96 protein-coding genes, 3 tRNA genes and 4 pseudogenes (1 of these 103 cut by a window edge) are annotated in these 115,343 nt (G+C 59.9%); 67 read left to right on the top strand and 36 right to left on the bottom strand.

The window, feature by feature from the left end:
- A protein-coding gene (locus tag GE543_RS02135) for a RecQ family ATP-dependent DNA helicase (RefSeq protein ID WP_153220460.1) crosses the window boundary here: on the top strand, window positions 1-1,065 show its end. The gene continues 4,074 nt to the left of window position 1, outside the view; 1,065 of the gene's 5,139 nt are visible here — the last part of the coding sequence; the start codon falls outside the window, past its left edge; it ends in the stop codon at window positions 1,063-1,065.
- A gap of 239 nt (window positions 1,066-1,304) precedes the next feature.
- Here GE543_RS02135 and GE543_RS02130 read toward each other — a convergent pair whose 3' ends face one another.
- Window positions 1,305-2,219 (bottom strand): LysR substrate-binding domain-containing protein, encoded by a 915-nt coding sequence (locus tag GE543_RS02130; protein ID WP_003347707.1) that lies wholly within the window; start codon window positions 2,217-2,219, stop codon window positions 1,305-1,307.
- A 310-nt stretch (window positions 2,220-2,529) separates the two neighbouring features.
- On the opposite strand from GE543_RS02130, the gene GE543_RS02125 reads away from it, so the two are divergent.
- From GE543_RS02125 to pgm, 5 genes are all read left to right on the top strand, one after another.
- Window positions 2,530-3,552: a zinc-dependent alcohol dehydrogenase family protein gene (locus GE543_RS02125; protein WP_017279302.1), complete on the top strand. Its 1,023-nt coding sequence runs from the start codon at window positions 2,530-2,532 to the stop codon at window positions 3,550-3,552.
- A gap of 591 nt (window positions 3,553-4,143) precedes the next feature.
- Window positions 4,144-5,646, top strand: coding sequence for a hypothetical protein (locus GE543_RS02120; RefSeq protein ID WP_024665842.1), 1,503 nt, complete (start codon window positions 4,144-4,146; stop codon window positions 5,644-5,646).
- Between the two features lie 91 nt (window positions 5,647-5,737).
- The gene (locus GE543_RS02115) at window positions 5,738-7,144 is read left to right on the top strand and encodes a PLP-dependent aminotransferase family protein (RefSeq protein ID WP_153220458.1); all 1,407 of its coding nucleotides are present in this window, start codon (window positions 5,738-5,740) and stop codon (window positions 7,142-7,144) included.
- Window positions 7,145-7,249: 105 nt separating this feature from the next.
- Window positions 7,250-9,577 (top strand): ATP-dependent DNA helicase, encoded by a 2,328-nt coding sequence (locus tag GE543_RS02110; RefSeq protein WP_371927069.1) that lies wholly within the window; start codon window positions 7,250-7,252, stop codon window positions 9,575-9,577.
- A 163-nt stretch (window positions 9,578-9,740) separates the two neighbouring features.
- A complete protein-coding gene (pgm, locus tag GE543_RS02105; protein WP_153220456.1) occupies window positions 9,741-11,387 on the top strand; it encodes a phosphoglucomutase (alpha-D-glucose-1,6-bisphosphate-dependent) in 1,647 nt (548 codons plus the stop codon).
- A 74-nt stretch (window positions 11,388-11,461) separates the two neighbouring features.
- On the opposite strand, the gene GE543_RS02100 is transcribed toward pgm, so the two are convergent.
- Complete coding sequence (locus GE543_RS02100; RefSeq protein ID WP_002553334.1) at window positions 11,462-11,737, bottom strand: peptidylprolyl isomerase; 276 nt, start codon at window positions 11,735-11,737, stop codon at window positions 11,462-11,464.
- Window positions 11,738-11,860: 123 nt separating this feature from the next.
- On the opposite strand from GE543_RS02100, the gene GE543_RS02095 reads away from it, so the two are divergent.
- Window positions 11,861-13,030, top strand: coding sequence for a PilT/PilU family type 4a pilus ATPase (locus GE543_RS02095; protein ID WP_003410864.1), 1,170 nt, complete (start codon window positions 11,861-11,863; stop codon window positions 13,028-13,030).
- Window positions 13,031-13,080: 50 nt separating this feature from the next.
- Here the strand turns inward: GE543_RS02095 and GE543_RS02090 are convergent, their stop codons facing one another.
- From GE543_RS02090 to GE543_RS02055, 8 genes are all read right to left on the bottom strand, one after another.
- Window positions 13,081-14,658 carry an ABC transporter ATP-binding protein gene (locus tag GE543_RS02090; RefSeq protein WP_153220753.1) on the bottom strand — a complete coding sequence of 526 codons (1,578 nt, stop codon included), beginning with the start codon at window positions 14,656-14,658 and terminating at the stop codon, window positions 13,081-13,083.
- A 1-nt stretch (window position 14,659) separates the two neighbouring features.
- Window positions 14,660-15,682, bottom strand: coding sequence for an ABC transporter permease (locus GE543_RS02085; protein ID WP_010440516.1), 1,023 nt, complete (start codon window positions 15,680-15,682; stop codon window positions 14,660-14,662).
- Window positions 15,682-16,746: a microcin C ABC transporter permease YejB gene (locus GE543_RS02080; protein WP_153220454.1), complete on the bottom strand. Its 1,065-nt coding sequence runs from the start codon at window positions 16,744-16,746 to the stop codon at window positions 15,682-15,684. The genes GE543_RS02085 and GE543_RS02080 overlap by 1 nt, the downstream gene beginning before the upstream one ends.
- Entirely contained in the window at window positions 16,747-18,615 is a 1,869-nt protein-coding gene (locus GE543_RS02075; protein ID WP_153220452.1) for an extracellular solute-binding protein, read from the bottom strand.
- Window positions 18,616-18,849: 234 nt separating this feature from the next.
- Window positions 18,850-19,131, bottom strand: a complete 282-nt coding sequence (locus GE543_RS02070) for a peptidylprolyl isomerase (protein WP_046235230.1) — start codon at window positions 19,129-19,131, stop codon at window positions 18,850-18,852.
- Between the two features lie 81 nt (window positions 19,132-19,212).
- Window positions 19,213-20,295: a 3-deoxy-7-phosphoheptulonate synthase gene (locus tag GE543_RS02065; protein WP_153220450.1), complete on the bottom strand. Its 1,083-nt coding sequence runs from the start codon at window positions 20,293-20,295 to the stop codon at window positions 19,213-19,215.
- A gap of 561 nt (window positions 20,296-20,856) precedes the next feature.
- Window positions 20,857-21,069, bottom strand: a complete 213-nt coding sequence (locus GE543_RS02060) for a hypothetical protein (protein ID WP_153220448.1) — start codon at window positions 21,067-21,069, stop codon at window positions 20,857-20,859.
- Window positions 21,047-21,280: a DNA-binding protein gene (locus GE543_RS02055; protein ID WP_032698596.1), complete on the bottom strand. Its 234-nt coding sequence runs from the start codon at window positions 21,278-21,280 to the stop codon at window positions 21,047-21,049. Before GE543_RS02055 ends, GE543_RS02060 begins: the two co-directional genes overlap by 23 nt.
- Before the next feature lie 129 nt (window positions 21,281-21,409).
- Between GE543_RS02055 and GE543_RS02050 the strand changes: the two genes are divergently transcribed.
- From GE543_RS02050 to GE543_RS02030, 5 genes are all read left to right on the top strand, one after another.
- Window positions 21,410-21,724: a helix-turn-helix domain-containing protein gene (locus tag GE543_RS02050; protein WP_046235228.1), complete on the top strand. Its 315-nt coding sequence runs from the start codon at window positions 21,410-21,412 to the stop codon at window positions 21,722-21,724.
- Between the two features lie 169 nt (window positions 21,725-21,893).
- On the top strand, window positions 21,894-22,538 hold the full coding sequence (uvrY, locus tag GE543_RS02045; protein WP_002553344.1) for a UvrY/SirA/GacA family response regulator transcription factor: 645 nt from the start codon (window positions 21,894-21,896) through the stop codon (window positions 22,536-22,538).
- A gap of 2 nt (window positions 22,539-22,540) precedes the next feature.
- Window positions 22,541-24,364, top strand: a complete 1,824-nt coding sequence (gene uvrC, locus GE543_RS02040) for an excinuclease ABC subunit UvrC (protein WP_003400849.1) — start codon at window positions 22,541-22,543, stop codon at window positions 24,362-24,364.
- Between the two features lie 32 nt (window positions 24,365-24,396).
- Window positions 24,397-24,957 carry a CDP-diacylglycerol--glycerol-3-phosphate 3-phosphatidyltransferase gene (gene pgsA / locus GE543_RS02035; protein WP_003410850.1) on the top strand — a complete coding sequence of 187 codons (561 nt, stop codon included), beginning with the start codon at window positions 24,397-24,399 and terminating at the stop codon, window positions 24,955-24,957.
- Window positions 24,958-25,023: 66 nt separating this feature from the next.
- A tRNA-Gly gene (locus GE543_RS02030) sits at window positions 25,024-25,099 on the top strand.
- Between the two features lie 92 nt (window positions 25,100-25,191).
- On the opposite strand, the gene GE543_RS02025 is transcribed toward GE543_RS02030, so the two are convergent.
- Window positions 25,192-25,650, bottom strand: coding sequence for a thiol-disulfide oxidoreductase DCC family protein (locus GE543_RS02025; RefSeq protein ID WP_153220446.1), 459 nt, complete (start codon window positions 25,648-25,650; stop codon window positions 25,192-25,194).
- 484 nt (window positions 25,651-26,134) lie between these two features.
- On the opposite strand from GE543_RS02025, the gene GE543_RS02020 reads away from it, so the two are divergent.
- The 7 genes from GE543_RS02020 to GE543_RS01990 all read left to right on the top strand — a co-directional run bounded on the left by GE543_RS02020 (window position 26,135) and on the right by GE543_RS01990 (window position 34,700).
- Window positions 26,135-26,803, top strand: a complete 669-nt coding sequence (locus GE543_RS02020; RefSeq protein WP_153220444.1) for a DUF3313 domain-containing protein — start codon at window positions 26,135-26,137, stop codon at window positions 26,801-26,803.
- A gap of 571 nt (window positions 26,804-27,374) precedes the next feature.
- Window positions 27,375-29,822, top strand: coding sequence for a TonB-dependent siderophore receptor (locus GE543_RS02015; protein ID WP_100071746.1), 2,448 nt, complete (start codon window positions 27,375-27,377; stop codon window positions 29,820-29,822).
- A 42-nt stretch (window positions 29,823-29,864) separates the two neighbouring features.
- The gene (locus GE543_RS02010; protein WP_003410846.1) at window positions 29,865-30,854 is read left to right on the top strand and encodes an amino acid ABC transporter permease; all 990 of its coding nucleotides are present in this window, start codon (window positions 29,865-29,867) and stop codon (window positions 30,852-30,854) included.
- Window positions 30,847-31,632, top strand: coding sequence for an amino acid ABC transporter ATP-binding protein (locus GE543_RS02005; RefSeq protein WP_003410844.1), 786 nt, complete (start codon window positions 30,847-30,849; stop codon window positions 31,630-31,632). Before GE543_RS02010 ends, GE543_RS02005 begins: the two co-directional genes overlap by 8 nt.
- Window positions 31,633-31,660: 28 nt before the next feature.
- Window positions 31,661-32,590, top strand: a complete 930-nt coding sequence (locus GE543_RS02000; protein WP_003410842.1) for an ABC transporter substrate-binding protein — start codon at window positions 31,661-31,663, stop codon at window positions 32,588-32,590.
- 22 nt (window positions 32,591-32,612) lie between these two features.
- Window positions 32,613-34,196 (top strand): FAD-dependent oxidoreductase, encoded by a 1,584-nt coding sequence (locus tag GE543_RS01995; RefSeq protein WP_153220442.1) that lies wholly within the window; start codon window positions 32,613-32,615, stop codon window positions 34,194-34,196.
- 69 nt (window positions 34,197-34,265) lie between these two features.
- The gene (locus tag GE543_RS01990) at window positions 34,266-34,700 is read left to right on the top strand and encodes a RidA family protein (RefSeq protein WP_003410837.1); all 435 of its coding nucleotides are present in this window, start codon (window positions 34,266-34,268) and stop codon (window positions 34,698-34,700) included.
- A gap of 33 nt (window positions 34,701-34,733) precedes the next feature.
- On the opposite strand, the gene GE543_RS01985 is transcribed toward GE543_RS01990, so the two are convergent.
- The 4 genes from GE543_RS01985 to xylA form a co-directional block, all read right to left on the bottom strand.
- Window positions 34,734-35,870 carry a sugar ABC transporter permease gene (locus tag GE543_RS01985; protein ID WP_046235225.1) on the bottom strand — a complete coding sequence of 379 codons (1,137 nt, stop codon included), beginning with the start codon at window positions 35,868-35,870 and terminating at the stop codon, window positions 34,734-34,736.
- Window positions 35,871-37,427 (bottom strand): D-xylose ABC transporter ATP-binding protein, encoded by a 1,557-nt coding sequence (xylG, locus tag GE543_RS01980; RefSeq protein ID WP_103688602.1) that lies wholly within the window; start codon window positions 37,425-37,427, stop codon window positions 35,871-35,873. It abuts the gene before it with no gap.
- Window positions 37,428-37,529: 102 nt separating this feature from the next.
- The gene (gene xylF / locus GE543_RS01975; protein ID WP_153220440.1) at window positions 37,530-38,531 is read right to left on the bottom strand and encodes a D-xylose ABC transporter substrate-binding protein; all 1,002 of its coding nucleotides are present in this window, start codon (window positions 38,529-38,531) and stop codon (window positions 37,530-37,532) included.
- A 133-nt stretch (window positions 38,532-38,664) separates the two neighbouring features.
- On the bottom strand, window positions 38,665-39,981 hold the full coding sequence (gene xylA, locus GE543_RS01970; protein ID WP_153220438.1) for a xylose isomerase: 1,317 nt from the start codon (window positions 39,979-39,981) through the stop codon (window positions 38,665-38,667).
- A 169-nt stretch (window positions 39,982-40,150) separates the two neighbouring features.
- On the opposite strand from xylA, the gene GE543_RS01965 reads away from it, so the two are divergent.
- Entirely contained in the window at window positions 40,151-41,338 is a 1,188-nt protein-coding gene (locus GE543_RS01965) for a XylR family transcriptional regulator (protein WP_153220436.1), read from the top strand.
- A gap of 179 nt (window positions 41,339-41,517) precedes the next feature.
- Entirely contained in the window at window positions 41,518-41,964 is a 447-nt protein-coding gene (locus GE543_RS01960; protein ID WP_371927083.1) for a DUF3237 family protein, read from the top strand.
- A gap of 123 nt (window positions 41,965-42,087) precedes the next feature.
- On the opposite strand, the gene GE543_RS01955 is transcribed toward GE543_RS01960, so the two are convergent.
- Window positions 42,088-42,516 (bottom strand): VirK family protein, encoded by a 429-nt coding sequence (locus tag GE543_RS01955; protein WP_153220432.1) that lies wholly within the window; start codon window positions 42,514-42,516, stop codon window positions 42,088-42,090.
- A gap of 162 nt (window positions 42,517-42,678) precedes the next feature.
- Here GE543_RS01955 and GE543_RS27720 point away from each other — a divergent pair.
- The 6 genes and pseudogenes from GE543_RS27720 to GE543_RS01930 form a co-directional block, all read left to right on the top strand.
- A pseudogene (locus GE543_RS27720) lies at window positions 42,679-43,203 on the top strand (MCP four helix bundle domain-containing protein); the annotation flags it as partial.
- Window positions 43,183-44,352 carry a methyl-accepting chemotaxis protein gene (locus GE543_RS01950; protein WP_371927082.1) on the top strand — a complete coding sequence of 390 codons (1,170 nt, stop codon included), beginning with the start codon at window positions 43,183-43,185 and terminating at the stop codon, window positions 44,350-44,352. The pseudogene GE543_RS27720 and the gene GE543_RS01950, both read left to right, overlap by 21 nt.
- Window positions 44,353-44,596: 244 nt before the next feature.
- Window positions 44,597-45,601, top strand: coding sequence for a sugar ABC transporter substrate-binding protein (locus GE543_RS01945; protein ID WP_153220428.1), 1,005 nt, complete (start codon window positions 44,597-44,599; stop codon window positions 45,599-45,601).
- Between the two features lie 15 nt (window positions 45,602-45,616).
- Window positions 45,617-47,188: a sugar ABC transporter ATP-binding protein gene (locus GE543_RS01940; RefSeq protein WP_153220426.1), complete on the top strand. Its 1,572-nt coding sequence runs from the start codon at window positions 45,617-45,619 to the stop codon at window positions 47,186-47,188.
- Window positions 47,175-48,179, top strand: a complete 1,005-nt coding sequence (locus tag GE543_RS01935) for an ABC transporter permease (RefSeq protein ID WP_153220424.1) — start codon at window positions 47,175-47,177, stop codon at window positions 48,177-48,179. The genes GE543_RS01940 and GE543_RS01935 overlap by 14 nt, the downstream gene beginning before the upstream one ends.
- Window positions 48,176-49,162 carry an ABC transporter permease gene (locus GE543_RS01930; protein WP_046235214.1) on the top strand — a complete coding sequence of 329 codons (987 nt, stop codon included), beginning with the start codon at window positions 48,176-48,178 and terminating at the stop codon, window positions 49,160-49,162. Before GE543_RS01935 ends, GE543_RS01930 begins: the two co-directional genes overlap by 4 nt.
- Before the next feature lie 7 nt (window positions 49,163-49,169).
- On the opposite strand, the gene GE543_RS01925 is transcribed toward GE543_RS01930, so the two are convergent.
- Window positions 49,170-50,408, bottom strand: a complete 1,239-nt coding sequence (locus tag GE543_RS01925; protein WP_153220422.1) for an acyl-CoA dehydrogenase family protein — start codon at window positions 50,406-50,408, stop codon at window positions 49,170-49,172.
- Window positions 50,409-50,605: 197 nt separating this feature from the next.
- Window positions 50,606-50,836, bottom strand: a complete 231-nt coding sequence (locus GE543_RS27060; protein ID WP_162234410.1) for a hypothetical protein — start codon at window positions 50,834-50,836, stop codon at window positions 50,606-50,608.
- On the opposite strand from GE543_RS27060, the gene GE543_RS01915 reads away from it, so the two are divergent.
- From GE543_RS01915 to GE543_RS01905, 3 genes are read left to right on the top strand one after another with little or no spacing between them, the layout of a single operon-like run.
- On the top strand, window positions 50,835-52,049 hold the full coding sequence (locus tag GE543_RS01915) for an SfnB family sulfur acquisition oxidoreductase (protein WP_046235212.1): 1,215 nt from the start codon (window positions 50,835-50,837) through the stop codon (window positions 52,047-52,049). The two genes, GE543_RS27060 and GE543_RS01915, sit on opposite strands and share 2 nt — an antisense overlap.
- Window positions 52,050-52,064: 15 nt before the next feature.
- A complete protein-coding gene (locus tag GE543_RS01910; RefSeq protein ID WP_153220420.1) occupies window positions 52,065-52,505 on the top strand; it encodes an acyl-CoA dehydrogenase in 441 nt (146 codons plus the stop codon).
- A gap of 4 nt (window positions 52,506-52,509) precedes the next feature.
- Window positions 52,510-53,910 carry an LLM class flavin-dependent oxidoreductase gene (locus GE543_RS01905; RefSeq protein WP_153220418.1) on the top strand — a complete coding sequence of 467 codons (1,401 nt, stop codon included), beginning with the start codon at window positions 52,510-52,512 and terminating at the stop codon, window positions 53,908-53,910.
- A gap of 141 nt (window positions 53,911-54,051) precedes the next feature.
- Here the strand turns inward: GE543_RS01905 and GE543_RS01895 are convergent, their stop codons facing one another.
- Window positions 54,052-54,735 (bottom strand): response regulator, encoded by a 684-nt coding sequence (locus tag GE543_RS01895; protein WP_003314799.1) that lies wholly within the window; start codon window positions 54,733-54,735, stop codon window positions 54,052-54,054.
- Window positions 54,732-56,123 carry a sensor histidine kinase efflux regulator BaeS gene (gene baeS / locus GE543_RS01890; protein ID WP_046235209.1) on the bottom strand — a complete coding sequence of 464 codons (1,392 nt, stop codon included), beginning with the start codon at window positions 56,121-56,123 and terminating at the stop codon, window positions 54,732-54,734. The genes GE543_RS01895 and baeS overlap by 4 nt, the downstream gene beginning before the upstream one ends.
- 144 nt (window positions 56,124-56,267) lie before the next feature.
- On the opposite strand from baeS, the gene GE543_RS01885 reads away from it, so the two are divergent.
- The 11 genes from GE543_RS01885 to GE543_RS01835 all read left to right on the top strand — a co-directional run bounded on the left by GE543_RS01885 (window position 56,268) and on the right by GE543_RS01835 (window position 68,270).
- On the top strand, window positions 56,268-57,470 hold the full coding sequence (locus GE543_RS01885) for an efflux RND transporter periplasmic adaptor subunit (RefSeq protein ID WP_153220416.1): 1,203 nt from the start codon (window positions 56,268-56,270) through the stop codon (window positions 57,468-57,470).
- A 2-nt stretch (window positions 57,471-57,472) separates the two neighbouring features.
- Window positions 57,473-60,619, top strand: coding sequence for an efflux RND transporter permease subunit (locus GE543_RS01880; RefSeq protein ID WP_153220414.1), 3,147 nt, complete (start codon window positions 57,473-57,475; stop codon window positions 60,617-60,619).
- The gene (locus GE543_RS01875) at window positions 60,619-62,025 is read left to right on the top strand and encodes an efflux transporter outer membrane subunit (RefSeq protein ID WP_153220749.1); all 1,407 of its coding nucleotides are present in this window, start codon (window positions 60,619-60,621) and stop codon (window positions 62,023-62,025) included. The genes GE543_RS01880 and GE543_RS01875 overlap by 1 nt, the downstream gene beginning before the upstream one ends.
- A gap of 117 nt (window positions 62,026-62,142) precedes the next feature.
- A complete protein-coding gene (locus GE543_RS01870; protein WP_153220412.1) occupies window positions 62,143-63,882 on the top strand; it encodes a tannase/feruloyl esterase family alpha/beta hydrolase in 1,740 nt (579 codons plus the stop codon).
- Window positions 63,883-64,082: 200 nt separating this feature from the next.
- Window positions 64,083-64,156: transfer RNA gene (locus GE543_RS01865), tRNA-Cys, on the top strand.
- 249 nt (window positions 64,157-64,405) lie between these two features.
- Window positions 64,406-64,696, top strand: a complete 291-nt coding sequence (locus GE543_RS01860; protein ID WP_153220747.1) for a hypothetical protein — start codon at window positions 64,406-64,408, stop codon at window positions 64,694-64,696.
- Between the two features lie 200 nt (window positions 64,697-64,896).
- Window positions 64,897-65,094: a hypothetical protein gene (locus GE543_RS01855; RefSeq protein WP_003426413.1), complete on the top strand. Its 198-nt coding sequence runs from the start codon at window positions 64,897-64,899 to the stop codon at window positions 65,092-65,094.
- 75 nt (window positions 65,095-65,169) lie between these two features.
- Complete coding sequence (locus tag GE543_RS01850) at window positions 65,170-65,808, top strand: isochorismatase family cysteine hydrolase (RefSeq protein WP_153220410.1); 639 nt, start codon at window positions 65,170-65,172, stop codon at window positions 65,806-65,808.
- 227 nt (window positions 65,809-66,035) lie between these two features.
- Window positions 66,036-67,049 (top strand): isopenicillin N synthase family oxygenase, encoded by a 1,014-nt coding sequence (locus GE543_RS01845; protein WP_153220408.1) that lies wholly within the window; start codon window positions 66,036-66,038, stop codon window positions 67,047-67,049.
- Window position 67,050: 1 nt separating this feature from the next.
- Complete coding sequence (locus tag GE543_RS01840) at window positions 67,051-67,437, top strand: glyoxalase (protein WP_153220406.1); 387 nt, start codon at window positions 67,051-67,053, stop codon at window positions 67,435-67,437.
- 179 nt (window positions 67,438-67,616) lie between these two features.
- Window positions 67,617-68,270, top strand: coding sequence for a lytic polysaccharide monooxygenase auxiliary activity family 9 protein (locus GE543_RS01835; RefSeq protein WP_057406984.1), 654 nt, complete (start codon window positions 67,617-67,619; stop codon window positions 68,268-68,270).
- 203 nt (window positions 68,271-68,473) lie between these two features.
- Here the strand turns inward: GE543_RS01835 and GE543_RS01830 are convergent, their stop codons facing one another.
- Together GE543_RS01830 and GE543_RS01825 are read right to left on the bottom strand one after the other, a co-directional pair.
- Window positions 68,474-69,505 (bottom strand): methionine synthase, encoded by a 1,032-nt coding sequence (locus GE543_RS01830; protein WP_016568266.1) that lies wholly within the window; start codon window positions 69,503-69,505, stop codon window positions 68,474-68,476.
- A 27-nt stretch (window positions 69,506-69,532) separates the two neighbouring features.
- Window positions 69,533-70,516, bottom strand: coding sequence for a DUF1852 domain-containing protein (locus GE543_RS01825; protein WP_153220404.1), 984 nt, complete (start codon window positions 70,514-70,516; stop codon window positions 69,533-69,535).
- 898 nt (window positions 70,517-71,414) lie between these two features.
- On the opposite strand from GE543_RS01825, the pseudogene GE543_RS01820 reads away from it, so the two are divergent.
- A pseudogene (locus GE543_RS01820) lies at window positions 71,415-71,627 on the top strand (hypothetical protein); the annotation flags it as partial.
- A gap of 234 nt (window positions 71,628-71,861) precedes the next feature.
- Here the strand turns inward: GE543_RS01820 and GE543_RS27715 are convergent.
- The 9 genes and pseudogenes from GE543_RS27715 to GE543_RS01785 all read right to left on the bottom strand — a co-directional run bounded on the left by GE543_RS27715 (window position 71,862) and on the right by GE543_RS01785 (window position 79,006).
- Window positions 71,862-72,725: a methyl-accepting chemotaxis protein gene (locus GE543_RS27715; protein ID WP_371927081.1), complete on the bottom strand. Its 864-nt coding sequence runs from the start codon at window positions 72,723-72,725 to the stop codon at window positions 71,862-71,864.
- Window positions 72,720-73,481, bottom strand: a pseudogene (locus GE543_RS27710) (MCP four helix bundle domain-containing protein); the annotation flags it as partial. The gene GE543_RS27715 and the pseudogene GE543_RS27710, both read right to left, overlap by 6 nt.
- 99 nt (window positions 73,482-73,580) lie before the next feature.
- Window positions 73,581-73,776: pseudogene (locus GE543_RS27705) on the bottom strand (hypothetical protein); the annotation flags it as partial.
- Between the two features lie 95 nt (window positions 73,777-73,871).
- Window positions 73,872-73,957, bottom strand: a tRNA-Leu gene (locus GE543_RS01810).
- A gap of 167 nt (window positions 73,958-74,124) precedes the next feature.
- Entirely contained in the window at window positions 74,125-75,195 is a 1,071-nt protein-coding gene (locus tag GE543_RS01805; RefSeq protein ID WP_003346397.1) for a DNA topoisomerase IB, read from the bottom strand.
- Window positions 75,196-75,284: 89 nt separating this feature from the next.
- A complete protein-coding gene (gene modC, locus GE543_RS01800) occupies window positions 75,285-76,373 on the bottom strand; it encodes a molybdenum ABC transporter ATP-binding protein (protein ID WP_153220402.1) in 1,089 nt (362 codons plus the stop codon).
- A gap of 3 nt (window positions 76,374-76,376) precedes the next feature.
- Complete coding sequence (modB, locus tag GE543_RS01795; RefSeq protein WP_153220400.1) at window positions 76,377-77,057, bottom strand: molybdate ABC transporter permease subunit; 681 nt, start codon at window positions 77,055-77,057, stop codon at window positions 76,377-76,379.
- On the bottom strand, window positions 77,058-77,825 hold the full coding sequence (modA, locus tag GE543_RS01790) for a molybdate ABC transporter substrate-binding protein (RefSeq protein ID WP_153220398.1): 768 nt from the start codon (window positions 77,823-77,825) through the stop codon (window positions 77,058-77,060).
- A 101-nt stretch (window positions 77,826-77,926) separates the two neighbouring features.
- Entirely contained in the window at window positions 77,927-79,006 is a 1,080-nt protein-coding gene (locus GE543_RS01785; RefSeq protein WP_153220396.1) for a nitronate monooxygenase family protein, read from the bottom strand.
- 135 nt (window positions 79,007-79,141) lie between these two features.
- Between GE543_RS01785 and GE543_RS01780 the strand changes: the two genes are divergently transcribed.
- Both GE543_RS01780 and GE543_RS01775 read left to right on the top strand, forming a co-directional pair.
- Window positions 79,142-79,801, top strand: a complete 660-nt coding sequence (locus GE543_RS01780) for a TetR/AcrR family transcriptional regulator (RefSeq protein ID WP_153220394.1) — start codon at window positions 79,142-79,144, stop codon at window positions 79,799-79,801.
- Window positions 79,802-79,850: 49 nt separating this feature from the next.
- On the top strand, window positions 79,851-80,834 hold the full coding sequence (locus GE543_RS01775) for an MDR family oxidoreductase (RefSeq protein WP_153220392.1): 984 nt from the start codon (window positions 79,851-79,853) through the stop codon (window positions 80,832-80,834).
- Between the two features lie 5 nt (window positions 80,835-80,839).
- Here GE543_RS01775 and GE543_RS01770 read toward each other — a convergent pair whose 3' ends face one another.
- On the bottom strand, window positions 80,840-81,304 hold the full coding sequence (locus GE543_RS01770) for an antitoxin Xre/MbcA/ParS toxin-binding domain-containing protein (RefSeq protein ID WP_153220390.1): 465 nt from the start codon (window positions 81,302-81,304) through the stop codon (window positions 80,840-80,842).
- A gap of 222 nt (window positions 81,305-81,526) precedes the next feature.
- On the opposite strand from GE543_RS01770, the gene xerC reads away from it, so the two are divergent.
- From xerC to GE543_RS01715, 11 genes are all read left to right on the top strand, one after another.
- Window positions 81,527-82,492, top strand: a complete 966-nt coding sequence (xerC, locus tag GE543_RS01765; protein ID WP_153220388.1) for a tyrosine recombinase XerC — start codon at window positions 81,527-81,529, stop codon at window positions 82,490-82,492.
- Window positions 82,493-82,826: 334 nt separating this feature from the next.
- A complete protein-coding gene (locus GE543_RS01760) occupies window positions 82,827-83,219 on the top strand; it encodes a cupin domain-containing protein (RefSeq protein ID WP_153220386.1) in 393 nt (130 codons plus the stop codon).
- Entirely contained in the window at window positions 83,212-84,711 is a 1,500-nt protein-coding gene (locus GE543_RS01755; protein ID WP_153220384.1) for a methionine--tRNA ligase, read from the top strand. The genes GE543_RS01760 and GE543_RS01755 overlap by 8 nt, the downstream gene beginning before the upstream one ends.
- Before the next feature lie 14 nt (window positions 84,712-84,725).
- On the top strand, window positions 84,726-85,880 hold the full coding sequence (locus tag GE543_RS01750) for an FAD-binding oxidoreductase (protein ID WP_153220382.1): 1,155 nt from the start codon (window positions 84,726-84,728) through the stop codon (window positions 85,878-85,880).
- The gene (locus GE543_RS01745; protein ID WP_153220745.1) at window positions 85,877-86,857 is read left to right on the top strand and encodes an ABC transporter substrate-binding protein; all 981 of its coding nucleotides are present in this window, start codon (window positions 85,877-85,879) and stop codon (window positions 86,855-86,857) included. The genes GE543_RS01750 and GE543_RS01745 overlap by 4 nt, the downstream gene beginning before the upstream one ends.
- 43 nt (window positions 86,858-86,900) lie before the next feature.
- The gene (locus GE543_RS01740) at window positions 86,901-88,220 is read left to right on the top strand and encodes a lysine N(6)-hydroxylase/L-ornithine N(5)-oxygenase family protein (RefSeq protein WP_153220380.1); all 1,320 of its coding nucleotides are present in this window, start codon (window positions 86,901-86,903) and stop codon (window positions 88,218-88,220) included.
- A 5-nt stretch (window positions 88,221-88,225) separates the two neighbouring features.
- Entirely contained in the window at window positions 88,226-90,406 is a 2,181-nt protein-coding gene (gene sbnB, locus GE543_RS01735) for a 2,3-diaminopropionate biosynthesis protein SbnB (RefSeq protein ID WP_153220378.1), read from the top strand.
- Complete coding sequence (locus tag GE543_RS01730) at window positions 90,406-92,154, top strand: FAD/NAD(P)-binding protein (RefSeq protein ID WP_178118525.1); 1,749 nt, start codon at window positions 90,406-90,408, stop codon at window positions 92,152-92,154. Before sbnB ends, GE543_RS01730 begins: the two co-directional genes overlap by 1 nt.
- A 15-nt stretch (window positions 92,155-92,169) precedes the next feature.
- On the top strand, window positions 92,170-92,814 hold the full coding sequence (locus tag GE543_RS01725) for a LysE family transporter (RefSeq protein WP_010430066.1): 645 nt from the start codon (window positions 92,170-92,172) through the stop codon (window positions 92,812-92,814).
- 24 nt (window positions 92,815-92,838) lie between these two features.
- Window positions 92,839-93,993, top strand: coding sequence for an iron-containing alcohol dehydrogenase (locus GE543_RS01720; protein WP_153220374.1), 1,155 nt, complete (start codon window positions 92,839-92,841; stop codon window positions 93,991-93,993).
- 3 nt (window positions 93,994-93,996) lie between these two features.
- The gene (locus tag GE543_RS01715) at window positions 93,997-95,187 is read left to right on the top strand and encodes a serine hydrolase (RefSeq protein WP_153220372.1); all 1,191 of its coding nucleotides are present in this window, start codon (window positions 93,997-93,999) and stop codon (window positions 95,185-95,187) included.
- On the opposite strand, the gene ftrA is transcribed toward GE543_RS01715, so the two are convergent.
- Entirely contained in the window at window positions 95,147-96,100 is a 954-nt protein-coding gene (ftrA, locus tag GE543_RS01710; RefSeq protein ID WP_003314848.1) for a transcriptional regulator FtrA, read from the bottom strand. The two genes, GE543_RS01715 and ftrA, sit on opposite strands and share 41 nt — an antisense overlap.
- 142 nt (window positions 96,101-96,242) lie before the next feature.
- Between ftrA and GE543_RS01705 the strand changes: the two genes are divergently transcribed.
- The 4 genes from GE543_RS01705 (at window position 96,243) to treS (ending at window position 100,171) form a co-directional block, all read left to right on the top strand.
- The gene (locus GE543_RS01705; RefSeq protein ID WP_003314850.1) at window positions 96,243-96,848 is read left to right on the top strand and encodes a DJ-1/PfpI family protein; all 606 of its coding nucleotides are present in this window, start codon (window positions 96,243-96,245) and stop codon (window positions 96,846-96,848) included.
- 229 nt (window positions 96,849-97,077) lie between these two features.
- Window positions 97,078-97,377 (top strand): LysR family transcriptional regulator, encoded by a 300-nt coding sequence (locus tag GE543_RS01700; protein WP_003400996.1) that lies wholly within the window; start codon window positions 97,078-97,080, stop codon window positions 97,375-97,377.
- Window positions 97,374-97,943 carry a substrate-binding domain-containing protein gene (locus GE543_RS01695; RefSeq protein ID WP_256664666.1) on the top strand — a complete coding sequence of 190 codons (570 nt, stop codon included), beginning with the start codon at window positions 97,374-97,376 and terminating at the stop codon, window positions 97,941-97,943. The genes GE543_RS01700 and GE543_RS01695 overlap by 4 nt, the downstream gene beginning before the upstream one ends.
- A 164-nt stretch (window positions 97,944-98,107) precedes the next feature.
- On the top strand, window positions 98,108-100,171 hold the full coding sequence (gene treS, locus GE543_RS01690; RefSeq protein ID WP_153220366.1) for a maltose alpha-D-glucosyltransferase: 2,064 nt from the start codon (window positions 98,108-98,110) through the stop codon (window positions 100,169-100,171).
- 50 nt (window positions 100,172-100,221) lie between these two features.
- Here the strand turns inward: treS and GE543_RS01685 are convergent, their stop codons facing one another.
- Complete coding sequence (locus GE543_RS01685; RefSeq protein WP_153220364.1) at window positions 100,222-101,985, bottom strand: sigma-54-dependent Fis family transcriptional regulator; 1,764 nt, start codon at window positions 101,983-101,985, stop codon at window positions 100,222-100,224.
- A gap of 279 nt (window positions 101,986-102,264) precedes the next feature.
- On the opposite strand from GE543_RS01685, the gene GE543_RS01680 reads away from it, so the two are divergent.
- From GE543_RS01680 to GE543_RS01670, 3 genes are all read left to right on the top strand, one after another.
- Window positions 102,265-103,746 (top strand): benzaldehyde dehydrogenase, encoded by a 1,482-nt coding sequence (locus GE543_RS01680; protein WP_046235138.1) that lies wholly within the window; start codon window positions 102,265-102,267, stop codon window positions 103,744-103,746.
- A gap of 86 nt (window positions 103,747-103,832) precedes the next feature.
- Window positions 103,833-104,600 carry a coniferyl-alcohol dehydrogenase gene (locus tag GE543_RS01675; protein ID WP_153220362.1) on the top strand — a complete coding sequence of 256 codons (768 nt, stop codon included), beginning with the start codon at window positions 103,833-103,835 and terminating at the stop codon, window positions 104,598-104,600.
- Between the two features lie 84 nt (window positions 104,601-104,684).
- Window positions 104,685-105,632 (top strand): transporter, encoded by a 948-nt coding sequence (locus GE543_RS01670; protein ID WP_046235136.1) that lies wholly within the window; start codon window positions 104,685-104,687, stop codon window positions 105,630-105,632.
- 363 nt (window positions 105,633-105,995) lie between these two features.
- On the opposite strand, the gene mhpT is transcribed toward GE543_RS01670, so the two are convergent.
- Window positions 105,996-107,216: a 3-(3-hydroxy-phenyl)propionate transporter MhpT gene (mhpT, locus tag GE543_RS01660; protein ID WP_003410711.1), complete on the bottom strand. Its 1,221-nt coding sequence runs from the start codon at window positions 107,214-107,216 to the stop codon at window positions 105,996-105,998.
- 328 nt (window positions 107,217-107,544) lie between these two features.
- Here mhpT and GE543_RS01655 point away from each other — a divergent pair, with 328 nt between their 5' ends.
- Window positions 107,545-108,867, top strand: coding sequence for an OprD family porin (locus GE543_RS01655; RefSeq protein WP_003410709.1), 1,323 nt, complete (start codon window positions 107,545-107,547; stop codon window positions 108,865-108,867).
- A 30-nt stretch (window positions 108,868-108,897) separates the two neighbouring features.
- On the opposite strand, the gene GE543_RS01650 is transcribed toward GE543_RS01655, so the two are convergent.
- The gene (locus GE543_RS01650; RefSeq protein ID WP_003416890.1) at window positions 108,898-109,386 is read right to left on the bottom strand and encodes a MarR family winged helix-turn-helix transcriptional regulator; all 489 of its coding nucleotides are present in this window, start codon (window positions 109,384-109,386) and stop codon (window positions 108,898-108,900) included.
- A 210-nt stretch (window positions 109,387-109,596) separates the two neighbouring features.
- Between GE543_RS01650 and GE543_RS01645 the strand changes: the two genes are divergently transcribed.
- From GE543_RS01645 to GE543_RS01630, 4 genes are all read left to right on the top strand, one after another.
- A complete protein-coding gene (locus GE543_RS01645) occupies window positions 109,597-110,427 on the top strand; it encodes a p-hydroxycinnamoyl CoA hydratase/lyase (RefSeq protein ID WP_003401024.1) in 831 nt (276 codons plus the stop codon).
- 67 nt (window positions 110,428-110,494) lie between these two features.
- The gene (locus GE543_RS01640; protein WP_153220360.1) at window positions 110,495-111,943 is read left to right on the top strand and encodes an aldehyde dehydrogenase; all 1,449 of its coding nucleotides are present in this window, start codon (window positions 110,495-110,497) and stop codon (window positions 111,941-111,943) included.
- 168 nt (window positions 111,944-112,111) lie between these two features.
- Window positions 112,112-113,998 (top strand): feruloyl-CoA synthase, encoded by a 1,887-nt coding sequence (locus GE543_RS01635; RefSeq protein WP_371927068.1) that lies wholly within the window; start codon window positions 112,112-112,114, stop codon window positions 113,996-113,998.
- Window positions 113,995-115,245: a thiolase family protein gene (locus GE543_RS01630; RefSeq protein WP_153220356.1), complete on the top strand. Its 1,251-nt coding sequence runs from the start codon at window positions 113,995-113,997 to the stop codon at window positions 115,243-115,245. The genes GE543_RS01635 and GE543_RS01630 overlap by 4 nt, the downstream gene beginning before the upstream one ends.
- The last annotated feature ends 98 nt before the right edge of the window (window positions 115,246-115,343 follow it).

Genomic DNA, 115,343 nt, shown 5'->3' with positions numbered 1-115,343 from the left:
CGCGTGCTTCGCCTCAAAATAGACGCTCAGGGCCACGCACGGGCTAATCTGCAAGCCCAGGCAGCGATGACAGAGTTGCAGCGCCTGCTCAGTTTGGACAGCGAGGATTGGCATGGGTGTGCCGTGCTAGCCCGCACCCATCAAAACCTGCTGCCCCTTCAGGCGTGGTGTGAAGCTCACGGCGTTCCATATTGTTTGGCAGCCGACAAGGAAGGTGTCTTACCTCTCACCGCTCAACGTGGCTTCGTGCAGGCTGTTGAAATACTAAGAGAGATTACCGAACCGCTGAGTGCCTCCGAGACATGGACATATCTAGGTAAGAGGCAGCTCGGGCCAGAATGGTACGACATGTTACTCGTCGCCTTTGATCAGCTAACAGCCGAGTTCGGACAATGTCCGCTAAGTGCTGAGATCCTGCTCGATTGGCTCTATGACTATTTCCGGGAGCTGCGTCAGCAACCTAGAAAGGGTCTCTATCTGGGCACTGTCCACTCCGCCAAAGGCCTGGAGTTCCGCCACGTAGTCGTGCTTGACGGCGGCTGGTCCACGCAGCCTGAAACGCTTAGCGATGAGCGTCGACTCTACTACGTGGGCATGACTCGCGCCGAGCAGACTTTAACCTTGTGTGAATACCCAGAAGGCAATCCTTTCTGCAGCCAACTTACGGAAGAGGTCATGGCGCGAACCTTCCAAGGAGAATACCTTGCGGAGCTGGAGAAGCGTTACCTACAACTCTCTTTGAAGGACATTGATCTTGATTATGCTGGGCGTCAGAACCCTACGGCATCAATACACAAGGTATTGGCAGCGCTTGAACCTGGCGACATACTTTCGTTTAAAGCTCATGAAGATAGATATCTGATTCAGGACGCCAACGGTTATGTTATTGGCCGTACAGCAAAATCATTCAGCCTGGATCTTGATATTGAGGAGTGTGAAGTGGCGGCTGTTTTGGTTCGGCGTTCTGACAGGTGTGAAGAGTCGTTTCGAGCTTATCATCGTTCGCAAGAGTGGGAGCTAGTCGTGCCGAGAATCGCTGGCCGGGTCGTAATGAGCGATACATAACTTTGACGCTAATCTACCTCGAGCAGTAGTTTAGCTAATAGCGCTACTGTCGATGCTATTTGAGTTGATCTGTGGTTGGAGCCAGGACACCAAAATCGCATACCGTATTTACAACGCCCGCCCGGAAATAGCTGTCGTGCAGCTGTCGTATTTTTGATACCAGGTGTCGTGCGCAGCGCTGCATCTCCATGACCTATGAAAAGCCAAAAATAACCAGCTAAACAGCCCGCCCACCTAACCTAAAGACTATCCGGATCCCCAAAAAACATCTGAATCCGCGACCTCAACCAACGCTCCCCCGGATCATTATCCTGCGCGCCGCGCCAGGCCATGTGCAGTTCGAACGTTCGGGTTTCAATCGGCAGGTCTTCAGAGCGCACGCCTCCTGCGGCGGTCAGGACCTGCGCCGCATAATCAGGCACGGTGGCGATGATGTCGGTGCCGGTGAGCAGTGTGGCCAGGCCGTTGAACTGGGGCACGGCGAGGACGACGTGGCGTTTGCGGTCGAGTTTCTCGAGGTGTTCGTCGATGAAGCCGCTCAGGTCGCCGGCGAAGGAGACCAGTGCGTGGGGGCGGGCGCAGAAGTCGTCGAGGCTCAACGGGCCGGGTATCGAGTCGGCGCGCAGCAGTTGCGGCTTGCTCCTGCGCAAGACTTTGCGCTTGGCGTTGGCGGGCAGGTCTTGTGTGTAGCTGACGCCGACCGAAATCTCCCCGGAGGCGAGCAGGGGCGGCATGAGGATGTAATTGACTCGCCTGACCACCAGCACAATGCCCGGCGCTTCGGAGCGTAGACGCTTGAGCAGGGTAGGCAACAGTGCGAACTCGACGTCATCGGACAGGCCGATGCGGAAGACCGAGGTGCTGGTCGCCGGGTCGAACTCCGAGGCGCGGCTGACCGCTGTCGAGATGGAGTCGAGTGCCGGGGAGAGCAGAGCGAAGATTTCCGTCGCTCGGGCGGTGGGCTCCATGCTGCGCCCGGTGCGCACGAACAGTGGATCATCGAACAGGCCGCGTAGCCGCGACAGCGCAGCGCTGATTGCCGGCTGACCGAGAAACAGCTTTTCCGCCGCACGCGTGACGCTGCGCTCATGCATCAGGGTCTCGAAAACGATGAGCAAATTGAGGTCGACGCGACGCAGGTCGTTGCGGTTCATGCGGAATATCTCGGGCCATTTGTCGGTTGAGGACGTGAGCAGGGTGCGATAGTACGAGCAAATGCGGGTCGGGCGCAGCGAAAATTACTGTGGGGGTTACTGAATGTCCACACGGCTTGCAATGTTTCGTCGACATGCGAACAATGGCGGCCATTACGCGCATCGACGCCCAGACGCTGTCTGGCTGCGCCGTGTAGCGCACAGGACACAATCGATGACAGGCATGTCGACTATTAATAGCCACCGATGGTGTTGCCGGCAATGCCCGGATAAAGTTTGTGGCATCAAGGTTCACCAGGCGAGGTTCTAAATGTCCCGCACGATCCGTTTTCACCAGTTTGGCCCGGCCGAGGTGCTCAAAGTCGAAGAGCATCCTGTCGCGTCGCCTGTCACCGGCGAGGTACAGGTGCGTGTTCAGGCCATCGGTGTCAGCTGGTACGACGTTCTTTGGCGGCAAAATCTCGCGTCTACCCAAGCCCGGCTGCCTGCCGGTCTGGGTTACGAGATGGCTGGCGTGGTTACCGCGCTGGGCGACGGTGTGGATGATCTGCAAGTGGGCGACAAGGTCGCCAGTTTTCCTGCGGCCGATGCCAACCAGCACCCGGTCTATGGTGAATCCATCGTCATGCCGCGCCGGGCATTGACCCGCTATCCGGATGTACTGACGCCGGTCCAGGCCAGCGTGCATTACACGCCGTATCTGGTGGCGTACTTTGCTTATGTCGATCTGGCGCGTATCAAGTCCGGTCAAACCGTACTGGTCACCGACGCCAGCCACTGCTCCGGCCCTGCATTCGTGCAGTTGGGCAAGGCGCTGGGGGCTCGGGTTATCGCCGCGACCAAGACCGAGGATGCTCGTGAGTATCTGCTGTCACTGGGCGCTGAAAAAGTGGTAGTCACCGAAGAACAGGACTTGTTGATGGCGATCAACAAGTACACCGACAACCGTGGTGTCGATGCCGTCTTCGATGGCCTTGGTGGTCCGCAGATGTCGATCATGGGCGATGTGCTTGCGCCGCGTGGCAGTCTGGTGCTGTATGGCCTGCAGGGCGGTAATCAGACGCCGTTTCCGGCCTGTGCCGCGTTCCAGAAGAACATCCAGTTCTACGTGCATTGCCTGGGCAATTTCACCGGCAAGCCCGAGCTGGGCATTACCCAGGATCAAGAAGCGCTGCAGCGTGCCTTGCAGGACATCAATCAGATGACTCGCGACAAGGTACTGGCGCCGTTGCAGACGCGCAGCTTTCCGTTCGAGCAAGTGGTGCAGGCGCACCGTTACATGGATGTCTGCCCGATTGGCGGGCGTGCGGTGCTGGAAGTCGAGGCGGTCTGATTCATCACCTCCTGGTCAGCGCTCGTTATTGAAAAGCCTTCCGATCGGAAGGCTTTTTGCATTCCATATTGCAAAAGAGACGCCAGGCATTAAACGACGTCGAATGACGCACCTGTCAGTTTGCCGAGAAGTGCATAACCTTGAATGAAGGGTAAAAATAAAATCGACAACAGGGCCGGCAGGATTGTTTATTTGAGTGTATGAGTTCTGTCAGTGAAGGCGGCATTATAAATATCATTTCCTACGAGGCAGAATGAAATATTAACAGCGACGGGTGCTCGGCCGCTTGTGGTAAAGCCTGAGCGGCCTGGCTGTTGGGGTTGCAGGCTGTTAAGTTGAAAAAAATCGTTTGTCGCCTGCGTTCAATGATACACATTAAACAGTGTGTTTAATCAGTTGAAAGTGTGCCCGGGGCTGCACTGTTTTTCAACGCAAACTGTCTATTGTAATTGTTTCAAAGATGCTGATAATGCGTCGGTAATTACCACTCAGGGAATGAGTCATGCGCGACTATAAGTTTGGTTGTCAGCTTGATGTTCAATGTTCTGTCTGCACCGTGTCATGTCTTGAGCGACAGGCAGGTGGCACACAATGAGTTCTATTCACGAGCAGGCAATGAATTATGTCTACCAGCAAGTGCTGCAACGCTTGTTGGGGTACTTCTCGCGTGCAGAGCGCACCGCGCTGCAGTTGTTGATCCAGCGCCTGATTGTTGCGGCCGGCGGCATCGAGCGGATTGCCGGCTTCAAGGTGCTGGTGGCGTTCGGTGGTGGCAAGGACAGTGCCTACACGCTGGCCTTTCTGCGCGCTGCCCAGTTGAGTATTGCCTGCCGCTCGCCCGGTACGTTCAACCTGCGCGTTGCCAATCGACGTCACGCGGGCATGACCCCTGCGGTGATGGATAACATCAACCGCACCTATTCAGCGTTGTTTCTCTACGACGACCCACGTGTCGAGATGCTGGTGATCGACAATCAGTACACCCAGGCCTTCGAGCCGGACCTGCCTTTTTCCAGCGCGGGGCGTGAGCAGAATCGTCTGGACATGCTGCTGGGTGGCCACCTGTCCGCAGGCGACGCCCGCACCACGTTTTGCAATACCTGTTACCTCGGGCTGGCGGAGTTTCTGGGGCGCGCCCTGAGCTGGGGCAGTGGGGTTGATGCGGTGGTCAGTGGCGACTCGCGCAGAGAGCAGCGTCAGTACGCGACCTGGATCATGCGTCTGGCCCAGCGTACCGGGCAATACTCGGGCAGTTGGGGCAAGCAGACGCTGGCCAGCGTGCTCAAGGTCATCGATACGATTGGCCAGGCTTACTATCACGAGCTGTACGGCGAGGGCGATGACAGCCCGCCGGCAAGCCGAGCCATGGTGCTGCCTGAAAAAAGCAGTTCGCCGGCGTTCATCACCATTGCCGATCTGGTCAGTTGCAAGGCGGACGAGCACTGGAACCTGCTGACCGAATTCCTCGATTTCCGCTTTGATGATCTGTCGTTCAGCTTCAGTGAATCGGATTGCGCCAACCCTTTGTTGATGGCCCACATGCGCGGCCTGACGGCGCAGTACCTGCAAGCGCGTACTTATGCCGACGGGATCGCCGAATACCTTGAGCTGGCGACGTCACTGATGCGCAGAAAGCAGATGCCGCCACGATTGATCGACCAGACACTCAGCGCTTATGCCGGTCGGGCACGCATCGAGGCGCGCCGCGAGCTGGCGTCGAGCTTCGCTCAGGAGGGCTTCGGCCTGAACGAGACTCAGCTGGTGTGCATGCTGTTTTCGCCGTTCGTGGATCATGGCCATGGCCTGGAGTCGTTTCTGCGCAGTTGCCACCCCGGGATGCTGGTGGCGCTGCCGGATCTGCACAAGGCGCTGTCGGGTTCGACGGCGCCGGACCAAGTCATGCAGTGGCTGGTGGATATCAGCGGTTTGAGCCTCAAGTCATTGCAAAGTCTCTATGGCAAGCAGCGGGTGAACTTCGACGACCCGCAGTCAATCATCGCCCGAATCCGCGCTGCCGACCCCGACAAGCGCCGGATCATGACCGTCGACCCTGCGACGGGGCAGGCAGTGGCCGAGATGCTCTCGGGACGCTGATCCGGTCGCCAGGCATGGCTGCTGCCTGCAAACGGCGTCGGTCATGCAGCGATGTTCTGAAGCCTGTTCTGGTTGAGCGGCGGGTACCTGCATGAAAAACAACACGGATTTCGCCTATCAGGCGGTCTACCGCTACCTGGTGCGTCTGGTTGACCAGCAGCAGGGCGAGCCGGCGCTGAAAATGCCGTCATTGCGACAGCTGGCCCAGCGACTGAACGTATCGATATCGACGGTGCAAAGCGCCTACTCGCTGCTGGAAAAGGAAGGGCGCGTCTATTCGCTGCCCAAATCGGGTTATTACTCGGTAGCGCGCAGCTTGAGTGCGCAGGGTCACGTAGTGCCGGACGCAGACGGCGATCTTTTGCAGGCCCTGTACGACAACGCCCGGCGCCCCGGCATGGCGTTGCTGGGCTGCGATGAGCCGGCGCTTTTGCACGTCCAGGACAGTCCGCTGCCAGCAATGGAACGCGAGCTGAGCAGGCATTACCCGCGTCAGCGGGACCCGGTTTTTCAGCCATTCGGTGAGCCGGAACTTCGCACGGCAATTGCCGCCCGTTACACCCGCGATGCAGCGCATTGCTGGCACGCTGACAATGTCTATGTCGCCGCTGACTTTCATGGCGCATTCAAGGCGGTGCTCGGCACGCTGGGCCTGCGCGGCGGCACGGTACTGGTGGAATCGCCCTGTGCCTGGGGGTTGCTGCGCCTGCTGCAATCATTCGATATCCGGATTATCGAACTGCCGCTGGACGAGACCGGCTGCCTTGATGCGGCCCGGATCGACGGCCTGCTGCGCGGCTATGACATCGGGCTCGCCGTGTTGCCCTCGTTGCTGAACCCGGTGCGAGGCAGCGTGCGTGCGCAGGGCAACAGCCAGGCAGTCGCCGAAGTGCTCAATCGTCATCAGGTCTGGGTGCTGGAAAACGACAGTCACGCCGAGCTGCAATTTGCTGCCGGGCAAGTTCCGCTGCGCCACTGGATCGACCCGCAGCGGCTGGTGATCATCGGCGGATTCGAGAAGAGCCTCGGGCCTGAAGCGCCCTATGCTTACCTGCTGTGCAAGAGCCTGGATGCGCGTTGGCAGCAGTATTTCTGCCTGCGAGCATTCGAACTGCCGCCGCTTCGGCAAAGGGCCATCGCCAGGTTGTGCAGCAGCGGGCGTCTGGACAGGCAGTTGCTGGCGTTGCGAGAGACGCTGGGCAGACGCATGCAGGCGATGATCCGGCAATTGGATGAACACACCGGCGGGGCGCTGCGTTATCAATTGCCCGAGGGCGGCTGCGGCATGTGGGCCGAGAGTGCATACCCCGTGGACATGCGCCAGGTCTTCATCGCGTTGCTGGCCGAATCGATCGTCGTCAGCCCCGGCGAGCTGTTCACTGTGCAGAACCGCTACGCGCAACATCTGTGGGTCAGCTATGCCAGTGACTGGACCCGTGAACCCGCTAGGCTGCTGGGTGCGCTGGGAGAGGCATTGAGCCAGGCTCGTCTGCCATAGACCTCGACATGGCAGGCCGTCGATCCATTTGTGTTTGCCAGACGTGGTTCAAGGTTGTTAACTGGACGCCTGTCCAGTATTCACAACCAACGGCTCCCCAGCGCAGTGACCCCGAACGCCCCCGTAAACCCTGATCCCGAGCCTGTCCTCGCCAGCGAGCTGCCTGCGCGTTATGTCGTGGCCGTGCGCGCGTTGTGTGAGTTTACTGCCAAGGTCGGCGACCTCGACCTGCGCTTTACGCCGTCACCCACGGCTCAGGAAGGCATTGCCGGGCATCGCACGGTCGCCACGCGGCGCGGCGCCGATTACCAGGCCGAGTTGTCGTTGAGTGGCGATTATCGCGAGCTGACGGTAAGGGGCAGGGCGGACGGCTACGACGCCAGTCGCAATCAGCTGGAAGAGGTGAAGACCTATCGCGGTGAACTCGACGCGATGCCGGCCAACCACCGTCAGTTGCACTGGGCGCAGGTGAAGGTCTACGGCTGGCTGCTTTGCCAGCGCCTGCAGCTTGAGAGTGTGACGCTGGCGCTGGTGTATTTCAACATTGTCAGCGAGCAGGAAACCCTGATTCGTGAGCCGTTCAGCGCGGCTAAGCTGCAAGCGTTCTTCGAACGACAGTGCACGATATTCCTCGGCTGGGCACAGCAGGAACTTGCGCATACGCAGGCGCTGCACACGACACTGGGCAGCCTGAAATTCCCCCACGCGTCTTTCCGCGCCGGGCAGCGGGTGCTGGCCGAGTCGGTGTACAAGGCCGTCAGTACCGGCTGTTGCCTGATGGCTCAGGCGCCGACCGGTATCGGCAAAACGGTGGGCACCCTGTTTCCCTTGCTCAAGGCTGCGCCCGGCCAGAAGCTCGACAAGATTTTCTTTCTCACCGCCAAGACGCCGGGGCGTCGACTGGCACTGGATGCGCTGGAAGTCATCAATCACAGCGCGCCGGAGCTGAAGCTGCGGGTCCTCGAGCTGGTGGCGCGCGACAAGGCCTGCGAGCATCCGGACAAGGCCTGTAACGGTGATTCCTGTCCGCTGGCCAGCGGCTTTTATGATCGTCTGCCAGCCGCTCGCTCGGCGGCGCTGACCTCGCCGTGGCTGAATCAGGCGGGCGTACGCGATGTCGCCTTGCAGCATCAGGTCTGCCCGTATTACTTGAGCCAGGAGCTGGCGCGCTGGGCTGACGTGGTCATCGCGGACTACAACTATTACTTCGACCTGAGCGCGCTGCTGTTCGGCCTCGGTCAGCTCAATCAGTGGCGCGTTGCGGTGCTGGTCGATGAAGCCCACAACATGGTCGAGCGAGCGCGCCAGATGTACAGCGCCAGTCTTGATCAGAGCCAGATGAAAGCCTTGATTCAGACAGCGCCGGAACCTGTGAAAAAAGCCTTGCAGCGTCTGGATCGCCAATGGAATGCGCTGCACAAGGTACAGCCCGGCGCCTATCAGGCTTATTCGGCAGCACCGGAAAAATTCATCGGCAGCCTCAACCAGTGCATTTCGACCATCGGTGATCATTTCAACGAGCACCCGCAGGCCGTGGATGGCACGTTGCAGGGGTTCTACCTGGAAGCCATCGGTTTTGCGCGCATCGCCGAGCTGTTCGATGAGCATTTCATTTTCGACATCACCCGGCGCGAGGCGGGCGGCAAGCGCATTCTGTCGCGCCTCAGCCTGCGCAACGTCGTTCCCGCGCGTTTCATCCGCCCGCGCCTGACCGCTGCGCGCAGCACGGTACTGTTTTCCGCAACGCTCAACCCCCGCCACTATTACGCGGACCTGCTGGGATTGCCTGCCAACACGGCATGGATCGACGTGGAATCGCCGTTTCATCACGATCAGCTCGACGTGCGCATCGTCAGTCGCATTTCCACGCGCTTTACCCATCGTCAGGCTTCGCTGGCGCCGATTGTCGAACTGATGGCCGAGCAGTTCGACACGCGGCCGGGCAATTACCTGGCGTTCTTCAGCAGTTTCGATTACCTGCAGCAGGTCGCCGAGCTGATGGCGCGCACTCACCCGCACATCAGCCTTTGGCAGCAGGCGCGGGGGATGGGCGAGCGTGAGCGCCACGCCTTTCTCGACCGGTTCACCCTGAGCAGTCAGGGCATCGGTTTTGCCGTGCTGGGCGGCGCGTTCGGTGAAGGCATCGACTTGCCGGGCGCACGCCTGATCGGCGCATTCATCGCTACCCTGGGCCTGCCTCAGCTCAATCCGGTCAACGAACAGTTCAAGCAGCGCATGGCCGCGCTGTTCGGTGCCGGTTACGACTACACCTACCTTTACCCTGGCGTGCAGAAGGTGATACAGGCAGCCGGACGGGTTATCCGCAGCCAGAGTGACAGCGGTGTGGTCATGCTCATCGATGACCGTTTTGCCGAGCATAAGGTGAAGCAGTTGTTTCCAGCGTGGTGGCGGCCCGAAACGTCAATGGCCTGAGCTCGGTTGTCGTTTTGCCGATTGAGCTGAAACAGACGCAGATGCCGGGGATCAATACTCAAGCAGCGCTGTCGAACTGCCAGTAAACTGCGGCATCGATCACCTTGTCAGCTGCAGCAAGTCTTTATTTTTTCTCCGTATTTCATTTCTTCGTGGAGGTTGTATGAGTCTCAGTCCTTTCGCCGGCAAGCTGGCACCTGCGCAGTTACTGGTCGATATTCCGAGACTGGTCACGGCTTACTACACCGGCCAGCCCGATGCATCGGTGCCCACTCAACGTGTTGCGTTCGGCACTTCCGGGCACCGTGGCACATCGTTTGACCTGGGTTTCAACGAATGGCACGTGCTGGCTATCAGTCAGGCGATCTGCCTGTACCGCAAGGCCAACGGTATCGACGGCCCCTTGTTTCTGGGGGCCGATACCCACGCGCTGTCGACCCCGGCCGCGGCCACTGCGCTTGAAGTGCTGGCCGCCAATGGCGTGCAGGTGATGATTTCGCAAGGTGACGAATACACCCCGACGCCTGCGGTTTCCCACGCGATCATCTGCTACAACCGCGGTCGTACTTCCGGGCTGGCGGACGGCATCGTCATTACGCCGTCGCACAACCCGCCGCAAAGCGGTGGCTTCAAGTACAACCCGCCCAATGGCGGCCCGGCCGACAGTGATGTCACCAAGTGGATCGAGAACAAGGCCAACGAACTGCTGGCCGAGAAAGTCACTGGCGTTTTACGCATCAGCCATGAAAAAGCGCTGCGTGCCGATACCACGCACCGCCATGATTACCTCAACACCTACGTGGCCGACCTGAAAAACGTGATCGACATGGACGCCATCCGCAACTCGGGCCTGCGTCTTGGTGTCGACCCGCTGGGCGGCGCCGGAGTGAATTACTGGTCGGCGATTGGCGAGCATTACGGCCTGAATCTGGATGTGGTCAATAAATTTGTCGACCCTACGTTCCGCTTCATGACCGTCGACTGGGATGGCCAGATTCGCATGGACCCGTCCTCCAGCCACGCCATGCAAAGCCTGATCGGTCTTAAGGACCGCTATCAGGTTGCATTTGCCTGCGATCCGGATCACGACCGTCATGGCATTGTGACCCCGACTGGCGGACTGATGACGCCCAACAGCTACCTCGCCGTGTCCATCGACTACCTGTTTCAGAACCGTCCTGAGTGGCGTGCCGATGCGGCGGTCGGCAAGACCGTGGTCAGCAGCGGCATGATTGATCGGGTGGCCAAGCGCCTGGGTCGTCGCCTGTACGAAGTGCCGGTCGGCTTCAAGTATTTCGCACAAGGCCTGTTTGAAGGCTCGCTGGGTTTTGGCGGTGAAGAAAGTGCCGGCGCCTCGTTCCTGCGCCGCGACGGTACGGTCTGGACCACCGACAAGGATGGTCTGATTCCGGCCTTGCTGGCTGCGGAAATGACCGCGCGTACCGGTCGCGATCCGAGCGAAATCTACAAGACCATGACTGAAGAACTGGGCGAGCCGTTCTCGACCCGCGTCGATGCCAAGGCCAACCCGCAACAGAAGGCACTGCTGAGCAAGCTGTCGCCGGATCAGGTGACTTCCACTGAGCTGGCGGGCGAGCCTATTCAGCAAGTGCTGAGCAACGCGCCGGGCAACGATCAGGCGTTCGGTGGTGTGAAGGTCATGACCGAAAATGGCTGGTTTGCCGCGCGCCCTTCAGGCACTGAGGACATCTACAAGATCTACGCCGAGAGTTTTGTCAGCGAAGATCACCTCAAGCGGCTGGTGGCAGAAGCTCAAGTGCTGGTAGACGGCGCCATTTCGCCGAACTGATTGCCACGCTGGCCAATGCCCGAAAAACCTCGAACCTCACTCGGTTCGGGGTTTTTCAGCTTTTGGCGTGTGCTTCAGTCGCGATAGAACACCTGCACCAGGTGATAGCCGAATTTGCTCTTGATCGGCCCATGCACGACGCGTAGCGGCTTTTTGAAGATCACCTGATCGATGGCGCCGACCATTTGCCCAGGCCTGACTTCGCCCAGATCGCCGCCACGTTTGCCGGACGGGCAGCTAGAATGCTTTTTAGCCAGCACGTCAAACGCCTCACCCTTGGCAATGCGCAGCTTGAGCTGTTCGGCCTCTTCGGCGGTCTTCACCAGAATATGGCGGGCTTGGGCTTTCATGTCGCAATATCACCTGCTGCAAAAGGCTGCCATTATGCCTGCTCTTGCTGAGCGACGCCCGCGCGTCACGCGTGCCGTCCTGACGGCCGTGGTCTTTTTACTTCATTTTGTACGGTATTGATTATGGATTTCCCGGCGCTGTTGAAGATTCTGGCCAGTCAGGACGGATCGGACCTGTACCTCTCCACCGGAGCGCCACCGTGCGCCAAGTTCAACGGTGTGCTCAAGCCATTGGGCAGCGAAACCTTCAAGCCGGGGGAGGTCGCAGTCATTGCTCAGGGGCTGATGGACGAGGAGCAGAAGCTCGAGTTTCAGCGCGAACTGGAGATGAACCTCGCCGTTTCGATGGCGGGTATCGGCCGGTTCCGGATCAATATCTTCATGCAGCGTAACGAGGTGTCCATCGTCGCGCGGAATATCAAGCTGGACATCCCGCGTTTCGAAGACCTGTTCCTGCCGCCCGTGCTGCTCGACGTGATCATGGAAAAGCGCGGTCTGGTGCTGTTTGTCGGGGCCACCGGTTCGGGCAAGTCGACCTCCCTGGCGGCGCTGATCGACTACCGTAACCGCAACGCCAGTGGCCATATCATCACCATTGAAGACCCGGTCGAGTTCATCCATCGCCACAAGAAATCGATCGTCAACCAGCGCGAAGTCGGGGTCGATACCCGCAGCTTCCATGCGGCACTGAAGAACACCCTGCGCCAGGCGCCGGATGTGATTCTGATCGGCGAGATTCGCGATCGCGAGACCATGGAGCACGCGCTGGCGTTTGCCGACACCGGCCACCTGGCGATCTCGACACTGCATGCCAACAACGCCAACCAGGCGCTGGACCGAATCATCAATTTCTTCCCGGAAGAGCGTCGCGCGCAGTTGCTGCATGACCTGGGCAACAACCTCAAGGCATTCGTCTCCCAGCGACTGGTCAGAACCCCGGATGGCAAGCGTCGTGCTGCAGTGGAAGTGATGATGGGCACGCCGACCATTCGCGACCTGATTCAGCGCAATGAACTGACCGAACTCAAGGGCATCATGGAGAAGTCCGGCAGCCTCGGTATGCAGACGTTCGACACGGCGCTATTCAATCTGGCCGTCGAAGGTGCGATCAGCGAAGAAGAGGCCCTCAAGAACGCCGACTCGCAAAACAACGTGCGCCTGCGCCTCAAACTGCACAGTGAAGGCGGCGCCGGGACCCTGACCACACCGCCGCCGGCCCCGACCGGCAGCAGCACGGCAAGCACCGCCGAGTGGGGGCTGGTCGATGATGACGAGCCGGGGCCGCAGGCGTAAATCGGAGACGCGCCTACGCCCTCCGGGCAGAAGCTTCGTTGCGAGGCAGATCATTCAGGATGCGCGGCCGCCAGCAATTCCTGCGTGTAGGGATGTTGCGGCGCCTCGAAGACATCATGACTGGCGCCACGCTCGACGACTTTGCCATCCTTGACCACGATCACGTCGTGGGCGAGGGCTTTGACCACTGCCAGGTCATGGCTGATGAACAGGTACGTCAGGCCATGCTTTTCCTGAAGTTCGCGCAACAGTGCCACGACCTGTTTCTGCACGGTGCGGTCCAGCGCCGATGTCGGCTCATCGAGCAGAATCAATGCGGGTTTCAGCACCAGCGCCCGGGCAATGGCGATGCGCTGACGCTGGCCACCGGAAAACTCATGGGGGTAGCGATGCCGACTCTGCGGGTCGATACCGACTTCTTCCAGGGCCCGAATGACCTCTGCATCGCATTTCGCCGGGTTGTACTGGCTGTGCACCTCCAGTCCTTCACTGATGATCTGCGCCACTGACATGCGCGGGCTGAGGCTGCCGTAAGGGTCCTGAAAGACCACTTGCATCTCTTTACGCCACGGGCGCATCTGTTTCTGACTCAGGCCGTCCAGCGCCTGCCCGCGAAAGCGGATGCTGCCGCGCGACTCCAGCAGACGCAGGATCGCCTGGCCCAGTGTCGACTTGCCGGAACCCGACTCACCGACGATGCCGAGGGTCTTGCCGCGCTCGATGCTCAGGCTGATGTCATCCACCGCCTTGAGGTATTCCTTGTGCCGCCGCAGGATGCCGCCGGTCAGGGAAAACCAGACCTTCAGGTTGTCGACCTGCAGCACCGTTTCCCGGGTGTCGCGTGGCAGCGGTTCGCCGGCAGGTTCGGCGTCCAGCAGGAGGCGGCTGTAGGGATGCTGAGGTGATTTGAACAGCGACTTGCAATCGGACTGCTCGACGATTTCGCCGGCGCGCATCACGCAGACGCGCTGCGCGACGCTGTGCACCAGATTCAGATCATGGCTGATCAACAACAGCGACATGTTCAGGCGCTGCTGCAGCTCCTTGAGCAGCAGAAGGATCTTGCGTTGCACCGTGACGTCCAGCGCAGTGGTCGGCTCGTCGGCAATCAGCAGCTCCGGTTCGCAGGCCAGTGCCATGGCAATCATCACCCGCTGGCGCTGGCCCCCGGACAGCTCGTGCGGATAGGCTTTCAGGCGTTTCTCCGGCTGTTGAATGCCTACCAGCTCCAGCAGCTCGACAATGCGTTTTTGCGCTTCACGACCACTGATGCCGCGATGCAGCAACAATGTCTCGCCGATTTGCCTGGCTACGCTGTGCAGCGGGTTCAGCGAGGTCATCGGTTCCTGGAAAATCATGGCAATCCGGTTGCCGCGCAGCTCGCGAAGGGTGCGGTCGTCGGCACCCACCAGTTGTTGACCCCGGTAGGTGATGCTGCCTGTGGTCAGGGTGCCGCTGCGGGGCAGCAATTGCAGGATCGAATGGGCGGTGACGGACTTGCCGGAACCGGATTCGCCAACCAGTGCCAGACACTCGCCACGGTGCACATCCAGGCTCAGGTTGCTGACCACTTTCTGCCCGTTGAAGGCGACGCTCAGGTCGCAGATTTCGATCAGGTTTTCCGACATGTCAGGACCTCGGGTCGAAGGCATCACGCAGCGCCTCGCCTATGAACACCAGCAGCGTCAGGATCAACGCGAGGGCAAAGAACGCCGTCAGCCCCAGCCAGGGCGCCTGCAGGTTCTGCTTGCCCTGGGCGATCAGTTCGCCCAGCGACGCGCTGCCGGCAGGCATGCCGAAGCCCAGAAAATCCAGTGCAGTGAGGGTCGAGATGGCGCCGGTAAGAATGAACGGCAGATAGCTCAATGTCGCATTCATCGCGTTGGGCAGGATGTGGCGCATGATCACCTTGCGATCCCCCAGACCGAGCGCGCGAGCGGCCTTGACGTACTCGAGGTTGCGGCCGCGCAGAAACTCGGCGCGCACCACATCGACCAGGGTCAGCCAGGAGAACAGCGCCATAATGCCCAGCAGCCACCAGAAATCGGGTTCGACGAAGCCTGACAGGATGATCAGCAGGTACAGCACTGGCAGGCCCGACCAGACCTCCAGCAGACGCTGGCCGAACAGGTCGACCCAGCCGCCGTAATAGCCCTGCAACGCCCCGGCGCTGATGCCGATCAACGCGCTGATAAAGGTCAGTGCCAGCGCAAACAGGATCGACACCCGGGCGCCGAAGATGACCCGCGCCATGACGTCGCGCGCCTGGTCGTCGGTGCCGAGCCAGTTTTCTGCAGAGGGCGGGCTGGGGGCCGGGGTGGTCAGATCATAGTTGGGCGTGTCGTCACTGAACGGGATGGGCGGGAACAGCATCCAGCCGTCCCCTTTGCTGATCAGCGTGCGCACGTAGTCGCTGCGGTAATCGGGCTGGAAGGGCAGCTCGCCGCCGAATTGCTGCTCGGTGTAACGCTTGAACACCGGGAAATAGAGTGAGTGCTGATAGCTGACCAACAGTGGTTTGTCATTGGCGATCAGTTCGCCACCCAGGGTCAGGGCAAACAGTCCGCAGAATAGCCACAGCGACCACCAGCCGCGGCGATTGCTGCGAAAGCGCTCCAGGCGACGACGGGCCAGCGGCGAAAGGCTGCGCATCATGCATTCCTCGCGCTGAAGTCTATTCTGGGGTCGACCAGTGTGTAGCAGATATCGCCGATCAGTTTTATCAGCAGACCGAACACGGTGAAGATGAACAGCGAGCCGAACACCACCGGATAGTCCCGCGACACAGCGGCTTCATAGCTCATGCGGCCCAGGCCATCCAGCGAGAAGATCACCTCGATCAGCAGCGAACCGGCAAAGAACACGCTGATGAACGCCTGCGGAATGCCCGACACCACCAACAGCATCGCATTGCGGAACACATGGCCATACAGCACACGCTGTTCGCTCATGCCCTTGGCGCGGGCCGTGGTCACGTACTGGCGGGTGATTTCGTTGAGAAAGGAATGCTTGGTCAGCAGGGTCAATGTGGCAAAACCCCCAATGACCAGCGCCGAGACCGGCAGCGCCAGGTGCCAGAAATAGTCAGCGATCTTGCCGATCGTGGTCAGTTGCTCGAAATTGTCCGAAACAAGTCCGCGCACCGGAAACCAGTTCAGCGACGTGCCGCCACAGAACACCACTACCAGCAGCATGGCGAACAGAAAGGCTGGCATGGCGTAACCGATGATGATGGCGGTGCTGCTCCAGATATCGAACTGGCTGCCGTGTTTGACCGCTTTGCGAATCCCCAGCGGGATCGACACCAGGTACGTCAGCAATGTCGCCCAAAGCCCCAGCGATATCGACACCGGCATTTTCTGCAGAATGAGGTCGGTCACCGTTGCGCCGCGAAAGAAGCTGCTGCCGAAATCCAGTCGTGCGTAATTTTTCAGCATCAGCCAGAGACGTTCGTGCATTGGTTTGTCGAAACCGTATTGGCGTTCGATCTGCTTGATCAGCGCCGGGTCCAGCCCGCGGGACGCTTTGGAATGGCCGGTCCCGACGGACTCGCTGGCACCCGCGCCCACGGTGGCACCGCCGATCCCTTGCAGGCGTGCAATGGCCTGTTCGACAGGCCCGCCCGGTGCGGCCTGCACGATGAAAAAGTTGACCAGCAGAATGCACAGCAGGGTAGGGATGATCAGCAGCAGGCGACGCAGAATATAACCGAGCATTCACTGCATCTCCGAAACGATGGCTGACGCGCCGCGTTTTTCAGCGAATTGCTCATTGGTCAGCGGTGTCGGGCTGATTTCCCACCATGTTTCGATGGCCTCATTGTTGCTGGCCTGAATTTTCGGGATGCCGAAACGATTCCACCAGACGGTTGAAGAGCCTGGCGGATAATAGTTGGGAATCCAGTAGTAGTTCCACTGCAGTACCCGGTCCAGGCAATGGGCGTAGTCGGTCATGGTCTGCTTGTTGTCGGCCTTGAGCAGGCCGGCAATCAGCGCATCGACGGCGGGATCTTGCAGCGCCATGTAATTGCTCGAGCCAGGGTCCATAGCCACCTTGGAGCCGAAACTGCTGTACAGCTCGGCACCGGGCGATGTCGAGACCGGGTAGCCGGTGACAATCATGTCGTAATCGCGCGCCATGACGCGGTTAAGGTATTGCGCGGCATCGATGCGGCGAATGTCGAAGTGGATACCGATCTGCGCCAGGGTGCGTTTGTAGGGCAGCAGCATTCGCTCGAAACCTGTTTGTGCATTGAGAAAGGTGAAGCTGAACGGTTCGCCCTGGGCATTCACCAATTCATCGCCCTTTGGCGTCCAGCCAGCTTCCTTCATGAGGGCCAGCGCTTGCAGCTGCTTGTCGCGAATGAAGCCTGTGCCATCGGTTTTGGGCGTCTCGAACACGCTGTCGAACACCTGATCGGGGACTTTGCCGCGCAGTGGCTCGAGGATTTTCAGTTCGGCAGGCGTGGGCAGTTCGCTGGCGGCCAGCTCCGAGTTGGAGAAGAAGCTGTTCTGGCGGATGTACATGTTGCGCATCATCTGCCGGTTGGTCCATTCAAAGTCCCAGAGCAGCGACAGCGCCTGGCGCACGCGGCGGTCCTGAAACATGGGGCGGCTCAGGTTGAAGACGAAACCCTGCGAGCTTTGCACCGCGCCTCTGGCCAACTGGGCTTTCTGCAGGCGTCCGTCGCTGAGCGCCGGGCCGTCATAGCGAATTGAATAGCCGGTGGCCGAAAACTCGCGGTTGTAATCGTAGGCGCCGCCTTTGAGTACCGTACGTGCAACATCGGTGTCGCCGAAGTATTCGATGCTGAACCTGTCGAAGTTATACAGGCCTTTGCTGACCGGCAGGTCCTTGCCCCACCAGTGCGGATCGCGCTCGAAGGTGACGGTGCGGCCTGGGTCCACATGGCTGATCCGATAGGGCCCGCTGCCCGGCGGAATCTCAAAGCCGGCACCGCTGGCAAAGTCACGGGTTTTCCACCAGTGCTCGGGGAATACCGGCAACGAAGCCAGGTCGAGGGGCAGGGTGCGGTTATCGCTCTGCTTGAAGTCGAAGCGGACCTGCAAAGGCGATTCGACCTCCACGCCCTTGACCGCTTCAAACTGGGTCCGGTATTGCAGGTTGCCCTGCGTCATCAGCAGCTCGTAGGTGTACTTCACATCACTGGCGGTAATCGGCGTACCGTCCGAGAAACGTGCCTTCGGGTTCAGGTAAAAGCGCAGGGAGAGGCCATCCGCGCCACGCTCCATTTTCTCGGCGACAAGCCCGTAGACGGTGTAGGGCTCATCCATCGAGCGCGTGGCCAGTGGGGAGTAGAGCATGCCATTGATCTGCGAAACGCCCATGCCCTTGTCGGTGAACGGCATCAGGTGATCGAACTGGCCGATTTCGATGGCCGAGCGCCGCATGCTGCCGCCTTTGGGCGCGTCCGGGTTCACGTAATCGAAGTGCTTGAAGTCGGCGGGATAGCGTGGCGCTTCGCCGTAAACGGTCAGAGCGTGTTGCGGGGCTGCGGACAGCGATTGGGCAGCGCCAACGAAGGTCAGCGTCAAGGCGAGCAACGATGAAAAAACAAAACGCATGACTCGAATCCTGACTGACGTTCGCAAGCGAATGTCAGGGTTAAAGGCGACTGGCTGTACAGCGGTGACAACAATCATGACAGAGCTCATGCCTCTGCATCGCGCTATCTTCTACAGACAAATGAGCGCTTCGCCAAGCCACTGCGCGCAGGCTGGGCGACTGTGTCGTTGAAACGGCCACATACAAAAACGGCCCATCCGAAGATGAGCCGTCTGGCATGCGGCGCGGCAGGATCAGTCCTGGCGGCTGGTCACTTCCAGCAGGTGATAGCCGAACTGAGTCTTTACCGGACCCTGAACGGTGTTCACCGGAGCACTGAACACGACGGTGTCGAATTCCTTGACCATCTGGCCTGGACCGAACGAACCCAGGTCACCGCCTTGACGGCTCGATGGGCAGCTGGAATTGGCCTTGGCGATTTCAGCGAAATCAGCGCCGCCTTCGATCTGCGTCTTGAGTTCGTTGCATTTGTCTTCGCTCGAAACAAGGATGTGACGGGCAGTGGCTTTAGCCATGGGGAATAATCTCCTGTGAAAAAAAAGAAACAGCCTACCGGATTCAGTGCGGTATTTCCCGACAAAGTTCCTTCGCTCTGTTTATCTGTAACGCAGACGGTCAACCGCACGACGCAGCAGGCGTTCGGTGCCTTCCCAGCCAAGGCAGCCATCGGTGACCGAAACGCCGTACTGCAGCGTTCCGCCCACTGCCTGGCAGCCGTCGAACAGGTGGCTCTCGATCATCATGCCGATCAGCGAGGTGTTGCCTGACAAGCGCTGTTCCAGCACGTCCTCAAACACACCTGGCTGACGCAGCGGGTCCTTGCCACTGTTGGCGTGGCTGCAATCGACCATGATTCGCGACGCGACATTATTCTTGCTCAGGCTCGCCTGTACCTTGGCCACACTCTGGTGATCGTAATTGGGGCCGCCGTGACCGCCGCGCAGCACGATGTGCGTATCCGGATTGCCTTGTGTCTCGATAATCGCCGGGTGGCCATGACGGTCCATGCCAAAGTGGCGATGTGGATGCGCAGCCGAACGCATCGCGTCGCTGGCCACCGTCACGCCGCCATCAGTACCGTTCTTGAACCCGACAGCCATGGGCAGGCCGCTGGCCATTTCCCTATGGATCTGCGATTCGGTGGTGCGAGCGCCAATCGCGACCCAACTGAGCAGATCGTCGAAGTAGCCCGCCGCCATGGGTTGCAGTATCTCGGTGGCGATCGGCAGGCCCAGGCCCAGCATCTCCAGCATCAATTGCCGCGACAGCGTCAGGCCCTCGGCCATGTCGTCACTGCCATCAAGGCGCGGATCGTAAGCCAGGCCTTTCCAGCCCACCGTCGTGCGCGGTTTTTCGACGTAGGCGCGCATTACCAGCAGCATCTGATCACTGACTTGCGCAGCAAGACCGGCCAGTCGCTCAGCGTATTCAAGGGCGGATCGAGGGTCATGGATCGAGCAGGGGCCGACGATGACTAGCAGTCTCGAGTCTTGACCTTCAAGGATGGCGCGTACGGCGCGGCGATGGGCGGCAACCTGTTCGGTGAGCGCTGCGTCGAGGGGCAGACGCATCTTCAATTCCAGAGTACCTGGCAGGCGTTTCGAGGCGGGGCTGTTGTCTGCCAGCTTGACGGCGTGGCTGGACAGGTCGGACGGGGTTACGGCAACGGACGAATTCATGTTCTGGCTTCCTGGGCTGGCGGGACGCTCCCGCGCAGACCCTACTGGGGTGTTCGACAAAGGCTTTCTAGAACCGGAGGTATGTGCTTGCCACCTGGCATTGACCGAACGGAGGCGGCAGGCTGTCCCGAACGGAGGTGGCTAAATCGCCAGGCAAAATCGATGTCGTTGCGGTAATAAGTGGCGTAGTTCATGTCGTGATCCTCGATGCAATGCAGATTGATTGTTTACGGCTGTTCTGGAACAGACCGTTGAAATACGTGGCCCTGAAAAAACAAAACCCCCGGTCGGGAAGCCGACCGGGGGTTAGAGAATTCTCTGGTTGGCGTCCCCTTAACATGGGCGCCGGATGGGTATCAGGCGCGCCAGTGGCTAAACCAATACCCATAATAAGAATCAACGGATGCGTTCACCGAGGCCGCTTGCACAGCCACGGCGCGCGCACGGCAAGCAATGCCGGTAGCAACGTCGAGTAGCGGTGAAGTGGATTGCAGCATGGTGGGTCTCCGTAGATTGAGGGCAAGCTTACTTCAGGAAAGCAGGCGCCTACAATTGGAAAATTCAATCAGCGGGATTATCGATTTCTGCCAAGGCAGGCAGGTGGATTCTCTGTAGCGACAGCGAACCGCTCAACGGTTGATGGCATGTGGCATCCGGGCGGGCTATTTTACTCGCAACCCTGTATACCTTAATCATCAGGCAACGGCTTTGGCGTTTTTGTCCGGGATGCGTTGTCGCCAGCCAATAACGGCTATTCTTCACGTGCTTGTTCATGCAGGGCTTCCGTGTCGGGGATCGTCCCGATCTTCATGCCCAGCAGTACAGCTACCTTATGCGCTTCACCGCGCCTTCCTTTCTTGCGTCCTGCCAGTACCTGGTAAGTGGTCGCCGGATCAATACTGTTTTCACGAGCGAACTCCTGAACAGATTTGCCCTGTTGATCCAGCCAGGCCCTGGCTTGTGCGGCGGTGCGTATTCCGGGCATAGTTCAAAACCGTTCAAATCTATTCAATTCCGCGGGATTCTAACATTCGTTAGGATGGCTACAACAGGATCATAGGTTCAAATGAGTGGAATCGGTTGCCGGTTGAGAAAGGAAAGAGAGCGCCTGAGGATGTCTCAGCGTACATTTGGTGAGATAGGAGGGGTCGAGGCCAACGCCCAAGGGAAGTACGAAAATGGTGATCGCGCGCCGAAGGCCGATTATCTGGCTGCGGTTGCGGCCAAAGGTGTTGACGTACTCTATGTGTTAACGGGGACGCGAACGCCAGTGCCGATCGACAACCTCAGTCTCATCGAAGAAAAGATCCTCGGCAATTACCGGGTGCTGGGCAAGGAAGATCAGGACGCTATCAGGCGCCTGACAACCACTATTGCCGAGCTTTCGGCGCCATCATCGGGCACTGCAAAGCTTCCATCGGGCAACTGATACAAGACCGGGATGCGCACAGCTCTGCCGTCCTGCCAAGACTTTTGCAGCCCTCCCGCATGCGCTTGCCATCATATTGATGTGAGACGGTGTTCGCAGTGCTAGGTCTGACTCGTTGTTTTTGTTATGGTGATTGGCATTCGTTATGACCGTTGCGCGAGGTGTCTGCTTGATTAAGGTGCTAGTTGTCGATGACCATGATCTTGTCCGGACAGGCATCACACGCATGCTGGCCGACATTGATGGTCTGCAGGTTGTCGGGCAGGCCGATTCCGGCGAGGAATCCCTGAAGAAAGCGCGCGAGCTCAAGCCTGACGTCGTATTGATGGACGTCAAGATGCCGGGCATCGGTGGGCTGGAGGCGACGCGCAAGATGCTGCGCAGCCACCCTGATATCAAGGTCGTCGCTGTTACCGTCTGTGAAGAAGATCCTTTCCCGACCCGTTTGCTGCAGGCTGGCGCTGCCGGTTACATGACCAAGGGTGCCGGGCTTGCCGAAATGGTCCAGGCCATTCGCCTGGTGTTTGCCGGTCAGCGTTACATCAGCCCGCAGATTGCCCAGCAGCTGGCGTTGAAGTCGTTCCAGCCGCAAGTCAATAATTCGCCGTTCGATCTGCTGTCCGAGCGCGAGATCCAGATTGCCCTGATGATTGTCGGCTGCCAGAAGGTCCAGACCATCTCGGACAAGCTGTGCCTTTCACCGAAAACCGTTAATACCTACCGATACCGTATCTTTGAAAAGCTATCGATCAGCAGTGATGTTGAACTGGCTTTGCTCGCTGTACGTCACGGCATGGTTGATGCCAGCGCCTGAACATGACCCAGACATTTGATCCAAGTGCATTTCTCGCGACCTGTAGCGGTCGCCCCGGCGTCTACCGTATGTTCGACGCCGAAGCCACACTGCTTTACGTCGGCAAGGCCAAGAACCTCAAGAAGCGTCTTGCCAGCTACTTCCGCAAGACCGGACACGCGCCCAAGACCGGAGCGCTGGTGTCGCGCATCGCCCAGATCGAAACCACCATCACGGGCAACGAAACCGAAGCGCTGTTGCTGGAGCAGACCCTCATCAAGGAGTGGCGGCCCCCGTACAACATTCTCCTGCGTGACGACAAGTCCTATCCCTATGTGTTTCTGTCCGATAACGCCTTTCCGCGGCTGAGCATTCATCGTGGCACCAAGAAGGCCAAGGGTCGATATTTCGGGCCTTACCCTAGTGCCGGCGCGATTCGCGAGAGCCTCAGCCTGCTGCAGAAGACTTTCCAGGTGCGGCAATGCGAGGACAGCTACTTCAAGAACCGCACACGTCCTTGCCTGCAATATCAGATCAAACGCTGCAAAGGGCCATGTGTCGGGCTGGTCGAGCCTGAGGTGTATGCCGAGGACGTACGTCACTCGGTGATGTTTCTCGAAGGGCGCAGCAATGCCCTGAGCGACGAGCTGAACGCCTCCATGGAAAAAGCCGCGATGGCGCTCGATTTCGAACGTGCAGCCGAGTTGCGCGATCAGGTGGCCTTGTTGCGCCGCGTCCAGGATCAGCAAAGCATGGACGGCGGTACCGGCGATGTCGATGTGGTCGCCGCATTCGTCAACCCTGGCGGTGCCTGCGTGCACCTGATCAGCGTGCGGGGCGGGCGGGTGTTGGGCAGCAAGAACTTCTTTCCGCAGGTGGGCATAGAAGAGGAGGTCGGCGAAGTGATGTCGGCATTCCTGGCTCAGTATTTCCTCGGCGGCATCGACCGTGAGCTGCCCGGCGAAGTTATCGTCAATGTCATCAACGACGATTTCCCCGCGTTCGTCGACGCCGTCGAAGAGCTGCGCGGCGTCGAGATGGTCATCAGTCATCGCGTGCGCGGCACCCGGGCGCGCTGGCAGCAAATGGCGGTCACCAATGCCGAGCAGGCACTGACCGCGCGGCTGGCCAACCGTCAGCACGTTGCGTCGCGGTTCGAAGCGCTGGCCAAGGTGCTGGGTCTCGAAGACCCACCGATGCGTCTGGAATGCTACGACATCAGCCACTCCAGTGGTGAGGCGACCGTAGCGTCGTGCGTGGTGTTCGGCCCCGAAGGCCCGATCAAGTCCGATTACCGGCGTTTCAATATCGAAGGCGTGACGGCGGGCGACGACTATGCCGCCATGCACCAGGCGTTGACCCGACGTTACAGCCGCATCAAGGCCGGGGAGGGCAAGTTGCCTGACGTGCTGCTGGTGGATGGCGGTAAGGGGCAGATGTCCATGGCGCGCGACGTGCTCAATGAATTACAGGTTCCTGAACTCATCCTGCTCGGTGTTGCCAAGGGCACTACGCGCAAGGCAGGTTTCGAGACGTTGTACCTGAACGACTCGGCGCATGAATTCACGCTGCCCGGCGACTCTCCGGCCCTACACCTTATTCAGCAGATTCGCGACGAGGCACACCGTTTCGCAATCACCGGCCACCGTGCCCGCCGCGGCAAGACCCGGCGTACATCAACCCTTGAGGGCGTGGCGGGTGTCGGGCCGACCCGGCGTCGTGACCTGCTCAAACATTTCGGCGGATTGCAGGAATTGTCCCGTGCCAGCATCGATGAAATAGCAAAAGCACCCGGAATCAGCAAAAAGCTGGCAGAGTCGATTTATGCAAACCTGCACAGCGAGTAGAATGCTCGTTCACCTCGTAGCCAGTTGTGCCGATGAATATCCCTAATCTGATCACCGTACTACGCGTTTTACTGATTCCGATCTTCATTTTGTTGTTCTACATGCCTTATCACTGGAGCTACATGGCGGCCAGTGCAGTCTTTGCGTTCGCTGCGGCGACCGACTGGCTCGACGGGTATCTGGCCCGCCGTCTTGAACAAAGCACGCCCTTTGGCGCCTTTCTCGATCCGGTAGCCGACAAACTGATGGTGGCCGTGGCATTGGTGCTGCTGGTTCAGGCACATGCCAATCTGTGGCTGACGCTGCCCGCAGCGGTGATCATCGGCCGTGAAATCGTAATCTCTGCACTCCGCGAATGGATGGCGGAAATCGGCGCGCGTGCGCAGGTTGCCGTTTCCAACATGGGCAAGTGGAAGACAGCGGCGCAGATGCTCGCGCTGGTCATTCTGCTCGGCAACCCGCCGGCCATCACCGTTTGGGTCATTCTTGGCTATGCGTTGCTGCTTATCGCTGCGGGGCTGACACTCTGGTCCATGGTGCAATACCTGAGAGCCGCATGGCCGCACCTCAGGACGACTGCAGAAAAAAAATAAGTTTTTGAATCAAAGGCTTGACGCCGCTATCTGAATCGCTAAAATAGCGCCCGTCATCAAGACAATGCGGGAATAGCTCAGTTGGTAGAGCACGACCTTGCCAAGGTCGGGGTCGCGAGTTCGAGTCTCGTTTCCCGCTCCAAACATTGATTCACCGAACCCTCCGGGCTTAGTGAATCAGCAAAAAAAGACGCCTAGGCGTCTTTTTTCGTTTCTGCGGTAAGCAGTCCTTGTTTACCTTTCCGTACTGGAATTCCGCTTGGCCGAAGCAGGTTTTGCGTCCGGGACCGCACAGCTGTTGCTACTGCAACGGCGGCTGCCGTCAGGGTGGGGCAGCCAGGCAAGGTAAGGGCGCGAGCGGCAAAAAAGCCGGTAGCCCAGGTTGAACACGGGCCTCATGAATTGCCACGACAGCGGCGCGACCCACGCACCCAGGCCGGCCGCTCGCCAACTCCAGAGTGTCGCGTCCAGACCCTTGACCCACGTGCCATCGTTGAATCTGGCGTGCAGTAACGACTCCATATCCTCAAGTGTGAATCCCAGAGAAGTGGCGTCAAAGGCGTCATCACGGATATCCACGAACAAAAGCCGCTCAGGCTTTGCATGGGCGCGCAGGGTTCTGACCTCTCGGGCGCAGAGCGGGCAGTCACCATCAAAGTAAAGTGTCAGCGGCCATTCAAATTTCTTGTACATCACTAATCGTCTTGTATAGGTTTTTTACACCTTATGCTCAAAAGGCCGTGCTGACAATGGGCGGTGGCGTTCATCCGGGCCTTGGGTTTCGAGTACTGCCGATCCAAGGGGTGTTTAGCCCCCACTTACCTGACACGCTGCCTGTCTTTCCAGGTCAATAATCTCGAAGCCATCAAAAGTATACCGATGTGTACATTTTAGATTGACGAGCGCTCTGCAAATGTCTAAAAGTATACACCTTGGTACAGTTTTGGCGTTGCCGATTTAGCTACGCCACGGCAAATCCGAAAAGATTTGCAGTGCCAACAGATAGCTAACGATTGAAAGCCGTGCAATGCGGTATCGCCGTTCGTGGATAGCCCGCAACAGGTAACAGAGAGCTTTTCACTACAAACAATGCTGTTCAAGCGCGTTGCCTGCAGGCGTGCCTGATGGACGGTGAGCGTTTGAATATCAATAACCTGATCACGCTGGAGAATTGCCCATGCACTACGTTAAACAGATGAAGGTGTCCGTGCTTCTGTTGGTGGGATTTCTGGTCGCGGGGTGTGCCAGCCACGAGCCGTCCCCTTACTCGGGCATAGAGTCCTCGCTCGAAATGCGGCCTAACGAGCAGGACAGTACCGGGCGTATACCGTTTAAATACACCACCGCAGTCAACTGGAATAAATACGATCAAATCATGCTTGAGCCCGTGGTGATTTACACGGGCGTGGATGCCCAGTTTTCCGGGCTGGAGCGCAAGGACCGCATAACCCTGGCCAACGACATGACGGTCAAGTTCTCCGAGGCCTTGGGGCGACACTTTCGATTCACCGCCACGCCGGGGCGCGGTACGTTGAGGATTCGTCTGACACTCACCGGGGCCGAGACCACTGTCGCCGGGCTGTCGACGTTCTCCAGATTCGATATCGGCATGGGCTCTTATAACCTGGTTCAGGCGGCCCGAGATCGTAAGGGGACTTTTACCGGCTCCGTCAGTTATGCCGTCGAGATCTACGACGCGTCCACCTCGCAACTGCTGGCGTCCTATATCACCCGGCAGTATCCGAAGGTCTATGACATCGGCTCAACCTTCGGAAGTCTGTCGGCGGCGCAGGCCGGCATTTCGAGAGGGGCGGACGAGCTGGTCGAGCTTCTGCTCTCGAAGTAGGCAACGTGACGTGAAGCCCGGCTTGATAACCGGGCTTTTCGATCTGGAAAATTTCTCATGCAGAAAATGTTATTTTTAAATAATTAGGTTTAATTTAGATCAGAAATAATAATATTAGCTTATGACCAAATAGAATTATATTTTCAAAATTGATTCCGTTATGTTTGGTTTCAACAGCCTACCCCTTACCTCGGATGGTACCAATCGTGATCAAGATTCTGTGTGTCATGCCGCCAGCCTGCGCAGTGTGACAGGGGCGCTGAAACGCTGACCCCGGTGCAGAATCGTTGGAAGGGAGTTCAACGTATGTTGCCTGTTCAATCCTGCCGTTGCCTTTACTTCTCTCGCCCTGTCATTGACAGGCGCGTCGCCTTGCCACTGCTCCGCACCGACTACTCGCCTCATAGCTAGTTCGTTCAGACCGCTAAGTGCCAAACCCGGCCGCAGGTTTTCCTGCATGTCGTTGATCACTTTTAAAACCGTGCATGCCGCGCCGTCTTCAGGACAGCGGGAGTGTCCGATTTCGCGATTTGGATGTGTGGCTGCTATGACAGCCATGTCTGGAGTGGGTATGAAACAAGCCTTACAACGTGCCCGGGTATCGACTGCTGCAATGGGCTACTGCCCATTGGCCTTGGCGATAGGGGGCATGTTGCTGTCAGGGACCATAAGAGCCCAGGAAAACAACACCGACGACCCGCGGACCTTGTCCACTGTGGTGGTCACCGGTAATCGCGGTGCCGAGCAACGTACGGTGACCAGCAGCCCGGTGCCGATCGATGTGGTCAGCGCCAGACAATTACAGAGCACCGGCAAGCCCGGACTGATGGAAGCCCTGAGCGCTGTGATTCCATCGCTGACCCTGCCGGAAAAAACCGGCTGGGACGCCAGCGGCATTGCCCGTGCGCCCAACTTGCGGGGTCTGAGCGCCGCCGAAGTGCTGGTGCTGGTCAATGGCAAACGCCGTCACACCAGCGCCACCCTGAACATCAACGGCATCAATACCGGGGCTGCCCCTGCGGACCTGGACCTGATCCCTATCAGCGCCATCGACCATGTTGAAGTCCTGCGCGATGGCGCAGCGGCCCAATACGGTTCCGATGCGATTGCAGGGGTCATCAACGTCATCCTCAAGGCTGACACCAGTGGTACCTCGGTGACCAATGCCGGGCTCGGCTATGACGGCAAGAAGCAGACTGTGCAGCAAAGCCTCAACAAGGGGTTCGAGATCGGCGACGGGGGCATTGTGCAAATGGCGCTGGACGCCCGCAGCCAGAATGATGACAACAAGGCCAGCGCCAATGGTTACAGTTACGAGCAGGCCTATGACCTGGCGGGCAAGTCCACGTATGGCGGCTACGGCACGCCAAAGACCAACCTGCTGACCCTGGGGTACAACGCCGAACTGCCCATCGATGACAGTCTGAGCCTGTATTCCTTCACCACTTATTCACGTCGTAAGGCCGAGCAGGGGCAGAATTTTCGTCTGCCGACCATTACCAATACCATTACCACCGGGCCTAACGGATACCCGGCGGGATACACGCCGACCTGGTACATCGATGAAGACGATTTCCAGGCAGCATTTGGCGGCAAGGGCACCGTTGGCGAATGGGATTGGGACCTGTCCAGCACTTATGGGCGCAACGCAGCCGAGCAGGGCAGTACGCACAATCAGAACCCGTCCCTGGGTGAAGCCACGCCCAATCGCTTTACTTCCGGTACGTGGGTCTCCACCGAACTGACCACCAATCTGGACTTCAAGCGCGGCTTCGACATCGGTCTGCAAAAGCCTCTGGATGTGTCCTATGGCCTCGAGCATCGGCGTGAGACGTACGAGGTGCAGGCCGGTGACTATGAATCCTATGCCAATGGCGGCTACTGCATTGCGCCGGGCAACTGCGCGTCTTCCGGAGCGCAAGTCACCAACGGTATTTCCCCTGACGAAGAAAGCAGCGCCTCGCGCAACAGTGTCGCCAGTTATGTCGACGTGGGCTTCAACCCTGTACCGGACTGGTACGTTGGCAGCGCATTTCGCTACGAGCATTACAATCAGGGCGTGGGCGCGACCCGCAGCGGCAAGCTGACCACACGTTACGATTTCACTCCCCAATTCGCTGTACGTGCCACTGTCAGCAATGGCTTCCGTGCACCGTCTCTGGCCAACAGCCTGTTCAGTGCGCGCTCGACCACGTATGGCGTGGTGGACGGGGTCTATCAGTCCATCAACTACGGCGTGTTGCCGACGGGGTCCGGGGCTGCGAAAGCGCTGGGTGCCGAGGACCTCAAACCGGAGCGCTCGACCAACTTCAGCCTCGGCTTCACGCTCACACCGACCGAGCGCCTCACGCTGAGCGCCGACGCCTACGTGATCAATCTGCGTGACCGCATCACGCTGACCGGCACCTTGCTGGGCGATGAGGTCACGCAGGTGCTGCTCAACAATGGCATCGACTCGACGTCGGGTGGCCAGTACTTCATCAACGGTGCCGACACCCGTACCAAGGGGCTGGACCTGGTCAGCAATTACAGTCAGGACCTGGGGCCGTACGGGTCATTGAAGTGGACGGCGGCGTTCAACTGGAACCAGACGAAGGTCCTCAGCTACAAGGAATCCACCTCGATTCTCGGTACGTCCTATGAACTGATGGACCGCGAAGCGCGCAATCTGATCACCGGTGTGCAGCCGCGCACCAAGCTGATTCTGGGCGGTGACTGGAGTATCGAGCGCTTCAACCTGAAGCTGGCGCTGACCCGCTACGGCGCTTACAAGGAGGTCAATTCCTCAGCCAATCGTGATCTGGACCGCGTTTACGGCGCCAAGTGGATCACCGATCTGGACCTTGGCTACAACCTCAGCAAAAACCTCAACGTCGCCGTCGGGGCCAAGAACCTGTTCGACGTCTATCCCAAAAAGCAGGGGATTCCCAGCAGCACCATGGTCAGCAGCTACGGCACCTATTCGCCCTACGGTTTTACTGGCGGCTACTACTACACCCGGCTGACTTACGCCTTTTAAGGCCAGCACCTGACAACTCAATATTGCGTGCGAGGAAGCACTATGCCCATTGTCGCCAAACCCTATGACTTCATTGATGAGGCCCGTCATTATCCGCTTGCTCAGGGCCGCGTAGCACCGCCGCCGATAAAGGCATTGCAGATTGTCCCCGCCCGGCATCCCGGTCGCTGGATCGGGTCGATATTCGCGGCGCTGGTGCTGCTGGTCATTGTGCACTCGCTGGCGACCAACCCGCGTTGGGAGTGGGGCGTCTTCGGCCAGTGGTTCTTCTCGCCATCGGTGCTGCGCGGCCTTGCGCAGACGCTTCTGTTGACGCTGCTCAGCACGCTGTTCAGCATCATTCTCGGCACGGCGCTGGCGTTGGCGCGCCTGTCGGGTTCGCCGCTGCTGGCGGCACTGGCCTGGGGCTACATCTGGTTTTTCCGCTCGATGCCTGCGCTATTGGTGTTGATCATCCTCTACAACTTCGCCTACCTGTACGACCACATCGTACTCGGGGTGCCGTTCACCCAGCTGGTCTTCGCCGAGTGGTCGACGGTGGACGTGCTCAGTCAGTTCACCGTTGCGGTACTGGGCTTGAGCCTGATGCAGTCGGCCTATACCGCAGAAATCATTCGTGGCGGGCTGATCGGTGTCGATGCCGGTCAGCATGAAGCTGCTGCGGCACTTGGCCTGCCTGCGTCGCGGCGGATTTTCCGGATCATTCTGCCCCAGGCGTTGCGCTCGATTCTGCCTTCGGGTTTTAACGAGATCATCGGTCTGGTCAAGGGAACATCCATTGTTTACGTGCTGGCCTTGCCGGAGCTGTTCTACACCGTGCAGGTCATCTACAACCGCACCCAGGCAGTGATTCCGTTGCTGATCGTGGCCACCGTCTGGTACCTGATCATCACTACGGTGCTGACCAGTGCCCAGTATTACGTCGAACGCCACTTTGCCCGTGGCTCGGCACGTGTACTGCCGCCGACACCCTTGCAGCGCCTGCGCGGCTGGCTCAAGGGCAGCGCGTCCGGGGAGAAGCACCATGGGTGAGGCCTCCACGCCAGTGCGCGCAGGGCGCATTCAGATTCAGGGCGTGGGCAAGCGCTTTGGCAGCCAGCAGGTGCTCAAGGACATCGACCTGAGCATCGAGCCGGGCAAGGTCACGGTGATACTCGGTCCTTCCGGTTCCGGCAAGTCCACGCTGCTGCGCACCATCAACCACTTGGAAAAGATCGACAGCGGGTACATCACCATCGACGGTGATTACGTTGGCTATCGTCGCAAGGGCGACCTGCTCTATGAACTCAAGGAGCGCGAGATCCTCAAGCGGCGGATCGAGGTCGGCTTCGTGTTCCAGAATTTCAACCTGTTCGCGCACCTCACTGCCTGGGAAAACATCGCCGAAGCGCCTTTGGCCCACAAACGCTGGAGCAAGTCCGAGGCCCGGGCCAGGGCAAGTGAGCTGCTGGCCAGGGTTGGTCTGGCAGACAAGACAGATGCGTACCCGCGCCAGCTTTCCGGGGGGCAGCAACAGCGTGTCGCAATCGCCCGCGCGCTTGCGCTGGACCCCAAGGTCCTGCTGTTCGATGAGCCCACCTCAGCCCTTGACCCCGAGCTGGTCGGCGAGGTGCTGGACGTCATCAAGGGCCTGACGCAACTGGGTGTCACGCTGGTGGTGGTCACTCATGAAATCGGCTTCGCCCGTGAGGTGGCAGACCATGTCGTGTTTCTCTGCGAGGGCCGACTGATCGAGCAAGGGCCGCCGGAGCAGGTGTTCCATCAACCTCGACATCCTCGCACGGCTGCCTTTCTCGGCAAGGTGCTATGACTTTCCCGCTATCAAGGAGTGACTGCTGATGTTCATCAATATCGCCCGTGTGGCCTTGCTGACGCTAGCCGTCAGCGTCGCCCACAATACTTTGGCCTCGACCGCGCAACCGGTCGATCTGAGTCCCGACCGGCCACGCATTCATGTGCCGCGTAACGAGGCGGCCATCGCACAGATCCCGGCGGGCTTCAAGTTCGCCCAGCCTGGCAAGTTCACCGTGGCCGTCTCCGGTGTTGCGGGGCCGCCGTTGGCGCTGCTGGCCAATGATGACAAGACCACTATTGGCAGCGAGGCCGATACCGCGCAACTGGTAGCGGATAGCCTGGGCTTGCAATTGAACGTGGTGCAGACCAGTTGGGAGGACTGGCCGCTGGGCGTCAGTTCGGGAAAATACGACGCGGTGATCAGCAATGTCACCGTCACTGAAGCGCGCAAGAAACGCTTCGATTTCGCCACTTACCGTCAGGACGTCCTGGGCTTCTACGTGAAAGCCAACAGCAAAATAAGCGAGATAAAACAGGCGTCGGACATTGCCGGGCTGAAAATTATCGTCGGCTCCGGCACCAATCAGGAAAAGGTTCTGCTGGCGTGGAACGAAGCGAATGAAAAGGCCGGTATCAAGCCTGCGCTGTTGCAGTACTTCGATGATCAGGCGGCCGCACAACTTGCCATTCAGTCGGGTCGCAGTGATGCGCTGTTCGGGCCCAATTCGATATATGCCTATTCGGCCGCGATTACCGGCGGCATCAAGCGGGTAGGCACGGTCAATGGCGGCTGGCCGCTGCAGGCGGATATCGCCGTGACCACGCGCAAGGACAACGGCCTGGTCAGGCCGATTCACACCGCCCTGGAAGGAGCGATTGCCGGCGGCCAGTACGAGCAGGTGCTCAAACGCTGGGGGCTGGATGTGGAGCGCGTCGACAGGTCGTTGATCAACCCGCCCGGCTTGCCGGACTGAAGCGTTGAAGGGAGCAAACGATATGGGACTGACACGACGTGAAGCGCTTTCCAGTATCGCTGCGGTGGGCGGCGAGACCGCCGTCAAGGATGCGCTTGCGGTACTGGGGCTGGGGCCTTCATCACATCGACGGCCACAGCCTCTGAAACTCGGCGACGGTCTGGGGCAGGGCACTCGCGTGCTGGTGCTGGGGGCAGGCATTGCCGGGCTGGTCACGGCACTGGAACTGAAGCGCGCAGGTTTTGCCGTGCAAGTGCTGGAAGCCCGTGAGCGAGTGGGTGGCCGTAACTGGACGCTGCGCAACGGCGATCGGGTGGAGTACAAGGACGGCCGCTCACAGACCGCAAGCTTCGATTCAGGGGTGTATTTCAATGCCGGTCCGGCGCGCATTCCCAGCCAGCATCGGACGTTGCTCGACTACTGCAGTGAACTGGGTGTGCCGCTTGAAGTACTGGTCAACAGCAGCCATGGAGCACAGGTACGCCCGGACCTGCAACGCCCCGCGTTCACTGTCGGCCAGGCGATCAATGACGCTCGCGGCCATCTTTCCGGTTTGCTGGCCAGGGCGGTGCAGCGCGACGCGCTGGACGATGTGTTGAGTGGCGAGGAGCGTCAGCGGCTGTTGGCGTTCTTGCAGGTGTATGGCGACCTTTCGCAGGAACTGGCTTACGAGGGCAGCCTGCGCTCCGGGCATCAAACGTCGCTTTCTGATCCAGGAGCCTTGCCGAGCAGTGCGCAACCGGTGGCGCTGGATCGCTTGCTGCACCCCGAATTATGGGGCGCACTGCTGCACACCGAGTTTCCCGAGTTTTCCGCGACCATGTTTCAACCGGTCGGTGGCATGGACCGGATCACCGACGCCTTTTACCAGCGCCTCACCGACCAGGTGCAACTGGGCGCGCAGGTACGGCAGATTCGTCAACTGGAAGACGGCGTGGCAGTTACCTATCACGACAGATACAGCGGTCGCGAGCATGTGGTGCGCGCCGACTATCTGGTGTCAACCCTGCCACTGCCTTTGCTGGCCAGACTGGACACCGATTTCAGTGATCCGGTCAAGGCGGCCTTGCTCAGCACCCGCAACGATCAGGCGACCAAGGTGGCCTGGCAATCTCCGCGTTTTTGGGAAACCGACTACCGCATCTACGGCGGGTTGTCCTGGATCGACCATCCGGCGCGGCTGTTGTGGTATCCCAGTAACGATTTGAACACCCGTGAAGGTCTGCTGGTGGCGGGTTATGTCACCGGGGAGGGGGCCGCTGCGTTCGGTGCGCGACCGTTCGACACACAATACGCTGCTTCCAGAGAAGCGGTAGAGCTGCTGCATCCGGGGTATTCGCGGCAGTTGCGCAACCCGCTGGCCGTGTCCTGGGAGCAGATCCCTTACAGCGAAGGCCCTTGGTTGCAACGCGAACATTTTCCGGCCGCTGCCAGTGCGTTGCTGGACGAGCCCCATGGTCGTGTGTACTTCGCCGGTGACGGACTGGTGCAAAGCGGAGTCGGCATCTGGCAGGAGTCGGCGGCCAACTCGGCGCGACATGTGGTGGCGCAACTGGCCGAGCGAGTGACGCAAGCGCGGCAGATTTCGACCCTTGCCGCGTCATGACGTGCAACTGCACGACCCCGTCGTTTTACGTAACCCTTATTCCTGAATATCCATTGAAGGAGAGACACCATGAGCGACAGCATTCAACGCACCAGCGTCGGCGATTTTCCGATCTCGCAAACCGTGACAGTGCCAGCCTCGACCAGCCTGGTATTTGTCAGCGGCACCTTGCCTGACCTCGCCGACCCGCAGGCTCCGTCGGGTACGCCGGCAGCCTATGGCAACACCGAAGTACAGACCGTTTCGGTATTCAACAAACTGCGCAGAATCCTTCAGCAACAGGACCTCGATCTGGGCGATATCGTACAGTTGCGGGTATTTCTGGTCGGTGCCGAGGAAACCGCCGGCAAGCTGGATTTTGCCGGGTTGCAGGCCGGTTACACGCAATTTTTCGGCACGCCGGAACAACCTCTCAAACCCGCGCGCACGGCGTTGCAGGTGGTAGCGCTGCCATTGCCCGGCGCGTTGATCGAGGTCGAAGCGATAGCGGCCAGACCGGCTTGATTGCGCGCTGTCAGCTTGCGTGTCGGGCAGCGATCAGCGCCGCCCGGCGCGGGTACTCACGTCCACCCACACCGCCAATACCAGAATGCCGCCCTTGACGATCATCTGCCAGTAACTGTCGACGTCGAGCATCGACATGCCGTTGTCGAGACTGGTGATGACCAGTGCGCCGAGCAGGGCTCCGTAGACAGTGCCTGAACCGCCACGCATGGACGTGCCGCCGATGAAGCATGCGGCGATGGCGTCGAGTTCGCCCATGTTGCCGGCCGAGGGTGAGCCGGCGGCCAGGCGTGCGGTGTTGACCAGCCCGGCAAACGCGCACATCACGCCCATGATGCCGAAGATCCACAGCTTCACGGCCTGTACGTTGATGCCGGACAGGCGCGTGGCTTCCATGTTGCTGCCGACGGCGTAGACGCGGCGCCCGAATACCGTCTGGCTGGTGACATAACTGAACACGCCGAGCAGGACCAGCAACAGCAACACCGGAACGGGTATTCCGTCGTAGCTGTTGAGCACATAGACAAAGCCGCCCAGCACAGCGCCGATCAACAACACACGCAACACATCACGAATCAGCGAATGTGCCGCCAGCCCGTGCAGCGCTCTGTTGCGCCGTTGTTTCCAGGTCAGGAACAGCGTCAGCGCCAGCAGCAGGATGCCGAGCCCGGTGCCTACCGCATGTGGCAGATAGCCCTGACCGATATAGACCAGCGACGGCGACACCGGAGCGATGGTCGTGCCGCCGGTGATCCCCAGCAGAACGCCGCGAAACGCCAGCATGCCACCCAGCCCGACGATGAACGAGGGGATCCGCAGGTAGGCAGTCATGTAGCCATTGGCGAGGCCGATCATCAGGCCGCAAAAGGCCACCACACTCAGGTTCGCCAGCAGCGGAACGTGGTAAACCACATCCAGAATCGCCGCCAGGCCACCGAGCAGGCCAAGCAATGAGCCCACCGACAGGTCAATCTCGCCGCTGATGATCACCAGCACCATGCCGCAGGCCAGAATCCCGGTAATGGACATCTGTCGCAGCAGGTTGGACAAGTTGCGCGGGGTGAGGAAGCCGCCTTCGGTCTGCCAACTGAAGAACAGCCAGATAACGGCGATGGCAATCACCAGTGCGAGCATTTTGTAGCGGGTGAAGAACTGTTTGACCTGGTTCATCTACGCGGTCTTCCGGGCATTATTGTGAGGGGCATCGGAGTGGCTGAGTGCAGCGGCGAGCACCTGCTCCTGAGTCAGTTCATGGTTGATGAAGTCGCCGCGCAACCGGCCGTCGCCAATCACCAGTACGCGGTCGGACACGCCCAGCACTTCGGCCAGTTCCGAAGACACCATGATGATCGACACGCCCTCGGCTGCCAGCGCACCCATCAGCTTGTAAATCTCGTACTTGGCGCCGACATCGACGCCGCGAGTGGGCTCGTCGAGTATCAGAACGCGCGGGCGGGTGAGCAGCATCTTCGCCAGCACGGCTTTCTGCTGATTGCCGCCGGACAGGCTGGTAATCGGCAAAAACGGGCTGGCGGTCTTGAGGTGCATGCGCGAGATTTCTCGGTCGATACTGCCCAGCTCTGCCTCGGCGTCGATACGGGTCATGTTCGAGTAGCTGTCGAGGACCGCGAGGGTGATGTTCTGGCCGACACCCAGGTCCGGAATGATGCCCTGGCGCTTGCGGTCTTCGGGGACCATGCACAGACCGGCGCGGATTGATTTGAGCGGCGTGCGCGTGTCGATCATCTGGCCATCGAGCCACACTTCACCGCTGTATCGACCCGGATAGGCGCCAAACAGGGCGGATACCAGTTCGGTGCGGCCCGCGCCCACCAGCCCGGCGATGCCGAGGATTTCCCCGCGCCTGAGGACGAACGATACGTCGTCGACCCGCTTGCGCTTGGGGTTATCGACGTCATGGCAGGTGATATGCCGCGCTTCGAAAATCACCTCGCCGACATCATGCGGCTCGGTGGGATAGAGGTTGCTCATTTCGCGTCCGACCATCTGGGTGATGATCTTTGGAATGTCCATGTCCGCCATTGCAGTGGTTGCGATATGTTTGCCGTCGCGGATGACTGAAATGGTGTCGCACACGGCGGCCACTTCATCGAGCTTGTGGGAGATGTACACGCACGCGACCCCTTTAGCCTTCAGGTCGCGAATGATGTTCAGCAGCACCTCGATTTCGGAACGGGTCAGGGCCGAGGAGGGCTCATCGAGAATCAACAGACGCGCCTTCTTGTTCAGCGCCTTGGCGATTTCCACCAGTTGCTGGTAGCCGCCGCCATACTGGGAAACCGGCAGTGCCACGTTCATGTCAGGCACTTTGAGTTCCCGCATCAGCGACTCGGCGCGGTGGATCATGGCCGGATAATTCATGCGCCCGCCGGGGAGCGTCAGCTCGTGACCCATGAAGATGTTTTCGGCCACTGACAGGTCCGGGACCAGCGTCAGCTCCTGATGGATGATGACGATCCCGGCCGCTTCCGTTTCGCTGATCGATTGTGCCTTGAGCGGTTGGCCATCCCACAGGATCTCGCCCTCCCAGGTGCCGTAGGGATAGACCGCCGAAAGGACTTTCATCAACGTGGACTTGCCCGCGCCGTTCTCGCCGCACAGGCCGACGCATTCGCCGGGCTTCACTGTGATATCGATGCCGTTGAGCGCTTTTACACCGCCAAAGGATTTGACGATGCCATTCATTTGCAACAAGTAGTCAGACATGGCGCAGGGCTCTACGAAGGTGTAATGGCTTGGCCTGAGCGACGGCCCTACCTAACCGCAGGGTCGTGCTCTGGCTTTCAGCGACGTATCAACGATCGACGCTCATTGCCCGGCAATCTGCGCCTTGGTGTAGAACCCGTCTTTCTCCAGCAGGTCGATGTTGTCCTTGGTCAACGCTGTAGGCGTCAGCAGGATGGTGTCGACTTTCTTGCTGCCATTGTCGTATTGCGAGGTGAACTCGGGTTTCTCTTTGCGTGCCAATTGCACTGAGAGCTTGGCGGCTTCCGTGGCAATCAGTTTCAGCGGCTTGTAGACGGTCATGGTCTGGGTGCCATCGATGACCCGCTTGACCGCCGCGAGGTCCGCATCCTGGCCCGAGATAGGGACTTTGCCGGCCAGTTGCTGTGCGGCGAGGGCCTGGATCGCGCCGCCGGCAGTGGCGTCGTTGGAGGCGACGATGCCATCGATCTTGTTGTTATTACGCGTCAGGGCGTTTTCGACAATGCTCAGGGCTTCGGTAGGGTTCCACTCCTTTACCCACTGCTGGCCGACGATCTTGATATCACCTCTGTCGATGGCCGGTTGCAGCGCTTTCATCTGGCCTTCACGCAGAATCTTGGCGTTGTTGTCGGTGGGCGCGCCGCCCAGCAGGAAGTAATTGCCCTTGGGCGCTGCTTTCAGCACGCCGTTGGCCTGCATCTCGCCGACCTTTTCGTTATCGAAGGAAATGTACGCATCGATATCGGCATTGAGGATCAGCCGGTCATACGACACTACCTTGATCCCGGCCTTTTTGGCTTCGGCAACGGCATTGGTCAGTACGGTGGCGTTGAACGGCACGATGACGATCACATCGACGCCGCGAGCAATGAGGTTTTCTATCTGCGAGATCTGTTTCTGCTCATTGGCATCCGCCGATTGTACGAAGACCTTGGCGTTCAGCTTTTCCGCCGCCGCAACGAAGTAATCACGGTCGCGTGACCAGCGCTCCAGACGCAGGTCATCAATGGAAAAACCTATTTTCGGGTGCGCGGAGTCAGCCATGACCGGCAGGGACAGCAAGGCCAGCGCGCTGGCGAGCAGCGTACGTTTCAGGGTGTTCATAGGGTGCGTCCTTTTATTGTTGTTTGAGACACTGCTTGACTGAGGGTGATACCGATAGAACTGTAGAGCGTTGCCGGACGTCGCGTGTGAAGATTTGTCGCCTGAATGTCACGGCGACGTCCAGCTACGCCTGTCAGGCGTAGATAAAGCGATTGACCACACCTTCGAGCAGTTCCTGGCGGCCGCTGACGGCCTGCGGGTTCAACTCGTTGGCGAAGGCGTGTTCGGCGAGCGACGCAAGGCTGAATTCGCCCGCCAGTACCGATTGCCCGAAAGGCTGCTGCCAGCCCGCATAGCGCTGATCCTTGAACTGCTGGAGTTTATCGTTCTGCACCATGGCGGCGGCACGTTCCAGCGCCAGGGCAAGGACATCCATCGCGGCGACGTGGCCGTGGAACAGATCGATATCGTCGAGGCTCTGGCGACGTACCTTGGAGTCGAAATTGAAACCGCCATTGGTGAAGCCGCCAGCCTTGAGGATCTCGTAGGTGGCGAGGGTCATCTCCTCGACGCTGTTGGGGAACTGGTCCGTGTCCCAGCCGTTCTGTGGGTCGCCACGGTTGGCGTCGATGCTGCCGAAGATCCCCAGCGAGACCGCTGTGGCGATTTCGTGGTGGAAGCTGTGTCCGGCCAGCGTGGCGTGGTTGGCCTCGATATTGACCTTGATCTCGTTTTCCAGGCCGTACTGCTGCAGAAAACCGAACACCGTGGCGCTGTCGTAATCGTACTGATGCTTGGTCGGCTCCTGTGGCTTGGGCTCGATCAGCAAGTCACCCTTGAAACCGATCTTGTGCTTGTGCTCGACCACCATGCGCATGAAGCGACCGAGTTGTTCGCGTTCACGCTTGAGGTCCGTATTGAGCAGGGTTTCGTAGCCTTCACGACCGCCCCACAATACGTAGTTGGACCCTTTGAGACGCTGGGTGGCATTCATCGCGCTGAACACCTGGGTCGCGGCGTAGGCAAAGACTTCCGGGTCCGGGTTGCTGGCAGCGCCTGCGGCGAAGCGTGGATTGCTGAAGCAGTTGGCCGTGCCCCACAGCAGTTTTATGCCGCTCTGTTGCTGATGGCGCTCAAGATGATCGACCATGTGCGCGAAGTTGTGGCGATACTCCTTGAGTGAGGCGCCTTCCGGTGCCACATCGGTGTCGTGGAAGCTGTAGTAGTCGATGCCGAGCTTGGAGAAGAACTCGAACGCCGCTTCGGCTTTGCCGATGGCCAGTTCCATCGGGTCACCGGAACCTTGCCATGGGCGCTTGAAGGTGCCGACACCGAACATGTCGGCGCCCGGCCATACGAAGGTGTGCCAGTAGCAGGCCGCCATGCGCAAGTGCTCGCGCATGGGTTTGCCGAGGACCAGCTTGTCGGCGTCATAGTGGCGAAAGGCGAGGGGCGAGTCGCTGTCAGGGCCTTCATAGCGAACCCTGTCGACGTCGGGGAAGTACGGCATGAGCGTTTTCCTTATTGTTCTTGGCGGTGTCTGGATACTAGCAACGGCCCTGCATGCGCTGATTATGAAAATCGTCAACGTACAGTGCGATTTTGAGTGTTGAGATTCGTCGGTCAGCGGCCTAGTCTGTGGCCCACGGCGTCGTGCTTATCGAATCGGCATAAAAACAATGAAAACCGTACCTCCCGTTCACCGCATCGCGCTGTTGTTCAACGGCAGCAAGATTTATGACCGCGGCATCATCAGTGGCATCGGCAACTACCTCAGCAGCACCCGGGTGTCCTGGGACCTGTTCCTCGAGGAGGATTTCCTCTGTCGCCTGAAAGGCATCGAGCGCTGGCAGGGCGACGGGATCATTGCCGATTTCGATGACCCACTGATCGGCGAGGCATTGGCCGGGATCAAACTGCCGGTGGTAGCGGTGGGCGGGTCCTATCAGGACGAGCGCGCCTACCCGAAGGGCATTCCATATGTGGCGACTGACAATTACGCCTTGATCAAGGCGGCCTACGAGCACCTGATCGAGGCCGGGCTGACGCGCTTTGCCTGCTTCAGCCTGCCTGAAGCGCAAGCCAATCGCTGGGCCCAGGAGCGCGAGCAGGCCTTTCGCCGCTTGCTGCAACGCGACGGCCTGCACGCCGAGGTCTATCGTGGCCTGGGCACCAGCGCGCCGCTCTGGGACAGCGCCGTAGAACAGCAGATCGCCTGGCTGCAAAGCCTGCCCAAGCCGATCGGCATCATCGCCGTGACCGACGCCCGTGCTCGTCAGCTATTGCAGGCCTGCCTGACCGCCGGAATCGCCGTTCCCGAGCAGGTGGCGCTGATCGGCATCGACAATGATCCGTTGACCCGCACCCTCACTCGCGTGCCACTGAGTTCGGTCGTTCAAGGAACCGATACGATGGGTCGCACCGCTGCACGTCTGCTGCACCAGATGCTGCACGGCATGCCGTCCTCGGGTACACACATTCTGATACCTCCGGACACTGTCAACGTGCAGGCTTCGAGTCTGCATCAGCCCTTGGGTGACCCCTATGTGATGCAGGCGCTGCTGTTTATCCGGCAGTACGCGTGCCAAGGCATCAAGACTGCACAGGTAGCCGCTTACGTGGGCGTTTCGCGCTCGTCACTGGAGTCACACTTTCGCCGCGTAAGGGGCTGCAGCGTGCATGACGAGATTCTGCGTTTCAAACTGGCCGCCGCTGCAAACGGACTGAAAAACACCGGGCTGGCCATTGCCGAGATCGCCCGTGATTGTGGTTTCCGGTCTGCACAATACCTGCACACTGTGTTTCGTCGCGAGTTCGGCTGCACGCCGCGAGAGTACCAGCAGGGTGGCGGTGCGGCGGCGTCATGAACGCAGGAGGCCTGGGCGGTGAGCGAAAGGCTTTGAATGCATTCCTTCCTATCCCCCTCATAACAGTACCGAATGGTTCGCTTAAGTTGACAGTATCCAGGCGCCCGGGCTAAAACATACGCCTTGGTACAGTTATGAGCGATGCGCCAGTCGTCACAGGCGCCATGGGGAGTAGGGGGATAGAGACGATGCAGTTGCATGAAATATTGACCATTCACCTGCGTATCGATAAGCCGCAATTGCTTTGCGACCCTTCGAAGATGCAGCGCAGCAGCTGTGAAATACAGGGCGGAGAGTTTCGTGGCGAGCGATTGCAGGGGCAGGTACTTCCTGGAGGCAGTCTTTATCTGGTGCCCCAGGGCGACGACCTTGTGCGTGTCAGCCTGTACTACACCTTGTTCACTGATCACGGAGTAAACATAGAGGTAGTGGGCGAGGGACTCCTGGCAGGGCATGAAACGGACCGGGCGCCTTTGACCGACTCGCGCTTTACATGCAGCAAGCAGTTCAGCGTGCCTTCCGGTGCGCATGATCACTTGCAGCGCAATCTGTACGTCGGCAGGGTGAGCATCAAGTCGGGGGATGACAGCCTGCGTGTCAGCATTTTTCAGGTTAACGACCGGTAAGCAGACACTGAAAGAAAACGCTGATGTGATGGCGCACATCGAGCTTTATTTCTGACGGCGTGAGGCTGGTTTTTCCCCCACGCCGACGTCTTTGTGTCTTATGCGGTCAGGTCATGAGCCGGCTCATCCGGCAAAAAAGCTCAATCCCTTGCCGACCGCACACTCATAACTTACCGGAGTGCCCACCTGCTGATAACCAGGAACATTCAGTGTGGTCATGCTGAATGTGGCGGTGCCGTTCGGGCGTATCTGATAACGAATGAATTGCTCGATGGGTTTGTTATCGCGATCGAGGCTGAAGTGGGTGTCCGAAAATGCCAGGGTGCCGTCGGGGGTGATGCGGTAGGCATCGATGCGTTTGCCGCCTTTGGTTTTGGACGGCTCGGCACCGGCGATCGAGGATTTGCATTGTCCCAGGTCGATCACCACAGCGACCGACTCTCCGGTGTTCAACGCCTGGGTGATGGCGGAGTAGGTGGGTAGCGCGTCGCCTGCGCAAGCGATGCCAGGCAGTGAGAAAGCAAGCAGTGCAGCGGCGTAGCAAGGTTTCATGGCAGCTCCAGGAAGTCAGTCTGAAGGGGGAAAGATCCGTCCATCTCGCGATTATCGAGCGTCGCGAAACCTACCATAAGCTTCGATTCGGGTGGGCCTTGATAACAGTGGCACCTCTCTGTTCGGAGCATCTTCATCCTTTTTCCTGTTCTGCCGATAGGAATGACGGTACTCATTTATTTACCGGTCACGGGAAGGGGATTGAAGATGCTGAGACAGCTGAAAATAGCCGCGCGGACCTCCGCCTGCTTTGCGTTGATGGTGGTGCTGGTGTTCGGGCTTGGTATTTTCAGCATTCAGCAATTGCACGGTATTCGTGAGCAATCGCTTGAAATCGAAAACGACGCGCTTCCAGGGATTGCGCTGGGTGACGATATTGCCCTGGCGGTCGAGAAAACCCGCACCACCGTGGCCAAAATGCTTGCCACGCATGATCTTGCGCAGGTGGTTCTGGCTCACACCGAGCTCCTTGAAAAGAAGGCCGGGTTCCAAAAGGCCGTAGAGGCCTACGACCCGCTGATCACCGAGGATGACGAGCGGGCACTCGTCGAGGGGCTGAAGAGCACTTATCAGGGCTACATCGAGCGTGCCGAGAAGGTCTATACGCTGATCAACGAGAACCAGGCAGAGGCCGGAAGGGCGCTCGTCTGGGGCGAGATGAAGGCCATGGCGGAAAGTATCGAAGCCTCCCTGGGCAAGCTGGAAAAGATCAATGACGACTCCGAAGCCGAATCCAGCGCTGCAGCGACGTCGGTGTATGAGAACGCCCTGATCGTCACTTATGGGGTCATGTTTCTGACGGTGTTGTTGACCGTATTGCTTGCCTGGCGTCTGACCAAAAGTCTCGCAGTGCCGATCAGTCAGGCGCTGCACAGCTCGGAAACCATTGCCGCGGGCGACCTGCGTCCCAGCGCAATCAACCGTGAGGGCACTGACGAGGCGGCCCTGTTGCTGCAATCGATGGAGCGCATGCGCGGCAATTTGAGCCAGACCCTGACCCAGGTGGGCGATGCCGCTCACCAGTTGGCGTCGGCCACGGAAGAAATGAGCGCCCTGATGGTTAACAGCAACGCCGATCTGGTGGTGCAGAACAGCGAAATCGAAATGGCCGCCACCGCAGTCACCGAGATGAGTCAGGCGGTCGATGAAGTGGCGCGTAATGCGGTGACCACTTCGGTGGAATCCAAAGCCTCTTCGGTGTCGGCTCGCGAAGGTCAGGAAGAGCTCAATCAAACCGTCCAGTCGATCCTTGAACTGACCCGAAATGTTGGCACGGCATCCGTCGAGGCGCAGGCGCTGGCAACCCGCACGCTGGATATCACCAAGGTTCTGGATGTCATTCGCGCAGTGTCCGAGCAAACCAACCTGCTGGCCCTCAACGCTGCCATCGAAGCGGCACGCGCGGGCGATGCCGGACGGGGTTTTGCCGTGGTCGCCGACGAGGTACGCGCTCTGGCCCACCGCACCAGCGAATCGACTCGCGAGATCGAAACCATGGTCGGGCACATCCAGCAGGGCACCAAAAGTACCCTGGTCGCGCTTGAAGTCAGTACCGACCAGGCGCAGCGCACCAAACAACAGGCCGAGTCGGCCAACGCTGTGCTGGCCAGCATCGCCAGTTCGGTCATGGTCATCGATGAGCGCAACACGGTGATCGCCAGCGCCTCCGAAGAACAAGCGCTGGTTGCGCGGGAAGTGGACCGCAACCTGGTGCGCATTCGTGACTTGTCGGCACAATCGGCGGTGCGCACCAGCCAGACCGGCAGTGCCAGTCAGTCGCTGGCCGAGCTGGCGAGTGACCTGACGACTACGCTGGGGCAGTTCAAGCTCAGATAACACGCTCCTGTAGCAAGCACGCTCCCGCATCGATTCGCTGTTGTCCGGGCAACAGCGAATCGACAATGTGTTCGGCGTTTGCGCCGGTAAAACCTTGCTAATGCGCACCCACACCATCCAGCGCAACAGCTTGAAACCGCCTGGCGCCGGGCCTCGCGCCATCACAAGGCGCAGCGCAAAGCTTTGGGCATGACCTGTGCACTGCCGATCAGGATTGTTTTCCTGAGCCAGCGGAGCCACCCGAATGCCTGATGTCGTCCCGATCCCCAAGACCAACCGCCTGCATGCAATAGGGCGCACTCTGGTGCTGACCCTGCTGGCCACCAGCCTCGTCGCAACCGCTTATGCCGAGGACAGTGACGTGCCTTCGCTGGCCGGTAAACGCATTGCGATCAGCATGACCGGCACCAGTCACTACTTCGATATCAAGGCCTTCCAGGCGCAGGTGGATGAGGTCAAGCGCCTGGGCGGCACGCCCATCACACTCGATGCCGGTCGCAACGACAAGAACCTGGTCAATCAATTGCAGACCGTGGTCACGCAAAAGCCCGATGCGGTGATCCAGACCCTCGGCACCCTCAGTGTTATCGACCCTTGGCTCAAGCGCATCAGCAAGGCGGGTATTCCGCTGTTCACCATCGATGCGCCCTCGCAATACAGCCTCAACAACACCACGTCCGACAACGTGGCCACCGGCAAGGCATTGGCCGGGCAACTGATCAAGGACGCAGGTGGCCAGGGTAACGTGCTGGTGTTCAATGGCTTTTATGGCGTGCCGGTCTGCGCCATTCGTTATGACCAGCTCAAGTTGGCGCTCAAGGATCATCCGCAGCTGAAAATCATCGAGCCCGAGTTGCGCGATGTCATTCCCAACACGGTTCAGGACGCCTACTCGCAAGTCTCGGCGTTGCTCAACAAGTACCCCAAAGGCAGTGTTTCGGCGATCTGGGCCGCCTGGGACATCCCGCAACTGGGCGCCAGCAAGGCGCTGATCGACGCCGGCAGAACCGAAATCAAGACCTACGGCGTCGACGGCACGCCGGAAGTGCTCGAGCTGATGCGCCGCGAAGATTCGCCGGTGGGTGCCGTGGTTGCCCAGCAGCCTGCATTGATCGGCAAAACCGCGGTGCAGAACGTTGCTCGTTACCTGGCCGGACAGCACGATCTGCCAAAGGAGACCCAGGCGCCCACCTTGCTGACCACGGCCGCCAATCTGCCGGACGTGCAAAAGCTCAGAGGCGATAACTGACGCGGGAGATCAATCATGAGATCAGCGATTGCAGACGTCGCGGCGGTGCCGCCGGCCTTGCACTTGAAGGGTATCAGCAAGCGCTTTGGCGCCACCCAGGCGCTGGATGGCGTAAACCTTAAGGTCGAGGCCGGAACGATTCACGGGCTGGTGGGTGAAAACGGGGCGGGCAAGTCGACCCTGATCAAGGTTCTCGCCGGTATTCATCGCGCCGATGCCGGCCGTTTGAGTATTCATGGCCAGCCGTTCGAGAGTTTCACGCCGCGTCAGGTCGAGGCCGCAGGCGTGCATTTCATTCATCAGGAGCGACTGCTGCCGGGCAGCTTCAGCGTCGGAGAGGCGCTGTTTTTCGGGCAGGAAATCAAGCGTGGCCCCTTCTTCGATCGCCGCGCCCAAGAGCGTGAGGCGGCAAGACTTCTGGACGATTACTTTGCCATGCGCCTGCCCGCCGGGGCGCTGGTACGCGATCTGGACAGCGCCCAGCGACAGATACTGCAGATCACTCGCGCGCTGCTCGCCAGGCCGAAGGTGCTGGTGTTCGACGAGCCGAGCGTGTCACTGGTCACGCAGGAGGTGGACCGCTTGCTGGACATCGTCCGCCGCCTGCGCGATGAAGGGCTGACCATTGTCTACATTTCCCACTACTTGCAGGAGATCGAATCGCTGTGTGATCAGGTCACCGTGTTGCGTAACGGCCGCGATGTGGCGGTGGTCGATCCGGCACTCACCAGCACCGCGCAGATCGCCCGGCTGATGGTCAATCGGGAGGTCGGCGAGCAATATTTTCGTGCCCGGACATCACCCGGCACGCCCGTGCTGCAACTGCGCGGGCTGGGGGCAGGGCGCTTTTACGACGGCGTTGACCTGAGCGTGCGGCGTGGCGAAGTGCTGGGCCTGACCGGTCTGGTCGGCTCGGGTGCCAAGGAGCTACTCAAGAGCCTGTTCGGGCTGCTCAAGCCGGATCGCGGCGAACTGTTGTTGAACGGTCAGCCGTTGCAACTGAAATCACCGCGTGACGCGGTAAGGAATGGCATCGCGCTGGTCCCCGAGGAGCGCCGCACGCATGGCGTGGCACCGGCGCTTTCAGTGCTGGAGAACATCACGCTGGCCAGCCTGGGGCGCTTCAGCCGCTGGGGAATGCTCGACGCTGCGGCGCAGGCCGGGGAAAGCCAACACCTGATCGATGAACTGGCAATCAAGACCTCAGGCCATGATGCGCCTGTGCACGCGCTCAGCGGTGGCAACCAGCAGAAGGTTGCGCTGGGCAAGTGGCTGAGCCGCCATTCGACGTTATACCTGCTGGACGAGCCCAGCGTTGGCGTCGACATCGGCGCCAAGGTGGAGATCTACCGATTGATTGCCCGGCTTGCCGAGGGCGGCGCGGCGGTGCTGGTGCTGTCGTCGGACTTGCCGGAGCTGATCGGCATCACTCAGCGCATTGTGGTCCTGCACAGAGGACGCATTGCAGGCGAATTCGACTCACTGGGCACCGACAGCGACCAGCTGCTGGCCTGCGCCACGGGCGCCAGTGAAAGCGACCATGACAGCCAATCACTCCCTGCGGAGGCCCATTATGTCCGCGCTTGATCTATCAATCGCACAGGCTGGCGATCCAGCGCAACGCTGGCGCGTGCAGCTGGCGCAGCGCGGGTCGTTGCTGGTGTTTCTGGCGATTCTGCTGGGCTTTGCTGTCAGTGCGCCTAACTTCCTCAGCCTCGGCAACATCAGCAACGTGTTCGCCCAGTCAGCAACCCTCGGCATACTCGCGCTGGGCCTGACCTGCGTGGTTATCGGTGGTGGTTCCAATGTGGTCAGCGGCGGCCTTGACCTGTCGCTGGCGGCCAATCTCGGTCTGTGTGCGGCCGTTTACAGCAGCCTGAACAATGCCGGGTTCGATGCCTGGCAAGCGATTGGCCTGACGCTCGGCTGCGGCCTGTTGGTCGGCGCGTTCAACGGCCTGGCGGTGGTGTTTCTACGCTTGCCGCCGTTACTGGCGACCTTGGCGAGCATGAACCTGATTGCCGGCCTGGAACTGGTGCTGACCCAGAACACTGTGCTGGCGACCGACTCGGCATTGCTCGACAGCCTGGCGTCCGGTGTCTGGCTGGGTGTCCCGGCGTTAGCCTGGGTGCTGCTGAGTGTCGCGGCAGTGTTGTGGCTGTTGATTCAGCACAGCGCGTTCGGCCTGCGTCTGTACGCCATTGGCGAATACCCGCAAGCAGCCGAGGCGGCCGGGTTGAATCTGCGGCGCTATGTGTTTGCCAGTTACCTGATTGCCGGTGGCTGCGCTGCACTGGCTGCATTCTGCTCCGCAGCGTTTTTCAGCGGCAGCACGACCGGTTCCGGCGACATGTTGTTGTCAGTGGTGGCCATTGCCTTTCTTGGCGTGGTGTTCTCGCGGCGTCTGACCGCCAACATTCCCGGCACGCTGTTGGCGACGCTGCTCCTGGGCTTTCTGATCAACGGTTTTCAATTGCTGAACATTTCCAGCTTCTGGGTCAACGGCGTGCAAGGCGTGTTGATTCTGTTGGTGGTGGCATTTTCCGGGGCATTCGGCCGCCGGGAGGGTGAACAATGAGTACGCTGACCCTGAGTACCTCTTCGACGCTGGTCAAGGTGCTGCCGCGCCTTTTGCCAGCGGTCCTGCCGCTGTTGGTGCTGATCATCCTGCTGTTTTTCGCGATCAATGCACCGGGCTTTCTGAGTTGGGGCAACCTGTCGAGTCTGGTGCTGAACAACTTCGTGTTGCTGGCCATCGTCGCAATCGGCATGACCTGGGCTGTTGCGGCTGGCGGTATCGATCTGTCGGTGGGAACGGCGCTGGACTTTGCCAGCCTCGGTTTCGTCGTCACCCTGAATGGCGGTCATGGTCTGGGCGCGGCCATTGCCGTCGCTATGCTGGCAGGGGGCATCGCCGGGGCGTTCAACGCGATGCTGATCGCCGGGCTGCGCATTTCGCCGTTCCTGGCGACGCTGGGTACGCTGTTTATCGGCACCAGCGTGCAACAGTTGTTATCCGACGGTGGCCAGCCGATCTATATCGCTCAGGGCGTATTACCGGGGATCAGCGCTGTGTCGATCCTCGGCGTGCCATTGCCGCTGCTGGTGGTCGGGTTGCTGGCAGGGCTTTACGGGCTGATCCTGGCGCGCGGACGTCTGGGGCGGGAAATCCTTGCGCTGGGCACGCAGCCGCAACTGGCGTATTACTCGGGCCTGCCCACGCGACGCATTGCCGTGCAGGTGTTTTTCGCCAGCGCGCTGGCCTGTGCGGTGGCGGGTATCCTGCTCAGCTCGACGGTCAACGCCTACGTGCCGATGTCAGGCAACGCTTACCTGATCAATGCCATCGGCGCCGTGTTCATCGGTACGACGCTCAGTCGTCAAGGGCGTCCGAATATTCCGGGTACACTTTTGGGGGTGCTGTTCATCAACGTGATCGCCAATGGCCTGTTGCTGATCGGCTGGAACTTCTATTGGCAGCAGGTTGCGACCGGGGCGCTGATCTTTCTGGTGCTGGCGTTCAGTTTTACCAGTCGCCAACTGCTGCGTAACACGGCGTAAGTGCGCCTCAAGCGTTGCCTTTACCGCTGCCGATCTGCCAGACAAAAGGCGGCTCGGTGCCGTTGATGCGCCAGTCACCGACAATGCGCGCCTTGTAGATCAGCGGATTGTGCGATGCCGCTGTGCGCGCATTACGCCAGTGGCGATCCAGCGCCTTGTTGACGCTGACACCTGAAGCGCCCAGTGCGTTGAACAGATCGCTGGCAGCGCACAGCACCAGTTCCGAGACGATCACCTGGGCCTTGGCGGTCTCGATTTCGGCGGCAATATTGGCGTCTTTTTCCCGCTGTGGGTCATTGCCGAAGCGTGCCACGTACGCACGCTGCAACGGCTCGGCGGAGCGTAGCGTTGCAGCCTCGGCGGCGTAGACCTGGGCGGCGATCTGACCGACCACTTGCTGTACTTGTGAGTCCTGACTGACGCTCCCGGCGTTGCCATGGCTGAAGACGCGTTTGCGATCGCGCACTTCCTGAGCGATGTCGCGTTCGACGGCTCGACCAATACCGGCCAGCACCGCCAGCAGCACCAATTGATAAAACGCCGTCTGGTATTTGAAGCGTTGCTCGAACGGTATGACGTGTGTGGCCGGCAGCGGTACGTTGTCGTAGACCGAGGTGCCGCTGCCGGTGGTGCGCTGGCCGAACCCGTCCCAATCGTCACTGTGACGCACGCCGGCATGCCTGGCGTCGACGACCGCGATCACATCGGCGCCAGTATCGGAGCGCTGGGCGTAGACGTCGATCCAGTCGGCAAAGATGCTGCCGGTGCTGTAGAACTTGGTGCCGTTGAGCACGAAACCATCGCCTTGCGGGCTGACCTTGGTAATCACATCGCCAATTTTCACCGCGCCGACTTCGGTCCAGCCGTTACCCACCAGATCCCCGGCCACAAAGCGCGCAAACCACTGGTCACGGTCCGCGCCGGGTGGTGCATTCAGGCGGTCTTCGACGAAAGCGAAGTGCGCGCGCAGGGCTTGCGGAATGTTCGAGTCGGCTTCGGCCAGCTCGATCAGCAGTTGAAACAGCTGGCTGATCGATGCACCCGCACCGCCATATTCGATAGGTACACGCACAGCGCCGAAACCGGCTTTCTGCAGCCAGGCAATCGGTTCACGGGGCAGGGCGCGGGCTTTTTCGCGTTCGACGCTGCCAGCGCCGATCTCACGGAAGATCGGGCGAAATCGGTTGGCCAGAGTTTCGTAATCGGTCCCCAGCGAGAGCGGGTTTGAGCCGGTTGTTTGAGTCATGCAGTACTCCTGAGCGCGAAGAGATCGGCACACGGGCCGGTGGAAGGTTCGTCAGACTCTTTGCATGCTTTGTGCCTGAATGTAACTGGCTGATTTTTATCATTTATTTTTGGTGAGATGTTTTTCTTGTTGGTCAGCCAACAGTGGCATGAGCGCTGGTTGGCAAATCCCACCGCGTCGTCAGCCACGTCGGCAGCTCATGAGCCCTGAAATACCTGTGTCTGCGCTGGATGCGCTGCGAGTGCGCCGCTGTTCGGCCAGCAACAGCGTTCGAACATTTTGCGCTGCAGGGTGCGGCCATTCGTGAGCGTTACTTCGCAACTTAATGTTTTTAAAGGGAAATATTTTTCGGCACGGGCTGTGCAATGTTCAGGTTCAAGCGTGTTGAGTGTTTTCAACCTGTCGCCAACGAGCAGGAGCCTGTCCATGAGTTTTCCTTCCTCCCTTTCAACTGCCGCACCTCCCGCAGCGCACATCATTGGCTCGGACGCCGAAGCCATCGAAGTGGCCAGGGCACTGGCCGGTCGCTTCGCTGAAGAAGCTTCAGTGCGTGATCGCGAACGGCGTCTGCCAGTCGCCGAGCTGGATGAGTTCTCCGCCAGCGGCCTGTGGGCCATTACCGTACCCAAGGCCTACGGCGGTGCCGGCGTTTCCTATGTCACCGTCGCGGAAGTGATCAAGCTTGTTTCTGCCGCCGACCCTTCACTCGGGCAAATCCCGCAGAACCACCTGGGCGTGCTCGATATTCTCTTGCAGACCGGCACCGAGGAGCAGAAACGCCACTACTTCGGCAAGGCGCTGGCCGGCTACCGCTTCGGCAATGCGTTCTCCGAGTCGAAAAGCAAGAACGCCGGCGCCTTTCAGACCCGGATTCGCTTCGAGGGCGAGCACGCGGTGCTGGACGGCGAAAAGTTCTACTGCACCGGCGCCCTGTTCGCGCACATCGTGCCGGTTTCCGGCGTCAACGAGCTGAATCAGGCGTTCATCGCCTTCGTCGAACGCGACAATCCGGGCCTGACCATCATCGATAACTGGGACGGTTTCGGGCAGCGCACCACGGCCAGCGGCGGGGCTGTTTTAAAAGCCGTTCGCGTACCCTCGAGTGCGGTGATCCCGGCGCATCGTGCTTTCGACGAACCGACTGCCCATGGGCCGATTTCGCAGATCATTCAGGCGGCGGTGGACACCGGCATTGCTCACGGCGCGTTCGAGGAAACCCTGAAGCACGCCCGGCTGGCCCGACCATGGATCGACAGCAAGCAGGATTTCGGCTGGCAGGACCCGTTCAGCATTGCCGCCATCGGTGATTTGCAGTGGCGCTTGCACGGCACCGACGCGATCCTCGCCAAAGCCGGGCAGGCCATCGACCATGCTTTGGCCGAACCCAGTGAAGCCAGCGTCGCGCAGGCCTCGGTGATCGTCGCCCAGGCCAAGGTGCTGTCGGCGCAGATTGCCTTGCTCGCCAGCACCCAGCTGTTCGAACTGGCCGGCACCCGCTCGGTGCTCGGCAAACTCAATCTCGACCGTTACTGGCGCAACGCGCGCACCCACACGCTGCATGACCCGGCGCGCTGGAAATACCACCTGATCGGCAATCAGGTGCTCAACGGTATTGCACCGCCACGTCACGCCTGGAACTGATCAAGGAGTACGCCCATGACGCATCCCGTAATTACCGCACAACTGGCGGTCGCCACCGAAGACCTTGATCAGGCGCGCCAAGGCCTGCGCCACACCCTCGATTACCTGCGTGAGCACGGTCGGCCGTGGTCGCTCAGTGGTCTGCAGCGTGTGGTCGATGACCCTTATGTGATCAGCAAGGTCGGGGACCTGCAGATTCGTCTGGACGTCGCCGCCGCGCTGCTGGAGCGCGCCCGGCGGCTGGACGCTTCCGCCGAGCAACGCCTGATCGCCAGCAGCGAGGCGGTCATTGCCAGCGCCGAGGCTTTGCAGGCGGTGGGCAATATTCAATACGAATTGACCGGGCAGCGCCCGTCATTGCCAGCCCCAACCGGCCGTGAACCGCTGCGCTGGCACTATCAGGTTATCGGCAATCAACGCCTCAACGGCGTGGTTCCGCCACAGCTTCAGGAGTAAGTGTATGTCCCGCCAAATCCGCCTCAACGCGTTTGACATGAACTGCGTCGGCCATCAATCGCCGGGCCTCTGGGCGCATCCGCGTGACCGCTCCTGGCAGTACAAGGACCTCGAGTACTGGACCGATCTGGCGAAAATTCTCGAGCGCGGCAAGTTCGATGGTTTGTTCATTGCCGATGTACTGGGTATTTACGACGTGTATCGCGGCAACGGCGAGGCGGCGATTCGCCAGGCCACTCAGGTGCCGGTCAATGACCCGTTGCAGCTCATCCCGCCCATGGCGCTGGTGACTGAACACCTGGGCTTCGGCCTGACCGCGTCGCTGTCGTTTGAACATCCCTATCCGTTTGCCCGTCGCCTGTCGACGCTGGATCACCTGACCAAGGGGCGCGCAGGCTGGAATATCGTCACCTCGTATCTGGAAAGCGGCGCGAAGAACCTGGGTCAGAAAACCCTCACCGAACACGACGCGCGCTACGACTACGCGGAGGAGTATCTGGAGGTTTGTTACAAACTCTGGGAAGGCAGCTGGGAAGACGGCGCGATTCTGCGTGACCGGGAGCGCCGGGTATTCAGTGATCCGAGCAAAATCCACGAGATTCGCCATGTCGGCAAACACTTCCAGGTGCCTGGCATCCACTTGTGCGAGCCGTCGCCGCAACGCACGCCTGTGCTCTATCAGGCTGGCGCTTCAAGCCGCGGCAAGCAGTTCGCCGCCGAGCACGCCGAATGCGTTTTCGTTGCAGCGCCCTCGAAAGTCCTGCTGAAAAAGACCGTGGCCGATATCCGCCGGCGCACTGCAGAGGCGGGTCGCGACCCGTCCAAGGTGCTGATTTTCAATTTGCAGACGGTGATCCTTGGCGAGACGGATGCCAAGGCCAGGGCCAAATTCGAGGAATACAAAAGCTGGGTCAGCTATGAGGGCGCGATGGCGTTGATTTCCGGCTGGACCGGCATCGACTTCAGCCAGTTCAAGCCCGACGAACCCCTGCGCCACGTTCACACCAATGCCATTCAGTCGGCCGTCGAGACCTTTTCCACGGCAGACCCGAACACCATATGGACGCCGCAGGCACTGGCCGATTGGGTCGGCATCGGTGGCTTCGGCCCGCTGTTTGTCGGCAGCCCGGAAACCGTGGCCGACCTGCTGCAGGAGTGGGTTGAAGAAACCGACGTCGACGGGTTCAACCTGGCGTACGCGCTGACCCATGAAACCTTCATCGATGCGGTCGAGCTGTTGGTGCCGGAGCTTCAGAAGCGCGGCGTCTACAAGACCGAATACGCCAGGGGCACGTTGCGCGAAAAGCTGTTTGGCGATGGGCCGCGTCTGGAAGAGGGCCATCCGGGTGCCGTATTCCGCGACCTGGCTGCGCTGCAGCGCAACCGGCAAACGGAAAGTGCCTGAAGTGTGATGACTGTCGTTGCGCAGGCGGAGCGGCGCAGATTTGTGACGCGGAGCGTCACGACAGGCATTCCCACGCGGGAGCGTGAGGAACGATAGTCGTCAGGTAGATCACTATCGTGCCCATGCTCCGCGCAGAGCCGGTCACAACTCCAGCTTGTAACCCACCCCGTACAGCGACTGGATCGGGTCCTGACCCGGGCAGGCCTGTTCCAGTTTGCGGCGCAGGTTGCGGATGTGGCTGTCCACGGTGCGATCGGTCACTACGCGGTGATCCGAGTAGAGCCTGTCCAGCAAGTGGTCACGGGAGAAGACCCGGCCCGGTGAGCGGGCGAAGGTCGCCAGCAGACGCAGTTCCACCGGGGTCAGGTCCAGGGTGACCCCGTTGAACGAGGCCTGGTAGTGCGCTTCGTCCACCTGCAAACCCTTGGGCGTGTGCGTCTCGCTGGAGGAGCTCCGACGCAGGATGGCTTTGACGCGAGCGACCATCTCCCGTGGGCTGAACGGTTTGCAGATGTAGTCGTCGGCACCGAGGTCCAGGCCGAGCAATCGGTCGATTTCCTCGACGCGTGCGGTGATCATCACAATGGGCACGTCGCTGAAGCTGCGCAGTTCCTTGCAGATGTCCATGCCATCACGGCCAGGCAGCATGATGTCGAGCAGGATCAGTTGTGGCGCGTTCGCTCTGACGGCGGGCACAACGTCCAGCCCGTTACTCAGGCAGTGGGTCGAATAGCCGGCCGCGATCAGATAGTCGCGCATCAGCGACGCCAGCTTGGGCTCGTCTTCGACAATGAGAATCGGTGTTTCGAGGCTTGCAGCGGTCATGGGCGCAGGTGTCCTGGCAGGCACAGGGTCAGCCAGAGGCCGCCTGTGGGCGAATGGTTGGCGCTCAGGCTGCCGCCGTGGGCGAGGGCGATGCTGTGACAGATCGCCAACCCCAGACCCGCACCGCCGCTGGCGCGGTTACGTGAAGTTTCACCGCGATAGAAACGTTCGAACAGTCTGGGCAGTTGCTGCGGGTCGACGCCGGGTCCGGAATCCATCACATCGACGCGCACTTCATCACCCTGCAATGCCGCACGCACGTGCACTGTGCCACCGGCATCGGTGTAGCGCACCGAGTTTTCCAGAAGGTTGCTGATCAATTGCTGCAGGCGTCCTGGGTCTGCGTGCACCGGTAGAGCTCCGCCAGCAAGCTCCAGCTGCAAATGCAACTGACGGGCTGCGCAACGCTCTTCGAACATGTCAGTGATATTCGTCAGCAGCTCCGCCAGATCACAGTCGACCTTGCGGTAGGTCAGGGCGCCCACATCCGCCAGGGACAGCTCATACAGATCATCCACCAGCTTGCTGAGCATGCCGACTTCGCCCTGCAGGGACTTCATCGACGCCTGATCCAGTGTGCGCACGCCATCCTCGATGGCTTCCAGTTCGCCACGCAGGACCGACAGCGGGGTGCGCAGCTCATGGGACACGTCGGCCATGAATTCGCGGCGCATCTTCTCATTGCGCTCCAGGGTGTACGCCAGCTGGTTGAAGTCGCGCGCCAGTTGACCCACCTCGTCGTTCGAGGAAACCGCCACGCGGCTGGCGTATTCACCTGCGGCAAGGCGATGGGTTGCTGCGGCCACACGCTTGACCGGATCGAGCAGGGTGCGCGCGATCCACCAGGCAATCAGCACCGCCAGCAGCAGCGACAGCACACCCATCGCCAGGCTGGCGCGCAACTGGTACTGCTGAAAGCGCTCGCCACCGGCTTCGCTGACACTTTGAAAGGGCGTGACCGCCATCCAGCCGACGATTTTGCCGTCGACTTCCACCGGGCGCATGAACTCATCGTCATGGACCCCTGGAAAGCCCATCACCAGGTTCTTCTGCGCATCCAGCAGCGCGATCCGAAACACCGCTCCGGTCAGGTCGGAGGTAGGCGGTGTCGCCAGCCCGGGGATGGCGAAATCCTGTGCCGGCTCCGGACGCATCACTTCGAACCAGCGATCCTTGTTGTCACGCATGAATTCCCAACTGCCTTCGCGCGCATAGGCGGCGGCCAGCCGTGGCAGGACCGGCGACATGCGCTGCATGGCCTGTTCGTTGAGGTAACCCAGAAAGCCGCGGGCAAAACTCCAGTTCGCGGTCAGGCCCATGATCAGGATCACTGACAGTACGCTGGCCAGTACCGCGACAAACAGTTTGGTGGAGATGCTCGATTTCATGAAGGCTCGGGGTTTCCCTGAAGACGGCGTCCATTTAGGCCTTCGCGACGGCAAGTTTCAAGTCAACGCGGCAATCTTCAATTTTCCTGCACATTTGCCTCGCACTCTGACGTCAGGCTTTCGCCACAACGTCCTGAGGCAATCATGTCGAGCAAGATTTTCGCCAAATACCTGATGACTTTGACCTTCGTCATCTATGCAGCCCTTACCGGTCTTCTGAGCGGTTGTTCAGACGGCAATTCGCCGCCTGCTGCGGAGAAACCGACCGTGTCGGTGGTCACCGTCAAACCGCGCAGCCAATCGCTGACCACCGAGCTGGCGGGGCGCACCAAAGCGTTCATGGTTGCCGAGATACGGCCTCAGGTCAGTGGCATCGTGCAGCAGCGACTGTTCGTCGAAGGCGCCGAAATCAAGGCTGGTCAGCCGTTGTACCAACTCGACAGCGCGACCTACCAGGCGGCTCTGGCAGAGTCGCAGGCCACGCTCGCCAAGTCCCGTGCCACGCTCAAGTCCGCACAGGCCACCGCCAAACGCGATGTGCAACTGGCCAGGATCGATGCCATCAGCCAGCAGGATAAAGAAGACGCCGAGGCCAGCCTGCTGACTGCTGCCGCCGAGGTGAAAGTGGCGGAGGCCGATGTGCAGACCGCACGCATCAATCTGGCTTACACACGGATTACCGCGCCTATCAGCGGCCGCATCGAGACCTCGACGGTGACCCCCGGTGCATTGGTGGTGGCCCAGCAGGACACTGCTCTGACCACGGTTCAGCAGCTCGACCCGATTTACGTCGATGTCACCCAGTCCACCACCGAGTTGCTGCGTCTCAAGCGCGACCTGGCCAGCGGCAAGCTGCAAACCAACAGCGACGGGGAGGCCCGAATCACCCTCAAGCTGGATGACGGCAGCACCTACAACCAGGATGGCCGCCTGCAATTCAGCGGCGTCAGCGTCAATGAAGGCACCGGCACCGTGACGCTGCGTGCCAGCTTTGCCAACCCGGAGCGGTTGTTGCTGCCTGGCATGTACGTGGTGGCGGTGCTGGAACAGGCGCAGGATCAGAATGCCATCCTGATACCGCAAAAGGCCGTCACCCGCAGTGCCAGTGGTCAGACCACGGTGTTGCTGGTGATTGACGGCAAGATCGAGCAGCGGGTGATCAGCGTCGACCGCACGGTGGGCAACCAGTGGTGGGTGAGCAGCGGGCTCAAGGCCAATGATCAGGTGGTGGTCGAAGGCGGACAGAAAACCCCTGTAGGCACCGAGGTTACCGTGCAGAGCGCTGACAACGCCGATTCGCCAGCGTCTGGTACTGCGGCCACTGCCGCTACCGTGAAGGAGGGCTGAACATGGCTCGTTTCTTCATTGATCGGCCCATCTTCGCCTGGGTCATTGCCATCTGCATCATGTTCGCCGGTGGGCTGTCCATCAGCCAGCTGCCACTTGAGCAATACCCCAATATCGCGCCGCCGACGGTAAAGATCTCCGCCACCTACACTGGCGCATCGGCCAAGACCGTCGAAGACTCCGTCACCCAGGTCATCGAGCAGCAGATGAAGGGGCTGGACCGGCTGACTTATATGTCTGCCTCCAGTAGCTCTGCGGGCAGTGCGAGCATCAGCCTGACCTTCGCCGCAGGCACCGACCCTGACGTGGCGCAGATGCAGGTGCAGAACAAGCTGCAGCAGGCCGAATCGCGCCTGCCGCAAAGCGTGCAGAGCGAAGGCTTGACGGTGACCAAGGGCAGTTCCGACTTCCTGATGCTGGTCGCCCTGGCCTCCGATAACGAAAGCGTCACCGGCACGCAGATCGGTGATTACATTTCCAGCACGCTGCTCGATCAACTGAGCCGTGTGGATGGTGTCGGCGACGTGCAGACCCTGGGGTCGGGGTACGCGATGCGTATCTGGCTGGACCCGGCGAAGATGGAAAAGTACTCACTGATGCCCTCCGACATCAGCTCGGCCCTGGAGGCGCAGAACACCGAGGTCTCGGCAGGCCAGTTGGGGGCCTTGCCCGCGGTGGAAGGTCAGCAGTTGAATGCGACCATCAGTGCCCGCAGCAAGCTGCAGACGCCCGAGCAGTTCGAGAACGTGGTCGTCAAATCTTCCAGTGACGGCGCGGTCGTGCTCTTGCGCGATGTGGCGCGGGTGGAGTTGGGCAGCGAAAGCTATGACATCAACTCGGCGCTCAATGGCAGGCCTGCTGCGGCGATGGGTATTCAGCTGGCCTCAGGCGCAAACGCGCTGAGCGTTGGTGAAGCGATCAAGGCCAAGCTCAAGGAACTCGAACCGTTCTACCCCGCGCAAATGCAACTGAAAACAGTCATTGCCTATGACACCACGCCATTCGTGAGCCTGTCGATCAAGGAGGTGGTGAAGTCGCTGGGTGAGGCGATCGCGCTGGTGGTGCTGATCATGTTTCTGTTCATGCAGAACCTGCGTGCCACGCTGATTCCGGCGATTACCGTGCCGGTGGTGCTGCTGGGCACGTTCGGCGTGCTGGCGCTGTTCGGCTATTCGATCAACACGCTGACCATGTTCGCGATGGTCCTGGCCATCGGCCTGCTGGTCGACGATGCCATTGTGGTGGTGGAAAACGTCGAGCGGGTCATGGGCGAAGAGCACCTGAGCCCGCTGGAGGCGACCCGCAAATCAATGGATGAAATTACCAGCGCGCTGATCGGTATCGCGCTGGTGCTGAGCGCCGTGTTCATTCCGATGGCCTTTTTCAGCGGTTCCACCGGGATTATCTACCGGCAGTTTTCGGTGACCATCGTTTCGGCCATGCTGCTCTCGGTGCTGGTTGCAATGACCCTGACGCCAGCGTTGTGCGCAACGATGCTCAAAGCCTCGGATGCGCAACTGCACGCAAAGCGCGGTGGCTTTTTCGGCTGGTTCAACCGCACGTTCGACCGCAGCGCCGATCGCTATCAGCGAGGCGTGGGCGGAGTCATCGAACATCGCGGACGGGGCCTGCTGGTGTATTTGCTGGTGCTGGTGGTCATGGCGGTGGGTTACGTCAGCCTGCCCACCTCGTTCCTGCCGGATGAAGACCAGGGCGCGCTGATGGCGCAGATCCAGCTGCCGGTGGGCGCTACCGACAGCCGTACGCAAGCGGTGATGCGGCAGTTCGAGGCTTACATGCTCAAACAGCCGGAAGTCGAGGCGTTGATCAGCATTTCCGGGCTGGGGATGGGTGGTAACAGTCAGAACACCGCCAGGGCGTTCATCAAGCTCAAGGACTGGAGCGAGCGGTCCGGCAAGGAGCAGGGTGCGGCGCAGGTGGCACAGCGCGCGACGCTGGCCCTGGCGAGCATCGGCGACGCCAGCGTGTTTGTCATGCAGCCCCCTGCGGTACGGGGCCTGGGGCAGAGTTCGGGGTTCGACGTGCAACTCAAGGACCTTGGCGGTGTGGGGCATGAGGCACTGGTGGCGGCACGCGAGCAGTTTATCGAGCTGGCGAGAAAGGACTCGAGCATGCTGGGCGTGCGCAGCAACGGCCTGGACGACACTCCGCAGTTGAAAGTGACCATCGACGACCGCAAGGCCGGAGCACTGAGCCTGTCCACCAGTGACATCAACTCGACCCTGTCCACTGCGCTGGGCGGCAGCTACATCAATGACTTCCTCAATCAGGGGCGAGTGAAGAAAGTCTATGTGCAGGGCGAGGCTGCTTCGCGCATGCAATCAGCCGATCTGGACCATTGGTTCGTACGTAACAGCAATGACGAAATGGTCCCGTTCTCGTCGTTCGCCAGCAGCAGCTGGAGCTATGGTTCGCCGTTGCTGGAGCGTTACAACGGCAGCTCGTCACTTGAAGTGGTGGGCGATCCTGCGCCAGGTGTCAGCTCGGGCACGGCAATGGATGCCGTTGAAGCCATCATCAAGCAACTTCCCGAAGGCATCGGTTACGAGTGGACCGGGCAGTCCTACCAACTGCGCCTGTCCGGCTCCCAGGCGCCAATGCTCTACGCCATTTCAGTGCTGTTCGTGTTTCTCTGCCTGGCAGCCTTGTACGAGAGCTGGTCGGTGCCGTTCTCGGTCATGCTCGTGGTGCCGCTGGGTGTGGTCGGCGCGGTACTGGCGACGCGGATCAGTGGCTTGAGCAATGACGTTTACTTTCAGGTGGGCTTGCTGACCACGGTGGGACTGGCGGCGAAAAACGCGATCCTGATCGTCGAGTTCGCCAAACATCTTCAGGAACAGGGCAAAAGCCTGCATGAAGCGACCCTTCTTGCCGCCCGGCAACGACTGCGTCCGATTCTGATGACTTCGCTGGCGTTCATGTTCGGTGTGCTGCCGCTGGCCCTCAGCAGCGGTGCAGGCTCGGCCGGGCGTAACGCGATCGGCACGGGCGTACTGGGCGGCATGTTCAGTGCCACGGTGCTGGGGATTTTCCTGGTGCCGCTGTTCTTCGTGGAAGTGCGTCGCCGCTTCAGTCGTTCGTCAGGCAATGCTCCGGCGGCTCAACCCACATCTACAGGTGAAGCATGATGCGTCTTTTCTGGCCTTCGCTGGCTGTCACGGCGCTGCTTGCGGGCTGCGTCAACCTGGCCCCGGATTACCAGCGCCCTGAAGCGCCGGTTTCAAGCCAATGGCTGCCAGCGACGGCTGGCCAACCGGCTGCGTCGGGCAGCGTGCCCACGGATATCGAATGGCAGAATTTTTTCATCGATAACCGCCTGGTGCGCCTGCAGAACCTGGCGCTGGTGAATAACCGCGACCTGCGCCTGGCCAGCCTCAACGTCGAGAAAGCGCAGGCGCAATATCGCATCGAGCGAGCGGCGAGCCTGCCGACCATTGATGCCAGTGGCAGCGGCACGCATACACGCACGCCGTCATCGACCTCGATGACCGGAAAGTCGTCGATCAGCCACGAGTACAGCGCGCAGTTGGGCTTGAGCAGCTATGAGCTGGATGTGTTCGGGCGTATCCAGAACCTTCAGGACGAAGCACTCGAAGATTACCTTGCGTTGACCGAAACACGGCGTAGTACGCAGATCAGCCTGATCGCCGAAGTGGCGACTGGCTGGCTGACCCTGGCCGCCGACAACCAGCTTCTGAAACTTGCCGAAGACACGCTGGCCAGCCAGCAGAAAAGCTACGACCTGACCAGAAACAGTCATGCGCTGGGCGGTTCTTCCGGGCTGGAAGTGGCCCAGGCGCAGACAACGGTCGAATCGGCGAGGGGCGATGTGGCGCAATATAAAAGCCAGATTCTTCAGGACCGTAATGCCCTGCGTCTGCTGGTCGGCAGCGATCTGCCGGAAGAACTGCTGCCCGATGCCGAGATGCAGTCGGTGGCGCAATTGGTGCAGGTGCCGGATGGCCTGCCTTCCAGCCTCCTGCAACGTCGCCCGGACGTGCTGAGTGCCGAACACACACTCAAAGCCGCGAACATTGATATCGGTGCAGCGCGTGCTGCGTTCTTCCCCAGTATCACCCTGACTGCCAGTGCAGGCTCTTCCAGCACCAGCCTCTCAGGTCTGTTCAAGTCCGGAACCGGCGCGTGGAGCTTTGCGCCAAGTATCAGCGTGCCGATTTTCGACGGCGGCGCCAATCGGGCCACGCTTGACTCGGCCAAGGTCGAGAACCAGATCCAGATTCAGACCTATCAGCAGACGATCCAGACTGCATTCAAGGAAGTGGCCGATGCCTTGGCGGTGCGCAGCACGCTGGATGAGCGGCTTGCCGCGCAGCAGGCCTACACCGATGCCAGTCGCAGAAGCTACGAACTGGCCGACGCCCTATACCGCGGCGGATCGCAGAGTTATCTGGAGGCGCTCGAGTCGCAACGCTCGCTGTACAGTGCCGAGCAGGACCTGATTTCCCTGCGCCTGACAGAGCAGAGCAACCGGGTCACGCTCTACAAGGTCATGGGCGGCGGATGGAATCGGTGATGGTTTTTTCTACTAGCCTTTGAATAATCGCCGGGCTTAAACGTTTTACCCTTGCCCACAGTGCGGCCATTTGCAGGTTCGAACTGTGGTTTTGATCCTTCATGAACAGGAGTTCTCATGAAACCCTCCCAGCTGAAGTACGCCCACGCCTTGTTGCTGCTGGTCACTTCACTCAGCATTCAGACGCCGGCTCAGGCCCGTATGGCATCCTCTGCAACCGCCGACAATACAGCCCGGCTTGCAGTGGTCAAACCGGTCAGCAGCTGTGCTGCACTGAGCAGCGTGGAACTCAGTGACATCGGCGGGCAGGATAGTCGTGTGCTGGCGGCCAGTGAGTCGACCCGTGATGGTGTTGCGGTGTGTGCCGTGGAGGCCCGGTTGGCTCCGGAGATCAACTTCAAGCTCGAGCTGCCAACCGGTACCTGGGAGCAGCGCTATCTGCAAGTCGGCTGCGGCGGATTATGTGGCAACGTCAACTCGACGGTGCGCGCCGCTGATGGCTGCACATCCCTGAGTACTGGCGCATTCGCGGTGGCCTCCACCGACATGGGCCATCAGGCGGCAGACGAGCATTTTGGCGATGACCCGCAAAAGCGCGCCGATTTCGCCCATCGTGGTGTGCACCTCACTGCGCTGGCCTCGAAGAAACTGATCGCCGCGTTCTATGGTCGCAAAGCAGAATACGCCTACTTCAGTGGCTGCTCGGACGGCGGTCGCGAGGCGTTGATCGAAGCACAGCGTTACCCGGACGATTTCGACGGCATCATTGCCGGAGCCCCGGCGCTCAACTTTCAAGTGCAGAAAACCCTGTATCACGGCTGGATGGCGCGCTCCAACCGCGGCGCAGACGGCAAGCCTATCCTGCTCGCCTCACGACTGCCGTTGCTGCACAAGGCCGTACTTGACCAATGCGATGTGCTGGACGGACAGATCGACGGCCTGATAGCGGATCCGCGTATCTGCCACTTCGATCCCGCCGCGCTGCAATGCAAGGCGTCGGCCGACCCCGCCACGTGCCTGAGCGCAGAGGAGGTGGCCACGGTCAGACGCTTTTACGAAGGCCCGAAGGACGCTGCCAGTGGTGAGCGATTGACCCTGGGCGGCCCGCAGCCGGGCTCGGAATTGGCCTGGGCTGGCGTGTTCGTGCCGGTTAGCGCCGATCAGACGGTATACAGTGAAAAGGCCGCGCTGGAGGCCATTCGCAATGTCGTGTTCGAGAAGAACCCGCCTGCAAGTTTCGATTTGAATACGCTGGACTTCAACACGAAAACCTTTGACCAGCTGCGCCCGCTGCATGCGCTGTACGACGCCACCAATCCCGATCTCTCGCCATTCGCCAGCCGCGGCGGCAAGCTGATCCTCTGGCACGGCTGGGCCGACCCGAACGTCTCACCGCTCAACACCCTGGCGTATCACGAGGCGCTTGAAGCACAGATGGGCAAGAGCCGCACCGAGGCATTTTCGAGGCTGTACATGCTGCCCGGCGTTTATCACTGTGGCGGCGGGGAAGGGCCAAGCCTGGTCGATCTGCTGACACCGATCATGGCCTGGGTCGAAAAAAGCCGGGCCCCGGACGCCATCGTTGTCCGACAGGCAGGCCCCGACAAGGCCGGCAACAGGCAGAGACCGCTGGCACAGTCACTGCCGGCGTCCATGGTCAAGGAAAACGTGGGCAATCGCGGACGTACTCGCAAGGTCTTCCCGTACCCGTTCATGGCCGAGTACGACCACAAGGGCTACGCGAAAAACGCAAACAGCTACCAGCGCGCCCAGCCGCTGACCACAGAAAAAACACCACAATGGATGGGCAGCGGGTTCTTCAAACCCTATACGCCCCTGGAACATCAGGCGCAGTAGCGATTGCAGCGATACAGCGTGGGCGAATTATTTTCTCCTCGTTCTTGACATGGCATGCGAACCAGTACAGAATTGCGTCCATTCCTGAGCGAGGAATTGAAAAAAACCCTTTAGATTCAATGGGTTGGAAGCCAAAGAAATACAGGTTTCCCGCGAAATCAAAACACGTTTGATGTTCAAGTGAAGCATCTTTCGTTTGAGGCCGAGTAGCAAAATGGTTATGCAGCGGATTGCAAATCCGCCTACGCCGGTTCGATTCCGACCTCGGCCTCCACTATTCAAAGCCCCGCAGATTAACGTCTGCGGGGTTTTTTATTGGGCGCAGATTTGTATTTTTCCATCTGATCAGGACAACTCCGGGACACTGAAATCATTCATAGGCACCGCGCTCAGCCAGGAAAAGAACTGGCTCATACACGATTGGAAAGTGGCGCGAGTTGCTTGAGTGGTCTATTAATTTCATGTGTGTTTTAACGAGGGCTCAGCCTTGGTCGGTAGAATTTCTGATTCCGAACTTCATGAAATGCGGATTCGCAAGTTGCAGAACGACATCGCCGATTCAGAGCGTCTCGGGATGCTGGTAAAATTCATGCATCTGTCCGCGTTGACATCTACCAGTCGGGAGCATCATATCGAACGACATGGCGAGTTATTCACGGGGCAGCAGATGCTCGATTGGTGGGCGGAAGGTGATAACCGCGTGCGCTGTCGATGCGCATGCACCCCGATACTTCTGGACCGGCAGGGAAGGCCAATGACGCCTGACCTGATAGCCAATGCCAAAATGGAGTTGAAGAACTTCAAGGATTCCTGAGCTTTCGTTTGATGCTTTTTGCGCGATTGACGCATTTCTGCAGATCCGATTCCCACCTGTGCTCCCACCATTCAAAGCCCCGCAGATTAACGTCTGCGGGTTTTTTTCGGGCGCGATGAAAGTGAGGTTTTTCGAAACCTCGTTATCCTGAGCGAGAAAGCAGTACTTTCTACGCTAGATCGATGGAGAGGAAGGTAGCTATGTATATTGGCAGCGATAAGCAGCGGTTTCGATTCCAGCGTTTTATTTCACTCGCTCTATTGGCTGTTTCGGTTTTTCTGCTGATAACAAACGGTTACTCCTATCTGCTGTGCGGTGGCGCTGGCTATCCGGTATTCAAGGCCGTGGCATGTCTTTGCGTGGGCTCCATCATGTTCTACTTCTCGAAGCGTTGGTGATCGCCATAGCTCCGGCAGCACGATTATTGCTTGGCAAGGCTATCCAGCCTGTCAGGCTCAATCGAGGTAAGTCCCATGAGCAAACCCCTTGTCCGCTGGCCGATCGATCCGCGCAGAACGGCGGTCATCGTTGTAGACATGCAAAAAGTATTTTGTGAGCCCACCGGGGCGTTGTACGTAAAAAGTACTGCGGACATCATCCAGCCTATCCAGAAGCTGCTGCAAACCGCGCGGGCTGCGCAGGTGACGGTGATTTATCTTCGCCATATCGTGCGCGGCGATGGTTCTGATACCGGGCGCATGCGTGATCTTTATCCGAATGTGGACCAGATACTGGCACGGCATGATCCGGACGTTGAGGTTATCGAAGCGCTCGCGCCTCGGCCCGGTGACGTGATTGTCGACAAGCTGTTTTACAGCGGCTTTCATAACACGGACCTGGACACCGTGCTGCGTGCGCGGGATGTCGATACGATCATCGTCTGCGGTACGGTCACCAATGTGTGTTGTGAAACCACGATCAGGGACGGGGTGCACCGAGAATACAAAGTCATCGCCCTGAGCGACGCGAATGCTGCGATGGACTACCCGGACGTCGGGTTCGGCGCTGTTTCAGCCGAAGAGGTACAGCGAATATCTCTGACGACGATTGCCTATGAGTTCGGCGAAGTAACGACGACCGCCGACGTCATCGGGCGTATTGCAAGCGCCTGAAAACAGCGGGTCGAATGTGCGCAATTCTGGCCCGTTTTTTCATACCTGTGCATTCAAACCATGCGTTCTGTTTCAGACCATTTGATCCGGCTTTAACCGTCGAAACAGCTAACTGCTTGTATGAACGATGAATTCTTCCAGTGGCATGCTTTCTGCTCTTGCCTCGCTGATCTTCACCCTTGTAGGTGAGCCTTTTCAGCAGCGTGTCAGCGAGAGGAAACAGCCGTATGACTCTGCACTATGTGCCCATTATCAACCTGGCCCCTTATTTTTCAGAAGACCCGGACGGCAAGGCCGCTGTAGCCAAGGCAGTCAATCAGGCGTGCAGGGACATCGGGTTTCTGGTCATCACCGAGCACCAGATTCCCGGAGAGCTTATCGACAGGGTCTCGCGTTTGACCCGCCAATTCTTTGATTTGCCGCTGACGGAAAAGCGCAAGGTAGATCGGCCCAGCCCGGAGATGGTGCGGGGGTACAGTGCGGTGGCCGAGGAGAGCCTTTCCTATTCTCTGGAGGAAAGTGCGCCGGGGGATCTCAAGGAGTCTTTCTCCATCGGGCCGAGCGATGTGCCGGATGAAGATTATTATCACAATGCCCAGGCCGGCTCGCACTTCGCACCGAATGTCTGGCCTGCGCAAAACCTGCTGCCCGGATTCAAGGAGGCTTATCAGGCCTATTTCGATGCCATGAGCGAGTTGGCTCAATCGTTGATGCGCCTGTTTGCCCTGGCATTGGAACTGGATGAGTGTTTTTTCGATGACAAGATCGACCGGCATATCAGCATGTTCCGCAGCCTGAGTTATCCGGACATCAAGACCGAAGTCGAGGCTGGCCAGTTACGCGCCAGTGCGCATACCGACTACGGCAGTCTGACGATAGTGCGCCCTGATAACGCGCTGGGCGGCTTGCAAGTACGTAATCGTCAAGGCGAGTGGGTCGATGTGCCGTATGTCGAGAATGGTTTTGTGGTCAACATTGGCGATCTGATGATGCAGTGGACCAACGACCAGTGGATTTCCACGCTGCATCGAGTGGTCAACCCGCCCATGACCAGCGAGCAGGACAATCGTCGACAGTCTCTGGTGTTTTTCCACCAACCCAACTACGACACGTTGATTCAATGCCTGCCAGGCTGCCTGCAACCTGGCGCCACACCTCGGCATGCGCCGGTTACATCAGGCGATCATTTGCTGTCCAAGTTCGTCAAGCAGACCACTTTTGGCGGCAGCAAGGTGGCCTGATATGAACTCATTGTCTTACGTCAACGTGTTCGCGCAGGACATCGTCCGCCTGAGCACGTTCTACTCGAACCTGTTCGGCTTTCGCGAAATCGAGGCCATCAGGTCACCGATCTTTCGCGGACTGGACACCGGCAAGTCCTGCATTGGTTTCAACGCACTGGATGCGTACGAGCTGCTTGGCCTGGAAGCGTTTGCAGGCAGCACGGGGTGCAGGTTCTTGCTCAACATCGACGTGTCCGACCAGGCCGAGGTGGACCGACTGGTGCCGCTGGCAGTGACGCAGGGCGCAATACTGGTCAAGGAACCGTATCTGACCTATTACAACTGGTATCAGGCCGTGCTGCTGGACCCTGAGCAGAACGTCTTTCGCATTAACGTGATGCTCTGAAAAGCTAATGCCGAGTATGGAGTGGAGAGCGGGCTGGCTTGGCTAGCTTCCCGCACCCTTGTTTCAGGGTTTTATGGAAAAATCTACTCGCTGAACTGCTAGCTATTCCGTTCAGGAAAGCAGGTCTTCAATTGGGTAACAGGCAAGGTATGCCTGATTTAATAATTGAGGATAGGGACATGAGTGATGCTACCACCACGGGAGTTAAACACGGGCGGATTACAGACCCTGCAACGAGGGGCTCTTATGCAATGGATCAGAGCTGGGTACTGGAGTGGCACCTGCATGGGATAGAAAGCGGCAAAAACTTTCCGGATACCATTGGAGGTGAATTCGCTGGTTTTAAATCTGATGTTCCCAGTGCGGAGCCTCCAAAGGATGGCCTTATAGTGAGCGGAGGTTGGACCGACGAGCGTGAGTGCTTGAATTATACCGATAGAGAGGTCGCAGACAGACTGGTAGCCGAGGGCAACGCTGAAGGCTGGCCTCGCCAAGGTGTGAAAGGTGTCAGCACTTTTATGGTGACTTGGCGGTATGAGGCACCGCATGTGACGCGTGGTTATCGCTGGTTCATTACTAAAGATGGCTGGGATGAGAGCACTCGATTGACGCGTGCCCACTTTCAAGAGAAACCTTTTTACGAAGAGATCTCTCTTCTTGACCCGTATAGCGAGCACCGTGAAGAACTTGCTCCGAAAACAGAGATCTCTGCAGTACTGCCAGAGGGCAAACAAGGTCACCACGTCATCCTTCTTCTCTGGATCGTTGCTGAATCACCGATGGCATTTTATCAGACGCTTGATGTCGATTTTGACAAGCCGCCCGTTAAGTAGTGAACGCTACGCGTCTCGAAGCTTCCAGAATCCGTTCTATTGGGAAGGTGTAGACGAGAAGGACAGGGTGCAAGCGACCAGCGAAGCGTTGGCCATGCGTGTTCTGCATAAGGAATAGATGATCAGAAAGCCCGGCTTCAGCGCCGGGCTTTTTTGTGCAAGCCAGGCCTGAGTATCGCCTACTGACTTGCGTACGTAGCCGATCACTGGCTCAAGAGTTCTTTGCGGACGATGTCTGCCCCTGCACTTAACGCGCGCAGCTTGCCGCTGGCGACATGACGAGGGAGAGGGGCCATTCCGCAGTTGGTGCAGGGATAGAGTTTGTCGGCGTCGACGAATTTAAGCGCTTTCCTTAGCGTGTTGGCGACTTGCTCAGGCGTTTCAATGGCATGGCTTGCCACATCAATGGCTCCTACCATCACTTTCTTGCCTCGAATGAGTTCAAGCAGATCCATAGGGACGTGCGAGTTGTGACATTCCAACGAGATGATGTCGATACTGGAGTTTTGCAGCCTGGGAAAGGCCTCTTCGTACTGTCGCCATTCGGAGCCCAGCGTTTTTTTCCAGTCGGTATTCGCCTTGATGCCGTAGCCATAGCAAATATGCACGGCCGTTTCACATGTAAGCCCTTCAACTGCCCTTTCCAGGGTGGCGACGCCCCAGTCATTCACTTCATCAAAAAACACATTGAATGCAGGCTCATCAAACTGAATAATATCAACCCCGGCAGCCTCTAGCTCTTTGGCCTCCTGGTTGAGGATTTTGGCAAATTCCCAAGCCAGTTTTTCACGATTTTTATAGTGAGCATCGTAGAGGGTGTCAATCATCGTCATTGGTCCGGGCAAGGCCCACTTGATAGGCTGCCTGGTTTGCTGGCGTAGAAATCTTGCGTCTTCAACAAAAACTGGTTTTCGGCGAGCGACAGCACCCACCACCGTTGGCACGCTCGCATCATAGCGGTCTCGAATTCTAACGGTCTCGCGCTGTTCAAAATCGACGCCATCGAGATGCTCAATAAATGTAGTTACAAAATGCTGGCGCGTTTGTTCACCGTCGCTGACGATATCAATATTGGCCAGTTGTTGTTCTTGCAGCGACAAACGTAACGCATCCTGCTTACCTTCAACCAGTTCTTCCCCTTGCAATTTCCACGGTGACCAGAGTGTCTCAGGTTGTGCAAGCCAGGAAGGTTTAGGCAAGCTGCCAGCAGTGGAGGTGGGCAAAAGTTTTTTCATGAAAAATCAACCTTGGTTTTTAAATGATCAAAGAATGCAGCTTGCGGACCACTGATCCAGAAGGGGCTGATAGGGTTTGATAAAGTGCTCTTCAACAAATTTCCCTTGCTTTATAGCCAGCTGACTTCGCTCCTCGCGGTCGTACACAATGCGGGTCAACGAGTAATCGTTATTTTTCAAGCTAGGTTGATAGATTTTTCCTGCCGTTGAATTTGCGTTATAGATCTCAGGGCGATAAATTTTCTGGAAGGTGTCCATCGTGCTGATGGTGCTAATAAGCTCCAGATTGGTGTAGTCACCCAGCAAATCGTCCGAGAAATAAAACGCCAGAGGCGCAACGCTGTTCGGGGGCATGAAATAGCGGACCTTTAAGCCCATTTTCATGAAATACTCATCCGTCAACGAGTATTCGTCCTGCTGGTATTCATACCCTAAAACAGGATGCTGATTCTCGGTCCGGTGATAGGTTCTGGCGCTCGATACACTCAGGCAGATAACAGGCGGTTTGTCAAAATGCGCTTTGTAGCTGGTTGAATTGACAAAGCTTTTGTAGAGTTTTCCGTGCAGATCTCCGAAATCTTCTGGCGTGCTGAGCCCGGACTGGTTTTCTTTGTGCTCTGGTAATCTCACGCTGAAATCATAGTCTCGTACGTAGGAAGAGAAGTTATTTCCTACCATTCCGTTAATATGCGTATTGGTTTTTCGGTCAATGATCGTTGTCTTCAAAACCTCAATTAACGGAATGGCAGAGTGATCACCTTCAGCATCGATATTCATTTCCGCAGAGACAATGTTCAGCGCCAGCGTATAACGATCGCCTTTAGGGTTGTCCCAGTGCGCCAGGGCATTGAAGCGATTGTCGATCATCTTCAAGGTATTACGTAAATTCTCTCGGCGACTTTTTCCCCTGGCCAGGTTCGCAAAATTAGTCGTGACTCGGGTAGTGTCTGAGGGTGAGTAATTCTCATCAAAACAAGTACACTTGATAGAAAATGTGAATTCTTTTTTCATCTAGGCTTGGCATCCTTCCTTACGAGGCAACGCCCGGATAGGCGTCTTGCCCCTTTTAGCGTTGACTGATGTCTGTGTCTTCGATCAGCAGCCGTTATTCTGCTGAGGGTGAAGAGCTGTAGGGATTTTAGGTCGGTTGCCTACATGAACAAAAACGAATTGATTTCAATAAATCATTAGTCACGCTCATGATTGCCCTAAGGGTATGCAGGTCTCTGGGAGGGGGGGCGGTCAATATTCAGCGTGGTCGATGTTGATGGTGAGTGATTCTCGATGTCTGCATGGACAGACAGATTTTGGCGAGGTCATGGAAAGCACCACAATTCGGGATGAGGTCTATGGCCCGCGCAATTGATGTATCGATCGCCCAAGCCCAGTCTCACGGCTTGGCTTTTCCATGACTGCGATTTACTCAGATCCCTCGGAACGTCTGGTTGCCAAGTTCAGCGAGGGCCTTATTCGTACCTGTTTTCCCTGTGCAACAGTCGGCTTAGAGTCTTTTATGTGTGATGGCGCTTTGATATTGCTCTGGTATGTGTTAATAAATCCTTTCCGAGGTTTGGAAGGGAGATTCACATGAAACCCGATTCACTTAGGATTAAGCATTTATTGGACCTGCTCCCGAGTTACGCTGCTTCTAGCGGGATTCATCTTGATGATCTTCTTGAAAAGTGGAGATCATCCAGTGGAAATATTACGAGACCCCTAGAGGAAGCTGAGTTTTTCTATCTGGCAAACCGCTGTGTTGATTCAGGCCTTCTTTTAGTTTCTAGAGATTGGGTTATCCAGATAACTCGATCCGGTCAAGATTATCTCGATCCCAAGACGAAAAAATTTGGCCGGGTTTAACTGAGCCATTTTTTTCTGACAAGGCTCGCCCTACTGGCGGGTCTTTTTTATTTCAGGGGTAAAGAGGGATCCGAGCGACCTTGGCCCAGGCAAAGCTACTTGGCTGACCGGGCGGTACAGGCACAATCCTGCTGGGTGACTTCTTGTGGTTGAGAAAAGTCCTCTCCAAGGATGCGACCGATCGCGACATGGACGTGCCGATATCGACACCGTCCGCATGCTTAACGAACTGATCGACTCCGAACGGGTGATCCGCAAAAAAAGGATGGAGGGGCTTTGGTGTAGTCGCTGATCGGTATTCGCTCCCGTTCATGTCCTGGATGTATTCGCATGGGATGACAATGCTGTATGGGGGCGATGTGATTTCACACCAGTCTAGCGGCGTGCCGTCTTCGCGCCTCAAGCGAGGCGGAAGATCTTTGCGCAAGCACATAGGCATCTGAATGCGCTATTGTCAGATGCCTACTATATACACACGCGTTCTGATCAACTTTATTCAGGTCTTGAACTTATTGACCAATACTCCAAATGAGGCGGCAAGTCGAGAAAGCTCTGCACTCGAGGCATTGGTTTGGTGCGCGCCAGTTGCAGTCTGAGTGGAGATATCTTGAATATTAATCAGGTTTCGGTCCACCTCTCGAGCTACGTGAGCTTGCTCTTCGGCGGCACTTGCGATCACGAGATTTTTCTCATTAATCATTGAGACACCTTCGGTGATTCTGTCTAGCGCGTGACCTGCCTGAATCGCTTGATCACGGGTTTCTCCTGCAAGGCTCCTACTGTTATTCATAGAGATCACTGCTTCATCCGCACCCGCACGAATTTGGGCCATCATAGCCTCAATGTCTGCGGTCGACGCCTGCGTTCGGTGCGCAAGGGCGCGCACTTCATCGGCGACTACCGCAAAGCCGCGACCCTGCTCGCCAGCCCTGGCTGCCTCAATTGCGGCATTCAAGGCCAACAGGTTGGTTTGCTGGGCTATGGACTGAATAACTGCGAGAACGCCTGTGATCTCATTGACTCTCGTGGCGAGTACCGTGACCTTTTCAGTCGATTGAGAAATCTGCTCTGCCATAGTATTAACCGATCCAACGGCATTCTTTACTTGATCACGTCCTTCAATAGCACTGCGGCTAGTTTCTTCAGAGGACTCAGACGCGCCTGAGGCATTGCGCGCTACCTCCTCAACCGCTGCTGTCATCTCGTTCACCGCCGTAGCGGCTTGCTGGATCTCATCGTTCTGGCGTATCAGTGCTTTGGAACTCTCCTCCGTAACTGCATTCAACTCTTCTGACGCAGAGGCCAGTTGATCAGCCGCATTGGCAATTTCTTTAATAGTATTTCTTAGGTTAACTTGCATCGTGCTCAGTGCTGATTGCAGTGTGCTGATCTCGTCATTCCCGGTGACATCAATTTGTTGAGAAAGGTCGCCGTCGGCCACTTGTTTTGCGGTCCGTAGAGCCCCCAAAAGCGGTCGAGTGATCGAGCGTGTGACCAATAAGCCCAGAATAATTGCAGCAACAAACGCGATCACTACGCCTATGCCCAATGACCCGTATGCGACGCTCGAAGTCTTCGCGGCTTCTATAGCGACGTCATCACTCTGGCGCTTGTTAGACGCTACTATTATTTTTAACTCATCGTTTGTTTTCTTGTAGGCAGGATCCACCTCTTGTGCGAACATCTTGTTCGCGCTTTCAAGGTCACCTTTCGCCGCTAATTCGATCACGCGAGAGGATGCGTTAATGTACGCTGGCCAGTCTTTTTCAAACTGATCACCCGCCGCTCTTTCATCGTCTTCCAGAGGCGTTTGCCGATATGCATTGAAAAGTTGTTCTACTTCTTTTTGATTATCTGCTAAGGACTTCAACGTCTCGTCATATTTGGCTTGGTCTGCCTTTGCAAATTTATACAGCAGTGCGCGGTGCAAGTCGCGATAATGCGCTATCGCATTTGAGCGTGCATTACTCGTGTTGTACACAGATACGAGGTTGTTACTGACGATCCCATCTACGCTGTTTTTGAGGCCTGTGATACCCGTGTATCCGACAAGGCCGACACCTAGTGTGACAACTGCGCATACCACAAACGCAGAAATTAGGCGCGTTGATAACATAGTGCCGCGTAAGAGATTCATCGTAGTGTAGCCTTCCTTGATTTCCCTATCCGAACTAGAAGGGTCATGCAATCGTATCGGCCAGCTACTGCCGTTCCTTCAGTGGCTGGCGACAAGCGGTTCAGCCCTGCACCCGTTGTTCAAGGCAACCGCTTGAGTGAGAGCTACCATGGGCGGCGGGGTAACGCTTTTGCCGCACATGTGGACCTGCTGCGGTGACCAGAGCCAAGGTTGGTGCCGGTTCGCCCGCGCCGCTGACGCTCTCGGTCCCGTAATAACTGATCAGGAACACGGCAAAGAGTTTTTAGGAATTGCAGACCACAACTGTTGTTGCGGACCAAAACAAAAAGGGCCTACTGAGCAAAATGCCCCGTAAGCCCTTTATATATGTGGTGCCCCGAGCCGGGGTCGAACCGGCACGTCCAAAGGACGAGGGATTTTAAGTCCCTTGCGTCTACCAATTTCGCCATCGGGGCGGTAGCGCCAAGAGCAGGGAATATATACACCCGGCCCCCATGAAGCAAGCTTGAAAGCGTCTCGAAAGGTGCAAGACGCTGCTTTTTTGTCTGTCAGAAATGCTTGGCAAATCATGAAGCTACGAAATTTTATTGGCGCAAAGGCTGACGTGCCGCGGTCAGGCGGCTCAGGCTTTGCTGTCTTTCACCACCGCATCCTTAACCACAGCCTCGACCTTGTCAGCCAGTATTCGCAGGTAGCTCGCCAGGGCGACTTCTTCCAGGCGCAGGCCTTTGCGTTGTCGGGAGCGGGGGAGTTTGGCCAGGTTGCCGAGCAGGAAGCCTTCCAGAACCGCCGGGTGGATGTAGCATTTTCGGCAGATGGCGGGGGTGTTGCCCAGTTGTTTCGAGACTGCCTTGACCATGTCGACGATGTGCCGTTTGGCGTCGGCCTCTGGCTCCCAGTGCAGTTTTTGCAGCGTTGCCAGTGCCAGCGCGCTGGCCGCCCAGGTCCGGTAGTCCTTGGCGGTGAAGTCCGAGCCGGTGAGGCTTTGCAGGTAGGCATTGATATCCGATGAGGTCACCGCGTGGCGCACGCCGTCTTCGTCCAGGTACTGGAAGAGGTTTTGTCCGGGCAGCTCCATGCAGCGCTTGATAACGTTGGCCAGACGCCGATCCTTGACGCTGACTTTATGCTCGACGCCGCTCTTGCCGCGGAATTCGAAGAGGATCTGGCCGCCTTTGACTTCGACGTGCTTGTTGCGCAGGGTGGTCAGGCCGTACGAGCGGTTTTCCTTGGCGTACTGGCTGTTACCGATGCGGATCAAGGTTGCGTCCAGCAATGAGATGACCGTCGCCATGACTTTTTCCCGGCCCATGCCCGGCTGGGCGAGCTGTGCTTCGATCTGCTTGCGCACTTTGGGCAGCGCATGGCCGAACTCGATCAGCCGCGAGTATTTGTCCTGATCACGTATTTCGCGCCAGCGCGGATGGTAGCGATACTGCTTGCGTCCGCGGGCGTCGCGTCCGGTGGCCTGCAGGTGACCTAACGGGTCGGCACAGATCCACACTTCGGTGTAGGCGGGCGGCACTGCCAGAGCGTTGATGCGCTTGATCTCCGACTCGTCCTTGATGCGCTGACCCTGAGTGTCGAAGTACGCGAATTTGCCGCGCAGTACCTTGCGTGTAAGGCCCGGTTGAGTGTCGTCTACGTAATGCAGTTCACTGGCGGGCTGGCTGATGGCAGTCGAGTCAGGCATGGCTAAGTTCCAAAGGCAGTTAAAAACACTGACCTCGGCCTTTTACGGTGGTGCCGTTTATTTGCTGCGTGGCTGTTTTTTTCGAAAGGTCAGGCCAGCACCGCGACCGCCTTGATCTGCGCCCAGAGCGACTGGCCTCTGTGCAGGTTAAGTTGGTCGCTGGAATAGCGAGTGATGCGCGCGAGCAGCGGCGTGCCGCCAGCATCCAGCTTGACCAGCACGTGTGCCGAATTGTCGGCCAGCGCTTCCTCGATCACCGTGACCGGTAAGCGGTTGAGGATGCTGCTCTGGTAATCGGGTTGCAGGTTGAGGCTGACGTCACGGGCCTGGACCTTGATGCGCAGCAGGGTGCCGACCTGCATCTGCGCGTGGGCGACGCGCATGCTCAGTTTGCTGTCGGGCAGCGTCACGGTGAGCAACTGGTAATGCTGATCATAAGCGCTGACCGTGCCTTCGATGACCACCCCCGCATCACTGCCCATCGCCAGCGGAAGGTCCAGCCGCGCCAGGGTTTCGTGGATCGGACCGCTGGCCAGCACGTTGCCTGCGTCGAGCAGCACCAAGTGGTCCGCCAGGCGTGCAACTTCATCCTGAGCATGGCTGACGTACAGCATGGGGATGTCCAGTTCCCGGTGCAGGCGCTCCAGGTACGGCAGGATTTCACCTTTGCGTCGGGTGTCCAGCGCCGCCAGCGGCTCATCGAGCAGCATCAGCCGCGGGCTGGTCAGCAGGGCGCGGGCGATGCCTACGCGCTGGCGCTCGCCACCGGACAGCTTGTCAGGGCTGCGCTGCAGCAGGTGATCGATGCCGAGCAGTTCGCTGGCCTGCGGCAGTTGAATATGGCGCTGCTGGCGCGGGACACGTTTCATCCCGAACTCCAGATTGTCCCGCACCGACAGATGCGCGAACAGGCTGGCTTCCTGAAACACATAGCCGATCGCCCGCTTGTGCGGAGCCAGGAAAATACCTTTTTCGGTGTCCTGCCAGACTTCATCGTGAACGCGGATGAAGCCCTGATCGGCTTTTTCCAGGCCGGCGATACAGCGCAGGCAGGTCGTCTTGCCCGAGCCGGAAGGCCCGAACAGCGCTGTAATGCCCGACCCCGGCAGGCTAAGGTCGGTACGGACGGTGAAATCCGGGTAGGCCATCTGCAAGCGGACTTCTATCGGCGACGCCATGGCTCAGCGCCATCCCGTTCTGGATTTGCCGCTGGAATACAACGCCAACAGCACCAGAAAGGAAAAGACCAGCATCGCGCCGGCCAGCCAGTGGGCTTGCAGGTATTCCATGGATTCGACGTGATCGAAGATCTGCACCGACACCACACGGGTTTTCTCGGGAATATTGCCGCCGATCATCAGGACCACACCGAACTCGCCGACCGTGTGTGCGAACCCGAGTATGGCCGCAGTGATAAACCCTGGTTTGGCTAGGGGCAGAATCACGTGAAAAAAGGTGTTCCAAGGGCCGGCCCGCAAGGTGGCTGCGACCTCCAGAGGGCGGGTGCCGATCGCTGCGAACGCGTTCTGCAGCGGCTGCACGACAAAAGGCATCGAATACAGAACCGAGCCGATCACCAGCCCGGCGAAGCTGAAAGTCAGCGTGCCCAGCCCCAGGCTTTGCGTGAGCTGACCCACCGCACCGTTGGGGCCGAGCAGCAGCAACAGGTAAAAACCGATAACGGTTGGCGGCAGCACCAGGGGCAGGGCGACCACTGCGCCAATCGGCCCCTTAAGCCACGAATCAGTGCGCGCCAGCCACAGCGCAACGGGCGTGCCGATGATCAGCAGGATGACAGTGGTCAGCGACGCGAGTTTCAGCGTCAGCCAGATCGCCGCGATGTCGGCACTCCCCAGCGGCATTTACAGCTGGTATCCGAAGGACTTGATGATCGCGGCGGCTTTCGGGCCCTTGAGGTACTCGACCAGCGCCTTGGCAGCGGCGCTGTCCTTGCCTTTGTTGAGGATGACCGCGTCCTGCTTGATCGGGTCATGCAGGTCATCCGGTACGATCCAGGCCGAGCCGCTGGTCAGTTTGCCATCCTTGTAGATCTGCGACAGGGCCACGAAACCCAGCTCGGCGTTGCCGGTGGACACGAACTGGTAGGCCTGGGTAATGCTCTGACCTTCGACGATCTTGGCTTTGGTGGCTTCGGTCAGGCCCATTTTGCTCAGTACCTGAGTCGCTGCCAGACCGTAGGGCGCGGTTTTGGGATTGGCGATGGACAAGTGTTGATACTGATTGGCCTTGAGCACCAGGCCCTTGCTGTCGACATAACCATTCTTGGCTGACCACAACGCCAGTGTTCCGACCGCGTAGGTGAAGCGCGAACCCTTGACGGTGTCGCCTTCCTGCTCAAGTTTTGCCGGCGTGGCGTCGTCAGCCGAGAGGAAGACCTCGAACGGCGCGCCATTCTTGATCTGCGTATAGATCTGACCGGTAGCGCCAAACGCGGCGACGAGCTTGTGGCCGGTGTCCTTCTCGAAGTCAGTGGCTATCGCCTGGATCGGCGCGGTGAAATTGGCCGCCACGGCGACTTGCACTTCGTCGGCAGACGCATGGGCTGCAGCAGAGGCGGCAAAGGCCAGCACGGAGAACTTGAGAATGGCGCGTAGCGTGGTCGTTCGCATGAAACAGCTCCTTGATGATGAAAATGCACGCCATCGAGATAAGGGCGTTTCGCTATATAGATAAATATATAGCGTCAGCCTGTTGTTCTGAAAGCACTGTTTTATCGCGGAGACAGAATTTTCAGCGCATTTTCAGCCAGTTGCCGCGTCAGTTCGGTGGCTCCCAGCCAATGTTTGATACCGACTGCCTGGCCTGCCCAGAGGTTCACGAAGTCACTGCTGCCCAGTTTTTCCGCCTGCGCACGCAGCGGCATCAAGGCACCGCCCGCCAGCGGAAACGCCGGGGCGAGCGGGCTGATGGGGCCGGCTTCGCGCATGATCCGATTGACGATGCCTCGCGCCGGACGCCCGGTGAAGAGGTTGGTCAGCGCGGTCTGGCTGCCCGAGGCATCGTGCAGCGCTTGACGGTGCAGGGCGCTGACGCTGGCTTCCGGGCAGAACAGATACGCGGTCCCGACCTGTACCGCCGAAGCGCCCAGAACAAATGCCGCCGCGACACCGCGACCGTCTGCGATACCACCTGCGGCGATGACCGGGATGCTTGTGGCGTCAGCGATTTGCGGGACCAATGCAAAGGTGCCGACCTGGGTGTGCAGTTGATCGCTGAGGAACAGCCCCCGATGGCCGCCTGCTTCGTAGCCCATGGCAATCACCGCGTCGCAGCCGTGTTGCTCCAGCCAGATCGCTTCTTCGACCGTGGTGGCTGACGAGATGATTTTTGCACCGGTGGCCCGGACCCGGTCCAGTAACGATGGCTGCGGAAGGCCGAAATGGAAACTCACCACTTCCGGCCTCAAGCGCTCGATGAGCGTGCAGCTGTCGCTGTCGAAAGGTGTGCGGTTGGAGACCGGTGTTGGCGCATCGAAATCGGCACCCAATTCCTCGTAATAGGGCTTGAGCGACTGCTTCCAGCGTTCAGCGCGCTCGGCATCGTCGGCCGGAGGCTGATGGCAGAAGAAATTCAGGTTCAGCGGGGCGTTGCCGGTCTGTTGCCTGAAAGTCGCGACTTCCTGGTCGATTTTCTCGGGAGTGAGCATGGCGCAGGGCAATGCCCCCAAGCCGCCAGCCTGAGCCACCGCAATGGCCATCTGCGATCCGCTGGCGCCCGCCATGGGGGCTTGCAACAGCGGCAGTTCGATGGCGAACAGTTCAGTGATGCGGCTATCTGGCCATTGGCTCATGTGGTTCTCCGGCAGGCATTCGGCAGACGCTCATTGAGCGCGAGAATGGCGTGAATGGCAAACGCCACGTCGAGCGTCGGCAAGCCGGCAGGGCCATTCGGTTGACATAAAAAACGATCGGTCTACTATTCGTGCATGACTCAGCCAACTATCCCGCTACCGACTCCCTCACTCGCCAGGCCCCGGCTTCCCGGCCGGCCGCCGAAGGTTGATCGCGATAACCTCGAGACCCGCGAGGCGCTGCTGCGTCGAGGTCTGGAAGTGCTCACCGAGCAGAGTTTTTCGGCCACAGGGCTGGATTACATTCTCAAGGAAGTCGGCATTCCCAAAGGGTCGTTCTATCACTACTTCCCCAGCAAGGAAGCCTTTGGCCGGGCGGTGCTGGATGAGTACGCGCGCTATTTCGCGCAGCGGCTGGACCGTTGGCTGTTGGATGAAGCGCTTTCGCCACTGGAACGACTGGTCGGCTTTGTACAGAGCGCCAAGGGCGGTATGGCGCGACATGACTATCGACGCGGTTGCATGGTCGGCAATCTGGGCCAGGAAATCAGTCTGTTACCGGACGGATTTCGCGAGGTACTGGAACAGACGCTGCTGGACTGGCAGTCAAAGCTGGCGGGTTGTCTGAGGGCTGCGCAATCAATGGGCGAGCTGGCTGCAGACGCTGATTGCGATGAGCTGGCCGCGTTTTTCTGGATCGGCTGGGAGGGCGCAGTGCTACGCGCCCGGCTGGTTAAAAGCGCTACACCGTTGAACACGTTCATTGCCGGCTACCTTCGTGGTTTGCCGCAATGATTTCTCTTCAGGGCTATTTAAAGACGATCAGTCTAAATTGGAGGCGCATATGTTCAAGGGCATCTTGATCGACAAGGATGAGGCGGGATACCACGTCAATCTGACCGACATCGACGAAGCGCGGCTGCCCACGGGCGACGTGACGATCAACGTGTCGCACAGCACGCTCAACTACAAGGACGCGCTGGCGATCACCGGTCAGAGCCCGATCGTGCGCAGCTTCCCGATGGTGCCGGGTATTGACCTGGCCGGTACGGTCGAAGCCAGCGATACCCCTGAGTTCAAGGTCGGGGACAAGGTTCTGCTCAATGGCTGGGGCGTCGGCGAAGGGCATTGGGGCGGGCTGGCGCAAAAGGCCCGGCTCAAGAGCGAATGGCTCATTCCTTTGCCAGAGGCCTTCACGCCGGCGCAGGCGATGGCCATCGGCACGGCGGGCTACACCGCGATGCTCAGTGTCCTGGCATTGGAAAAGCACGGCTTGACCCCGGACCACGGTGATGTGCTGGTCACCGGCGCCAATGGTGGGGTCGGCAGCTTTGCCATCGCCATCCTGGCCAGGCTCGGCTATCGGGTCATTGCCTCCACCGGGCGGGCCTCGGAAAGCGACTACCTGCAGCAACTCGGCGCCGCGCAGATCATTGACCGGCAAACCCTTTCGCAGCCTGGGCGACCGCTGGCCAAGGAGCAATGGGCGGCGGCAGTCGACTCTGTCGGCAGCCATACATTGGCCAACGTGTGCGCCGGTATTTGTTATCGCGGCGTGGTGGCGGCCTGTGGTCTGGCGCAGGGCATGGAGTTTCCGGGGTCGGTTGCGCCGTTCATTCTGCGCGGCGTCACGCTGGCTGGTATCGACAGCGTGACCCGCCCGCGCGCGGATCGGCTGGAAGCCTGGTCGAGGCTGGCGAGCGACCTGGACATGTCGTTGCTGTCGCTGATCAGCCGTGAAGTCGGCTTGAGCGAGGTGATCGACCTCGCGCCGCAATTGATTGCAGGGCAGGTTCGTGGGCGGATCGTGGTGGATACTGCACGCTGAGTGAATCACGGCGCGTCGGCACTGGCACACTCGAGTGCGACCAGTGCGCGATGCGCTTGCGTCGTGCCGAGCCCGGTTTCGCATAATTGCAACGGCGTGCGACCGCTGAATGAGGTGTTGCGGGCAACCAGCCATTGGCCGGCACGCTCGGGCGTTGCAAATACCTGCAGGGCGTGGCTGGCAATCATCGCCACACGGTCCAGGCGTTCGGAGGCCACCATGTCCAGTGACTGCTGTTGGCGCTGGCGCCGTTCGAGGGTTGAAATCGATGCGTTGAACAGCGCTTCCATTTGCCGGGGGCCAAGGGCCAGCGCGTCCCGCACTGCGCGGATCCAGCGAGGCGCAAAGCCCGCCTGAATATTCGTCAGGCGTTCGGTTTCGCTGCGCCGACTGAGCTGGTGGGTCAGCAACCAGAAACTGGCCGCCGCTTCACGACGGCCACTTGTTTTGCTGGCAGAGGAAGGAATCAAGGTGCGTGCCGGCCTTCGGTGGCGGAAAGGACGGCCAAGGCTATCTCAGGCGACGCGTCGTTCAAGCGGCAGGATGTTACCGGGCGTTGCCTGACGGGAAGGTGGTGCGCTGCAGCGCAGGTGTCGCACCAGAGCCCTCGTGCTAAAGTCGGTCGCCTGAATACGAATGAAAAGCGCCGTGGCTGTTGGCACGCGCTTGCACCAGAAAAGGCGTCGCTTTCTATGCCGCACGACCCTCACACCGATCAGGACGCACGCGTCGTCAGCCAGCCTTCGCTGCCCGACGTCAACAAGCCGCTGCGCCTCTACCTCGACCGCCTGGCACCTTCAAGCCGCCTGACCATGACCTACGTCCTGCAGGATGCGGCAGACCGGCTGGGCATGGCTGACGTCGATATTCATGATATTCCCTGGCACACCCTGCAACCTGGCCACGTTACCGCGCTGGTCGCAACGCTGCGTCAGGATGACTATGCGCCCAATACCACCTCGCTGTATGTGAACGCCATTCGCGGCGTGATGAACGAAGCCTGGCGGCACGACCTGATCAGCCACGATCAGTTGTTGAAAATCCGCTCGATCAAACCGGTCAGCGGCACGCGGCTGGTCAAGGGCCGCAACATCCGTCGCACGCTGATTCGTGAGTTGATGGAAGCCTGTGCTGCCGACCCCAGGCCGCAAGGGCGTCGCGATGCCGCGATCATTGCCATTCTGTATGGCTCGGGGATGCGCAAGTCCGAGTCGGTCAACCTCGACCTTTCCCAGATCGATTTCGCCGAGCGCAGCCTGCGCGTGCTGGGCAAAGGCAACAAGCAACTGATCAAGTACGCCCCCGAATGGGCCTTCAAGGCGCTTAACGACTGGCTGGCGTTGCGCCGGTCGTGCCTCCCGCCGGGGCAGGGCGACGACCCGTTCCTGTTCAACCGGATCCGCCGTGGCAGCCATATCACCCGCGACAGAATCACCAAGCACGCCATTTACTTCATCGCCAAGCAGCGCGGGCGCCAGGTGGGTGTGAACATCATGCCCCACGATTTTCGACGTTCGTTCATCACCCGGGTGATCGAAGAGTTCGATCTGTCGATTGCCCAGAAGCTCGCGCATCACACGCACATCTCGACCACCGCCAGTTACGACATGCGCAGTGACAACGAGCGGCGCAACGTTGTGGACCGGTTTGATCTTTGAGCAAAAAAAAAGCCACCTCGCGTAAACGGGGTGGCTTAAAAGATCTAACCAAAGGAGTGATGAAGCAGAGCAGAGATTCACCGGCATCGCGATGCGGATTCGCGGGGCCGGGAGAAATGTTCGTTCATCGCCGGCAACGTTAACACCGCCGTCCCCGATTCAGTTATCAGCGTTATCGATAGCCGTCATTGTCAAAAAAAATAGGACGGCGGGCCTGCCTGCGGATCGCCATCCAAAAACTGGATAGTTCGACCCTGAGCTATCCGGCAATCGGATAGCCAACAATTGGCAACAATTCCATGCTTTGCCGCACTTGAAACGTACGGGACTGAGCATGGAAAAGTTCGACATACACCGTAAAACCCGATTCGACTCGTTGGTACATGAGTACGGTCTGGATGGCAGCCGCCTGCTGCCGTGGGAAGGCTATCCGATGCCGTTTGCTGGCGGCTGGTGCGTGGTCCGTCCGGGCACCTGCAGCGAGGCACACACCCAGATCGATCAGGAAATCTTCATTGCCATCAAGGGCAGTGCGCGTCTGGTTGTCGGTGACCGGCAGATGGATTTCACCGTTGGCGATATCGCCGCCATTCCGAAACACACCAACCATTACGTCATCAACGATTCTGCCGAGGACTTCCACTTTTATGTGGTCTGGTGGGACATGAACTACGTCAACGCGTTCGTGGCGCAGCACAGCGAGACCACGGGGTGCCTCAATGAGTAAGTTCATTGTCACCATCACGCCACCGACCCCCAACGGCGACTTGCACATAGGCCATATCGCCGGGCCCTTTCTGGCCGCTGATGTGTTTACCCGCGTGCAGCGTCAGCGTGGCCACGAGTGTGTGCTGGTGTCCTACTCCGACGACTACCAGTCCTACATGCTGCGCAAAGGGCTGGAGCAGGGCATCGACCCGGTGGAGCTGGCCGGGCGCAATTCCGACCGCATCGAGGCCTCGCTGGCGGCCATCAACATACAGCCCGACAACTGGATGCGCCCTCACGACAACCCGTGGTTCGCCGAAGCGGTTGGCGAGGTGTTCGGTGCGTTGCGTGATGCTGGCGCGATCGAATGTCGGGATTCCAGCGAGCCGTATTGCCCTGATTGCGACGTCTGGGGCTACGAGGCCTTTGCCCGGGGCAACTGCAATTACTGCGGTGCCGAGTCCGACGCCAGTCAGTGCGAGAACTGCGCCCAGGCGCCTGACGCCGAGCTGATGACGGACTTGCGCTGCAAGCTCTGCAGTCAGCCCTCGCAATGGAAAAACGTCCATCGCGCGTTTCTGAAACTGGCCGGGTTCAAGCCGCAGTTGCGTGACCGCCTGCTGGGCCAGTCATGGCGCAAGCCGCTCGACAGCTGGTTGCGCGACAGCCTGGAGCACCTGCATGACTGGGGCGTCACACGCTCGGGCGACGGCGGGCTCGACCTGCAGGCCGACGGCTCGTGCCGGGTGCACACCTGGTTCATGGGGCTGGCGGGCTATATGGCGGCATTTCGGGAGTATGCCGACCGCGTCGGGCGTCCGGAGCTGTTTCGTCAGTACTGGCAGTCAGGGCAGGGCACGCTGGTGCATTTTCTCGGCTTTGACTGTGTGTTCAGCCACGCCATCGTCTATCCGGCGCAACTGACGGTGCTGCGCGACATCAAGGTCCGCCAGCGCTTCATGCCCAACCAGTTTCTCAAGCTGGACGGCCTGAACCTGTCGACCAGCCGCAACCATGCGATCTGGGTCGGCGACCTGGCCCGTGAAGCCTGCGCCGACAGTGCGCGCCTGTATCTGGCGAGTATCGCGCCGGAGGAAAGCGAAGGTGATTTCCGCCTGGCGCAGTTCCTTGCATGGCGTACAGAGGTGTTCAGCGAGTTTTTCCCGGCCTTGCTTGACGCCGGCAGCAACCGCGACGACCACTGGTGGAGCGGCCTCTGCGGGGCAGACGCCGGACTGCTGGAAGCGTTGCGCGTGCAGTGGAGCAAAGCCTCAGAGCCTGCGCAGTTTTCGATGAAACGCATGGCTCAGGTGCTGCTCGACGCGATCGCCATCACTCGCGCGCGTCTGGCCGAAGGTCGCCCGGTCAGCCATCTGGCGGCTTTCATCGCAGTGGTTGGCAAGGCGCTGATTCCGGACATGTCAGCGCAGATCATCAGCGCGTACGGACTGCCTGAAGCCCGCGTCCACGCCACGCTCATGAACGGCCCGGCCGCTGAATACTCCATCTGAACGGATTCACGACAATGCTCATCGATTATGAGATAGCGGTCATTGGCGCCGGGATCACCGGCGCCAGTATCGCGGCGAAGCTGTGCAGCGCCGGTGTGTCGGTCGCGTTGATCGACAAGGGCTCAGCCGGCAGCCTGGGCGCAAGCAGTTATTCCGGCGGCCTGGTTCGCCTGTATGACCGCGATCCGCTGCTGATGGAGCTGGCGGCCTATTCCATCAGCCTGATGGACGACGGCGTTTTTGCGAGCACTTACGCCAGTGCGTTGCGGCGTACCGGGGTGATTTACCGGGCGGCTACGGACCAGCTGGATAACCTGCACCGCGCCATCGACCAGTACGGCGGCGAACACTACCCGATGCGCCTGCTGTCAGGTCACGAGCTCGATGGCCGGCGCTACCCGCATTGCCCGACGCTGGAACGGGCCAACCTGTTCGAGCCGTGCGCCTGCGTCGGCAATGTGCGCCAGGCCGTTGCTGCGCTGTGTCAGTCAGTACGCCAGCAGGGTTTGCTGCTGGAACATCGCGAGATCAAGTCCATCGACTGCCGGGCCCCCGACCTTGTGCACATCGATCTGGGCAGCGCTACGCTGCGTTGCCGGGCCGTGGTGGTCGCGGCCGGTGCCTGGAGCCAGCACCTGGTGCCGCACCCGGGGCTGGAAGCACGCTCGATTCCTCTTGCCCGGGTGCTGACCGAAAGCGACTGGTCAATGCCGGTGATTGATGCGGTTACCCAGAGCTACGGCATACCGCTGACTCGGCATATCGTGCAGACCGGCTGTGGCGCGCGTGACAGCGGCCTGTGGCCCGAGCATCTTGCGCAGCCCGATGCACGGCATCGCGAGGACGCCTGCAAGCGCGTCGCCCAGTTGTGCGCCTCGGCCGGCAAGCCGCATGTGCTCGATGTGTTGCCCGGTTTCGACAGTTACAGCGCCGACGGTCGGCCGATGCTGGGGTTCTGTGCCGAGCGCAGCCCGGTGTATCTGGCCGCAGGCATGTCCGGGCTGGGCTTCAAGTTCGCGCCCGGCGTGGCGCACATTGCTGTCGAACAGCTGCGCAGGCATCTGGCCGGAGCGGACCGCGCTTGCCCCGGCTGGTCGGCATTGTCGCCAGGCAGGTCGATGCCGGGCTTTTCGGTACAAAGCCTCGCGCTGGCGAGCGTGCAGCCATGACGTCCTCGGTCGACTCGCGCCTACCGGGCTTGCGGGTCGGGGTCAGCGCTCTGTTCGACCCCGACGACACGCCGCATGCACGGACCTTCATGAGGGCGCTGGCGGTGGCGCGCAATTGCATGCCGGGGCTTGAGCGAGTGCAGTGGCACTTTCTCGACGACGCGGCCAATGCCGTTCGCGGGGCCGATGTGGCCCGGCAAATGGTCGACTGGAAGGCCGATCTGGTCATCGGTCATTTCTCTTCGGATGCCGCCGTCGCTGCCGCGCCGCTGTATCGGCACGCCGGCATTGCCCTGCTGACCCCCGCTGCGACGATTGATTGCCTGACTCTGGAGCATCACAACGTCTTTCGTTTCTGCCCCGCGGACCGGCAACTGGCGGCGGATCTGGTCAGCTGGCTGGCGGCTCGTCAGTGGCCGCGCGTGCATGTTCAGGCCGACGACAGTGCTCACGGGCGGGCCTTGTGCGTTGCCATCGGCGCGGCGCTGGCTAGTGCCGGGTTACAACGTGTCGACGAGCTCGAGCAGGCCGATGTCGAGGTGTTTGCCGGACGCCTCAAACCCAGTCGCGAGCATTGGCAAGCGCGGCGGCAGGCCGGCAGTACCCGACCGCTGGTGCTGACCGACGACGCTGCCTCGCCGTATCTGGGGCGCGCCGCAACGCACGACAGCAATACCTTCGTGATCGGCTTCGGCGCCCCGGACAGCGCCGGACATCGCTGTCAGGCCCAGGCACTGCACCGGTCACTGTTCGCTGCCGAACCGCAGACCTACTTTCGCGAAAGCCTGCTGATGCTTTACGTGCTGGCCGAGGTGGCCCGCAGCGGTCTTCGCACCGGGCAACTGCCGGATGTGTTTCGGCACAGCACCTTCAACACACCGCTGGGCACGGTCAGCTTCGATCAGGGCGAGCTGCGCAGCGCGACGACCTGCCTCTGGACGCCAGGCTCCACCGGGCTGAGCCGCATCACCCCATAGCCCCAAAACACCGCTTTATACCAACTCTAAGGACAGGAACTTCATGGGTAACTCGACACCACACACCTTGCAATCGAACGCCGTCTGTATCGGCTTCGGTCCGGCCGGTATCGCGCTGGCCTGCGCGTTTGCCGATGCGCGAGAGGCCAATGACCCGCTGGGCACGCTGTCCGTTCGCTATCTGGAAGCTGCGCAGGACAGCCAATGGCATCGCGAACTGCTGCTGGCCGGAACGGACATCAATCATCACGTATTTCGCGATCTGGTGACCCCGCGCAACCCGCGCAGCCGCTTCTCGTTCGCCATGTACCTCAAGGAACACGGGCGAATGTTCGATTTCGGCCTGCTGGGCCGCCCGGCCAGTCGTCATGAATGGTCGGATTATCTGGCCTGGGTCGCCAAGCAGGTGGACAGCCAGACCTGCTTCAACACGCCGGTCACCGGAATTGACCCGGTGCTGCGTCATGGGCGCCTGCATGAACTACGCGTGTGCACGCCGGATACCAGCTTCACGACGCGCAATGTCGTGCTGTCCAGCGGCAGTGCGCCGCGTATTCCGCCCGCGTTCGAGGCGCTGATCGGCCCGACGCTGTTTCACACGTCGCAGTTTCTGAGCCGTCTGCAAGCCTTCGGCGAGCAGTTGCCCAAGCGCTGGCTGGTGCTCGGTTCGGGGCAGAGCGCCAGTGAGTCGGTGCTGGAGCTGGTCAGCCGCGACGCCGGCGTCGAGGTGCATTCGGTGCATCGCTCTGCCGGTTTCAAACTCACTCAGCTGGGCCAGTTCCCCAACCGGGTATTCGCCCCGGATCACGTCGACTATTTCCATAGTCTGGACCCGGCCGCGCGGCAGCGTTTTCTCGACTGGAGCCGCTCGACCAATTACGCAGGGATCGACCCGGACGAAAGCCAGAAGCTGTTTTCGTTGATCTACGAGGACGCCATCGCTGGTCGCAAACGTCTGCAGACCTACGCCTACAGCGTGATCAGCGCCATCGAACCTGTCGCCGAGGGCTACCGGGTCGAGCTGACCGACACCTTCAGCCAGCGCACTCAGGTGCTGGAGGTCGATGCCGTGGTACTCGGCACCGGGTATCAGCAGTACCTGATACCGCCGTTGTTGAGTGGTTTGCAGCCATGGCTGCAGGCCGATGTCGACGGGGGGCTGCTCATTGATCGGGATTATCAGGTCGCCACCCAAGGCGAGTGCGACGTGAATATCTGGGTCAACGGCCTTTCCGAACGCAGCCACGGAATCAGTGACAGTCAGTCGTTTTCACTGATGGCACTGCGCGCCGAGCGTATCGCCACGGCCCTTCAGCAGGCCGTAGCACCGGCAGCCGAACCTTTGCTGGCACAGTGGAAGTGAAGCCCATGTACAACTCTCTTTGCGAAATCGTTCACGATCGGACCTTCCTCAAGGTGACGGGCCTGGGCGCCGATTTCTTCCTGAAAATGGAATCACTCAACCCGGCAGGCTCGATCAAGCTCAAGACTGCCGTGGGGTTGATCAATGACCTTCAGGCGCGGGGCCAGCTGGGCCCGGACACGATTCTGATCGAGTCCTCGTCGGGCAATCTCGGGGTGGCGCTGGCGATGATCTGCGCTGAACGGGGCATCCCGTTTACCTGCGTGGTCGACCCCAACAGCTCCAGCCACAACATCCGCATGATGCGCAGCTACGGCGCCGAGGTCATCCAGGTCGAAATCCCGGACGCCAACGGCGGGTTCCTCGGGACGCGCATCGAGCTGATTCGTGAAAAAGTGGCCAGCGACCCGCGCTATGTCTGGCTCAATCAATACGAGAATGCGGCCAACCCGCGTGCCCATGCGCGAACCACGGCGCGTTCGATCAGCCAGCATTTCGGCCATGTCGATTATGTGTTCGTCGGTGCCGGGACCACTGGCACCTTGATGGGCTGCATTCAGCATTTTCAGCGCCATCATCCGACCACCCGAATCATTGCTGTGGACAGCGTCGGCTCGGTGACCTTCGACACCCCGGCCAGCCGGCGCTTCATTCCCGGACTGGGCACCAGCCAGCGCCCGCCGATCTTCAAGGCTGATGGTATTTACGCGCTGGAAATGGTCCCGGAATCCCGTACCGTCGCCATGTGCCGCATTTTGGCACGCAGCAAAGGCTTACTGGTCGGCGGTTCGACCGCAACGGTGATCGCTGCGGTGCATGCCTGGCGCGAGCGCATCGAGCCCGGTTCGGTGGTCGTGGCGTTGTCGCCGGACTGGGGCGAGCGCTACCTGGATACTCTTTACGATGATCAGTGGGTCGAGCAGCGTTTTGGCCATGAAGTGCTGAGCATGACCTTGGCGGATCTTTCCTCATCAGAGGCTGCAACATCTCCGGGAAGCGTGAAAACGCCTTCGCGAGCAAGCTCGCTCCCACAGAATAGGTGTGTAAATGTCGTGCGCGCGCACGCAACGCCTTGTGGGAGCGAGCTTACTCGCGAAAACGGCGGTTCAGTCGCAGCGCCTTCGGGTGCAAGCGCGCTTGCGCAGGAGCAGAGTTCAACCTTCTGGCTGGCCGCCGAGCGGCTGAAGCGGGCGGCGTTCCATGTGGTCGATGGTGAGGTGGTTGCGCGCCTGCTGACGGCAGATCCGCTGGCCTGTATCGATGACGTGCAGGCGGCGTATCTGGCCCATGAGGCTGGCCACACGATCAATCCCGACAGTTACTTTCTGCGCTTTGCGCAGGCGCCGGCCAATCGCATCATTGCCTTGCCCGCCAGCCTGTCGGGCGAGCAGCCGGTCAGTGGCATCAAATGGATTTCCAGCTTTCCGGGCAATATCGACACGGGCCTGCAGCGCGCCTCGGCAGTGCTGATCCTCAACGATCCGCTGACCGGCTATGCCTTTGCCTGCCTGGAGGCCTCGCGCATCAGTGCCATGCGCACGGCAGCCTCGGCGGTGCTCGCTGCGCGCTGGATGAACCGCCAGCAGCGTCACGTCGGGCGAATGTCGTTCATCGGTGCCGGTTTCATTGCCCGCACCATCCTCGACATGTTCGTCAGCGATGGCTGGACGATGGACGCGGTCAGCGTCTTCGATCAGCACCAGGACTCGGCGCTGGCGCTGGTCGGGCATGCCAGTCGCCATGGACTGCACAGCGAGCCGAGCGACCTGGCGACGTGCCTGCAAGCCGATGTGGTGGTGTTTGCCACTACTGCGCCAAGCCCTTATGTGCTGGAGCCGGTGTTTCAGGCGGGGCAGCTGGTGCTGAACATCTCGTTGCGCGATCTGGGGCCGGAGGTCATTGCCCAGGCCAACAACATCCTCGATGACGTCGAACACTGCCTCAAGGCTCAGACCTCGCCTGACCTCGCCGTGCAGCAGTATCAGCATCGCTCGTTCATTACCGGGACGCTGGCACAGCTGATGACCGGGCAAGTGGAGCTGAGCCCGGACAAGGCTTCGATCTTTTCGCCGTTCGGGCTCGGCGTGCTGGACCTCGCCGTGGGGCAGCGGGTGTATCGCCAGGCGGTGGCTGAGGGTAGCGCTTTGCCGGTGCCGCAGTTCTTCTTTGAATCGGCGCGCTGGTGATGGCCATGCACACGCATACCGTCGCCATTATTGGCATGGGCTCACGCGGGTTGAGCATTCTGGAGCAGTTGATCGGCATGAGTCGTCACGCCGTGCAGCAACCGCTGCGTATCGAGGTGTTCGATCCGCAGCCGCCGGGCAGCGGGCTGCACCATGCGCAGCAGCCGGATTACCTGATGCTCAACACCATGGCCGGTCAGTTGTCGGCGTTTTCCTCGGCATTTCCGGCGTGTGAACCGCCAGGCCCGACCTTTTTGCAATGGTGCAGCCGTGAGGATGTACGCCTGGACGCGCGCGGCCATGTCAGCCTGGATGGGCAGGGCAGAGCGGTGGCATTTGGCGACTTCGTGCCGCGTGCATTGCTCGGGCGCTATTTGCAGGACAGTTACTGTTTCCTGCTGCAACGCTGCCCGGCGCATGTGCAGGTTCGCCACCACGCCGAGCAGGTGCTGAGCTGCCAGCCAAGGTCGCAAACGCCGGGTTTCCGGCTGCGTACCGGCAGTCTGGCAATGGACGTAGACGGCGTGTTCCTCACCAGCGGACACGCACCTGAAACCCCCGCGCGGCAGGACGTCGGCGAGTGCGTGGTCATCGAAGGCCTGGGACTTACGGCCATGGACACGCTGGCGCATCTGACTGAGGGGCGCGGCGGGCGCTACGTGCGCGATGGTGGCTTTGCCGGCTGGCGTTACCTGCCGTCCGGACGCGAGCCCAGGGTGTTGATGTATTCGCGTAGCGGATTGCCGTTTCATGCCAGGCCGCAATGGCATGCCTGCCGTCACGCACCGTTGCCAAGGCTGTTTTTTACGGCCGACGCCATAGCGCGTCTGCGCGAGCAGAAGGAAGGCGGGCGGCTCGACTTTCGCGCCGATGTGCTGCCCCTGATCAAGGATGAGATGCGTGCCGCGTTTTATCAGGCCAGGGTCCGCATGGAGGCGCCTGGGCGGTTGGACTCTGTTCAGCGCCTGCTGCGCGAGTCAAGCACCAGACCGGCAGTGTTTGCCCGTCTGGCAGAACAATGGGGTGCATTCGAGCTTGAGCACTGGCTGAGCACCCAGCCCTGGTCTGGCGCCGAAGGCTCGTATGGGCAGTGGTTCGTCGACTGGATCAAACGTGACCTGGCCCTGAGTCGGCTGGGCACCGTGCACAGCCCGATCTGTCAGGCGCTGGAGGTCTGGCGCGATTATCGCGACCTGTTGCGTCTGGTCGCCGATCGCAACGGCCTGACCGAATCCTCGACGCTGGAGTTCTATGGCACCTGGGCGGGACTGAGCAACCGTCTGGTCGGCGGGCCACAGAAGGAACGCCATGAAGATCTGCTGGCGCTGATCGAGGCCGGGGTCGTGACGGTCTTGCCGCCGATGAGTGACGTGCAGGAGCCGCACAACTGCCTGTCTGCCCGCGTTGCCCACAGCGGCGTGTCGGGCAGTCGTCAGGGGTTGATCAACGATCTGCGCAAGCGCGGGCTGATTCGTGCCGCCCATGCCTGGCCTGCCGATGGCATCGACACCGACGCCGTGGGTCGCGCAATCGGTGGCGACGGTGAGGTGCAGCAGCGGCTCTGGGTTCTCGGGCCCGCCGTGGAAGGCTGCACGTTCTACAACCACTACGTACCGACACCTGATCCGACCTGTCGCGCGCTGATCGAGGCGCGCCGGGCGGTCGAGTCATGCCTGGATACGCTGACAAACACAACTTCAAGTGGCATCACATTTCAGTTGAACAAAGCCACTCAACCTATTAATTAAAAAGGAATTATTACCATGTACGAAATCACTTTGCTGACCGCCCTCGCTGGCGCGTTCATCGTGCTGATCATCAGCCCCGGTCCGAATTTTCTGGTGATCACCCAACTCTCGTTCAGCCAGTCGCGGCAGCAGGGCATCTGTGCCGGGCTGGGCGTTGCCTCGGGCAGCATTCTCTGGGCCTTGCTGGCTGCCACCGGGTTGGGGCTGGTGTTTCAGCAGTTGCCATGGCTGCAACCGACCCTGCAATTGCTCGGCGGTGCCTACCTGACCTGGCTCGGCAGCAAAAGCCTGCGCAGTGCCGGCAGCCAGCCCAAACCGAGGGACATCGCTGCGCTGGGCATTGGCAGTCTGAGCCGCGCCTATCGGTTCGGCCTGCTGACCAACCTGACCAATCCCAAGGCGCTGGCGTTCTACACCAGCGTGTTCACCACCGTGACCACGCCGGGCATGCCGATGTGGGTGCGTACTGCGGGGGTATCGATCATCGCGGTACTGGCGATTTCCTGGTTCGTGCTGCTCGCCACGCTGTTTTCGATACCTGCGGTACAGACGCGCTATCAGCGCATGAAAAAGGCCATCGACATCGTCACCGGCCTGTTCATGATCGCTTTCGGTCTGCGCCTGCTGATCGGTTTGCTGCCGGCTGGCTTCATTCACTGAAATCATCTGTAAAGGAATACCTGAATGTATCGCAACGACTGGCACTACCCGACTTCCATCCGCGCAGGCGCAGGACGCGTCAACGAACTGGCCGACGCCTGCAGGGTGACCGGCATACAACGTCCTCTGCTGATCACCGACAGCTTTCTCGGCAGCACCGACATGATCGCCCGCGCTGTAGAGGACTGCCGCAGCCAATTGGGCCACTGCGGCCTGTTTGACCGGGTCAAGGGCAACCCGACCGGCACCAACGTCGCCGAGGGGCTGCACGCCTACAGAACCGGAGGCTACGATGGTGTGATTGCGTTTGGCGGCGGCTCGGCGCTGGACGCTGCCAAGGCAGTCGCGCTGATGTCGGGCCAGACCCGCCCGTTATGGGATTTCGAAGACATCAACGACAACCATCTGCGCGCCGATCCGGATGGCATTGCGCCGGTGATTGCGCTGCCGACGACGGCCGGGACCGGCTCTGAAGTCGGGCGTGCGTCGGTGATTACCGATGAGCAGGCGCAGGTTAAACGCACCATCCTGCACATTCGCATGATGCCGCGCATCGCGATTCTGGATGCCACGCTGACACTCGACCTGCCCAGGCACCTGACCGCCGCCACCGGGGCCGATGCCTTGACCCACTGCATGGAGTCCTGGTGTTCGCCGGTCTGGCACCCGATGGCCGAAGCGGTTTCGGTCAAGGGCATGCAGATGATCAAAGCGTTTTTACCGCGCGTTGTTGCCGATGGGCAGGACCTGGAGGCGCGGCAGCAGATGCTGGTGGCCTCCAGCCTTGGCGCGGCCGCGTTTCAGCGCGGGCTGGGCGGCGTACACGCAATCGCGCAGAGCCTTGGGGCGCTCTACGACCAGCATCATGGCTTGCTGAACGCGATCCTGCTGCCCTACGTGCTGGAGGCCAATCGCTCGGTGCTGCAGACGCAAATGGACGATCTGGCGGTCTACCTGCGGTTGTCGTCGCCCGGTTTCTCCGGGGTGATGGACTGGCTGCTGACGCTGCGCGAGCAGATTGGCATTCCACATACGCTGAGCGAGATCGGCATCGATGATCGCGAAGCCGAGCGGGTCGGGCAGATGGCCTTCGCCGATGGCTGCTCGCACACCAACCCGATTCGTCATTCGGCGCAGGTCTACGCGCAGATTTTCAGCCGTGCAGTGAGGGGCGAGTGAACCATGGCTGCGCTGAACGAGGCGGGCATACAGCGTCTTGACCAGGTCTGGCGCGGTTTCGTCGAGCAGGGCCGGATCGTCGGCGGCGTGCTGTTGCTGGCTCGGCAGGGCCGCCTGGAATACGCCAGTGCGCGCGGCTGGGCCGATCGCGAGCAGCAGATTCCGGTCACCCGCAGCACGCGTTTTCGCCTGGCCTCACTGACCAAGCTGTTGACCTCGGTTGCGGTGTTGCGGCTCTGCGAACGGGGTGTGCTGGATCTGCAGGCTTCGGTGACTCACTGGTTGTCAGCCTTTCGACCGCGTCTGGCCGATGGCCGCGAGCCGCTCATCACGCTGCAGCGCCTGCTGTCGCATACGTCGGGTTTGAGCTACGGCTTTGAGCAGGCGCCCGATAATGCCTATCAGCGGGCCGGGGTGTCGGACGGCCTGGACCGGGTCCCGTTCGACCTGCAGGAAAACCTGACGCGTTTGGCGCGTGTGCCCTTGCTGTTCGAGCCCGGCAGCACCTGGGGGTACTCGCTGGCCACGGATGTATTGGGTGCAGTGGTCGAACAGGCCACGGGGCTGGCGTTGTCAGAAGCCATCGATAAATGGGTCACCGTACCGTTGCGCATGCACGCGACCTCATTCATGCACCTGCCGGGATGTCCGCTGGCCAGTGCGTACAAGGACGGGGACAGCGGCCCGCAGCGTATCGGCGATGACGATGGGGTGTTGCTCGACAGCGGTCAGGCGCGGCTGTCCGCAGCTCGCGCCTTTGAAACCGATGCGTATGAGTCGGGCGGGGCGGGAATGCTGGGCACGGCTGATGACTATCTTCGATTGCTCGAATGCCTGCGTCTCGGCGGCGCGCCGGTATTGAGTGAGGCCAGTACCGCGCGTTTGCTGGGCAATGCGATTGGCCAGACGAGCATCGCCAGCCGCGGGCCCGGCTGGAGGTTCGGGCTGGGGCCGATGATCCTCGCCGATCCAGTGCTCGCCGGGCAGCGGCAGGGCGCGGGAACCTGGTCATGGTGCGGGCTGTATGGCAGCCATTACTGGGTCGATCCGCGTGCTGCGCTGAGCATGGTGGTCCTGACCAACACGGCGGTTGCCGGCGCGTGGGGCGAATTTGCCGACGCAATCGTCGATGCGCTTTACCCGGAGCCCGTGGTCAGGCCCGGGCAAATTGCTTGCGGTAACTGCTCGGGCTGATGCCCACCAGATTGCGGAAGTGCCGGCGAAACGACTCTTCGGAGCCGAAGCCGGCGCGGTCCACCACTTCATTCAGGCGCAATTTCGACGATTCCAGCAGTTCCTTGGCGTAGGCAATACGCTCACCGAGCAGCCAGTCGTAAGGCGTCAGTCCGGTGCTTTCCATGAAGCTGCGGTGCAAGGTGCGGGTACTGAGCGCCGCGCGTGAGGCCATCTCCTTGATGGTATGGGGGCGCTGCAAGTCGCTGCGAATCCAGTCCATCAGGTTGGAAATCGGCCCGTCGCTGGCCGATACCAGTTGCCGGGATGCGTATTGCGATTGTCCACCTTCGCGATGCGGCGGGATGACCATGCGCTGCGCAACCATGTTGGCGACGCGCGAGCCGTGATCGTTGCGCACCAGGTGCAGCATCATGTCCAGCCCGGCGGCCGAGCCTGCTGCGGTCACGATGCTGCCCTGATCCACATACAGTTCGTTGGGCTGAATGGTCAGGCCCGGGTACATGGTGGCCAGCAGGTCGGTATAGCGCCAGTGAGTCGTCACCTTGTGCCCGTCGAGCAGACCGGCCGCCGCCAGAACGAAAGCCCCGGTACAGATCGAGCAGATTCGCGCGCCGCGTGCATGAGCCGCCTGGAGCTGTTCGATGAGCCGTTGCGGGACCTCGGATTCCACCCCGCGCCAGCCCGGCACGATGATCGTGTCGGCGTTTTCCAGCAGCACCTCGCCGGGTGTCGGCACGATGGTGATGCCCCCGGCAGCGGTGATCGGGCCGTCGTCGACCGGGAAGGTCGCGAACTCGTACCAGCTGACGCCCAGCTCGGGCCTTTTCAGCGCAAAGACTTCAACCGTGCAGCCAAATTCGAAGGTGCACAGCTGGTTGTAGATGAGTGCGACAACGAGATGATTTTTCATGGCGCGATGTTACCGGATATTGGCATTTCAGCCAGTAGTTTGGCGTGATGCTACTGAGTAATCTGCTCTGTGTCACCGCTGAAACCCGCTTAACCCTCACTATGATGCAAGTGGTCTGCCCTGCAGGCCCTGGAGCCAACTCGTGCCACTCAATATCGGTATCTACGTTTATGACGACGTCGAGGTTCTCGACTTCGCTGGCCCCTATGAAGTGTTCACCACCGCAACCCGCATGCACGCCCGCAACAGCCGTGATGACCGGCAGTTGTTCAACGTGTTCACCATCGGCCGCAGCACGGCGCCGGTGCGTGCCCGCGCCGGGCTCAAGGTCGATCCGGATTTCTCGATCAACGACCATCCGCCCGTCGACTGCCTGATCGTCCCGGGTGGCGTGGTGACCGCCGAGCTGGAAAAACCCGACGTGATCCACTGGATCAGCGATCAATCAGAGCCCGGTCGCGTGGTCGCTGCCGTGTGCACCGGCGCCTTCCTGCTGGCCAGGACCGGCAAGCTGGCCGGCAAGCAAGTGACTACTCACTGGGAAGACATCGACGACCTCAAGGAAATGTTCCCGTCGGTGGACGTGCTCAGCACGCTGCGCTGGGTCGATGAGGGCTCGTTCGTGACCTCGGCAGGCATTTCTGCCGGCATCGACATGAGCCTGCACTTGGTCGAACGCCTGCACAGCCGTGAACTGGCCGAGCGCACCGCGCTGCAGATGGATTTCGACTGGACCGAGAACGACTGAGTCATCCAGTCGCGCTGCGGATACCCCTGAAGAGGCTATGTGCCCGAAATGTGCATAGCCAGCGCTTCAACGCGATAGCCAGCGTCCGCCTTACCCCCGCTTGAGACATTTATTCGAACAGCCGATAAACCGGCCAGCTCGGTGTTTCGGCGGGGGTTTCCTGTATTCCCGAGCCTTTGGCTCAGCGGCAGGACCGCACCCACCTTTGCAAAACCAGAGTGCAGGACACATGAAAACCCACTTCTTCAAAGTCGTTCAAACCGTTGCACAGCACGGTTCGTTCTCCGAGGCCGCCGCCATTCTGGGCTGCAGCCAGTCGAACATCAGTTATGCCATCAAGGAGGTCGAAGATTTTTTCGAAAAACGCCTGTTCATTCGCAGCCGCACAGGCTGCACGCTCACCCCTGAAGGCAAGGTCATCAGCCAGACCCTGGGAAATATCATGGCCACGCTCGAACAACTAAAAAAAATGGGGTCAGTGGCAGCGTCACCATTCATTACCACTCGCACATCCGCGAGACCGGCCTGAGCGCCTCGCTGGACTTTCTCGCCCATCATTACCCCGATATCCACCTGAACGTGCTGCACCGCAGCGAACAGCATCCGTCTCTGGACGCATTGATAAAGGGCGTGGCCGATATTCTCATCCTGCCGGGCCCTGTGCTGGACGAGCATTACCTCGAACACCATTGCTGGTCGGACCATTACGTACTGGTGGCGGCGCGCAGCAAGCAGGGCGCGGCGCAGTGTTTCGCCGAGCTTGCGCAGGTGTCGCGCTATGTGGCCTGGCGGCATCCGGGCGTGGAGCGCCTGCACCAGCAACTGGCATCGGCACAGGTACGGCTCAGCCATCGCGGCGAACTCAGTTGCCTGGACACGCTGCTGGACCTGGTCGGCAAACGCCATTGCATCTCGATTGTGCCAAGCGCGCTGTTGAACGGACGGCTTCGCGAGCTGGAGTCGATCCCGCTGCCGCTGACCGTGATGCGCCAGATCAGCGTCGTGGCGCGGCCTGCTTCATTGCTGTCCAACGCCGCCAATGCCGTGGTTCAGGCACTGAAAAAACCACCGGCCTCGAACACTCGGCCTGATTGACCGAGGTGTCACAAAACACTGTCACAGTGCCCTCAACGAACGTTTGAACGCGATACGAATGCAACGAATCGGGCCGGCAAGGCTCATATCCGTAAGCAATACATTCAGGACGCTCCGCACGCGGAGCGTCTCAGGTCGCCGATTCGAGAGGAAGACTGAACGCTATGACGATACCGGACAAGCAGTACGTGGAATGGCTGGTCGAGCAATCGATGCTGAACGCCGCAAGACAGCGCGCCAAGACCTATTCGGGGCAGGGCAGGCTCTGGCAGCGTCCTTTCGCCCTTGCACGTCCCAGAGACGCCTCCGCTATCGCCTCGGTCTGGTTTACCGCCTACCCGGCCTCCATCGTCACCCGCGAAGGCGGCTCGGTGCTCGAAGCGCTGGGTGATGAAACACTGTGGCATGCACTGTCGGAAATCGGCATTCAGGGCATTCACAACGGGCCGCTGAAGCTGTCCGGCGGACTGCAGGGTCGCGAGCGCACGCCGAGTATCGATGGCAACTTCGACCGCATCAGTTTCGGCATCGACCCGGACCTGGGCACCGAGGCGCAGTTGTTGAGCCTGACGCGCATTGCCGCAGCGCACAACGCGGTGATCATCGACGACATCATCCCGTCGCACACCGGCAAGGGCGCAGATTTCCGCCTGGCCGAGATGGCGTACGAGGATTACCCCGGTCTGTTCCACATGGTCGAGATCCGTGAGGAAGACTGGCAGTTGTTGCCTGAAGTGCCAGCGGGCCGCGATGCGGTCAACCTGATGCCCGATGTGGTGGATCAGCTGCGCGACAAGCACTACATCGTCGGCCAGTTGCAGCGGGTGATTTTCTTCGAGCCCGGGGTCAAGGAAACCGACTGGAGCGCCACCGATGTGGTACAGGGCGTTGATGGCAAGGCCCGCCGTTGGGTTTATCTGCATTATTTCAAGGACGGCCAGCCCTCCCTGAACTGGCTGGACCCCAGCTTTGCCGCGCAGCAGATGATCATCGGTGACGCGCTGCACGCCATCGATGTCATGGGCGCCCGGGTGCTGCGCCTGGACGCCAACGGCTTCCTCGGTGTCGAACGTCGCGCCGAAGGCACCGCCTGGTCGGAAAGCCATCCACTGTCGATCACCGGCAACCAGCTTCTGGCCGGTGCGATCCGCAAGGCGGGCGGCTTCAGCTTCCAGGAGCTGAACCTGACCATCGATGACATTGCCTCCATGGGGCAGGGTGGCGCGGATCTGTCTTACGACTTCATTACCCGGCCGGCCTATCAGCACGCGCTGCTGACCGGCACCACCGAGTTCCTGCGCCTGATGCTGCGTCAGGTGCATGCCTATGGCATCGACCCGGCGTCGTTGATCCATGCCTTGCAGAACCACGATGAACTGACCCTGGAACTGGTGCATTTCTGGACGCTGCACGCCCACGACACTTTCCACTACCAGGGCCAGACGTTCCCGGGCAATATCCTGCGCGAGCACATCCGTGAGGAGATGTACGAAAAACTGTCCGGCGAACATGCGCCGTACAACCTCAAGTTCGTCACCAACGGCGTCTCTTGCACCACGGCGAGCATCATCACTGCAGCGCTGGGCATTCGTGACCTGAGCACGATCACCGATGCCGACATTCAGCAGATCCAGCACATCCACCTGCTGCTGGTGATGTACAACGCCATGCAGCCGGGCGTGTTTGCTCTGTCGGGTTGGGACCTTGTCGGTGCCCTGACGCTACCGGCCGAGCAGGTCGACCATCTGATGCAGGATGGCGACACACGCTGGGTTCACCGCGGTGCTTACGATCTGGTCGATCTGGACCCGGAAGCAGAGTTTTCTGCGGGTGACATGCCGCGTCCCAAGACGCTGTACGGCAGCCTGGTCACTCAGCTCCAGCGTCCCGATTCGTTTGCCTCGCAGCTCAAGAAGATTCTCGCTGTGCGCCGCGCATATGACATCGCCGCAAGCCGCCAGATTCTGATTCCGGATGTCGAGCATCCAGGCCTGCTGGTCATGGTCCATGAATTGCCCGCCGGCAAGGGCACGCAGATCACTGCGCTCAACTTCAGCGCCGAGACCATCGTCGAAACGCTGCACCTGCCGGGTATTGCGCCGGGTCCGGTGGTCGACATCATTAACGAGCGTGTCGAAGGCGATCTGACCGATCAGGGCGAGTTCACCATCACCCTGGATGCCTACGAAGGGCTGGCACTGCGTGTGGTCAGCGCCTTGCCACTGTAAGGTGTAACGCGCAGCTGGATCGGCTGCGCGTTACCGCTGAGTCAGGCTGCTCAGGGCTGACGCTTTTTAAGGCGGTAGGCAAACTGGGCTCGGCTCAGGCCCAGCAAGCGCGAGGCGGCCGCCAGGTTGCCTTCGCTCTTGTCCAGCGCCTCCTGGATCAGGCGCTGTTCGAGATCGTCGATGGAGAACGCCTGATCCGACTGATTAAGGGAATCCAGCAGGGAGCTAGCAGGTGCCTGCTGTGCACCCGCAGCCGATGCCTGACGCAGTGCGCCGTGGTGATTCAGCGAGTAGGCGTCCCGCGGTAACGATTCGTTGCGGAAAATATGCACCAGATCGATGGCCTGGCCTTCATCACTGGCAATCAGGCCACGCTCGATCAGGTTCTGCAATTCACGCACATTCCCGGCAAAGTCATAACCCAGCAGGGTTTTCAGCGCACGCATGGTCAATCCGGCCGGCGTCCTGCCGTACTCCTGACAGAAGCGCTTGATAAAGAAATTGATCAGCAACGGGATGTCATCGCGGCGCTCGCGCAATGGCGGCAGGGTGATCGGGTAGACGTTAAGGCGATAGAACAGGTCTTCACGGAAATCGCCATCGGCCACCGCCTTGCGCAGGTCGACGTTGGTCGCCGCCACCACTCGAACGTTGACCTTGATGCCGTGCACGCCCCCAACACGCTCGATCTCCCGTTCCTGCAAGGCGCGCAGCAGCTTGCTTTGCCCGGCAAGGCTCAGCGAAGTGATCTCATCGAGAAACAGCGTGCCACCGTTGGCGCGCTCGAAACGCCCGGGTCGGGAGTGGGTTGCCCCGGTATAAGCCCCTCGCTCCACACCGAACAGCTCGGCCTCAATGAGGTTGTCGGGGATGGCTGCGCAGTTGAGCGCCACGAACGGGCCTTCGCGGTTGCGGCTGAGCTGGTGCAACTGGCGGGCGAACATTTCCTTGCCGACACCGGACTCACCGCTGATCAAGACGGTTGCCGGGGTCATCGCCACCCGTTGCAAGGCCTGGGTGGCCGCATTGAAGGCAGCGCTTGCGCCGACCAGCGGCTGGTTGGTGGCCGTCGGTGGGCTTGCCTCATAGCTCGCTGCTGGCGTCGGGGCGCTGTGCACTGGAGCAGGTGAGTTGACCGCTCTCAGGTAGCTCAGATCGCGTTCGACATCGCCCCATTGTTCCGAGGTTTTGCCGACTACACGGCAGCTCGCATGCCCCATGCCCCGGCATTCGACTTCGCGGAAAACCACCATTTGCCCGAACAGGCCGCTGACAAAACCGGTGGCGTAGCCGATTTCGGTCCAGCACACCGGGTCCTGGCCGATACCATAGGCCGCGACATGCTCGTCGGCTTCGCACGAGTGATGCCAGAGAAACTCGCCTTCGTAGAACCCTGACTCGGCGTCGAATTTAAAGTGCAACGGCTCGACCTTGGTCATACCTTCCAGGGTATGCAAGTGCGTACCGGCCCGAAACGCCGAGGAGGCGTCAGCCTGTGGCCAGCGCTCGCGAATCAATCGGGCGTCCCGCGCGCCAGACAGGTACCCGGCACGGGTGAACATTCCGCGTGCCTGCTCCTGGCCCAGCCGCTCGATGATCTCGCGGCGCAGGGTGCCGAATGATGAGGTGTGCAGCAGCAACATGCGCTGGTCGTTGAGCCAGATGCGCCCATCGTCAGGCGAAAAGAACAGGCAACTGGTCAATTCCTCGGCGGTCGGCGAGTCGCCTGCGTGCGTCTGACTGCTGTCGCCACGAGGCGAGAAATGCTCGGTGGGGACGCTGTGATCGGGCAGCTCGCAGTGAGGGTTGTTCATGGGTGTACCTCGGCCGGGCGATGGTCGAAATGATCAAATCGAGGCTTGATTAATAAACATAACTTCATCAAATGAACAAGCGCGTCCGCGTAGAGTTTCCACTGAGGGGGCTCGACACTTCTGCGTGGTCGTCGAAAACCCTTGTTCTAAAGCGGTTGAGTGATGACATGATGGTCGGATTACAATCCCGGCACAGGCTTTGCTCTGACGTAAGTACGGCGCATGCTTCCCGTGGCAAAAGGGGCAGGCGATTACAACCATAAAAGCCGGAGTCTTAATATGTCAGCGTCTGATGGCACCCCCCTGTTGCAACGCGCGATTGAAGCCGAATGCGTTTTCAATGGCGACTGGATTCCTTCCTCGTCTCCTTCATTGCCCGTCATCGAGCCTGCGACCGGCGAGCTATTGATGAACACCGCCATGGCCGATGCCGCGGACATCGCCGTTGCCTGCCGTGAGGCTGCGCTGGCTCAACCTGCCTGGGCGGCGCTGGGGCCACGTGAAAAGGCCGACATATTTCTTCTGGCCGCCGATCATGCGGTCTGTGCGTTCGATGAACTGGCCCTGTATGTCGCCCGCGAGACCGGCGGCAGCCTGCAAAAGGGCCAGCACGAAGTGAACGAGACCATCGTGTTGCTGCGTCAGGCTGCGGGGATGCTGTCGCAGGCCCATGGTCATGGCCTGATACTGCCCAGTCAGGCCGGTCGTCTGTCCTATGCGCGGCGTGTCGCGCACGGTGTGGTGGGGGTGATATCGCCGTTCAATTTTCCTCTGGTACTTTCCCTGCGCTCGGTCGCTCCGGCCCTTGCTGCCGGCAATGCCGTGGTGCTCAAGCCCGATCCACAGACGCCGATCAGCGGCGGTTTCCTGATCGCCCGGCTGTTCGAGGAAGCCGGCCTGCCCAAGGGACTGTTGCACGTGCTGCCGGGTTCGGCCGATGCCGGCGAAGCGCTGTGCCGCGACACCAACGTGCAGATGATCACCTTTACCGGTTCGACTGGTGCCGGACGCAAGGTTGCCGAGGCTGCGGGTCGCAACCTGAAGAAAGTGTCCCTGGAGCTGGGCGGCAAGAATCCGCTGGTGATTCTCGAAGACGCCGACCTTGATCTGGCCGCCAGCAACGCGGCGTTTGGGGCCTGGCTGCACCAGGGGCAGATCTGCATGGCCACCGGGCTGATCCTGGTCCACGAATCCATCGTCACCGAGCTGACCCGCAAGTTGGCGGACAAGGCGCGGGCGCTGACGGTGGGTAACGCGGCACGCGGTGAGGCTGCTCTGGGGCCGCTGATTAACAAACGGCAGTTGCAGCATGTGCATCAGGTGGTCAGTGACAGCCTGCAGGCCGGCGCGCAACTGGAAACCGGTGGCGAGTACGAAGGCCTGTTCTATCGACCGACCGTGCTCAGCGGCGTGAAACCCGGCATGCGCGCATTCGACGAAGAGATTTTTGGCCCGGTGGCCGTGGTGGTCAGTTTTTCCACGGACGAGGAAGCCATCGAACTGGCCAACCGTTCCGAGTATGGCCTGGCAGCTGCGGTGATCTCCCCGGACATCGGCCGCGCGACGGCGCTTGGCGACCGGCTCAGGTGCGGCATGTTGCACATCAATGATCAGACGGTGGCCGATGAGTGTGTCAACTCGTTCGGTGGGCGCGGTGCGTCGGGCAACGGCAGCAGCGCTGGCAGCCCCTCGGACTGGGATGAATACAGCCAATGGCAGTGGGTGACGGTGAAGAACCAGGCGCCGGCGTATCCATTCTGAATCTGACTGATATTCCATGCTTCATTGCAGCGGGTGATTTGATTTACCGGCAAGACGTGATCCAACAACAATAAGAGCGCGTGACTATGAATCTGAATAACAAAACACTGATCGTCACTGGTGTGTCATCCGGTATCGGCGCTGAGCTGGCACGTGTGGCACGCTTCCAGGGTGCCCGAGTGATCGGCATCGATCGCCATGAACCGCAGCTGACCGTGGACAGTTTCTTCCAGGTGGACCTTGCCGATCCAGGCAGTATCGACGCGTTGATCGAGCGCTTGCCCAAGCAGATCGACGGCCTGTGCAACATCGCCGGTGTCCCCGGCACAGCTCCCGTTCAGGCGGTCGCTCAGGTCAATTACCTCGGGCTGCGCCACCTGACCCAACGTTTGCTGCCGCGCATCGCGCCGGGCGGCAGTATCGTCAACGTGGCGTCGATACTCGGTTCGCAGTGGCCGGAAAGGCTGGAGTTGCACAAGGCGCTGGCTGCCACCGAAAGCTACGGCGAAGGGCAGGAGTGGCTGGCGGCCAATCCGGTCGCCCATGAAACCTGCTACCAGTATTTCAAGGAAGCGCTGATCGTCTGGAGCTTCAAGCAGTCGCAGGAATGGTTTCGCGATCATTCGGTACGCGTCAACTGCGTCGCACCGGGGCCGGTGTTCACGCCGATTCTGGGAGACTTTGTCAGCATGGTTGGCCAGGAGCGGGTCGCCCGTGATGGCCTGCACATGAAGCGCCCTGCGCTGGCCGATGAGGTGGCCGAGGTGATTGCGTTTCTGTGTTCCGACGCCTCGCGCTGGATCAACGGTGTCAACTTGCCGGTGGATGGAGGGTTGGCCGCTTCCTACGTGTAATAGCTGCACGTGTTGCAACCCCGGCGACGCGTTCGTGGCGTCGGGGCTCTTGAAAACAACAACAATAAGTACAGGAATCACAAGATGCCCAAGTCAGTCTTGCGTACCGTTGCGACCGTATCATTCATCGCCTTGTCATCGACTGCATACGCCTATGACTTGCCCGGCCTTAATCTGGGCAACACCAGCTTCTACGACGGCTCCCCGGCGCCTGCGGGCCCGGGCTGGTATCTGGAGGAGTATCTGAACTATGCCAAGGCCAATCGCTTCAATGACGTGAATGGCGACAAACTGCAACTTCCCAAACAGGATGTGGATGTATTGGCGGTGACCACGCAGATCATCTACGTCGGTCAGCCAATGGCCAATGGTGCCATGCCAGGTATTACCGCAATCAACACGTCACTGGCGCATGTCGACGTGGATGACGGTCTGGGCAACACCGCCCTGAGTTCGCGCGCCGGTTTCGGCGATCTGGTCATCGGCCCGTTTCTGCAGCTGCCGACGATCACCCGTGCCGATGGCAGCCCGCTGCTGACCCAGCGTGTCGAGGCGGACATTGCGATTCCGGTCGGCGCCTACGATCGCAATCGCTCGATCAACCCCGGCAGTAATTTCTGGTCGTTCAACCCGTACTATGCCGCGACTTACTGGTTCTCGCCGAAATGGTCGGCCAGCGGGCGTTTCATGTATTTGTGGAACGGCAAGAATGATGACCCGCAAGCCGGGTTCGGCAATGTTTCCGATACGCAGGCGGGGCAGGCTTTGCATGCCAACCTGACTCTGCAATACGCGGTTAACGAGCAACTCTCGCTGGGGCTCAACGGTTACTGGCTCAAGCAGTTCACGGATACCCAGGTGGACGGCCACGATGTCAGTGGTCGCAAGGAAAAGGTATGGGCCATTGGCCCTGGCTTCCTGTATGCCTTCAACAAGGAGAACGTACTGACGGTCAATAGCTACTTCGAACAGGGCGCGGAAAACCGCACCGAAGGCAACAAGGTGGTGCTGAATTTTCTGCACAAGCTGTAAGGCATGAGATTGTTTTGACTATCGTTCCAACGCGGTGCGTTGGAATGCAGTTCGTGACGCTCTGCGTTACACCTCTCAGATGCGGCGCAACAGCATGACTTGCCGTTAGCCGCTGCCATAGAAGCGCTTTTCGATCGCGATGGCGCTGACGACGCAGATTGCGACGTAAGTGACGGCTGAGTCCTGGCGCTGATCCGGGGGGAGCCTGGCAGGACGCCAGGCTAGCCGCATAGCTCACAAAGACGTTAGTCCAAACGCTCTATTTCTGGAGGCTGTACCGACCTCTTCGCGAGCAAGCTCGCTCCCACACGACTTGTGCATAACGGTGGGTGCAGAGCGTGGGGACGATGGCATAGCGTCTGATCAGCTCGACTCTGCAGTCTTGAGCTCACGCTTCTCGACGGTGATTGATCTGGACAGCACGGTGATCGCCGCCAGTGCCGCAATCACCAGACCTGGCGAGGTGGCCAGCAGTACGCCGGCGGTTCCGGCGCCAGCGCCCAGCAATTGCCCGGCCGCCAGCGGACCTGCGACCGAACCGAGACGACCGATGGCCACTGCAGCACCCACACCGGTGGCGCGTACCGAGGTCGGGTAGGAGGGTGGGGCCAGCGCATACAGCACCAACTGCGCGGCAATGACAAATACCCCGGCTGCAAACCCGGCAATGGCCATCGGTACGATACCGACCGACAGACCCACGCCTGCCAGCGCCGCGAGCAAACCGGCATAGACGAACAGCACGACCTTGATGCCATTGCAGCGATCGAGCAACAGCCCGCCCAGCAACGAGCCCAGTGCGCCGCCGATATTGAACAGCATCTGCACCATGCCCGCCTGCGGTTTGCTGAAACCCTGACCGATCAGCAGTGAAGGCAGCCAGTTGAGCAGCATGTACATCACGGTCAGGGTAAAGAAGTAACCGAGCCACAAGGCCAGCGTCGTGCGCGCCCGGCCTTCGCCGAACAACGCAGTGGCGCTTGAATGCCGAACGCTGCCAGCGCTGGTCTGCTGTCTGAAAGCGCTGGACTCGGGCAGCAACAGGATCATCAGCGGAGCTACCAGCAGCGGCACCAGACCGCCGATGATGAACGTAGTTTGCCAGTGCTCGCTGGTGAACATGGCCACGACCGCCGCCAGGGCACCGCCCAACGGGACACCGGCGTACATGACGCTGATGGCCAGCCCGCGGTGACGTTCGCTGACGGCTTCGGCGCACAAGGCAATCAGGTTGGGAAGTGCTGCCCCAAGACCCAGGCCGGTCATGAAGCGCACCAGCAGCAGGCCGGAAAAGCTCTCGACATACGCAGTGCTCAGCGAAAAGACCCCGAACAGCAGCACTGCGCTCACCAGAATCTTCTTGCGGCCGATGCGATCGGCAATCCACCCGCCAAAGAAAGCGCCAGGTAGCAGCCCGATGATCCCTGCGCTGAACACCCAGCCCATCATTTTCGGATCAAGGGCGAAGGTCTGACGCAACCCGGCGGCCGCCGTTCCGGCAGCTTGCAGGTCGAAACCTTCGATGAGCGCAACGATAAAACACAAGACAATGGTCAGCGTCGATCGACGTAACGGACTGTTCATGGCGAGCCTCATTGTTGTTTTTGTTGTGGAGAAAAGCCTGTTCCCGAGCGCCAATCGACGCGCTGTGACAGGTAGTTATCAAGGTAACAAAAATAACTAAAAAGTGAATCTGGTCGAAAAGCTCGTAAAAAACGAATCTTAGTCTTTAAAAAACATTGAGTTAGAAGATGAATGTCGAGCGACTGGTAAAGTAGTTAATAATATTAATGTTCGATTATCGATCACTTTGGATTGACGTGGCCGCAGAATCTTTCAATTCTCTGCTCACGGACCTGCAATCAAGCGCCGGACCGACTCCAAAAACAACAACAATAAGTGGACACCGAACATGTCGAAGCTCGCTCATGATGCAGCAAGCGCTGTGTCAGCTCCCTTTTTTCGTGGAAAACGTTGTGGCCTCGCGCTGGGCCTGCTGGGTATCAGTGCCATTCCCGACCCTGCACAGGCGCAGGGTTTTCTGGATGACAGCCACGGCACCCTGACGCTGCGCAATTACTACATGGATCGCGATTACAAGGATGATGGCGCCAAGACTGCGACTCGGGAGTGGGCGCAGGGCTTCATCATGAACGCGGAATCCGGTTTTACCCAGGGACCGGTAGGGTTCGGACTGGACGCGCGAGCGCTGGTCGGGGTGAAACTGGATTCTTCGCCAGACCGCAGCGGCACCGAGCTGTTGCCGGTATCCGCCAGTGATGGCCGGGCGGCTGACGAGTATTCGCGGCTGGCTCTGACCGGCAAGCTGAAATTCCACGAAACTACGGTCAAGACCGGTGATGTGTCGATTTTCCTGCCGTTCGCTTTCGCCAGTCCCTCGCGACTGTTGCCGCAGACCTTCCGTGGCACCACGCTGACCTCCAAGGATATAGATGACCTGACCCTCAATGCGGGTTACATCGATAGGGTCAACAAGCGTGACTCCAGCAACTACCAGGCCATCAGCATCGCTTCACCGAACCGCCGTTTCAACGGGGCGGCAACGTCGTCGCACATGGCTTATGCCGGAGGCGATTATCAGGTCGACAAGGACCTGAGCCTGCGTGCGTATCACGCCGAGGTAGACGATCTCTATACCCAGAACACCCTGGCCCTGTTGCACAAGCTGGCGATTGGCGACGGCGTGCTGACCACCGACCTGCGCAGCTTTTTCAGCCGCGATACCGGCAGCGCGAAAGCCGGCGAAGTCGACAACCAGAACCTGTCCGCGCTGCTTGGCTACAAGTGGGGAGGGCACAGCGTGAGCCTTGGCTACATGCATTCCAGTGGCGACACGGCGACGCCTTATGTCTCGGGCACCGAGCTGATGGGGTTGAGCGAGATGACCATGAGCTCGGACTTCCTCAACGCCAAGGAGCGCACCTGGCAAGCCATCTACGACTATGACTTCACGGCCGTCGGGCTGGTCGGGCTGCGCAGTCGCCTGCGTTATGTGCGCGGCGACAACATCGAGCTGGCCGCTTTCAATGCCGATGATCGCAAGGAGCGTGAGTTTCAGATGGAGCTGGGCTACGTTGTACAAAGCGGTCCTCTGAAGAACGTCGGGCTGCTGGCGCGCAAGTCGATCTATCGCAACGACTTCCCGGCAGGTGCAGCGTTTCGTGACGAGAACCAGACACGCTTCATCGTGCAATACAGCTTGCCGCTCTGGTAACTATCCCCGCCTTGACGGCAGGGAAGCCGTTTACGATTGATACACCTTTTTCAGCAACCTGAGCAGGTCCTGACGTTCCTTTTGATCCAGCGCTGCTGTGGATTCGAGGTCGCTGTCCACGGCGATCTGTTTCAGCTCGCGCAGCAGTGTTTCACCGCTTTTGCTGAGAAAGATGCCGTACGAGCGTTTGTCCGGCTTGCAACGCACCCGGACGGCCAGCGCGCGTTCTTCGAGCTTGTTCAGTAACGGGACGACCTGAGGCGGTTCGATCGCCAGCGCCTTGGCCAGGTCTGCCTGCATGAGACCCGGGTTCTGTTCGATGATCGCCAGTGCCGAGAACTGCGCCGGGCGCAGGTCGTGTGCGGAAAGACGTCCGATCAGGTTCTGGAACAGCTTGAGCTGTGCGCGGCGCATGGCATAACCGATCAGATCATCCAGCGCAGAATCCGTTGGCAAACGTGCCTCGGCAGCCTGTACGGGTGCCTGGCAAACGTCGGCGATGTCAGATGGCTTGGCCATTGAAAATGCGGTCCTTGTGGTTTGATGGGTCAATCAGCCGATCAGTTTGCCGAGGTTGGCGAACGATAGCTATGGGGTTAAGTGACTGTGACCCGCCTGTTCGGACGGAGTGCCGAGATTTTGATTAATATGAATAACAGTTAATTGACATAACTATATTTGCGGTTTAGCTTTGAGTCATCTTCAAGCCCAGAACAAGAGAGCATCGCCATGAGTAAATATGAAGGCCGCTGGTCAACCATCAAGGTCGAGATCGAGCAAGGTATTGCGTGGGTCATCCTCAATCGGCCGGAAAAACGCAACGCCATGAGCCCGACCCTGAACCGCGAAATGATCGATGTGCTGGAAACCCTCGAGCAGGATCCGGATGCGGGCGTTCTGGTGTTGACCGGTGCGGGTGAGGCGTGGACCGCTGGCATGGACCTCAAGGAGTACTTCCGCGAGGTGGACGCCGGACCGGAAATTCTTCAGGAAAAAATCCGTCGCGAAGCCTCCCAGTGGCAGTGGAAGATGTTGCGCATGTACGCCAAGCCGACCATCGCGATGGTCAACGGCTGGTGCTTCGGTGGTGGTTTCAGCCCGCTGGTGGCCTGTGATCTGGCGATCTGCGCCGATGAAGCGACCTTCGGCCTGTCGGAAATCAACTGGGGTATTCCGCCCGGTAACCTGGTGAGCAAGGCCATGGCCGACACCGTGGGCCACCGTCAGTCGCTGTACTACATCATGACCGGCAAAACCTTCAACGGTCAGAAGGCCGCTGAAATGGGCCTCGTCAATGAAAGCGTACCGCTGGCGCAACTGCGTCAGGTGACCATCGATCTGGCCAACAATCTGCTGGAAAAGAATCCGGTGGTACTGCGCGCCGCCAAGCACGGCTTCAAACGCTGCCGCGAACTGACCTGGGAGCAGAACGAAGATTACCTGTACGCCAAACTCGACCAGTCACGTCTGCTGGACAAGGAAGGCGGGCGCGAGCAGGGCATGAAGCAGTTCCTCGATGACAAGAGCATCAAGCCTGGTCTGGAAGCGTACAAACGCTAGTCGGGTAACCAGAAATTTTAAAACCGAGTCTGTAGTTCCTGAATAAAGATAATAAAGAGGAATCACCATGCTGGACGTGCCCCTGCTGATCGGCGGCCAGTCGTGCCCCGCGAGTGACGGACGTACATTTGAACGCTGCAACCCGGTGACTGGCGAGGTGGTTTCGCGGGTGGCTGCGGCGACTCTGGAAGATGCCGATGCGGCGGTCGCAGCCGCTCAGGCTGCGTTCCCCGGCTGGGCGGCGATGGTGCCCGGCGAGCGTCGGGCGCGTCTGCTCGAGGCTGCCGCGCAGTTGCAGGCCCGCAGCGGCGAATTCATCGCTGCGGCTGGCGAAACCGGAGCAATGGCCAACTGGTACGGCTTCAACGTACAGCTGGCCGCCAACATGCTGCGTGAAGCGGCATCCATGACGACGCAGATTACCGGCGATGTCATCCCCTCCAATGTTCCCGGCAATTTTGCCATGGCGCTGCGCCAGCCCTGCGGTGTGGTCCTGGGTATCGCGCCGTGGAATGCGCCGGTGATTCTTGCCACGCGGGCTATCGCCATGCCACTCGCCTGCGGTAATACCGTGGTGCTCAAGGCTTCGGAGCTCAGCCCCGCCGTGCATCGGCTGATCGGCCAGGTGCTGCAGGACGCCGGGCTGGGTGACGGTGTGGTGAACGTGATCAGCAACGCGCCGGCCGATGCGCCGGCGATTGTCGAGCGCCTGATTGCCAACCCGGCAGTACGGCGGGTCAATTTCACCGGTTCCACGCATGTAGGCCGCATCGTCGGTGAGCTGTCGGCGCGGCATCTGAAACCGGCACTGCTGGAATTGGGTGGCAAGGCACCGTTTCTGGTGCTCGACGACGCCGATCTCGACGCAGCAGTGGAGGCCGCAGCCTTTGGCGCCTACTTCAATCAGGGCCAGATCTGCATGTCCACCGAACGACTGATCGTGGATCACAAGGTCGCCGACGCCTTTGTTGCCAAGCTGACGGCCAAGATCAAAACCTTGCGCGCCGGTAATCCGGATGACAGTGAATCGGTTCTCGGGTCGCTGGTCGACGTGGGTGCCGGGACGCGCATCAAGGGCTTGATCGACGACGCGGTGGCGCTTGGCGCAACGCTGGTAACTGGCGGGCAACTGCAAGGCAGCATTCTGCAACCGACGCTGCTCGATGGTGTGACAGATGCCATGCGCCTGTACCGCGAAGAGTCCTTCGGCCCGGTGGCCGTGGTGCTGCGCGGCGACGGTGACGAGGCGCTGTTGCGGCTGGCCAACGATTCGGAGTTCGGTCTCTCGGCGGCGATTTTCAGTCGTGATACCAGCCGGGCCCTGGCGCTTGCGCAGCGGGTCGAGTCCGGGATCTGCCATATCAACGGACCCACCGTGCACGACGAGGCACAAATGCCCTTCGGCGGGGTGAAGTCCAGTGGCTATGGCAGTTTCGGCGGCAAGGCTTCGATCGAGCACTTTACCCAGTTGCGCTGGGTGACGTTGCAAAACGGGGCACGGCACTATCCGATATGAGGCATCCGATCTGAACCCTTCCAGGCCGGCGGCGACGGTCTTTGCACAAGACTGGGCCGCCGGTGAGTCAGGCACAACAATAACAAGGCTGCAGCCTGGTGCTGCAACGCTCGGCCCGAACCGCTGCATGGCGTTTGGCGCCTGCGTACCTTGATGGAGAGAACGCACGTGAGTTCCGATATCAGATCATCAACGCTGCAAAGTGAAGATAATCCACCGCGCTACCGCCAGGTCTCCATCGGCCACCCGCCCATCGAGGTGCGGGAAGAGCAGGGCGTTCTGCACATGCGTTCCCTGGAGCCCCTGGCACGATTGCCCGACCGGCTGCTTGACCGACTGGTGCACTGGGCGCAGTTACGTCCGCAACAGACCTTCATTGCCGCCCGCGACAGCCGTGGCGGCTGGCGCAAGGTCAGTTATGCCGAGATGCTGACGGATGTGCGCGCTATCGCGCAGAGCCTGCTGGCGTACGACCTTTCCGCCGATCGGCCGCTGGCGCTGCTGTCAGGTAACGACATCGAGCACTTGCAGCTTGCTCTGGGCGCCATGTACGCCGGCATTCCCTACTGCCCGGTATCACCGGCGTATTCGGTCATGTCTCAGGATTTCGCCAAGTTACGCCACGTCTGCGACGTATTGCGGCCAGGATTGGTATTTGTCAGCGATGCCGCGCCGTTTCAGCGTGCCATCGATGCGATCATTCCTGCGGACACGCCTGTCATCACTGTACGCGGACAGCTCAATGGCAGGCCCCAGCTGAGCTTCTCCAGCCTGCTCGAAGAGCCGGGTGGCAGCGAGGCCGAGGCCGCTTTCCTGGCCAGCGGCCCCAACACCATCGCCAAGTTTCTGTTCACCTCGGGCTCGACCAAACTGCCCAAGGCGGTGGTGACTACCCAGCGCATGCTGTGTGCCAATCAACAGATGCTGCTGCAGACGTTCCCGGTGTTCGGCGAAGAACCGCCCGTGCTGGTCGACTGGCTGCCCTGGAATCACACCTTCGGCGGCAGTCACAACATCGGTATCGTGCTGTACAACGGCGGCACGTTCTATCTGGACAACGGCAAGCCCACCGCACAAGGCTTCGCCGAGACTTTGCGCAACCTCAAGGAAATTTCGCCTACCGCCTACCTGACTGTGCCCAAGGGTTGGGAGGAGCTGGTCAACGCACTGGAGCAGGACGCCGAGCTGCGCGAGCGATTCTTCTCGCGTATCAAGCTGTTCTTCTTCGCCGCTGCCGGCCTGTCGCAAAGCATCTGGGATCGTCTTGACCGGGTGGCCGAGCAGCATTGCGGCGAGCGGATTCGCATGATGGCCGGACTGGGCATGACCGAGGCCGCGCCGTCCTGCACCTTTACTACCGGGCCATTGTCGATGGCCGGGTACATCGGCCTGCCCGCACCGGGATGCGAAGTGTGTCTGGTGCCGGTGGATGGCAAGCTCGAAGGGCGGTTTCGTGGTCCGCACATCATGCCGGGCTACTGGCGCTCGCCGCAGCAGACGGCCGAAGTATTCGACGAGAACGGCTTCTATTGCTCCGGCGATGCAATCAAGCTTGCCGATCCTGCTGCACCGGAGCTGGGCCTGATGTTCGACGGGCGTCTGGCCGAGGATTTCAAGCTGTCGTCGGGCGTGTTCGTCAGCGTCGGCCCGATGCGCAACCGCGCGGTGCTGGAAGGCTCGCCGTATGTGCAGGATGTGGTCATCACCGCGCCTGACCGCGAATGCCTCGGGGCGCTGGTGTTTCCCAGGGTGCACGAGTGTCGGCAACTGGCCGGGCTGGACGCACAGGCCACGGATGCACAGGTACTGGCCAGTGCGCCGGTACGCGAATGGTTCGCCGACTGGCTGGCGCGCCTGAACCAGGGCGCGAACGGTAACGCCAGCCGGCTGGAGTGGATCGTGCTGCTTGATCAGCCCGCGTCTATCGATCGCGGCGAAATCACCGACAAGGGGTCGATCAACCAGCGCGCCGTCCTGCAGTGGCGCGCAGACAAGGTCGAAGCGCTGTACCGTGATCAGGACCCGGACAAGCTCAGGGCAGAGACCAGGGCATGAGTGGCGGCGGGCAGTATTCGGCATTCATCGACGTGGCCATCTTCGATGCGGTGCGCACGCCCTGGGTGGATCTGGGCGGCGCTCTGGCGGCTGTCTCGCCCATCGACCTGGGTATCAAGGTCGGCCGCGAGGTCCTGGCGCGTGCTGACATCGAGCCGGATCAGGTCGACAGCGTACTGGCCGGTTCGATGGCGCAGGCCAGTTTCGATGCGTACCTGCTGCCCCGGCACATCGGCCTGTACAGCGGCGTCGCGCAAAGCGTTCCGGCACTGGGTGTGCAACGCATCTGCGCCACCGGTTTCGAATTGTTGCGCCAGGCCGCCATGCACGTGGGCGAAGGCGGGCAGATGGCACTGTGCGTCGCCGCCGAGTCCATGTCGCGCAACCCGATCGCGGCCTATACCCACCGCAATGGCTTCTCGCTCGGTGCCGCCGTGCAGTTCAAGGATTTTCTCTGGGAAGCGCTGTATGACCCGGCACCGGCGATGGACATGATCGCCACGGCAGACCACCTCGCCAAACGTCATGGGTTGAGCCGTGAAGCAGTGGACCGCTACGCCTTGCTCAGCCATGAGCGGGCGCTGCAGTCGCAGGTTTCCGGCAAATGGACCGAGGAAATTGTCCCGGTCAGCAGCGAGCGCTTTGCGCTGGAAGGCTATCAGCCGCGTGGCATCGAGTTGCCGCGAGGGGTTGAAGTGGTCGCGCAGGACAGCCATCCCCGTGCGACCCATCTGGCAGCGCTGTCGCGTCTGCGCGCCATTCACGCGAACGGGGTGCAGACCGCAGGCAATAGCTGTGCGGTGGTCGATGGCGCGGCGGCGGCCCTGGTGGGGCGTGCTTCACAATCGACGCGACCGGTGTTGGCGCACCTGCTGGCCAGCGCGGTGACGGGTGTCGCCCCAGAGTTCATGGGCATTGGCCCTGCACCTGCGATCCGCTTGCTGTTGCAGCGCAGCGGGCTGGCGCTGAGCGATATCGGTCGACTGGAAATCAATGAGGCGCAGGCCGCTCAGGTCCTGGCAGTGGCACAAACGCTGGAGCTGGACCACGAGCGGCTCAACTGCCTGGGTGGATCACTGGGCCTGGGCCATCCATTGGCCGCCACCGGTCTGCGCTTGGTCATGACCCTGGCCCGGCAATTGCGCGATACGGGCCTGCGCTACGGTATCGCGGCAGCCTGCGTCGGCGGCGGGCAGGGCATGGCGCTGCTGATCGAGAATCCCCACTGTGCGTCAAGCCGTGTCTAGCCAGGCAAATACCCGCAAATGCGACATTTTCCTGCTTTAAACGCTACGCCTCACGCAGGTCATCCTTTAGCGCTTGACCGAATCGTGGCGAACAGTGA

Source organism: Pseudomonas sp. SZ57, from assembly GCF_009495975.1.
Taxonomy (GTDB): domain Bacteria; phylum Pseudomonadota; class Gammaproteobacteria; order Pseudomonadales; family Pseudomonadaceae; genus Aquipseudomonas; species Aquipseudomonas syringae.
Note: the sequence above shows the minus strand (reverse complement) of the source record. Positions and strands in the feature narration are given on the sequence as shown.

Coding starts and splice junctions, on each gene's coding strand:
- GE543_RS01780 (WP_153220394.1), top strand. CDS start 79,142: ATGACTCAGCCAACTATCCCGCTACCGACTCCCTCACTCGCCAGGCCC.
- uvrC (WP_003400849.1), top strand. CDS start 22,541: ATGACCCAGACATTTGATCCAAGTGCATTTCTCGCGACCTGTAGCGGT.
- GE543_RS01850 (WP_153220410.1), top strand. CDS start 65,170: ATGAGCAAACCCCTTGTCCGCTGGCCGATCGATCCGCGCAGAACGGCG.
- GE543_RS01655 (WP_003410709.1), top strand. CDS start 107,545: ATGTCGAAGCTCGCTCATGATGCAGCAAGCGCTGTGTCAGCTCCCTTT.
- xylG (WP_103688602.1), bottom strand. CDS start 37,427: ATGTCTGACTACTTGTTGCAAATGAATGGCATCGTCAAATCCTTTGGC.
- xylA (WP_153220438.1), bottom strand. CDS start 39,981: ATGCCGTACTTCCCCGACGTCGACAGGGTTCGCTATGAAGGCCCTGAC.
- GE543_RS01740 (WP_153220380.1), top strand. CDS start 86,901: ATGGGTAACTCGACACCACACACCTTGCAATCGAACGCCGTCTGTATC.
- GE543_RS01745 (WP_153220745.1), top strand. CDS start 85,877: ATGACGTCCTCGGTCGACTCGCGCCTACCGGGCTTGCGGGTCGGGGTC.
- GE543_RS01725 (WP_010430066.1), top strand. CDS start 92,170: ATGTACGAAATCACTTTGCTGACCGCCCTCGCTGGCGCGTTCATCGTG.
- modB (WP_153220400.1), bottom strand. CDS start 77,057: ATGCCGCTGGGGAGTGCCGACATCGCGGCGATCTGGCTGACGCTGAAA.
- GE543_RS02050 (WP_046235228.1), top strand. CDS start 21,410: ATGTCTCAGCGTACATTTGGTGAGATAGGAGGGGTCGAGGCCAACGCC.
- baeS (WP_046235209.1), bottom strand. CDS start 56,123: ATGAAATCGAGCATCTCCACCAAACTGTTTGTCGCGGTACTGGCCAGC.
- GE543_RS01965 (WP_153220436.1), top strand. CDS start 40,151: ATGAAAACCGTACCTCCCGTTCACCGCATCGCGCTGTTGTTCAACGGC.
- GE543_RS01805 (WP_003346397.1), bottom strand. CDS start 75,195: ATGCCTGACTCGACTGCCATCAGCCAGCCCGCCAGTGAACTGCATTAC.
- pgm (WP_153220456.1), top strand. CDS start 9,741: ATGAGTCTCAGTCCTTTCGCCGGCAAGCTGGCACCTGCGCAGTTACTG.
- GE543_RS01910 (WP_153220420.1), top strand. CDS start 52,065: ATGACGCATCCCGTAATTACCGCACAACTGGCGGTCGCCACCGAAGAC.
- modC (WP_153220402.1), bottom strand. CDS start 76,373: ATGGCGTCGCCGATAGAAGTCCGCTTGCAGATGGCCTACCCGGATTTC.
- GE543_RS01825 (WP_153220404.1), bottom strand. CDS start 70,516: ATGAAAAAAGAATTCACATTTTCTATCAAGTGTACTTGTTTTGATGAG.
- GE543_RS02120 (WP_024665842.1), top strand. CDS start 4,144: ATGAGTTCTATTCACGAGCAGGCAATGAATTATGTCTACCAGCAAGTG.
- GE543_RS02070 (WP_046235230.1), bottom strand. CDS start 19,131: ATGGCTAAAGCCACTGCCCGTCACATCCTTGTTTCGAGCGAAGACAAA.
- GE543_RS01990 (WP_003410837.1), top strand. CDS start 34,266: ATGAGCGACAGCATTCAACGCACCAGCGTCGGCGATTTTCCGATCTCG.
- GE543_RS02115 (WP_153220458.1), top strand. CDS start 5,738: ATGAAAAACAACACGGATTTCGCCTATCAGGCGGTCTACCGCTACCTG.
- sbnB (WP_153220378.1), top strand. CDS start 88,226: ATGTACAACTCTCTTTGCGAAATCGTTCACGATCGGACCTTCCTCAAG.
- GE543_RS01840 (WP_153220406.1), top strand. CDS start 67,051: ATGAACTCATTGTCTTACGTCAACGTGTTCGCGCAGGACATCGTCCGC.
- xerC (WP_153220388.1), top strand. CDS start 81,527: ATGCCGCACGACCCTCACACCGATCAGGACGCACGCGTCGTCAGCCAG.
- GE543_RS02085 (WP_010440516.1), bottom strand. CDS start 15,682: ATGCGCAGCCTTTCGCCGCTGGCCCGTCGTCGCCTGGAGCGCTTTCGC.
- GE543_RS01905 (WP_153220418.1), top strand. CDS start 52,510: ATGTCCCGCCAAATCCGCCTCAACGCGTTTGACATGAACTGCGTCGGC.
- GE543_RS02125 (WP_017279302.1), top strand. CDS start 2,530: ATGTCCCGCACGATCCGTTTTCACCAGTTTGGCCCGGCCGAGGTGCTC.
- GE543_RS01680 (WP_046235138.1), top strand. CDS start 102,265: ATGTCAGCGTCTGATGGCACCCCCCTGTTGCAACGCGCGATTGAAGCC.
- GE543_RS02065 (WP_153220450.1), bottom strand. CDS start 20,295: ATGAATTCGTCCGTTGCCGTAACCCCGTCCGACCTGTCCAGCCACGCC.
- GE543_RS02095 (WP_003410864.1), top strand. CDS start 11,861: ATGGATTTCCCGGCGCTGTTGAAGATTCTGGCCAGTCAGGACGGATCG.
- GE543_RS01645 (WP_003401024.1), top strand. CDS start 109,597: ATGAGTAAATATGAAGGCCGCTGGTCAACCATCAAGGTCGAGATCGAG.
- GE543_RS01715 (WP_153220372.1), top strand. CDS start 93,997: ATGGCTGCGCTGAACGAGGCGGGCATACAGCGTCTTGACCAGGTCTGG.
- GE543_RS02090 (WP_153220753.1), bottom strand. CDS start 14,658: ATGTCGGAAAACCTGATCGAAATCTGCGACCTGAGCGTCGCCTTCAAC.
- GE543_RS01950 (WP_371927082.1), top strand. CDS start 43,183: ATGGCGGAAAGTATCGAAGCCTCCCTGGGCAAGCTGGAAAAGATCAAT.
- pgsA (WP_003410850.1), top strand. CDS start 24,397: ATGAATATCCCTAATCTGATCACCGTACTACGCGTTTTACTGATTCCG.
- GE543_RS02130 (WP_003347707.1), bottom strand. CDS start 2,219: ATGAACCGCAACGACCTGCGTCGCGTCGACCTCAATTTGCTCATCGTT.
- GE543_RS01775 (WP_153220392.1), top strand. CDS start 79,851: ATGTTCAAGGGCATCTTGATCGACAAGGATGAGGCGGGATACCACGTC.
- GE543_RS01730 (WP_178118525.1), top strand. CDS start 90,406: ATGGCCATGCACACGCATACCGTCGCCATTATTGGCATGGGCTCACGC.
- GE543_RS02020 (WP_153220444.1), top strand. CDS start 26,135: ATGCACTACGTTAAACAGATGAAGGTGTCCGTGCTTCTGTTGGTGGGA.
- GE543_RS02060 (WP_153220448.1), bottom strand. CDS start 21,069: ATGAACAAGCACGTGAAGAATAGCCGTTATTGGCTGGCGACAACGCAT.
- GE543_RS01855 (WP_003426413.1), top strand. CDS start 64,897: ATGTATATTGGCAGCGATAAGCAGCGGTTTCGATTCCAGCGTTTTATT.
- GE543_RS27060 (WP_162234410.1), bottom strand. CDS start 50,836: ATGGACAGGCTCCTGCTCGTTGGCGACAGGTTGAAAACACTCAACACG.
- GE543_RS01675 (WP_153220362.1), top strand. CDS start 103,833: ATGAATCTGAATAACAAAACACTGATCGTCACTGGTGTGTCATCCGGT.
- GE543_RS01940 (WP_153220426.1), top strand. CDS start 45,617: ATGAGATCAGCGATTGCAGACGTCGCGGCGGTGCCGCCGGCCTTGCAC.
- GE543_RS01995 (WP_153220442.1), top strand. CDS start 32,613: ATGGGACTGACACGACGTGAAGCGCTTTCCAGTATCGCTGCGGTGGGC.
- GE543_RS01845 (WP_153220408.1), top strand. CDS start 66,036: ATGACTCTGCACTATGTGCCCATTATCAACCTGGCCCCTTATTTTTCA.
- GE543_RS02005 (WP_003410844.1), top strand. CDS start 30,847: ATGGGTGAGGCCTCCACGCCAGTGCGCGCAGGGCGCATTCAGATTCAG.
- GE543_RS01670 (WP_046235136.1), top strand. CDS start 104,685: ATGCCCAAGTCAGTCTTGCGTACCGTTGCGACCGTATCATTCATCGCC.
- GE543_RS01880 (WP_153220414.1), top strand. CDS start 57,473: ATGGCTCGTTTCTTCATTGATCGGCCCATCTTCGCCTGGGTCATTGCC.
- GE543_RS01930 (WP_046235214.1), top strand. CDS start 48,176: ATGAGTACGCTGACCCTGAGTACCTCTTCGACGCTGGTCAAGGTGCTG.
- GE543_RS02080 (WP_153220454.1), bottom strand. CDS start 16,746: ATGCTCGGTTATATTCTGCGTCGCCTGCTGCTGATCATCCCTACCCTG.
- xylF (WP_153220440.1), bottom strand. CDS start 38,531: ATGAACACCCTGAAACGTACGCTGCTCGCCAGCGCGCTGGCCTTGCTG.
- mhpT (WP_003410711.1), bottom strand. CDS start 107,216: ATGAACAGTCCGTTACGTCGATCGACGCTGACCATTGTCTTGTGTTTT.
- GE543_RS01895 (WP_003314799.1), bottom strand. CDS start 54,735: ATGACCGCTGCAAGCCTCGAAACACCGATTCTCATTGTCGAAGACGAG.
- GE543_RS02025 (WP_153220446.1), bottom strand. CDS start 25,650: ATGTACAAGAAATTTGAATGGCCGCTGACACTTTACTTTGATGGTGAC.
- GE543_RS01755 (WP_153220384.1), top strand. CDS start 83,212: ATGAGTAAGTTCATTGTCACCATCACGCCACCGACCCCCAACGGCGAC.
- ftrA (WP_003314848.1), bottom strand. CDS start 96,100: ATGAAAAATCATCTCGTTGTCGCACTCATCTACAACCAGCTGTGCACC.
- GE543_RS01955 (WP_153220432.1), bottom strand. CDS start 42,516: ATGAAACCTTGCTACGCCGCTGCACTGCTTGCTTTCTCACTGCCTGGC.
- GE543_RS01630 (WP_153220356.1), top strand. CDS start 113,995: ATGAGTGGCGGCGGGCAGTATTCGGCATTCATCGACGTGGCCATCTTC.
- GE543_RS01650 (WP_003416890.1), bottom strand. CDS start 109,386: ATGGCCAAGCCATCTGACATCGCCGACGTTTGCCAGGCACCCGTACAG.
- modA (WP_153220398.1), bottom strand. CDS start 77,825: ATGCGAACGACCACGCTACGCGCCATTCTCAAGTTCTCCGTGCTGGCC.
- GE543_RS01785 (WP_153220396.1), bottom strand. CDS start 79,006: ATGAGCCAATGGCCAGATAGCCGCATCACTGAACTGTTCGCCATCGAA.
- GE543_RS01720 (WP_153220374.1), top strand. CDS start 92,839: ATGTATCGCAACGACTGGCACTACCCGACTTCCATCCGCGCAGGCGCA.
- GE543_RS01925 (WP_153220422.1), bottom strand. CDS start 50,408: ATGACTCAAACAACCGGCTCAAACCCGCTCTCGCTGGGGACCGATTAC.
- GE543_RS02000 (WP_003410842.1), top strand. CDS start 31,661: ATGTTCATCAATATCGCCCGTGTGGCCTTGCTGACGCTAGCCGTCAGC.
- GE543_RS01935 (WP_153220424.1), top strand. CDS start 47,175: ATGTCCGCGCTTGATCTATCAATCGCACAGGCTGGCGATCCAGCGCAA.
- GE543_RS01700 (WP_003400996.1), top strand. CDS start 97,078: ATGAAAACCCACTTCTTCAAAGTCGTTCAAACCGTTGCACAGCACGGT.
- GE543_RS01750 (WP_153220382.1), top strand. CDS start 84,726: ATGCTCATCGATTATGAGATAGCGGTCATTGGCGCCGGGATCACCGGC.
- GE543_RS01915 (WP_046235212.1), top strand. CDS start 50,835: ATGAGTTTTCCTTCCTCCCTTTCAACTGCCGCACCTCCCGCAGCGCAC.
- GE543_RS02055 (WP_032698596.1), bottom strand. CDS start 21,280: ATGCCCGGAATACGCACCGCCGCACAAGCCAGGGCCTGGCTGGATCAA.
- GE543_RS01640 (WP_153220360.1), top strand. CDS start 110,495: ATGCTGGACGTGCCCCTGCTGATCGGCGGCCAGTCGTGCCCCGCGAGT.
- GE543_RS01860 (WP_153220747.1), top strand. CDS start 64,406: ATGCGGATTCGCAAGTTGCAGAACGACATCGCCGATTCAGAGCGTCTC.
- GE543_RS01830 (WP_016568266.1), bottom strand. CDS start 69,505: ATGAAAAAACTTTTGCCCACCTCCACTGCTGGCAGCTTGCCTAAACCT.
- GE543_RS27715 (WP_371927081.1), bottom strand. CDS start 72,725: ATGCAAGTTAACCTAAGAAATACTATTAAAGAAATTGCCAATGCGGCT.
- GE543_RS01985 (WP_046235225.1), bottom strand. CDS start 35,870: ATGAACCAGGTCAAACAGTTCTTCACCCGCTACAAAATGCTCGCACTG.
- GE543_RS01875 (WP_153220749.1), top strand. CDS start 60,619: ATGCGTCTTTTCTGGCCTTCGCTGGCTGTCACGGCGCTGCTTGCGGGC.
- GE543_RS01945 (WP_153220428.1), top strand. CDS start 44,597: ATGCCTGATGTCGTCCCGATCCCCAAGACCAACCGCCTGCATGCAATA.
- GE543_RS01835 (WP_057406984.1), top strand. CDS start 67,617: ATGAGTGATGCTACCACCACGGGAGTTAAACACGGGCGGATTACAGAC.
- GE543_RS02010 (WP_003410846.1), top strand. CDS start 29,865: ATGCCCATTGTCGCCAAACCCTATGACTTCATTGATGAGGCCCGTCAT.
- GE543_RS01885 (WP_153220416.1), top strand. CDS start 56,268: ATGTCGAGCAAGATTTTCGCCAAATACCTGATGACTTTGACCTTCGTC.
- GE543_RS02075 (WP_153220452.1), bottom strand. CDS start 18,615: ATGCGTTTTGTTTTTTCATCGTTGCTCGCCTTGACGCTGACCTTCGTT.
- GE543_RS02100 (WP_002553334.1), bottom strand. CDS start 11,737: ATGAAAGCCCAAGCCCGCCATATTCTGGTGAAGACCGCCGAAGAGGCC.
- GE543_RS01870 (WP_153220412.1), top strand. CDS start 62,143: ATGAAACCCTCCCAGCTGAAGTACGCCCACGCCTTGTTGCTGCTGGTC.
- GE543_RS01760 (WP_153220386.1), top strand. CDS start 82,827: ATGGAAAAGTTCGACATACACCGTAAAACCCGATTCGACTCGTTGGTA.
- treS (WP_153220366.1), top strand. CDS start 98,108: ATGACGATACCGGACAAGCAGTACGTGGAATGGCTGGTCGAGCAATCG.
- GE543_RS02015 (WP_100071746.1), top strand. CDS start 27,375: ATGAAACAAGCCTTACAACGTGCCCGGGTATCGACTGCTGCAATGGGC.
- GE543_RS01685 (WP_153220364.1), bottom strand. CDS start 101,985: ATGAACAACCCTCACTGCGAGCTGCCCGATCACAGCGTCCCCACCGAG.